This window comes from Leclercia sp. AS011, assembly GCF_037152535.1.
GTDB lineage: Bacteria > Pseudomonadota > Gammaproteobacteria > Enterobacterales > Enterobacteriaceae > Enterobacter.
The window spans coordinates 114,781-230,123 of sequence record NZ_JBBCMA010000002.1 but is presented as its reverse complement, the minus strand read 5'-3'; the positions used below and the strand labels follow the sequence as shown (position 1 = coordinate 230,123).

The 115,343-nt window shown below is 55.9% G+C and carries 108 protein-coding genes, 3 tRNA genes and 1 pseudogene (2 of these 112 only partly in view); 66 read left to right on the top strand and 46 right to left on the bottom strand.

Annotated features, from left to right (window positions below; translation table 11 throughout):
• Positions 1-1,784, bottom strand: the 5' portion of a protein-coding gene (gene sltY / locus WFO70_RS13545) for a murein transglycosylase (RefSeq protein WP_337016834.1). The gene continues 154 nt to the left of window position 1, outside the view; 1,784 of the gene's 1,938 nt are visible here — the first part of the coding sequence; its start codon is at positions 1,782-1,784; its stop codon lies off the left edge, out of view.
• A gap of 220 nt (positions 1,785-2,004) precedes the next feature.
• Between sltY and ettA the strand changes: the two genes are divergently transcribed.
• Complete coding sequence (gene ettA / locus WFO70_RS13540) at positions 2,005-3,672, top strand: energy-dependent translational throttle protein EttA (protein ID WP_337016833.1); 1,668 nt, start codon at positions 2,005-2,007, stop codon at positions 3,670-3,672.
• An 82-nt stretch (positions 3,673-3,754) separates the two neighbouring features.
• Here the strand turns inward: ettA and nadR are convergent, their stop codons facing one another.
• The 3 genes from nadR to serB are packed head-to-tail and all read right to left on the bottom strand — an operon-like array spanning position 3,755 to position 7,388.
• Complete coding sequence (nadR, locus tag WFO70_RS13535; RefSeq protein WP_337016832.1) at positions 3,755-4,987, bottom strand: multifunctional transcriptional regulator/nicotinamide-nucleotide adenylyltransferase/ribosylnicotinamide kinase NadR; 1,233 nt, start codon at positions 4,985-4,987, stop codon at positions 3,755-3,757.
• Between the two features lie 35 nt (positions 4,988-5,022).
• On the bottom strand, positions 5,023-6,408 hold the full coding sequence (gene radA, locus WFO70_RS13530; RefSeq protein WP_106994158.1) for a DNA repair protein RadA: 1,386 nt from the start codon (positions 6,406-6,408) through the stop codon (positions 5,023-5,025).
• A gap of 11 nt (positions 6,409-6,419) precedes the next feature.
• On the bottom strand, positions 6,420-7,388 hold the full coding sequence (serB, locus tag WFO70_RS13525) for a phosphoserine phosphatase (RefSeq protein WP_337016831.1): 969 nt from the start codon (positions 7,386-7,388) through the stop codon (positions 6,420-6,422).
• 121 nt (positions 7,389-7,509) lie between these two features.
• On the opposite strand from serB, the gene WFO70_RS13520 reads away from it, so the two are divergent.
• Complete coding sequence (locus WFO70_RS13520; protein ID WP_337016830.1) at positions 7,510-8,154, top strand: YtjB family periplasmic protein; 645 nt, start codon at positions 7,510-7,512, stop codon at positions 8,152-8,154.
• Positions 8,155-8,193: 39 nt separating this feature from the next.
• Positions 8,194-9,210, top strand: coding sequence for a lipoate--protein ligase LplA (lplA, locus tag WFO70_RS13515; RefSeq protein ID WP_337016829.1), 1,017 nt, complete (start codon positions 8,194-8,196; stop codon positions 9,208-9,210).
• 84 nt (positions 9,211-9,294) lie between these two features.
• On the opposite strand, the gene deoD is transcribed toward lplA, so the two are convergent.
• The 4 genes from deoD to deoC form a co-directional block, all read right to left on the bottom strand.
• A complete protein-coding gene (gene deoD, locus WFO70_RS13510; RefSeq protein ID WP_010427122.1) occupies positions 9,295-10,017 on the bottom strand; it encodes a purine-nucleoside phosphorylase in 723 nt (240 codons plus the stop codon).
• 104 nt (positions 10,018-10,121) lie between these two features.
• Complete coding sequence (deoB, locus tag WFO70_RS13505; protein ID WP_337016828.1) at positions 10,122-11,345, bottom strand: phosphopentomutase; 1,224 nt, start codon at positions 11,343-11,345, stop codon at positions 10,122-10,124.
• Between the two features lie 51 nt (positions 11,346-11,396).
• On the bottom strand, positions 11,397-12,719 hold the full coding sequence (gene deoA, locus WFO70_RS13500) for a thymidine phosphorylase (RefSeq protein WP_337016827.1): 1,323 nt from the start codon (positions 12,717-12,719) through the stop codon (positions 11,397-11,399).
• Between the two features lie 55 nt (positions 12,720-12,774).
• Positions 12,775-13,554, bottom strand: a complete 780-nt coding sequence (deoC, locus tag WFO70_RS13495) for a deoxyribose-phosphate aldolase (protein ID WP_337016826.1) — start codon at positions 13,552-13,554, stop codon at positions 12,775-12,777.
• A gap of 261 nt (positions 13,555-13,815) precedes the next feature.
• Here deoC and WFO70_RS13490 point away from each other — a divergent pair, with 261 nt between their 5' ends.
• The gene (locus WFO70_RS13490; RefSeq protein WP_337016825.1) at positions 13,816-15,366 is read left to right on the top strand and encodes a YjjI family glycine radical enzyme; all 1,551 of its coding nucleotides are present in this window, start codon (positions 13,816-13,818) and stop codon (positions 15,364-15,366) included.
• On the top strand, positions 15,338-16,198 hold the full coding sequence (locus WFO70_RS13485) for a YjjW family glycine radical enzyme activase (RefSeq protein WP_337016824.1): 861 nt from the start codon (positions 15,338-15,340) through the stop codon (positions 16,196-16,198). The genes WFO70_RS13490 and WFO70_RS13485 overlap by 29 nt, the downstream gene beginning before the upstream one ends.
• Here the strand turns inward: WFO70_RS13485 and WFO70_RS13480 are convergent.
• From WFO70_RS13480 to WFO70_RS13445, 8 genes are all read right to left on the bottom strand, one after another.
• Positions 16,193-16,975 (bottom strand): metal-dependent hydrolase, encoded by a 783-nt coding sequence (locus WFO70_RS13480; RefSeq protein WP_337016823.1) that lies wholly within the window; start codon positions 16,973-16,975, stop codon positions 16,193-16,195. The genes WFO70_RS13485 and WFO70_RS13480 overlap by 6 nt on opposite strands.
• The gene (locus WFO70_RS13475) at positions 16,972-18,033 is read right to left on the bottom strand and encodes a patatin-like phospholipase family protein (protein ID WP_337016822.1); all 1,062 of its coding nucleotides are present in this window, start codon (positions 18,031-18,033) and stop codon (positions 16,972-16,974) included. The genes WFO70_RS13480 and WFO70_RS13475 overlap by 4 nt, the downstream gene beginning before the upstream one ends.
• A 148-nt stretch (positions 18,034-18,181) precedes the next feature.
• Complete coding sequence (locus tag WFO70_RS13470) at positions 18,182-18,343, bottom strand: DUF1328 domain-containing protein (RefSeq protein ID WP_002887716.1); 162 nt, start codon at positions 18,341-18,343, stop codon at positions 18,182-18,184.
• A gap of 124 nt (positions 18,344-18,467) precedes the next feature.
• Positions 18,468-19,085, bottom strand: coding sequence for a molecular chaperone OsmY (gene osmY, locus WFO70_RS13465; RefSeq protein WP_337016821.1), 618 nt, complete (start codon positions 19,083-19,085; stop codon positions 18,468-18,470).
• A 304-nt stretch (positions 19,086-19,389) separates the two neighbouring features.
• Entirely contained in the window at positions 19,390-20,979 is a 1,590-nt protein-coding gene (prfC, locus tag WFO70_RS13460; protein ID WP_142488147.1) for a peptide chain release factor 3, read from the bottom strand.
• 90 nt (positions 20,980-21,069) lie between these two features.
• The gene (gene yjjG / locus WFO70_RS13455; protein ID WP_337016820.1) at positions 21,070-21,747 is read right to left on the bottom strand and encodes a pyrimidine 5'-nucleotidase; all 678 of its coding nucleotides are present in this window, start codon (positions 21,745-21,747) and stop codon (positions 21,070-21,072) included.
• Positions 21,748-21,765: 18 nt separating this feature from the next.
• Positions 21,766-22,209, bottom strand: coding sequence for a ribosomal protein S18-alanine N-acetyltransferase (gene rimI / locus WFO70_RS13450; protein ID WP_337016819.1), 444 nt, complete (start codon positions 22,207-22,209; stop codon positions 21,766-21,768).
• Positions 22,178-22,591 carry a DNA polymerase III subunit psi gene (locus WFO70_RS13445; RefSeq protein WP_337016818.1) on the bottom strand — a complete coding sequence of 138 codons (414 nt, stop codon included), beginning with the start codon at positions 22,589-22,591 and terminating at the stop codon, positions 22,178-22,180. The genes rimI and WFO70_RS13445 overlap by 32 nt, the downstream gene beginning before the upstream one ends.
• 102 nt (positions 22,592-22,693) lie before the next feature.
• Here WFO70_RS13445 and rsmC point away from each other — a divergent pair, with 102 nt between their 5' ends.
• From rsmC to WFO70_RS13425, 4 genes are all read left to right on the top strand, one after another.
• Positions 22,694-23,722, top strand: coding sequence for a 16S rRNA (guanine(1207)-N(2))-methyltransferase RsmC (gene rsmC, locus WFO70_RS13440; RefSeq protein ID WP_159340017.1), 1,029 nt, complete (start codon positions 22,694-22,696; stop codon positions 23,720-23,722).
• Positions 23,723-23,863: 141 nt separating this feature from the next.
• A tRNA-Leu gene (locus tag WFO70_RS13435) sits at positions 23,864-23,949 on the top strand.
• Between the two features lie 29 nt (positions 23,950-23,978).
• Positions 23,979-24,065 (top strand) — tRNA-Leu (locus WFO70_RS13430).
• A 32-nt stretch (positions 24,066-24,097) separates the two neighbouring features.
• Positions 24,098-24,183: transfer RNA gene (locus tag WFO70_RS13425), tRNA-Leu, on the top strand.
• Between the two features lie 41 nt (positions 24,184-24,224).
• Here the strand turns inward: WFO70_RS13425 and WFO70_RS13420 are convergent.
• Positions 24,225-24,455, bottom strand: a complete 231-nt coding sequence (locus tag WFO70_RS13420) for a DUF1435 domain-containing protein (RefSeq protein WP_337016817.1) — start codon at positions 24,453-24,455, stop codon at positions 24,225-24,227.
• Between the two features lie 156 nt (positions 24,456-24,611).
• Between WFO70_RS13420 and fhuF the strand changes: the two genes are divergently transcribed.
• Complete coding sequence (gene fhuF / locus WFO70_RS13415; RefSeq protein ID WP_337016816.1) at positions 24,612-25,400, top strand: siderophore-iron reductase FhuF; 789 nt, start codon at positions 24,612-24,614, stop codon at positions 25,398-25,400.
• A gap of 79 nt (positions 25,401-25,479) precedes the next feature.
• Here fhuF and WFO70_RS13410 read toward each other — a convergent pair whose 3' ends face one another.
• On the bottom strand, positions 25,480-26,823 hold the full coding sequence (locus tag WFO70_RS13410) for a PTS sugar transporter subunit IIC (protein WP_336657930.1): 1,344 nt from the start codon (positions 26,821-26,823) through the stop codon (positions 25,480-25,482).
• A 332-nt stretch (positions 26,824-27,155) separates the two neighbouring features.
• On the opposite strand from WFO70_RS13410, the gene WFO70_RS13405 reads away from it, so the two are divergent.
• Complete coding sequence (locus WFO70_RS13405) at positions 27,156-27,614, top strand: YbaK/EbsC family protein (protein ID WP_337016815.1); 459 nt, start codon at positions 27,156-27,158, stop codon at positions 27,612-27,614.
• Between the two features lie 43 nt (positions 27,615-27,657).
• Here WFO70_RS13405 and bglJ read toward each other — a convergent pair whose 3' ends face one another.
• Positions 27,658-28,293 carry a DNA-binding transcriptional activator BglJ gene (gene bglJ / locus WFO70_RS13400; protein WP_337016992.1) on the bottom strand — a complete coding sequence of 212 codons (636 nt, stop codon included), beginning with the start codon at positions 28,291-28,293 and terminating at the stop codon, positions 27,658-27,660.
• Positions 28,293-29,024 (bottom strand): helix-turn-helix transcriptional regulator, encoded by a 732-nt coding sequence (locus WFO70_RS13395; RefSeq protein ID WP_337016991.1) that lies wholly within the window; start codon positions 29,022-29,024, stop codon positions 28,293-28,295. Before WFO70_RS13395 ends, bglJ begins: the two co-directional genes overlap by 1 nt.
• Positions 29,025-29,460: 436 nt before the next feature.
• On the opposite strand from WFO70_RS13395, the gene WFO70_RS13390 reads away from it, so the two are divergent.
• The 8 genes from WFO70_RS13390 (at position 29,461) to opgB (ending at position 36,344) form a co-directional block, all read left to right on the top strand.
• The gene (locus tag WFO70_RS13390; RefSeq protein WP_337016814.1) at positions 29,461-30,237 is read left to right on the top strand and encodes a threonine/serine ThrE exporter family protein; all 777 of its coding nucleotides are present in this window, start codon (positions 29,461-29,463) and stop codon (positions 30,235-30,237) included.
• Positions 30,228-30,701, top strand: coding sequence for a threonine/serine exporter (locus WFO70_RS13385; protein WP_337016813.1), 474 nt, complete (start codon positions 30,228-30,230; stop codon positions 30,699-30,701). The genes WFO70_RS13390 and WFO70_RS13385 overlap by 10 nt, the downstream gene beginning before the upstream one ends.
• Positions 30,702-30,766: 65 nt before the next feature.
• Positions 30,767-31,408: a TetR family transcriptional regulator gene (locus WFO70_RS13380; protein WP_337016812.1), complete on the top strand. Its 642-nt coding sequence runs from the start codon at positions 30,767-30,769 to the stop codon at positions 31,406-31,408.
• A gap of 32 nt (positions 31,409-31,440) precedes the next feature.
• On the top strand, positions 31,441-31,869 hold the full coding sequence (locus tag WFO70_RS13375; RefSeq protein WP_337016811.1) for an organic hydroperoxide resistance protein: 429 nt from the start codon (positions 31,441-31,443) through the stop codon (positions 31,867-31,869).
• Positions 31,870-31,973: 104 nt separating this feature from the next.
• Positions 31,974-32,519, top strand: a complete 546-nt coding sequence (gene dnaT / locus WFO70_RS13370) for a primosomal protein DnaT (protein ID WP_337016810.1) — start codon at positions 31,974-31,976, stop codon at positions 32,517-32,519.
• The gene (gene dnaC / locus WFO70_RS13365; protein WP_039030489.1) at positions 32,516-33,253 is read left to right on the top strand and encodes a DNA replication protein DnaC; all 738 of its coding nucleotides are present in this window, start codon (positions 32,516-32,518) and stop codon (positions 33,251-33,253) included. Before dnaT ends, dnaC begins: the two co-directional genes overlap by 4 nt.
• 84 nt (positions 33,254-33,337) lie before the next feature.
• Positions 33,338-33,841, top strand: coding sequence for a DUF2501 domain-containing protein (locus WFO70_RS13360; protein ID WP_337016809.1), 504 nt, complete (start codon positions 33,338-33,340; stop codon positions 33,839-33,841).
• 211 nt (positions 33,842-34,052) lie between these two features.
• Positions 34,053-36,344, top strand: a complete 2,292-nt coding sequence (opgB, locus tag WFO70_RS13355) for a phosphatidylglycerol--membrane-oligosaccharide glycerophosphotransferase (protein ID WP_337016808.1) — start codon at positions 34,053-34,055, stop codon at positions 36,342-36,344.
• A 51-nt stretch (positions 36,345-36,395) separates the two neighbouring features.
• On the opposite strand, the gene WFO70_RS13350 is transcribed toward opgB, so the two are convergent.
• Positions 36,396-37,418, bottom strand: a complete 1,023-nt coding sequence (locus WFO70_RS13350) for a zinc-binding alcohol dehydrogenase family protein (RefSeq protein ID WP_337016807.1) — start codon at positions 37,416-37,418, stop codon at positions 36,396-36,398.
• A 147-nt stretch (positions 37,419-37,565) separates the two neighbouring features.
• On the opposite strand from WFO70_RS13350, the gene WFO70_RS13345 reads away from it, so the two are divergent.
• A complete protein-coding gene (locus WFO70_RS13345) occupies positions 37,566-38,480 on the top strand; it encodes a GntR family transcriptional regulator (protein WP_337016806.1) in 915 nt (304 codons plus the stop codon).
• Positions 38,481-38,688: 208 nt separating this feature from the next.
• The gene (locus WFO70_RS13340) at positions 38,689-40,050 is read left to right on the top strand and encodes an MFS transporter (RefSeq protein WP_337016805.1); all 1,362 of its coding nucleotides are present in this window, start codon (positions 38,689-38,691) and stop codon (positions 40,048-40,050) included.
• A gap of 78 nt (positions 40,051-40,128) precedes the next feature.
• On the opposite strand, the gene tsr is transcribed toward WFO70_RS13340, so the two are convergent.
• Together tsr and hpaR are read right to left on the bottom strand one after the other, a co-directional pair.
• The gene (gene tsr, locus WFO70_RS13335; RefSeq protein WP_337016804.1) at positions 40,129-41,793 is read right to left on the bottom strand and encodes a methyl-accepting chemotaxis protein; all 1,665 of its coding nucleotides are present in this window, start codon (positions 41,791-41,793) and stop codon (positions 40,129-40,131) included.
• An 85-nt stretch (positions 41,794-41,878) separates the two neighbouring features.
• The gene (gene hpaR / locus WFO70_RS13330; RefSeq protein ID WP_337016803.1) at positions 41,879-42,319 is read right to left on the bottom strand and encodes a homoprotocatechuate degradation operon regulator HpaR; all 441 of its coding nucleotides are present in this window, start codon (positions 42,317-42,319) and stop codon (positions 41,879-41,881) included.
• A gap of 272 nt (positions 42,320-42,591) precedes the next feature.
• Here hpaR and hpaG point away from each other — a divergent pair, with 272 nt between their 5' ends.
• The 8 genes from hpaG to hpaA all read left to right on the top strand — a co-directional run bounded on the left by hpaG (position 42,592) and on the right by hpaA (position 50,551).
• Complete coding sequence (gene hpaG, locus WFO70_RS13325) at positions 42,592-43,866, top strand: 4-hydroxyphenylacetate degradation bifunctional isomerase/decarboxylase (protein ID WP_337016802.1); 1,275 nt, start codon at positions 42,592-42,594, stop codon at positions 43,864-43,866.
• Positions 43,866-45,332, top strand: coding sequence for a 5-carboxymethyl-2-hydroxymuconate semialdehyde dehydrogenase (gene hpaE, locus WFO70_RS13320; protein WP_337016801.1), 1,467 nt, complete (start codon positions 43,866-43,868; stop codon positions 45,330-45,332). The genes hpaG and hpaE overlap by 1 nt, the downstream gene beginning before the upstream one ends.
• 1 nt (position 45,333) lies before the next feature.
• Positions 45,334-46,185 carry a 3,4-dihydroxyphenylacetate 2,3-dioxygenase gene (gene hpaD / locus WFO70_RS13315; RefSeq protein ID WP_337016800.1) on the top strand — a complete coding sequence of 284 codons (852 nt, stop codon included), beginning with the start codon at positions 45,334-45,336 and terminating at the stop codon, positions 46,183-46,185.
• Positions 46,186-46,194: 9 nt separating this feature from the next.
• Positions 46,195-46,575, top strand: a complete 381-nt coding sequence (locus tag WFO70_RS13310; protein WP_059312662.1) for a 5-carboxymethyl-2-hydroxymuconate Delta-isomerase — start codon at positions 46,195-46,197, stop codon at positions 46,573-46,575.
• A gap of 100 nt (positions 46,576-46,675) precedes the next feature.
• Positions 46,676-47,479: a 2-oxo-hept-4-ene-1,7-dioate hydratase gene (hpaH, locus tag WFO70_RS13305; RefSeq protein ID WP_337016799.1), complete on the top strand. Its 804-nt coding sequence runs from the start codon at positions 46,676-46,678 to the stop codon at positions 47,477-47,479.
• Between the two features lie 9 nt (positions 47,480-47,488).
• Positions 47,489-48,283, top strand: a complete 795-nt coding sequence (gene hpaI / locus WFO70_RS13300; protein WP_337016798.1) for a 4-hydroxy-2-oxoheptanedioate aldolase — start codon at positions 47,489-47,491, stop codon at positions 48,281-48,283.
• A gap of 21 nt (positions 48,284-48,304) precedes the next feature.
• Positions 48,305-49,651, top strand: coding sequence for a 4-hydroxyphenylacetate permease (gene hpaX / locus WFO70_RS13295; protein ID WP_337016797.1), 1,347 nt, complete (start codon positions 48,305-48,307; stop codon positions 49,649-49,651).
• A 9-nt stretch (positions 49,652-49,660) separates the two neighbouring features.
• Positions 49,661-50,551 carry a 4-hydroxyphenylacetate catabolism regulatory protein HpaA gene (hpaA, locus tag WFO70_RS13290; protein ID WP_337016796.1) on the top strand — a complete coding sequence of 297 codons (891 nt, stop codon included), beginning with the start codon at positions 49,661-49,663 and terminating at the stop codon, positions 50,549-50,551.
• Between the two features lie 457 nt (positions 50,552-51,008).
• Here the strand turns inward: hpaA and WFO70_RS13285 are convergent, their stop codons facing one another.
• Positions 51,009-51,554, bottom strand: coding sequence for a DUF2778 domain-containing protein (locus WFO70_RS13285; RefSeq protein WP_337016795.1), 546 nt, complete (start codon positions 51,552-51,554; stop codon positions 51,009-51,011).
• Complete coding sequence (locus WFO70_RS13280; protein WP_337016794.1) at positions 51,551-52,042, bottom strand: Hcp family type VI secretion system effector; 492 nt, start codon at positions 52,040-52,042, stop codon at positions 51,551-51,553. The genes WFO70_RS13285 and WFO70_RS13280 overlap by 4 nt, the downstream gene beginning before the upstream one ends.
• Before the next feature lie 342 nt (positions 52,043-52,384).
• Between WFO70_RS13280 and hpaB the strand changes: the two genes are divergently transcribed.
• The 25 genes from hpaB (at position 52,385) to WFO70_RS13155 (ending at position 83,580) form a co-directional block, all read left to right on the top strand.
• Positions 52,385-53,947: a 4-hydroxyphenylacetate 3-monooxygenase, oxygenase component gene (gene hpaB / locus WFO70_RS13275; RefSeq protein WP_312806412.1), complete on the top strand. Its 1,563-nt coding sequence runs from the start codon at positions 52,385-52,387 to the stop codon at positions 53,945-53,947.
• Between the two features lie 17 nt (positions 53,948-53,964).
• Positions 53,965-54,477: a 4-hydroxyphenylacetate 3-monooxygenase reductase subunit gene (locus WFO70_RS13270; RefSeq protein WP_337016793.1), complete on the top strand. Its 513-nt coding sequence runs from the start codon at positions 53,965-53,967 to the stop codon at positions 54,475-54,477.
• A 482-nt stretch (positions 54,478-54,959) separates the two neighbouring features.
• Positions 54,960-55,334 carry a hypothetical protein gene (locus WFO70_RS13265; protein WP_337016792.1) on the top strand — a complete coding sequence of 125 codons (375 nt, stop codon included), beginning with the start codon at positions 54,960-54,962 and terminating at the stop codon, positions 55,332-55,334.
• A 122-nt stretch (positions 55,335-55,456) separates the two neighbouring features.
• On the top strand, positions 55,457-57,115 hold the full coding sequence (locus tag WFO70_RS13260) for a polysaccharide biosynthesis/export family protein (RefSeq protein WP_337016791.1): 1,659 nt from the start codon (positions 55,457-55,459) through the stop codon (positions 57,113-57,115).
• Between the two features lie 54 nt (positions 57,116-57,169).
• Entirely contained in the window at positions 57,170-57,970 is an 801-nt protein-coding gene (locus tag WFO70_RS13255; RefSeq protein ID WP_337016790.1) for an ABC transporter permease, read from the top strand.
• A gap of 11 nt (positions 57,971-57,981) precedes the next feature.
• Complete coding sequence (locus WFO70_RS13250; RefSeq protein ID WP_337016789.1) at positions 57,982-58,632, top strand: ABC transporter ATP-binding protein; 651 nt, start codon at positions 57,982-57,984, stop codon at positions 58,630-58,632.
• Positions 58,633-58,644: 12 nt separating this feature from the next.
• Positions 58,645-59,847, top strand: a complete 1,203-nt coding sequence (locus WFO70_RS13245) for a sugar transporter (protein ID WP_337016788.1) — start codon at positions 58,645-58,647, stop codon at positions 59,845-59,847.
• A 379-nt stretch (positions 59,848-60,226) separates the two neighbouring features.
• A complete protein-coding gene (locus WFO70_RS13240; protein WP_337016787.1) occupies positions 60,227-63,790 on the top strand; it encodes a glycosyltransferase in 3,564 nt (1,187 codons plus the stop codon).
• Positions 63,777-65,006 carry a glycosyltransferase family 61 protein gene (locus WFO70_RS13235; RefSeq protein WP_337016786.1) on the top strand — a complete coding sequence of 410 codons (1,230 nt, stop codon included), beginning with the start codon at positions 63,777-63,779 and terminating at the stop codon, positions 65,004-65,006. Before WFO70_RS13240 ends, WFO70_RS13235 begins: the two co-directional genes overlap by 14 nt.
• Positions 64,999-65,745: an acyltransferase gene (locus WFO70_RS13230; RefSeq protein ID WP_337016785.1), complete on the top strand. Its 747-nt coding sequence runs from the start codon at positions 64,999-65,001 to the stop codon at positions 65,743-65,745. The genes WFO70_RS13235 and WFO70_RS13230 overlap by 8 nt, the downstream gene beginning before the upstream one ends.
• A 2-nt stretch (positions 65,746-65,747) precedes the next feature.
• The gene (locus tag WFO70_RS13225) at positions 65,748-66,917 is read left to right on the top strand and encodes a nucleotide sugar dehydrogenase (protein ID WP_337016784.1); all 1,170 of its coding nucleotides are present in this window, start codon (positions 65,748-65,750) and stop codon (positions 66,915-66,917) included.
• 86 nt (positions 66,918-67,003) lie between these two features.
• On the top strand, positions 67,004-67,912 hold the full coding sequence (locus tag WFO70_RS13220; protein ID WP_337016783.1) for a glycosyltransferase family 2 protein: 909 nt from the start codon (positions 67,004-67,006) through the stop codon (positions 67,910-67,912).
• Between the two features lie 69 nt (positions 67,913-67,981).
• Positions 67,982-69,991, top strand: a complete 2,010-nt coding sequence (locus WFO70_RS13215; RefSeq protein ID WP_337016782.1) for a glycosyltransferase family 2 protein — start codon at positions 67,982-67,984, stop codon at positions 69,989-69,991.
• A complete protein-coding gene (locus WFO70_RS13210) occupies positions 69,979-71,004 on the top strand; it encodes a glycosyltransferase family 1 protein (protein ID WP_337016781.1) in 1,026 nt (341 codons plus the stop codon). Before WFO70_RS13215 ends, WFO70_RS13210 begins: the two co-directional genes overlap by 13 nt.
• A 64-nt stretch (positions 71,005-71,068) precedes the next feature.
• Entirely contained in the window at positions 71,069-72,154 is a 1,086-nt protein-coding gene (gene rfbB, locus WFO70_RS13205) for a dTDP-glucose 4,6-dehydratase (RefSeq protein WP_337016780.1), read from the top strand.
• A complete protein-coding gene (gene rfbD / locus WFO70_RS13200; protein ID WP_337016779.1) occupies positions 72,154-73,041 on the top strand; it encodes a dTDP-4-dehydrorhamnose reductase in 888 nt (295 codons plus the stop codon). Before rfbB ends, rfbD begins: the two co-directional genes overlap by 1 nt.
• A gap of 86 nt (positions 73,042-73,127) precedes the next feature.
• Positions 73,128-74,000, top strand: a complete 873-nt coding sequence (rfbA, locus tag WFO70_RS13195) for a glucose-1-phosphate thymidylyltransferase RfbA (RefSeq protein ID WP_032170155.1) — start codon at positions 73,128-73,130, stop codon at positions 73,998-74,000.
• Positions 74,001-74,052: 52 nt separating this feature from the next.
• Positions 74,053-74,601 (top strand): dTDP-4-dehydrorhamnose 3,5-epimerase, encoded by a 549-nt coding sequence (gene rfbC, locus WFO70_RS13190; RefSeq protein WP_337016778.1) that lies wholly within the window; start codon positions 74,053-74,055, stop codon positions 74,599-74,601.
• Positions 74,602-74,651: 50 nt separating this feature from the next.
• The gene (locus tag WFO70_RS13185) at positions 74,652-76,655 is read left to right on the top strand and encodes a capsular polysaccharide biosynthesis protein (RefSeq protein ID WP_337016777.1); all 2,004 of its coding nucleotides are present in this window, start codon (positions 74,652-74,654) and stop codon (positions 76,653-76,655) included.
• 85 nt (positions 76,656-76,740) lie between these two features.
• On the top strand, positions 76,741-77,985 hold the full coding sequence (locus WFO70_RS13180; RefSeq protein WP_337016776.1) for a capsule biosynthesis protein: 1,245 nt from the start codon (positions 76,741-76,743) through the stop codon (positions 77,983-77,985).
• A 204-nt stretch (positions 77,986-78,189) separates the two neighbouring features.
• Positions 78,190-79,062, top strand: a complete 873-nt coding sequence (locus WFO70_RS13175; RefSeq protein ID WP_337016775.1) for a helix-turn-helix transcriptional regulator — start codon at positions 78,190-78,192, stop codon at positions 79,060-79,062.
• A gap of 220 nt (positions 79,063-79,282) precedes the next feature.
• The gene (locus WFO70_RS13170; RefSeq protein ID WP_333852344.1) at positions 79,283-81,436 is read left to right on the top strand and encodes a carbon starvation CstA family protein; all 2,154 of its coding nucleotides are present in this window, start codon (positions 79,283-79,285) and stop codon (positions 81,434-81,436) included.
• Between the two features lie 65 nt (positions 81,437-81,501).
• Positions 81,502-81,705 carry a YbdD/YjiX family protein gene (locus WFO70_RS13165; protein ID WP_337016774.1) on the top strand — a complete coding sequence of 68 codons (204 nt, stop codon included), beginning with the start codon at positions 81,502-81,504 and terminating at the stop codon, positions 81,703-81,705.
• Positions 81,706-81,715: 10 nt separating this feature from the next.
• Positions 81,716-82,669, top strand: coding sequence for a GTPase (yjiA, locus tag WFO70_RS13160; RefSeq protein ID WP_337016773.1), 954 nt, complete (start codon positions 81,716-81,718; stop codon positions 82,667-82,669).
• 365 nt (positions 82,670-83,034) lie between these two features.
• The gene (locus tag WFO70_RS13155) at positions 83,035-83,580 is read left to right on the top strand and encodes a YfaZ family outer membrane protein (protein WP_106995689.1); all 546 of its coding nucleotides are present in this window, start codon (positions 83,035-83,037) and stop codon (positions 83,578-83,580) included.
• 77 nt (positions 83,581-83,657) lie between these two features.
• On the opposite strand, the gene WFO70_RS13150 is transcribed toward WFO70_RS13155, so the two are convergent.
• The 4 genes and pseudogenes from WFO70_RS13150 to WFO70_RS13135 form a co-directional block, all read right to left on the bottom strand.
• Positions 83,658-86,195: a penicillin acylase family protein gene (locus WFO70_RS13150; protein ID WP_337016772.1), complete on the bottom strand. Its 2,538-nt coding sequence runs from the start codon at positions 86,193-86,195 to the stop codon at positions 83,658-83,660.
• Positions 86,196-86,399: 204 nt separating this feature from the next.
• Positions 86,400-87,770, bottom strand: coding sequence for an NAD-dependent succinate-semialdehyde dehydrogenase (locus WFO70_RS13145; protein WP_337016771.1), 1,371 nt, complete (start codon positions 87,768-87,770; stop codon positions 86,400-86,402).
• Between the two features lie 105 nt (positions 87,771-87,875).
• Entirely contained in the window at positions 87,876-88,178 is a 303-nt protein-coding gene (locus tag WFO70_RS13140) for a BrnA antitoxin family protein (protein ID WP_337016770.1), read from the bottom strand.
• Positions 88,165-88,334: pseudogene (locus WFO70_RS13135) on the bottom strand (BrnT family toxin). The gene WFO70_RS13140 and the pseudogene WFO70_RS13135 overlap by 14 nt, the downstream one beginning before the upstream one ends.
• A 200-nt stretch (positions 88,335-88,534) precedes the next feature.
• Between WFO70_RS13135 and WFO70_RS13130 the strand changes: the two are divergent.
• The 3 genes from WFO70_RS13130 (at position 88,535) to WFO70_RS13120 (ending at position 91,356) form a co-directional block, all read left to right on the top strand.
• A complete protein-coding gene (locus WFO70_RS13130) occupies positions 88,535-89,278 on the top strand; it encodes an AraC family transcriptional regulator (RefSeq protein WP_337016769.1) in 744 nt (247 codons plus the stop codon).
• A gap of 47 nt (positions 89,279-89,325) precedes the next feature.
• The gene (locus WFO70_RS13125; RefSeq protein ID WP_337016768.1) at positions 89,326-89,970 is read left to right on the top strand and encodes a LysE family translocator; all 645 of its coding nucleotides are present in this window, start codon (positions 89,326-89,328) and stop codon (positions 89,968-89,970) included.
• 105 nt (positions 89,971-90,075) lie between these two features.
• Positions 90,076-91,356 (top strand): DUF445 domain-containing protein, encoded by a 1,281-nt coding sequence (locus WFO70_RS13120; protein WP_337016767.1) that lies wholly within the window; start codon positions 90,076-90,078, stop codon positions 91,354-91,356.
• A 5-nt stretch (positions 91,357-91,361) separates the two neighbouring features.
• Here WFO70_RS13120 and WFO70_RS13115 read toward each other — a convergent pair whose 3' ends face one another.
• The 4 genes from WFO70_RS13115 to WFO70_RS13100 form a co-directional block, all read right to left on the bottom strand.
• On the bottom strand, positions 91,362-92,429 hold the full coding sequence (locus tag WFO70_RS13115) for a DUF2955 domain-containing protein (RefSeq protein ID WP_337016766.1): 1,068 nt from the start codon (positions 92,427-92,429) through the stop codon (positions 91,362-91,364).
• On the bottom strand, positions 92,419-93,486 hold the full coding sequence (locus tag WFO70_RS13110) for an HlyD family secretion protein (protein ID WP_337016990.1): 1,068 nt from the start codon (positions 93,484-93,486) through the stop codon (positions 92,419-92,421). Before WFO70_RS13110 ends, WFO70_RS13115 begins: the two co-directional genes overlap by 11 nt.
• Positions 93,486-93,953 carry a MarR family winged helix-turn-helix transcriptional regulator gene (locus tag WFO70_RS13105; protein ID WP_337016765.1) on the bottom strand — a complete coding sequence of 156 codons (468 nt, stop codon included), beginning with the start codon at positions 93,951-93,953 and terminating at the stop codon, positions 93,486-93,488. Before WFO70_RS13105 ends, WFO70_RS13110 begins: the two co-directional genes overlap by 1 nt.
• Before the next feature lie 109 nt (positions 93,954-94,062).
• Positions 94,063-94,626 carry a helix-turn-helix transcriptional regulator gene (locus WFO70_RS13100; protein ID WP_337016764.1) on the bottom strand — a complete coding sequence of 188 codons (564 nt, stop codon included), beginning with the start codon at positions 94,624-94,626 and terminating at the stop codon, positions 94,063-94,065.
• Between the two features lie 530 nt (positions 94,627-95,156).
• On the opposite strand from WFO70_RS13100, the gene WFO70_RS13095 reads away from it, so the two are divergent.
• Positions 95,157-99,131: an autotransporter outer membrane beta-barrel domain-containing protein gene (locus tag WFO70_RS13095; protein ID WP_337016763.1), complete on the top strand. Its 3,975-nt coding sequence runs from the start codon at positions 95,157-95,159 to the stop codon at positions 99,129-99,131.
• Between the two features lie 57 nt (positions 99,132-99,188).
• On the opposite strand, the gene WFO70_RS13090 is transcribed toward WFO70_RS13095, so the two are convergent.
• From WFO70_RS13090 to WFO70_RS13075, 4 genes are all read right to left on the bottom strand, one after another.
• Positions 99,189-99,566: a hypothetical protein gene (locus WFO70_RS13090; protein ID WP_337016762.1), complete on the bottom strand. Its 378-nt coding sequence runs from the start codon at positions 99,564-99,566 to the stop codon at positions 99,189-99,191.
• 287 nt (positions 99,567-99,853) lie between these two features.
• Positions 99,854-100,549: an ArsR/SmtB family transcription factor gene (locus WFO70_RS13085; RefSeq protein WP_337016761.1), complete on the bottom strand. Its 696-nt coding sequence runs from the start codon at positions 100,547-100,549 to the stop codon at positions 99,854-99,856.
• Entirely contained in the window at positions 100,524-100,919 is a 396-nt protein-coding gene (locus WFO70_RS13080) for an amino acid-binding protein (RefSeq protein WP_337016989.1), read from the bottom strand. Before WFO70_RS13080 ends, WFO70_RS13085 begins: the two co-directional genes overlap by 26 nt.
• On the bottom strand, positions 100,912-101,235 hold the full coding sequence (locus tag WFO70_RS13075) for an antibiotic biosynthesis monooxygenase family protein (protein ID WP_337016760.1): 324 nt from the start codon (positions 101,233-101,235) through the stop codon (positions 100,912-100,914). The genes WFO70_RS13080 and WFO70_RS13075 overlap by 8 nt, the downstream gene beginning before the upstream one ends.
• A 161-nt stretch (positions 101,236-101,396) precedes the next feature.
• Here WFO70_RS13075 and WFO70_RS13070 point away from each other — a divergent pair, with 161 nt between their 5' ends.
• A complete protein-coding gene (locus WFO70_RS13070; RefSeq protein WP_337016759.1) occupies positions 101,397-101,666 on the top strand; it encodes a type II toxin-antitoxin system TacA family antitoxin in 270 nt (89 codons plus the stop codon).
• A 3-nt stretch (positions 101,667-101,669) separates the two neighbouring features.
• On the top strand, positions 101,670-102,191 hold the full coding sequence (locus WFO70_RS13065; RefSeq protein ID WP_337016758.1) for a GNAT family N-acetyltransferase: 522 nt from the start codon (positions 101,670-101,672) through the stop codon (positions 102,189-102,191).
• A gap of 66 nt (positions 102,192-102,257) precedes the next feature.
• On the opposite strand, the gene WFO70_RS13060 is transcribed toward WFO70_RS13065, so the two are convergent.
• Entirely contained in the window at positions 102,258-103,673 is a 1,416-nt protein-coding gene (locus tag WFO70_RS13060) for an aldehyde dehydrogenase family protein (protein WP_337016757.1), read from the bottom strand.
• A 100-nt stretch (positions 103,674-103,773) separates the two neighbouring features.
• Here WFO70_RS13060 and WFO70_RS13055 point away from each other — a divergent pair, with 100 nt between their 5' ends.
• Positions 103,774-104,676 carry a LysR family transcriptional regulator gene (locus WFO70_RS13055; RefSeq protein ID WP_337016756.1) on the top strand — a complete coding sequence of 301 codons (903 nt, stop codon included), beginning with the start codon at positions 103,774-103,776 and terminating at the stop codon, positions 104,674-104,676.
• Here WFO70_RS13055 and WFO70_RS13050 read toward each other — a convergent pair.
• A complete protein-coding gene (locus WFO70_RS13050; protein ID WP_337016755.1) occupies positions 104,663-105,142 on the bottom strand; it encodes a carboxymuconolactone decarboxylase family protein in 480 nt (159 codons plus the stop codon). The genes WFO70_RS13055 and WFO70_RS13050 overlap by 14 nt on opposite strands.
• A gap of 101 nt (positions 105,143-105,243) precedes the next feature.
• Here WFO70_RS13050 and pdxR point away from each other — a divergent pair, with 101 nt between their 5' ends.
• Positions 105,244-106,635: a MocR-like pyridoxine biosynthesis transcription factor PdxR gene (gene pdxR / locus WFO70_RS13045; RefSeq protein ID WP_337016754.1), complete on the top strand. Its 1,392-nt coding sequence runs from the start codon at positions 105,244-105,246 to the stop codon at positions 106,633-106,635.
• 115 nt (positions 106,636-106,750) lie between these two features.
• Complete coding sequence (locus WFO70_RS13040; protein ID WP_337016753.1) at positions 106,751-107,005, top strand: DUF4282 domain-containing protein; 255 nt, start codon at positions 106,751-106,753, stop codon at positions 107,003-107,005.
• Between the two features lie 138 nt (positions 107,006-107,143).
• On the opposite strand, the gene WFO70_RS13035 is transcribed toward WFO70_RS13040, so the two are convergent.
• Positions 107,144-107,305 carry a DUF1127 domain-containing protein gene (locus tag WFO70_RS13035; protein WP_337016752.1) on the bottom strand — a complete coding sequence of 54 codons (162 nt, stop codon included), beginning with the start codon at positions 107,303-107,305 and terminating at the stop codon, positions 107,144-107,146.
• 176 nt (positions 107,306-107,481) lie between these two features.
• Between WFO70_RS13035 and WFO70_RS13030 the strand changes: the two genes are divergently transcribed.
• Positions 107,482-108,897, top strand: coding sequence for an aminotransferase-like domain-containing protein (locus WFO70_RS13030; RefSeq protein ID WP_337016751.1), 1,416 nt, complete (start codon positions 107,482-107,484; stop codon positions 108,895-108,897).
• 101 nt (positions 108,898-108,998) lie between these two features.
• Here the strand turns inward: WFO70_RS13030 and foxA are convergent, their stop codons facing one another.
• The 3 genes from foxA to WFO70_RS13015 all read right to left on the bottom strand — a co-directional run bounded on the left by foxA (position 108,999) and on the right by WFO70_RS13015 (position 112,580).
• A complete protein-coding gene (gene foxA, locus WFO70_RS13025) occupies positions 108,999-111,107 on the bottom strand; it encodes a ferrioxamine B receptor FoxA (RefSeq protein ID WP_337016750.1) in 2,109 nt (702 codons plus the stop codon).
• Positions 111,108-111,228: 121 nt separating this feature from the next.
• Positions 111,229-112,209 carry a helix-turn-helix domain-containing protein gene (locus WFO70_RS13020; protein ID WP_337016749.1) on the bottom strand — a complete coding sequence of 327 codons (981 nt, stop codon included), beginning with the start codon at positions 112,207-112,209 and terminating at the stop codon, positions 111,229-111,231.
• Between the two features lie 137 nt (positions 112,210-112,346).
• Complete coding sequence (locus WFO70_RS13015; protein WP_337016748.1) at positions 112,347-112,580, bottom strand: DUF2171 domain-containing protein; 234 nt, start codon at positions 112,578-112,580, stop codon at positions 112,347-112,349.
• Positions 112,581-112,790: 210 nt separating this feature from the next.
• On the opposite strand from WFO70_RS13015, the gene WFO70_RS13010 reads away from it, so the two are divergent.
• On the top strand, positions 112,791-112,976 hold the full coding sequence (locus tag WFO70_RS13010) for a DUF2767 domain-containing protein (protein ID WP_337016747.1): 186 nt from the start codon (positions 112,791-112,793) through the stop codon (positions 112,974-112,976).
• A gap of 42 nt (positions 112,977-113,018) precedes the next feature.
• On the opposite strand, the gene WFO70_RS13005 is transcribed toward WFO70_RS13010, so the two are convergent.
• Complete coding sequence (locus WFO70_RS13005) at positions 113,019-114,140, bottom strand: ribosomal protein uL16 3-hydroxylase (RefSeq protein WP_337016746.1); 1,122 nt, start codon at positions 114,138-114,140, stop codon at positions 113,019-113,021.
• A 206-nt stretch (positions 114,141-114,346) separates the two neighbouring features.
• Here WFO70_RS13005 and WFO70_RS13000 point away from each other — a divergent pair, with 206 nt between their 5' ends.
• Positions 114,347-114,643, top strand: a complete 297-nt coding sequence (locus tag WFO70_RS13000; protein ID WP_337016745.1) for an SH3 domain-containing protein — start codon at positions 114,347-114,349, stop codon at positions 114,641-114,643.
• 208 nt (positions 114,644-114,851) lie between these two features.
• Here WFO70_RS13000 and WFO70_RS12995 read toward each other — a convergent pair whose 3' ends face one another.
• Positions 114,852-115,295 (bottom strand): hypothetical protein, encoded by a 444-nt coding sequence (locus WFO70_RS12995; RefSeq protein WP_337016744.1) that lies wholly within the window; start codon positions 115,293-115,295, stop codon positions 114,852-114,854.
• Positions 115,282-115,343: the 3' portion of an N-acetylmuramidase family protein gene (locus tag WFO70_RS12990; protein ID WP_337016743.1), read on the bottom strand. Its footprint extends 2,053 nt past the window's final position; 62 of the gene's 2,115 nt are visible here — the last part of the coding sequence; its start codon lies off the right edge, out of view; it ends in the stop codon at positions 115,282-115,284. The genes WFO70_RS12995 and WFO70_RS12990 overlap by 14 nt, the downstream gene beginning before the upstream one ends.

Genomic DNA, 115,343 nt, shown 5'->3' with positions numbered 1-115,343 from the left:
CCGGCGCTGTTGCCAAGCCAGGTGCGTACCCGTCCCGGACCGGCGTTATAGGCCGCCGAGGCGAAGATGCGGTTATCGCCGAACTGATCGTAAACGCTCTGCAGATAGGTGGTGCCGATGTTGATGTTGGTCTCCGGATCCAGCAGCTGCGACGGACTGCTGTAGCCCGGGAGATTAAACTTCTTCACCGTATGGGCGGCGGTCGCAGGCATCACCTGCATCAGCCCGCTGGCCCCCACCGGCGAGCGCACTTTCGGGTTCCAGGCGCTCTCCTGACGGGCAATCGCCATTGCATAGCTCTGAGGAATGTCTTTCCCGCTGGTATAACGTTCGAAGAGATCGTTATAGGCCAGCGGGAAACGCTCTTCGAGATGATCCCACAGCTTGCCGGCGATCGTCGCCTGCACGCTCAGATCCCACCAGCGGTTATCGAAGGCATAGCGCGCCAGCTGGGCTTTCTCGTCGACGGTGCGGCTGGTGACCAGATTCGCCCATTCGCTGCGGGCGGTGTTATCCATATTCCAGTACATCAGCTCGCGCACCCGCGCCATCTCCGGTCCATTCACCAGCGCCGCATTAACGCCGGACGGCGCTTTATCGATCCTGAAGCTGTACTCTTCGCCGAGCCGCTGGGCCGCCGCCATCGGATAGAAACCACGCTGCTGCATCAGGGCACGCAGGATCGATTTCGCCTCGTCGTCGCGCCCCCGCTCCAGCAGGAGATCGGCCTGCCAGTAGCGCCACTCGTCTTTCTCTTTGGCCTCCATCGGCAGCCGCGCCAGCCAGGTGTTCAGGCCACGGCGATCGCCGTTACCCAGCGCCATCCGCACGCGTCGCTCCACCAGCGAGGTGGACTGGGAGCGCATAATCGCATCATCGCGCCAGCGCGCCTGTTCATCGGTGAGGTCGTTGCCCATCAGCCGCCACGCCACGATATCGCGTAGCTCCTGGATCTGATCCTCATTCAGCTGCTGCGCCTGGGCCAGGGTGGGGATCATCAGCCGGGCGTTTTCCACGTCGTCCCGCGCCACGCTGGTAAAGGCCACCGCCGCCATCTGACGGGTAAAATCGGTGGAGCCGGTGTTACGGGCAAAGTCCATTACCGTCTTCGGATCGTTTGCCAGCTGGATCAGGGCGCTGGAGATGGTCTGGTACTCCGGCGGCATCTGGCCGGCGAGGGTGGTCACCAGACGGGTGTTGCCCGCTTTCATCGCCAGACGGATCCGTTCGAGGTAAGCCAGCGGATCCTGCTTGCCGGAAGCGCGCCAGGCGCCGAACAGCGAGTCGCAGGCGTTCGGCTGGCTTTTACCGGTGAGCCACAGCTCTTTAGCGCCATTCCAGGCCTCTTCCTGCTGACCCGTCGCCCACTTCGCATAGTAGTAGTTACACTGCGCTTCGGTAGTGCCCGGCTTCTCGGGGCTGAAGGCCAGCAGGCCGCGCCAGTCTTCACGACGCGCCAGCTCGTTCACAAAGCGCGACTGCAACGTGCGCGCGGGCGGCAGCGTCGGGTTGGCCTGAATAAAGTTTTTGACGGTGATCGTCGGCTGGTTCATCAGATCGTCGGTCAGCTGCCGGTATTCCAGATAGGGGTACAGCGGATACGCTTTCAACGTCGGCATCAGGGCCTGCACCGTCTCCATCTGTCGCTGATCCCACGCCTGCTTGATCTGGGCATAGCGGTTACGTTGTTCATCCAGTGAATCGGCTCGCGCCACGCTGCTGATGGTCAGCACGCATACGCTGGCAGCAAGCATTCGCCAGGCCACCTGTTTGGCTTTTACCACACGCTCGTCCTCTGTTAATCGTCATTAAATGCAGCATCGTGCCGCGCAAAAGCGTAATTAACTTATGCTAACCAGGCATCCCTTAACGCGCCACGTTACGGACACATTTTTACCTTTCTTGCGCGCTTTAACACTCCCGCAGTCGATAGCTGGGATTAGAGAGGGAAAAAGGCTACACTTCGCCACTATTCTCATTACGATAAAAGAGGCGAAGTCCAACGTGGCTCAATTCGTTTATACCATGCATCGTGTCGGCAAAGTGGTTCCGCCGAAACGTCATATTCTCAAAAATATCTCGCTGAGCTTCTTCCCGGGCGCAAAAATCGGTGTTCTGGGTCTCAACGGTGCCGGTAAGTCCACCTTGCTGCGCATCATGGCGGGCATCGATACAGACATCGAAGGTGAAGCCCGTCCACAGCCTGGCCTCAAAATCGGTTACCTGCCGCAGGAACCGAAGCTGAACCCGGAGCACACCGTGCGTGAATCCGTCGAAGAAGCCGTGGCCGAAGTGGTTAACGCGCTGAAAGGTCTGGATGAGGTGTACGCGAAGTACGCCGAGCCGGATGCGGACTTCGATAAGCTCGCGGCTCAGCAGGGCAAGTTTGAAGAGATCATCCAGGCACATGACGGTCACAACCTGAACGTACAGCTGGAGCGCGCGGCCGATGCCCTGCGTCTGCCAGACTGGGATGCCAAAATTGAAAAACTGTCCGGTGGTGAACGCCGCCGCGTCGCGCTGTGCCGTCTGCTGCTGGAAAAACCAGACATGCTGCTGCTCGACGAACCGACTAACCACCTGGATGCGGAATCCGTCGCCTGGCTGGAACGCTTCCTGCACGACTTCGAAGGCACCGTGGTGGCGATCACCCACGACCGTTACTTCCTCGATAACGTTGCGGGCTGGATCCTCGAGCTGGACCGCGGTGAAGGCATTCCGTGGGAAGGTAACTACTCCTCCTGGCTGGAGCAGAAAGATCAGCGTCTGGCGCAGGAAGCTTCTCAGGAAGCCGCTCGTCGCAAGTCGATTGAGAAAGAGCTGGAGTGGGTTCGTCAGGGCGCGAAAGGCCGTCAGTCTAAGGGCAAGGCCCGTCTGGCACGCTTTGAAGAGCTGAACAACACCGAATACCAGAAACGTAACGAAACCAACGAACTGTTCATTCCACCTGGAGCCCGTCTGGGTGACAAAGTGGTTGAAGTGAGCAACCTGCGTAAATCCTACGGCGACCGCGTGCTGATCGACGATCTGAGCTTCTCAGTACCGAAAGGCGCGATCGTGGGCATCATCGGTCCGAACGGTGCGGGTAAATCGACCCTGTTCCGCATGATGTCCGGTCAGGAATCCCCTGACAGCGGCACCATCACCCTGGGTGATACCGTGAAGCTGGCCTCCGTTGACCAGTTCCGTGACGCGATGGATGACAGCAAAACCGTGTGGGAAGAAGTCTCCGGCGGGCAGGATATCATGCGTATCGGCAACACCGAGATGCCAAGCCGTGCCTACGTGGGCCGCTTCAACTTCAAAGGTGTTGATCAGGGTAAACGCGTGGGCGAGCTGTCCGGCGGTGAGCGTGGTCGTCTGCACCTGGCGAAACTGCTGCAGGTTGGCGGTAACGTTCTGCTGCTCGATGAACCCACCAACGACCTCGACATCGAAACCCTGCGTGCGCTGGAAAACGCCATGCTGGAGTTCCCGGGCTGCGCGATGGTTATCTCGCACGACCGTTGGTTCCTCGACCGTATCGCGACCCACATTCTGGATTATCAGGATGAAGGGAAAGTGGAGTTCTTCGAAGGTAACTTCACCGAATACGAAGAGTACAAGAAACGCACCCTGGGCGCCGACGCGCTGGAGCCGAAGCGTATCAAGTACAAGCGTATCTCGAAATAAAACGCAAAACGGCAACCAACAGGTTGCCGTTTTTTTATATTTGTACCCTCTCCCCGTGGGCTGAGGGCCAGGGTGAGGGGACCTATCCCTTCTCCCCCATCATCTCTTTCACCAGCTCCACGCAGCGCAGGAATCGGGCATCATAATCCGCCTCTTCCACATGCACAAAATCGATATTGTTCGCCTGAAGCATCTCTACCAGCATGGTCTGGAACTCTTTACGGTCCACCGAGCTGCCCAGGCTGCGCATCCCATCGGCCACCCACGGGGTGTTGTTCTCCAGCAGGATCACCAGGTCAAAGCGGTATTCGTCGATCAGCGCCTGCACAAACGGATGCTCGCGCCCTTCGTACTTTTTACAGAACGCCTGAGTGGTAACGAAATCGGTATCGACAAAGGCCACTTTGTTGGCATATTTCACGGCAAAATCAATGTACTGGGCATGCCCGAGCGCAATTTTGTCGTAGTCGGAATACTGGAGCGCCATCTCATCCCCGCCGAGGTGCGAGAAGACATAGTCCCGGCCATACTCCCAGGCGCTGGTGGTGTTGAAGATGTTCGCCAGCTTGTTCACCAGCGTGGATTTGCCGCTGGACTCCCCGCCGAGGATCGCCACGGTGCGCACAAAGAACGGCTTCACTTCCGTCGGAATGTACTCCCAGTAGCGGAATGGGTTTTCACGGATCTGCGCCCCGCTGATGTTCATAAAGGTGCGTTTAGGATCGATCAGCACCGTTTCGGTGCCCAGATGCTGGGGATACTGCGAGGCATCGGACTCTTCAGAGGTGTAGATAAAGTTAGGCTGGATGCCCTTCTCTTCCATAAAGGCTTTTATGCCGTTGCTCCACACGTCCCAGCCGTGGGGATAAGGCTCCATGCCCTCTTCGTTGAAGGCATGGATACGGATATTTTTCTGATACTTAAAGGTCTGCAGCAGCCAGCGCAGGCGATCGGAAACGGTCGGCTGCTGGGACATGGCGCTGGCTTCGAACAGCTCGCGGTCGCGCGTGTCATCGTAGCCCATGATGATATGCAGTTCGTCCACCTGGCTACAGGCGCGCTGGATCAGGTAGACATGGCCGGTGTGCAGCGGATAAAACTTGCCGAACACCACACCGATGTTCTTCTGCATCCGCGGAAATTCGAGCCCCAGAAAGCGATGCAGCGCTTCCAGCTTTTGCGCGCTGGGGCTTTTGATTTTGGCATTCAGCAGCTGACTTAAATAGCCCTTGGTCATACCGCTGGCTTCCGCCACCTGCTGCAGAGTGCAGCCCTTCTGGCGGATAGCGGTCTTGATATAGTCAAATGACGACATAAATTACGGTGCCTCCTGCAACAACGAATAAGTAATTATAAGTCGTCAAAAACACTTAGCGCATCAGAGAGTTTTTTAACGGGAAAGACCGTCATCCCTTCCGGCAGCTTTTTCGGCACGTTGGCGGCGGGCACAATCGCCCGGCGGAAGCCGTGTTTTGCCGCCTCGGAGATCCGCTCCTGGCCGCTCGGCACCGGACGGATCTCTCCCGCCAGCCCGACTTCGCCAAACACCACCAGATCCTGGGGCAACGGTCGGTCGCGCAGGCTGGAGACCATCGCCAACAACAGCGCGAGGTCGGCGCTGGTTTCGGTCACTTTTACCCCACCGACCACGTTGACGAAGACGTCCTGATCCGCCATCTGCAGGCCGCCGTGACGGTGCAGCACCGCCAGCAAAATCGCCAGACGGTTTTGTTCCAGACCCACCGCCACGCGACGCGGGTTACCCATCATCGAATGATCGACCAGCGCCTGGATCTCCACCAGCAGCGGGCGTGTCCCTTCCCAGACCACCATCACCGAACTGCCGGAGGTGACTTCATCACCGCGGCTCAGGAAGATGGCCGACGGGTTACTGACTTCACGCAGCCCCTGCTCGGTCATGGCAAACACGCCCAGCTCATTCACCGCTCCAAAGCGGTTTTTATGGCTGCGCAGGGTACGGAAACGGGTATCGGCATCGCCATCCAGCATTACGGAGCAGTCGATACAGTGCTCGAGGACCTTCGGACCGGCCAGGGCACCGTCTTTGGTGACGTGACCGACCATGATGATCGCCACGCCGCGGGTTTTGGCGAAGCGCGTCAGGTAGGCTGCGGTCTCACGCACCTGGGCCACGCTGCCCGGCGACGACTGCACGTCGGCCATGTGCATCACCTGGATGGAGTCGATCACCATCAGCTTCGGCTGCTCTTCTTCAGCAATCATGCAGATCTGCTCGATGCTGGTTTCAGAGAGCATATTCAGATCCTGGGTCGGCAATGCCAGGCGGTGCGCGCGCATCGCCACCTGCTGCAGGGACTCTTCCCCGGTGACGTACAGGGTCTTCATCTGGGACGCGAGTTTGCACAGGGTTTGCAGCAGCAGGGTGGATTTCCCGGCACCCGGGCTCCCGCCAATCAGAATGGCGCTCCCCGGGACCACGCCGCCGCCCAGCACCCGGTCGAACTCTTTAAACCCGGTGGAGAAGCGCGGCAGGGCTTCAAGGCTGATGTCGGAGAGCTTCTGGACTTTCGATACGCCCGCGTTGCCTGCGTAACCGCTCAGACGCTCGTTACGGGCTACGGTAGGTGAAGCGGCAACTCCGCGCACTTCGGTGATGGTGTTCCAGGCATGACAGGCGCTGCACTGCCCCTGCCAGCGCGGATAATCCGCACCACATTCATTACAGACAAATGCGCGTTTTGGAGCTTTCGCCACGTTTTACCTCTTTATTTCTGATTCACGCTGCCGGAGAGAATGCAGAACACCCCCATCAGGTCAGCATGACGGATAATGACTTCCGTCTTTTCATTCACGGTCGGTTTGGCATGGTAAGCAATGCCAAGCCCGGCCACTTTAATCATCGGCAGATCGTTCGCGCCGTCGCCAATCGCCACCGTCTGGGCAACCGGGATATCATACTTTTCCGCCAGTCGCGTCAGGGTGCTGGCCTTAAACTGGGCATCGACGATCTGGCCAACCACGTTGCCGGTCAGCTTCCCGTCTCGGATCTCCAGTTCGTTGGCAACCACCGCATCCAGGCGCAGCTTGTCGCGCAGATACTCGGCAAAGAAGGTAAAGCCGCCGGAGGCGATAGCCACTTTCCAGCCCAGGGTTTCCAGCTTCAGCACCAGCTGCACCAGCCCCGGCATCAACGGCAGCGTTTCACGCACCTGCATAAGGATATTGGCGTCGGCATCCTTCAGGGTCGCCACGCGCTGTTTCAGGCTGGCGGTGAAGTCCAGCTCGCCGCGCATGGCGCGCTCGGTCACTTCGGCCACCATCTCGCCGGTACCGGCCAGTTTGGCGATCTCGTCGATGCACTCGATCTGAATGGCGGTGGAGTCCATGTCCATCACCAGCAGCCCCGGGGTTTTCAGGTGCGGGATTTTACCGAGCGGAGCCACATCCAGCCCGGCGTCGTGCGCCAGACGGGTAGCGCGCTGGGTCAGGGAACCGGCCAGGCGGATGACCTGATAATCTTCCACGCACCAGGCGGCGACGATCACCATCGCGGCACCCAGCTTGCTCTGATACTGAGTTAACTGCTGTTTATCCAGGCCGCGTCCATACAGCAGCCAGCCGCTACGGCCAGCATGGTAATCCAGTGGCATTACCTCATCGCCACTTAATGAGAGCGGCAATCCTGGCCAGAGAGAGACATCATTGGGCAGGTCGCACCAGGTAATGTTTGGCATTAAAGCTCCTGTAAAATCGTTCGCGCCGGGAATCATCCAGGGGGGGAAAATAACGCATGAGGCTACCTTGTAACCATCACTTCTGGCAACATTAACCCCGAAAATTTTCAGCAGGTGGAATATGGCTCGTGCAAAACTGAAATTCCGGCTTCATCGTGCCGTGATTGTCCTCTCCTGTCTGGCCCTGTTAGTGGCGCTGATGCAGGGCGCATCCTGGTTCAGCCAGAATCATCAACGACAGCGTAACCCGCAGCTTGAAGAGCTGGCGCACACCCTGGCGCGTCAGGTCTCGCTCAATGTCGCCCCTCTGATGCGTACCGAATCGCCGGATGAAAAGCGCATTGCGCAGGTGCTGCGTCTGCTGACCGACGAGAGCCGCATTCTCGATGCCAGCGTCTATGACAACGAGGGCGCGCTCATCGCCCGGGCCGGCGAGCATGTGGAGGTGCGCGACAGGCTGGCGCTGGATGGTAAAAAAGCCGGCGGCTATTTTAATCAGCAGCTGGTGGAGCCGATTCAGGGCAAAAACGGGCCGCTCGGCTATCTGCGTCTGACCCTCGACACCCATACTCTGGCCACCGAGGCGAAGCAGGTGGATAACACCACTAACATCCTGCGCCTGATGCTGCTCCTGTCGCTGGCGATTGGCGTGGTCCTGACCCGCACGCTGCTCCAGGGCAAACGCACCCGCTGGCAGCAGTCGCCATTCCTGCTCACCGCCAGCAAGTCGGTACCGGAAGAGGAAGAGAGCGAGAAGAAGGAATAGTGGTAAAGTAGCCGGACGATTCAGAAAAGGAACTTTGCCATGACGACCTTACGCCTGCTTATCTCTGACTCTTACGATCCCTGGTTTAATCTCGCGGTAGAAGAGTGCATCTTCCGTCAGATGCCCGCCACGCAGCGGGTGCTGTTCCTGTGGCGCAACGCCGATACGGTGGTCATTGGCCGGGCGCAAAATCCGTGGAAAGAGTGCAACACCCGACGTATGGAAGAGGACAACGTGCGTCTGGCGCGTCGCAGCAGCGGCGGTGGCGCAGTGTTCCACGACCTCGGCAATACCTGCTTTACCTTTATGGCGGGGAAACCGGAGTACGATAAAACCATCTCCACGTCGATTGTCCTCAACGCGCTCAATTCGCTCGGCGTGACGGCTGAAGCCTCCGGACGTAACGATCTGGTGGTCAAAACGCCGGACGGGGATCGCAAAGTGTCCGGCTCTGCCTATCGCGAAACGATGGACCGTGGTTTCCACCACGGCACCCTGCTGCTGAACGCCGATCTCAGCCGCCTGGCGAACTACCTGAATCCCGACAAGAAAAAGCTACAGGCCAAAGGGATTACCTCCGTGCGCGGCCGGGTAGCGAATCTGGTCGAACTGCTGCCGGGGATCACTCACGAGCAGATCTGTGAGGCCGTACGCGAGGCGTTTTTTGCCCATTACGGCGAGCGCGTGGAAGCGGAAGTGATCTCCCCGGACAAGACCCCGGATCTGCCAAACTTCGCCGAGACCTTTGCCCGCCAGAGCAGCTGGGAGTGGAACTTCGGTCAGGCCCCTGCCTTCTCGCACCTGCTGGATGAGCGTTTTACCTGGGGCGGCGTGGAGCTGCACTTCGACGTGGAGAAAGGCCATATCACCCGCACGCAGGTCTTTACCGATAGTCTGAATCCGGCACCGCTGGAAGCACTCGCGGCACGCTTACAGGGCTGTTTGTACCGGGCGGACAGGCTGCAGCAGGAATGCGACGCACTGACTGGCGATTTTCCGGAGCAGGAAAAGGAGTTGCGGGAGCTGTCGGCGTGGATTGCGCGGGCGGTGCGGTAGTAAAAAGCCCGCTGGCGCTACGCTTAGCGGGCCTGGAAAACCGTAGGCCGGGTCAGGCGAAGCCGCCACCCGGCACAACAGCTCTTACTCTTTATCGCCCAGCAGAACGGATTCCAGCGCGATTTTGATCATGTCGTTGAAGGTGGTCTGACGCTCAGCGGCAGTGGTCTGCTCGTGAGTACGGATATGGTCAGACACGGTGCAGATGGTCAGCGCTTTTGCACCAAACTCAGCCGCTACGCCGTAGATGCCTGCCGCTTCCATTTCCACGCCCAGGATGCCGTATTTCTCCATCACGTCGAACATCTCGCCGCCGTCCGGCGCATAGAACAGATCCGCAGAGAAGATGTTGCCCACGCGTGCTTCAACGCCCAGCGCTTTGGCCGCGTCAACCGCGTCACGCACCATGCCGAAGTCAGCAATGGCCGCGAAGTCGTGATCTTTAAAACGCATGCGGTTCACTTTGGAATCGGTGCAGGCACCCATACCAATCACGATGTCACGCAGTTTCACGTCCATACGCACGGCACCACAGGAGCCCACGCGGATGATTTTCTTCACGCCGAAGTCGGTGATCAGCTCTTTGGTGTAGATGGAGCAGGATGGGATACCCATGCCGTGACCCATGACGGAGATTTTGCGGCCTTTGTAGGTACCGGTGAAGCCCAGCATGCCGCGCACGTTGTTCACTTCACGCACGTCTTCGAGGAAGGTTTCTGCAATGTGCTTCGCGCGCAGCGGGTCGCCCGGCATCAATACGACGTCAGCGAAATCACCCATCTCTGCATTAATATGAGGAGTTGCCATCTTCAGTTCCTTTTCATTTGAATTTTTTTGCCCGGTGGCGCTTCGCTTACCGGGCCTACGGTTTTGTAGGCCGGGTAAGGCGCAGCCGCCACCCGGCAATGACCTCAGAACATGGCCTTGCCATATTCCATGTCAGACGTACCAAAGTATTTCGCGATGGTCTGGCCGATATCCGCGAAGGTTTCACGGTGGCCCAGCGAACCTGGTTTGACTTTCGGGCCGTACACCAGCACCGGAATGTGCTCACGGGTGTGGTCGGTACCGGTCCAGGTTGGGTCGCAGCCGTGGTCCGCGGTCAGGATCAGAATGTCATCTTCCCCCACCAGCTCCATCAGCTCCGGCAGACGGCGGTCAAACAGTTCCAGACCGGCCGCATAGCCCGCGACGTCGCGACGGTGGCCCCAGGAGGAGTCGAAGTCTACGAAGTTGGTGAAGACGATGGTGTTGTCGCCCGCGTCTTTCATCTCTTTGACGGTAGCGTCGAACAGCGCGTCCAGACCGGTGGCTTTCACTTTTTTGGTGATGCCGCAGTTGGCGTAGATATCCGCGATTTTACCCACGGAAACCACCTGGCCCTTTTTCTCATCAACCAGTTTTTGCAGCACGGTCGGTGCTGGTGGCTCAACGGCCAGGTCGTGACGGTTGCCGGTACGCTGGAAGTTACCCGCCTTGTCGCCAACAAACGGACGCGCAATCACGCGGCCAATGTTGTAGCCGCCTTCGGTCAGCTCTTCACGGGCGATTTCACACAGCTCGTACAGGCGATCCAGACCAAAGGTCTCTTCGTGACAGGCGATCTGGAACACGGAGTCCGCCGAGGTGTAGAAGATCGGCTTGCCGGTTTTCATGTGCTCTTCGCCGAGCTGATCCAGAATCACGGTACCGGAAGAGTGGCAGTTACCGAGGTAGCCCGGCAGGTTGCCGCGTTCTACCAGCTTATCCAGCAGCTCCTGCGGGAAGCTATTTTCGTGGTCAGAGAAGTAGCCCCAGTCGAACAGAACCGGCACACCGGCGATCTCCCAGTGCCCTGACGGGGTGTCTTTCCCGGAAGAGAGCTCGTGCGCCCAGGCGTAGGCACCCACCACTTCCGCATTGCCATCCATACCTGCGGCGACGTTGCCGGTAGAGCCTTCGTGGGCTTTTACCAGACCCAGACGCGTCAGGTTTGGCAGATTCAGCGGGCCCTGACGGCCAGTGTTCGCTTCGCCTTTTGCACAGGCTTCTGCGATGTGACCCATGGTGTCTGCACCGGTGTCACCAAAACGATCTGCGTCTTCTGTAGCGCCGATGCCGAATGAGTCCAGCACCATAATAAATGCACGTTTCATATGTTCTCCGTACTCAGTGCTTCGTAAAAAAGCGATCAGATCAGTATACCGCTATTCGGTAATGCGACGATAGACGGTCGGTGTGCTTTCTGGCGCTTTATCTGCCAGGGTGATGGCGGCCTTCACGGCTTTCGCCGCATCCTGCCAGCTGTTTTCATCTTTGGCGTGGATCACCGCCAGCGGACGTTGACCGTCAACGCTGTCGCCCAGACGGGCCATTTCGGTGAAGCCGACGCTGTAATCGATGGTGTCGGATGCCTGACGACGACCGCCGCCCATCGACACTACCGCCATACCCAGCGCGCGGGTGTCCATTGCGGAAACGAAACCTTCGGTATCTGCATAAACGGCTTTGCTGAGCATCGCGGTAGGCAGGTATTTCGCGTAGTTTTCCACGAAATCGGTCGGGCCTTTCTGGGCAGCAACCATGCGGCCAAAGATCTCGGCCGCTTTGCCGTTATCCAGCACTGCCTGCAGTTTAGTACGGGCTTCAGCGTCATCTTTCGCCAGATTACCGGAGATCAGCATCTCAACGCACAGCGCCATGGTCACGTCGAACAGGCGCGGGTTACGGTATTCGCCGGTCAGGAACTGCACCGCTTCGCGCACTTCAACCGCGTTACCGGCGCTGGAGGCCAGCACCTGGTTCATATCGGTGAGCAGCGCGGTGGTGCGCACGCCTGCGCCGTTGGAGACGCCAACGATCGCTTCGGCCAGCGCAGCAGAGAGTTCATAGGTCGGCATAAAGGCGCCGCTGCCCACTTTGACATCCATCACCAGCGCATCCAGACCTTCGGCCAGTTTTTTGGCGAGGATCGAGGCGGTAATCAGCGGGATGGAGTCGACGGTCGCGGTAATGTCACGCGTGGCGTAAAAACGCTTATCCGCCGGGGCAAGGGAGCTGGTCTGGCCGATAATCGCCACACCAACGTCCTTAATAATGTCGCGGAAGCGGTTGTCATCCGGGAAGATATCGAAGCCCGGAATGGCTTCCAGTTTGTCGAGCGTGCCGCCGGTATGGCCCAGGCCGCGCCCGGAGATCATCGGGATGTAACCGCCGCAGGCTGCCACCATCGGGCCCAGCATCAGGGAGGTCACGTCACCCACGCCGCCGGTGGAGTGTTTATCCACAATCGGGCCGTTGAGGTTAAGGCTCTTCCAGTCCAGAACGGTTCCTGAATCCCGCATCGCCATGGTCAGCGACACGCGCTCCGGCATCGCCATATCGTGGAAGAAAATGGTCATCGCCAGGGCCGCAATCTGCCCTTCAGAGATGGTATTGTCGCGAATGCCGTTGATAAAGAAACGGATCTCTTCGTCGCTTAAAGCATGACCATCACGTTTTTTACGAATAATTTCTTGTGCGAGAAACACGGTAACCTCCCGAAAGTAGGCCGGGTAAGCGTAGCGCCACCCGGCAATTCAAATCTTAGTAGCTGCTTGCGCTCTTACCATCGCCGTGACCCAGCGCTTTCAGCAGGCTGGCCAGCAGGCTGGATGCGCCAAAGCGGTAGTGACGGGAGTCGGCCCAGTCGGCCCCGAACAGCTCGTCGGCAATCGCCAGGAACTGCTGCGCGTCTTCAGCGGTACGCACGCCGCCTGCCGGTTTGAAGCCCACGGTTTTTTCCACGCCCATATCGCGGATCACTTCCATCATGATGCGTGCGCTTTCCGGGGTCGCGTTGACCGGCACTTTACCGGTAGAGGTTTTAATGAAATCAGCACCCGCTTTGATAGAGATTTCAGAGGCTTTACGAATCAGCGCCTCTTCTTTCAGCTCGCCGGTTTCGATGATCACTTTCAGCAGCACGTTTGCCGCGGCGCAGGCCTCTTTACAGGCTCTCACCAGATCGAAACCGACCTGCTCGTTACCAGCGATCAGCGCGCGGTACGGGAAGACCACGTCCACTTCGTCAGCACCGTAAGCGATAGCGGCGCGGGTCTCTGCCAGCGCGATTTCGATGTCGTCGTTACCGTGCGGGAAGTTGGTGACGGTGGCGATGCGCACGTCCGGCGTACCCTGCTCTTTCAGGGTTTTACGCGCAATCGGAATGAAACGCGGATAGATACAGACAGCCGCGGTGTTGCCCACTGCGGTTTTCGCCTGATGACACAGGGCGATCACTTTCTCGTTGGTGTCGTCGTCATTCAGGGTGGTCAGATCCATCAGTTTCAGGGCGCGCAGGCTGCTTGCGGTTAAATCGGTCATAACATTCTCCCGGCGTATAGCCGTAAAATTTTACCTTGCGGGTCTGTGAGTATTCTAACATCCACCCGCATTCTCACTTCGACATTCATCACAGTTAATGAAATACGCGTACAAATTTGCATAACCGTAATGAGATCCACTTCAAATAATTTAGCTGCAACTGCGGATTAAAGCGTCAGGCACACGCGCGGGATCAAAGGCGGCGGACGGGACTCTTTCTACAATCCTTCCCCATCACTGCAGAACAATAAGGAAGCGACCATGTCCCCCTCCAGCCCCGATGCCCTGCAACAACGTTGCCAGCAAATTGTGACAAGCCCGGTGTTAAGCCCCGAACAAAAACGCCACTTTCTGGCGCTGGAGGCGGAAAACAACCTGCCCTACCCGACCCTGGCCCCCGAAGCACGCCAGGCGCTGGAGGCGGGTTTTATCTGCGATATGTTTGAGGGCCATGCACCCTACAAACCGCGCTATGTGTTACCCGACTATGCGTTGTTCCTGAAACAGGGCTCGGCATGGCTGGAACTGGAAGGGGCGCAGGATCTGGACGATGCCCTGTCGCTGTTAACCATCCTTTACCACCATGTTCCGTCCGTGACCGGCATGCCGGTGTTCCTCGGCCATCTCGATACGCTGCTGCAGCCGTATGTTAGAATTCTAACACAAGAAGAAATCGATATTCGAATAAAACGTTTCTGGCGCTATCTCGATCGCACCCTGCCGGATGCCTTCGTTCATGCAAATATTGGCCCAGCCGATGGTCCGGTGACGCGCGCTATTTTACGCGCGGATGCCGAGCTGAAGCAGGTTTCACCCAATCTGACCTTTATTTATGACCCGGCGATCACCCCGGACGATTTGCTGCTGGAGGTGGCCAGCAACATCTGTGAATGCAGCAAGCCGCATATCGCCAACGGGCCGGAAAATGATAAAATTTTCACAAAAAATGGTTTTGGCGTCGTCAGCTGTTACAACTCCCTGCCGCTGGCGGGCGGGGGCAGCACCCTGGTGCGCCTCAACCTGAAAGCCATCGCCGAACAGAGCGATACGCTGGACGCGTTCTTCACCCGCACGCTGCCGCACTACTGTCAGCAGCAGATCGCCATCATCGATGCCCGCTGCGACGTCCTCTACCAGCAATCCGGTTTCTTTGAGAATAGCTTCCTGGTGAAAGAAGGGCTGATCGATCCCGACCGTTTTGTGCCGATGTTCGGTATGTATGGCCTGGCCGAAGCGGTGAACGTGCTGTGCGAGAAAGCCGGGATTAAGGGGCGTTACGGTAAGAATCCGCAGGCTAATGCGCTGGGGTACCGCATCAGCGAACAGTTAGCGGCCTTTGTGGAAAACACCCCGGTCAGACATGGCTGGAAGCAGCGCGCCCTGCTGCATGCCCAGTCGGGGATCAGCTCTGACGTCGGCACCACGCCGGGGGCGCGCCTGCCCTATGGCGATGAGCCCGACCCCATCAGTCATCTGCTGGCGGTGGCACCGCATCACCGGCACTATCACGCCGGGATCAGCGACATCCTGACCCTGGATGAAACCATCAAGCGCAATCCGCAGGCGGTGGTGGAGCTTTGCCTGGGCGCCTTCCGCGCCGGAATGCGCGAGTTCAGCGCCAATGTCGCGGGTAACGATCTGGTCCGCGTCACCGGCTATATGGTGCGGCTTTCCGATCTGGAGAAATACCGCGCCGAAGGCTCACGCACCAATACCACCTGGCTGGGTGAAGAGGCCGCCCGCAACACCCGCATCCTGGAGCGCCAGCCGCGCGTGATAAGCCATGAACAACAGATGCGCTTTAGTCAGTAAGGTTATCCCCTTCTCCTGCGTCGACGGGCCGGGCAGTCGCCTGGCCCTGTTTCTGCAGGGCTGTAACCTGCGCTGTAAAACCTGCCATAACCCGTGGACGATAGGCCGGTGCAACGACTGCGCCGCCTGCGTGCCGCACTGCCCGCATGAGGCGCTGAACATTCAGGCCGGACGGGTATGGTGGGATGACGCGCATTGCCAGCAGTGCGATACCTGTCTGCAGCTGTGCCCCCAGCAGGCGACACCGATGGCGCTGCGTTTCAGCGTGGAGGAGGTGATGGCCGAGGTCCGCAAGGTGTCGCCCTTTATCTCCGGCATCACCGTCAGCGGCGGGGAAGCCACCACCCAATTGCCGTTCCTGGTGGCGCTGTTTTCAGCCCTGAAAGCCGATCCGCAGCTGCAGCAGTTGTCATGTCTGGTGGACAGCAACGGCCTGTTAAGCGAGACCGGCTGGCAAAAACTGCTGCCGGTGTTTGACGGAGCGATGCTGGATCTCAAGGCCTGGGACCCTGCCCACCACCGCTACCTGACCGGACGCGACAACGCCCTCATCAAGCACAGCATCCGCTGGCTGGCCGCCCACAACCGGCTGAGCGAGCTGCGTCTGCTGGTGATCCCGGATCGCTGTGACTATCTGACGCACCGCCGGGAGCTGGTGGCTTTTATTCGCCGCTTAGGGGATGTGCCGGTCAGGATCAACGCCTTTCACGCGCACGGCGTCTATGGCGAAGCCCGGCACTGGCAGAGCGCTACGCAGGAGGATGTCGAACCGCTGGCGGAGGTGCTGGAGCGGGAGCGGATCAGGGTGATCCGCCCGGCACTCTACTTATAGCGGCAGGTCGAACAGCGTGCGGGTGTTGTGCAGCAGCGCGTCGGCGATCTCATCCGCTGGCTCGTCACGCAGTTCACACAACGTAGCAAATACCCGCGCCGCCTGCTCCGGGCGGTTCGGCTGGCCCTGATAACCGTTGAGCGGCATATCGGGGGCGTCCGTTTCCAGCAGCAGGGCGGAGAGCGGTAGCTGCGCCATCACATCCCGGGTTTTGCTGGCCCGGGGATAGGTAATAGTGCCCCCGACGCCGATTTTATAGCCCATCTCCACAAAGCGCTGCGCCTGTTGCAGGCTGCCGGCAAAACCGTGTACCACCCCGGTCCGGGGCAGATCCTGACGCTTGAGGTGCATCGCCAGTTTGTCGTGGGTGCGCCGGGAGTGGAGGATCACCGGCAGATCGTAGCGTTTCGCCAGCCTGAGCTGCGCGTCGAGGATCGCCTCCTGACGATCGAAGTGCGGATCCTCGCGATAGAGATCGAGGCCGATCTCCCCCACCGCCACCAGCCTCTCTGGCCGCGTCGCGAGCGCCGCTTCGAGCTGGTCCAGGTGCGCATCCTGATGGGATTCGATCACAATCGGATGCAGCCCCAGGGCCATATAGAGCGCAGGATAGCGCGCCCCGAGGCGCAGGACGCGATCGATGCTTGCCACATCAATGGCTGGCACAATAATCCCTATCACCCCGGCCTCGGCGGCACGCTGGATGCTGGCGGGTTCATCGTCGGTAAAAGGGGGGAAATCAAAGTGGCAATGGGTATCGATAAAGCGGTAAGTCACGCCAGATCCTCGTTATCAAACAGGGTGTCATTGGCCTCAGGGGCCATCACCAGCGGCGTAGGGACCACATCGTTGGCCACGCTTGCCGGAGGCACCACCGTCGTGGTCGGAACGATGATCCGACGCAGCGGCGGCTGCGCGGCCAGCAGTTTGCCCACCGTAGCCAGGAAATAACGCCCGCACAGGCGTCCGGTTTTGTAGTCGTCCCGCAGGGCGGGCACGCGGCTGCCCAGCGCCATGCTGTTGAGCGGGCGCGGGGGATAGATTTCAAAGATCCTGAGCTTGCCCGGCGGCTTCTCGATAAAACGCTGGATAGTGTGGTAGCTGGCCTCGTGATGGGAAACCAGATTCAGCATTGGCTGCAGGCTGCTGTCGCCCAGCCAGCGCTCCATCCGCTTAAACCATTGCGGCGTATAGTACATCTGTGACGGCACGGTGCGGATCACCACGATGGTCTGGGCCCCGCGTCGGGCCGCCTCCTGCACCGGGATCGCGTCGCTGACCCCGCCGTCGAGATAGGCGATGCCGTCCAGTGCCGCACCGGTGCGGTAGAAGCCGGGGATGGCACTGGTGGCGCGCAGGATATCCAGCCAGTTCTCCTTTTGCGGGGAGAAATAGCTGGCCGAGTAGTCGTCGCCGCGACAGGCGCACATCCAGAAAGCTTTTCCGGTATCGAACAGCCGCGAAGCGTTGTCCATTGCCAGCGGCATTTTGCTGGCAGTGGCATCCAGTAGCCAGTCAAGATCGATCAGATTACCGCCGCGCACAAAGCGCAGCGGATCGAAGAAGTCGCGGGAGGTGGTGTAACGCATAATCACTTTGCGGGCGTAACCCGGCTGATTACAGACGTAGGCCGAGAGATTCTGCGCCCCGGCGGAGGTGCCGAAATAGAGATCGAACGGATTAAACTGCGCGCGCATAAATTCGTCCAGCACGCCAGCCGTGAAGATCCCTCGCTGTCCGCCGCCCTCACACACCAGGGCAATCTGACCTGGTCGAAAAGGTTTCAGCGCCAGCGGCGCAATGTTGCCGAGCGTTACCGGAATTCGCTGCCCCACCTCTGCTTTCCTGTTTTTTTATTTATTCTGTTACTACACAGTAGCGTACACCGGGTGTTTTACTCAAATCGGATGCGGGCAAACGTCAGGCATAAAAAAAGGCTCATGCAGAGCATGAGCCTTTTTCGTCACGTACTCATAACCTGAGCTATGGACGACGGCGTCCGGTGAACAGGCTAACCAGGAACAGGATAATACCGACGACGAAGACAATTTTCGCCGCGCCCGCCGCGGTACCCGCCAGACCACCAAAACCCAGAGCGGCGGCAATTAACGCGATAACCAGAAAAATGATGCCCCAACGAAACATAAGACTCTCCTTAACCATAGTTAATGTCGACCGCATGGTGAGCGCTCAGGTTGCTCACGGCGATATCTAAGGTGTAATTCTTATCTCGCCTTCTGGCCTCAGCCAGAAGGACGATTGTCGTGTTTTATTTAACTTTCAGATCGTTTTTAACGCTTTTCACGCCATCAATGGCTTTTGCGATGCTTTCAGCACGGTCACTTTGTGCCTTAGACTCCACCGTACCGCTCAGCTGAACGACACCATCAGTGGTTTCAACTTTCACTTTACGTGATGGCACGATGTCATCAGCTAACAGTTTAGCTTTGATTTCGCTGGTAGTTGCAGTATCGCCGGCATAGCCTTTGGCAGACTGCTCTTTGCCGTCACGCACGTGCAGTTTGTCGCTGACAGAGGTCACACCCTCTACCTTTTTCGCCACGGCAACGGCTTTCTCAGCCTGCGCCTGGCTTTCGACAAAGCCACTCAGGGTGACCACATTTTTCTCGGTTTCTACGGAAATATCGGTGCTCTTGATATCATCAGCGTCTACCAGGGCAGCTTTTACTTTCGCTGTGATAGAGCTGTCATCCATGAAGTTACCGACTTTATTCATAGAGTTATCGATTTTTTCTCCAGCGGTATTTGCTGTGGAGTGCGCTTTTTCCGTGGCTGTGGTTTCTGCCATTGCAGAACCGCATACCAGAGCGCTACCCATCATTACCGCCAGCAGAGTTTTCGAAATCTTCAGTTTTTTAGTATTCATCGATGTATTCCTGTGGTTTGCTCCGAATTCGAGCGTCAAACATCACGTGTAAGTAGTCTTTCATACTTTCAATCAACACTCGGGCGAGATGAGAACCTTATCAACACGCATTGAGTGGAGCTTTCATCTGCGCCCGGTGTTAAACACTGAGTTAAATATAGATCACTCTCGCGACGCTGCTTTCAGAATTGGCTAAAAAACGAGCAACAAGTAACAAAAGATGATGAATTAAGAACATTCCGTAAGGGTTTAAAAAGGCAGGGATTTAAGCAGAGCACGGCGGCTGCCGTGCTCTGAGAAGGGATTAATGCTCGCGGGTTTTGCGGAACTGAACATCCGGGTAACGATCGTGCGCCAGGTTCAGGTTAACCATGGTTGGGGCGATATAGGTGAGGTTATCGCCGCCGTCCAGCGCCAGCTGGATCTCGTTCTTACGCTTAAATTCTTCGAATTTCTTCACGTCAGAACACTCAACCCAGCGTGCCGTCGCCACGTTGACCGATTCGTAGATCGCTTCAACATTATATTCGCTCTTCAGGCGAGCAACGACCACGTCGAACTGCAGCACACCGACAGCACCCACAATCAGATCGTTATTGGAGATGGGGCGGAACACCTGCACTGCACCCTCTTCCGACAGCTGAACCAGCCCTTTCAGCAGCTGTTTCTGCTTCAGCGGATCCCGCAGGCGGATACGACGGAACAGCTCCGGCGCGAAGTTCGGAATACCGGTGAACTTCATCATCTCGCCCTGGGTGAAGGTGTCACCGATCTGGATGGTGCCGTGGTTATGCAGACCAATGATATCGCCCGGGTAGGCCTCTTCCACGTGGGAACGGTCACCGGCCATAAAGGTCAGCGCATCGGAGATCACCACGTCTTTACCGGTACGCACCTGGCGCAGCTTCATGCCCTTTTCATACTTACCGGACACCACGCGCATAAAGGCTACGCGGTCGCGGTGTTTCGGGTCCATGTTGGCCTGGATCTTAAACACGAAGCCGGTGAACTTCTCTTCGCTGGCGACCACTTCACGGGTGTCGGTGTTGCGCGGCATCGGCTGCGGTGCCCACTCCACCAGGCCATCCAGCATATGGTCTACGCCGAAGTTACCCAGCGCCGTACCGAAGAAGACCGGAGTGATTTCACCCGCGAGGAACAGATCCTGGTCGAACTCATGGGAAGCGCCTTTCACCAGCTCCAGCTCGTCGCGCAGCTGCTCTGCCAGCTCATCGCCGACCGCCGCGTTCAGCTCCGGGTTATCCAGCCCTTTAACGACGCGAACCTCCTGGATGGTGTGACCTTTACCGGTCTGATACAGGTAGGTTTCGTCTTTATAAAGGTGGTAGACGCCTTTAAACAGTTTGCCGCAGCCAATAGGCCAGGTAATTGGCGCACAGGCGATCTTCAGCTCGCGCTCCACTTCGTCCATCACTTCCATCGGATCGCGGATGTCACGGTCGAGTTTGTTCATAAAGGTGAGGATCGGCGTGTCGCGCAGACGGGTAACTTCCATCAGCTTGCGGGTACGATCTTCAACCCCTTTCGCGGCATCGATCACCATCAGGCAGCAGTCCACCGCCGTCAGGGTACGGTAGGTATCTTCGGAGAAGTCTTCGTGACCCGGGGTATCGAGCAGGTTCACCAGGCAGTCGTGATACGGGAACTGCATCACGGAGGTGGTGATGGAGATACCACGCTGCTTTTCCATCTCCATCCAGTCAGATTTTGCATGCTGGCTGGAGCCACGGCCTTTTACCGTACCGGCGGTCTGGATCGCCTGTCCGAACAGCAGCACCTTTTCGGTGATGGTAGTTTTACCGGCATCCGGGTGAGAGATAATGGCAAAAGTACGGCGCTTGGCCACCTCTTGCAGATAAGGAGACAACGTCATAATTAATCTTCTTAGTAAGCGCGGCGACACGCCACGCATGATGAATACGAAAAATTGCGGCTATTTTACCCATCAATGGGGGGGAGGCAATCAGTGTTTACACAGGAGTTGCTCCAGTTCGCTCAGGGAGGTCACGGTCCAGGTCGGGTGGATCCCCTCCGGCAGGGGGCGGTTGTGCGCATTCAGCCAGCAGGTGGAGAGCCCGGCGTTCATTCCGCCGAGAATATCGGACTCGGCCGTATCCCCTACCATCAGCACTTTTGCCCGGTCAGGGTTGCCGGCCTGGGCCAGCGCATAATCGAAGATTTTCGCTGCCGGTTTGGCCACGCCAACCTGTTCGGAGATCACTAAGAGATCAAAGTAGTCACGAAAACCGGTGCGCTCCAGACGGATCTGTTGCAGGGCGGTAAAGCCGTTGGTGATGATCCCGAGCTTCGCCTTGCCTTTCAGGGAGGCGAGCAGCGACGCGGCACCCGGCAGGGGGGCGCAGATTTCGGCCATCGCGTTAAGGAAGGCGTGGTTCAGATCCCCTGGCGGAACGTTGAGGCGCTCGGACCACCCCTGAAAACGTTGGTGCTGCAGCTGTAACGCGGTGATCGCCCCGTTCTGGTAATCCACCCACAGCGGTTTGTTCACCGTCTGGTAATCCTGGAAGTCTTCAGCGGTAAAGGTCACGCTGTAGTCGAGAAACATCCGCTGTAAGCCGCCGAACGCATCGAAGGTAAACAGCGTTTCGTCAGCATCAAAGAAAATCCAGTCCCAGTTCATCGTTACAACCTTTTTTAGTTATCCAAGCGGCAGAGCCATAATGATGGCGTCTTCACGTCCTTCTGCGGTGGGGTAGTAGTTACGGCGGATCGTCGCCTCGTTGAAGCCCAGGCTTTCATAGAGTGCGATGGCGGCGGCGTTCGAGGCCCGTACTTCCAGCCACAGGGTGAAAACGTCCCGTGCTTCCAGCTCGCGAATTAAATGTTCCAGCAGTTCTCTGCCCAGCCCACGGCGCTGATAAGCAGGATCCACGGCGATGTTAAACAGCGTCGCCTCATCCAGAACGACCTGCGTAATGGCGAAAGCCGCCAGGGTATTATCGACATCCAGCCGATAGTTGAGGTAACGCTCGCCCTGGTTGCTGGCAAAAGTTTTTTCACTCCACGGAAAGGCGTGGGCGCGTTTTTCGATCTCAAAAGCCTGCGCTAAATCAGTCGTCGTGAGGGAAGAAATTGTGTTCATGTTCGCAGATTTGTTGCCACAGCGCGCGACGTGCCGCCGGGTTCGCGTTAAGTTCGTCCAGTACCGGAGTGGCCAGGTTGCCGCCCTCCAGCGTTATCTCTTCCGTCACGCCAAGTTGCCAGCTGTTACAGCGGCCCTCGGGGGGCAGCATCGCTACGCGCTCGGGCGTCAGCTGCAGCACCTGATCGGCACTCAGCTTAAGGGCGCGCAGCACGTCGGCAACCAGCGGCTCGCTCAGGGCGGGCAGGCTCTGCGCCACCATCACCAGACGAACGTGCGCCGGAAGCGAGATGGCGATTTCGCCCTGCAAGGCCGCCGGGCGGCGCAACGCCCACTGGGTGATGCCCAGTTGCTGTAATTGCCTGTCTCGTCGGGATGCCATTGCGAAAACTCCTGTCTGTCAGGCGCGCAAATATAGCAAATGTGTCGAATCTGCGCCATCTACCTACTATAATCCCCGCCTGAGTTTATTGAGGAACAATTCATGTCTGCATTTACCCCGGCAAGTGAAGTCTTGCTGCGCCACAGTGATGATTTCGAACAAAGCCGTATTCTGTTTGCCGGAGATATGCAGGATGACCTGCCTGCCCGTTTCGAGTGCGCCGAAAGCCGCGCCCACACCCAGCAGTATCACCACTGGCAGGTGCTGAGCCGCCAGATGGGTGAGCGCGTCCGTTACAGCCTGGTGGCTGAGCAGAGCGACGTGGCAGACTGCGATACGCTGATCTACTACTGGCCGAAGAACAAACCCGAAGCCCAGTTCCAGCTGATGAACCTGCTCTCCCTGCTGCCGGTGGGTTGCGATATCTTCGTGATCGGTGAAAACCGCAGCGGCGTGCGCAGCGCCGAGCAGATGCTGGCGGATTACGCCACCCTGAACAAAGTCGACAGCGCCCGCCGCTGCGGCCTGTATCATGGCCGCCTGGACAAAAAACCGACCTTCGACGCGGAAAAATACTGGGGCGAGTACCAGCTGGATGGCCTGACCATCAAAACGCTGCCGGGCGTCTTCAGCCGTGACGGCCTGGATGTCGGCAGTCAGCTGCTGCTCTCCACCTTCACGCCGCATACCAAAGGCAAAGTGCTGGATGTCGGCTGCGGCGCGGGCGTGCTCTCTGCCGTACTCGCCAGCCACTCACCGAAAGTGCGTTTGACCCTCACCGACGTTGGCGCTTCTGCCATTGAAGCCAGCCGCGCGACCCTTGCCGCTAACGGCATTGAGGGGGAAGTGTTTGCCTCCAACGTGCTCTCCGACGTGACCGGCCGTTTCGATATGATTATCTCCAACCCACCGTTCCATGACGGGATGGAGACCAGCCTCGAAGCCGCGCAAACGCTGATCCGCACCGCGGTACGCCATCTGAACAGCGGCGGCGAGCTGCGCATCGTGGCCAACGCCTTCCTGCCGTATCCGAAAGTGCTGGATGAAGTCTTCGGCTTCCACGAAGTGCTGGCCCAGACCGGTCGCTTCAAGATCTACCGCGCGATCATGACCCGTCAGGCGAAGAAATAACGTCCCCTTCCGGCCCGATCTCCCCGATCGGGCCATTTTTGCAACAATCAAAACATCCGGCACAATTATCTGTTGACGAATAGCTGAAAACATCTAGAATGCGCCTCCGTGGTTACGATACTTTTTTTGTATCGTTGGTATGCGAAGGTGGCGGAATTGGTAGACGCGCTAGCTTCAGGTGTTAGTGTCCTTTGGATGTGGGGGTTCGAGTCCCCCCCCTCGCACCAACAACCATGATTGATATTGCTCGCACTGGGCGAAGGTGGCGGAATTGGTAGACGCGCTAGCTTCAGGTGTTAGTGTCCTTACGGATGTGGGGGTTCGAGTCCCCCCCCTCGCACCAACGAGGCGATATCAATAAAATAAGATAACTGTGCGAAGGTGGCGGAATTGGTAGACGCGCTAGCTTCAGGTGTTAGTGTCCTTAGGATGTGGGGGTTCGAGTCCCCCCCCTCGCACCAATTATCTTATCTCTCCCTGACCTTCTCTCTTGTCACCCCTTTCAGTTCAGATTCATCGCCAGAACCCACATTCCCGCAATGAGCGCGACACATGATGGCAGCAGCACAAAGTGCCGCAGTTGTTTATGCCAGATCATGGCCGATGACATCAGTAATCCCGACATGATAATCAATTTCCAGACCGCCAGCGACAGATCGGTAAAAGCCAGCCCGGCAATGATCGCCCCCGGCAGTATTACGCCCCATCCACTCCCTAACGCTCTGCTCAACATACTCTGTCTCTCAACTCGATAATGATAACCAATATCATATGACATAATTTCTCATTTGTCAGCGCAGGGCTTAAATGTGTAAAAAATCTTGCGCACGGTTTTATCTATAGTTAGGATTGGCAATCATTATCATTTAGATTTTTATCCAGCTCACTTATGGCCATACGCTCCGCACACGTCATTGAGAATGTTATCTGGCAAACCCGCCTTCCGGCCGGGCCTTCCGGGCTTGCGGATGCGGTGCGTGACGCCATTGCTGAGACGCGTGCGCATATGCTGGATGTCATCAAACTGGATGAAACGCCTCCGCATCACGCCCTGACCCTGGCGCAGTGGCAACGCCCTGCCGAACTGCAGTCGTTGCTGGCGACCTACTCCGATCATATCTACCGCAACCAACCCACTCTGGCGCGCGAGAACAAGCCGCTGCTGTCGCTGTGGGCGCAATGGTATATCGGGCTGATGGTGCCGCCGATGATGCTGGCCCTGCTCACCCAGGACGTGGCGCTGGATCTCTCCCCTGAGCACTTCCACGTTGAGTTTCACGAAACCGGGCGCGCCGCCTGCTTCTGGATCGACGTGCAGGAAGACAGCCAGACGACCTCGCTTTCTGCGCAGCAAAGAATTGAAGTGCTGATTACCCGGGCGCTGATCCCGGTCGTTGAGGCGCTGGAAGAGACGGGTGAGATTAACGGCAAACTTATCTGGAGCAATACCGGGTATTTGATTCACTGGTATCTGAACGAAATGAAAACCCTGCTGGGCGACGAGAAGGTCGACGCGCTGCGCCAGTCCCTCTTCTTTGCCCGCCAGCTGTCGGATGGGCGTGATAATCCGCTTTTCCGCACGGTGGTTCCGCGGGACGGGCTGCTGGTGCGCCGCACCTGCTGCCAGCGCTATCGCCTGCCGGACGTGCAGCAGTGCGGCGACTGTACGCTTAAATAAACGGGTGCGGTCTGGTGCCCTCACCCTGGCCCTCTTCAAACACTCAAAACGGCAACCTTTGGTTGCCGTTTTGCTTTTATTACGCCACCTGCTGGCTTTCCTCGTCGGCACGCTGGGCCTCTTCGGCCTCCTGGGCCAGAAGTTGCTTCTCGTACACTTTAAAGAACGGGTAGTAGATGATGGCGGAGACAAGAGCTAACAGCACCACCAGTACCGCCGCGCGGAAATCCCAGCCCAGCGCCCAGGCGGCCCCCACCGGCGCAGGCGCGGTCCATGGCACCACGGAGATCACGCGACCAATCAGATCCAGCTTCATCGCGGCCCACGCCAGTACGGCGTTTACCATCGGTGCCAGCAGGAACGGAATAAAGAACACCGGGTTCATCACGATCGGCGTACCAAAGATCACCGGCTCATTGATGTTGAAAATACTCGGCACCACGCTCAGTCGGCCAATCGAACGCAGGTGCGCCGAGCGGCTGCGCAGGTAGCAGAACACCAGCCCCATGGTCGCCCCGGAGCCGCCAATCACAATAAAGAAGGTCCAGAACGCTTCCATAAAGATGTGCGGCAGCGGTGCGCTCTGCGCCAGTGCGGTCTGGTTCATGCCGAGGTTGGTCAGCCAGAACATCTGCAGCATCCCGGAGACAATCGCTGCCCCGTGGATCCCTGCAAACCACAGCAGATGCCCAATCAGCACCGCCAGCAGGATCGCCGGCAGGGAGTCCGCCGCGGAAACCAGCGGCTTAAAGATAGCCATGATCGCCTGCGGGATCAGCATGCCAAACTCAGACTGGATGAACAGGCTCAACGGATAGAGGGTCAACACCACCACCAGCACCGGGATCAGCAGATCGAAGGAGTTTTTGATCATCGGCGGCACCTGATCGGGCAGGCGGATACCGATATTGTGCGCCTTCAGGAAACGCATCATCTCCACACAGTAGATCGCCACCAGAATGGCGGTGAATATCCCCGTCCCTCCGAGGCTATCCACCGGCAGCGCGCCTTTGGTTTTTGGAGCCGCAATCAGCAGGAAGGCCATCAGCGACAGCATGGCGCACATGAAGGGATCAAGCTGGTGCGATTTAACGTAGTGCTTGCCGAGGTTGTAGGCGATGGCGGCACAAATATAGAGGGACATCACCCCCATGGTCATATCGAACGGGGTGAGGATCTGGCCTTCAAACTGTTTTGCCATATCCAGCCAGGCGCGGGCAAAGCCCCAGGTGGTGTCCGGCGAAAACGGCGGGTAAGCAAACACCAGTAAGAACGAGCCGACAATCATAAACGGCATGGCGGAGATAAAGCCGTCGCGGATGGCCATCACGTGACGCTGGGAAGAGATGCGTCCGGCAATGGGACTGACATAGTTTTCAACAAAGCGGAATATCAGGTTAAACGCAGCATGGTTGGCAGACATAACGGCTCTCCTGTCAGACGATCGTTTCGGGCGCAGTCACGCCGCACGGTGTTCCATATACCACTTTCACCACCTTGCTGGTTCGCTTACCAGCGGTACTGCTCAAACGGATAGGTTTCATAATCGACTCTTATTATTTATGGGATACAGGGGAAATGACGTAATCAGTATTAATCTCTGCTCCACGGTCTGCAACCGGTTACTGTAACCGGTTTCCGTGATTGTGAAGAGGATCCAGAAATCGCTGATGTTGGCGTTTTGTTACTTAGGGAATATTTACAGAGCATAATTTCTTATGACAGATTACGCAGAGTATTTTTGGGGAGGAAACAATGAGTTTGCAGTCTGTGCGCCAGTTTTTTGCTGAGCATGCTCCTGACGTTGAAGTCATCGAGCTGGGTCAAAGTACCGCTACCGTTGCGCTGGCTGCCGAGGCGCATAATGTCGCGCCGGGTCAAATAGCGAAAACGCTGTCGCTGAAAATTAAAGATGAGGTGATTCTGGTTGTCGCCAAAGGCGACGCCCGCCTGGATAACAAAAAGCTGAAGCAGACCTTTGGCTCGAAAGCCCGAATGCTGAGCAGCGATGAGGTGGTGACCGTTACCGGGCATCCCGTCGGCGGCGTATGCCCTTTCGGACTGGAAAACCCGCTGGCGGTCTACTGCGATGTTTCGCTCAGGCAGTATGCTGAAGTCCTGCCTGCCGCGGGCGCTATTCACAGCGCAGTACGCATTTCTCCGGAACGCATGGCCGAGCTGACCAAAGCCACCTGGGTAGATGTTTGTCTGTAAGCCCTGCGCCAGATCTCTTCTGGCGCAGATGCTGCGACGTGGTTCAGGAGTGGAGCGTAGAGAGGAAGCGCGGCGTGCGGGGATCGGGCACCGGGAAATGCGTCAGAATATCTGCCGCATCCAGTAACCCCACGTCGGAATGCACACCGAGCTTCATCATGGCATTAAATTTATGCGCACGAATGGTTTTGATGTTGCGTTCCAGTCGGGTGGCAATCTGCTGGATGGAATAGCCGCGGGACATAAACTGCAAAATGGCTCGCTCGGTGGGGCTGAGCAGCCGCCCACGATGAATATTCCAGTGATTATTCACACTGTCATTTACCCGTCGGTTCTCATTCAGCAGCTTGCTCAGCTGATCCTGTAAAACCTCCAGCGGATCGGACTTAAGGATCAGCCCGTGTAAACGAGAAGGCGAAAGCTGATTCATCAGACTCGCTTCTTTCGCGTCTGACGCTAATACGATGCGCTGGATCATGCCATGGGTGGCGGTCACCTCTTTGATACATACCAGACAATTACGTCGCTCTTCACGCTCATCAGAGAGGGAATAGATCAACGATACATAGGGGACAAAATTAAGTGTGGACTGAAAATCGGCGATATTGTTAAAAAGGTGGACGTCATAACCATTAAGTGATGGGCTGGCAAAAAGGTGCTTCAGCCCCATAGTACTCATCATGCATTTTTCGACGATAGCGATATGTCTTTTTGTAGCGCTCTTTTCCATTCGTCTTGCTCTCCATAGGCTGAGAATAAACTCAGCTCTTTCATTCCCTTGGTGCTATTTATCCACGCATACATTTCGGCGTTACTGGTTAAGGAGAGTCTTCTCATCGCGCTATTCTTTTGCGCGCTTACCGTTTTATTACTTTTCTTAAGTAATGTCGCGATCTGATTAATTCCCCATCCTTTTCCTAGCAGGCGTAGTACTTTTCGTTCCGAAAAGGTCAACATGACATCATCCTGATGGTCATAAAACTCTTCCGGATCCGGTTTTAACAAGGTCTGACTGATACGTTCCGCATGTTCACTGCCGGATCGAATGGCGTTCACTATGCCTTCAACGGGCTCGATATCGGAAAGCAACGTACTTTCTGGCCGCATTAAGAGTTCGACGGCGAGGGGATAAATGGCGCGCGGAACCAGATAGATCCAGTGAATATCCCGATACTGACTTTGCAGTCTGTAATATTGTTCACAGAGGCCACGCACATTGTGCTGCTCGCCAGAGGTATCCACGATAACCACGATGGCGCGACGAAGCTGAAGAAGCGTTAACTCTTCATGAGACCGACTAAATGCGCGCTCATAGTCCGGGAAATAACGAGACATAATGCTACCGAGACCGGTCTGTATTATGGGTGATTTACTGATTATTATTGCGCTTTTACAACTTAACGACGGCATTGGCGCTCCGAATCCATTCATAAAATCATTCCACGTCTTTCATCCGCTTGAAATACCCGTATCTTTTACAGGGCGACGTAAAAATGTAATGTTTTTCCTTTTTCATTAGCTGAGCGAAATGAGAGTGCGATAAGAACCAGCATCACAAATTTATACACCGCCAAACCGACAGTAATATCGCAAAAATAGCATTAATTGTTAATCCCTTCGCCGTGATATTATTCAAATAAACACGTTAGATATTCTAAATACAAAAAATATAACTATATAAATATAAAACCCATAAGAATTAATAATTAGTCGTTCCGGTAATTATGCTTTCAGGTGCCGCTAATCTGCCTAAACCTTGATCTAACCCAGAGCAAGCGCCACCGGGTTGTGTGCTAAAAGTAACCATTCCGGCCATTCAATCGTCACTCTCTCCTCAGGGCAACAGATGCAGGCAGATCAGTCATCACAACGCGCCGTCACGCGACTGTGTATTCAGTGCGGCCTTTTTTTATTGCAACACGGCGCCGAGAGCGCCCTGGTTGAAGAGCTTTCTACCCGACTGGGGCTGGCGCTGGGCATGGACAGTGTGGAGAGTTCGATCTCCTCGAATGCCATTGTGCTGACCACCATTAAAGCGGGCCAGTGTCTGACTTCCACGCGCAAAAACCAGGATCGCGGGATCAACATGCACGTCGTCACCGAGGTGCAGCATATTGTGATCATGGCGGAACATAAGCTGCTGGATGCGCAGGGGGTCGAAAAACGTTTCAACCAGATCACGCCGCTGCGCTATCCGCGCTGGCTGGTGGTGCTGATGGTCGGCTTTTCCTGCGCCTGTTTCTGCAAGCTCAATAACGGCGGGTGGGACGGTGCCTTTGTCACCTTAATTGCCAGCACCCTCGCCATGTATGTCCGCCAGGTGCTGACCCACCGGCATCTGCACCCGCAAATTAACTTCTGCATCACCGCCTTTGTCGCCACCACGGTCTCCGGCCTGCTGCTGCGGATCCCAACTTTTGCCACCACGCCCACCATTGCCATGGCCGCCAGCGTGCTGCTGCTGGTACCGGGCTTTCCGCTGATTAATGCGGTGGCCGATATGTTTAAAGGGCACATCAATACCGGCCTGGCACGCTGGGCGATTGCCAGCCTGCTGACGCTCGCCACCTGTATTGGGGTGGTGATGGCCATGACCTTGTGGGGACTTCGCGGATGGGCGTAATCGATTTTCTCTGGGCGCTGGCCCAGGACATGCTGCTGTCGGCCATTCCGGCGGTGGGTTTTGCCATGGTGTTTAACGTTCCCCGTCGCGCCCTGCCCTGGTGCGCGCTACTGGGGGCGATAGGGCATGGCTCGCGCATGACGATGATGACCGCCGGACTGAATATCGAATGGTCAACGTTTATGGCCTCGATGCTGGTCGGCAGCATTGGCATCCAGTGGTCGCGCTGGTATCTGGCCCACCCGAAGGTCTTCACCGTCGCAGCAGTAATCCCGATGTTCCCGGGGATTTCGGCCTATACCGCGATGATTTCGGCGGTGAAAATCAGCCATTTTGGCTACAGCGAAGCGCAGATGATCATGCTGCTGACCAATTTCCTGAAAGCCTCGTCCATTGTCGGCGCACTCTCCATCGGCCTGTCGATCCCCGGGCTGTGGCTCTACCGCAAGCGCCCCCGGGTCTGAGAGTTGTGTTATCCCGCTGGCGTGGCGATAATCCTCGGTTCTATGTGGCTAAGTAAGGAACGGATGTGTCTACCCCTGACAGCGAACACGCAGAAAACAGCGACGGATCCCGCCTGAAAGACAAAATTTTTCTCAGCGCCCTCTCGCTGTTTGCCGAGTACGGACTGAACGGCGCGCGCATGGAGCAGATTGCCGAGAAAGCAGGCACCACCAAACGCATGGTGGTGTATCACTTCAAGACCAAAGAAAACCTCTACCTGCTGGTGCTGGAGTATGTCTACACCCAGATCCGCGCCAGCGAAAAGCAGCTCAGCCTGGATGCGCTGCCGCCGGTCGAGGCCCTGGTACAGCTGGTGGAAACCACCTTTGATTATCATGCCGATCACCCGGACTACATCCGCATTATCTGCATGGAGAACATGCAGCGCGGACGGTTTATGCAGCAGTCGGCGCTGCTGCGCCAGGTAAACCGCAGCGCGCTGGAGTTGCTGGAAACCATCCTTGAGCGCGGCAAAGCGAAGCAGCTGTTTAACCAGACGGTCAACGCCCGCGATCTGCACCGCCTGATCAGCAGCTTCAGCTTCCACTATGTGGCCAACAGCTATACCTTCACCCTGCTGTTTGAAGACGGGGCCGATGAGCAGGCCCAGCGCCAGCACTACCGAAAGATGGCGGTTCAGGTTGCCTTGCGTTATACCTGTCCATAGCTTGCACACAACCCTGAGATAAGGATCCCAACATGTCTTTAGAGAAAGTTGTCTATACCGCCAAAGCCAAAGCCACCGGGGGCCGTGATGGCCGCGCCACATCGTCCGACGGCGTACTGGATGTCAAACTGGGTGTCCCCAAAGAGATGGGCGGCGCGGGCGGTGAAGTGACCAACCCGGAACAGCTGTTTGCCGCCGGCTATTCGGCCTGCTTCCTCGGCGCGATGAAGTTCGTGGCTAACCGCGACAAAATCACGATGCCGAAGGACGCCTTTATTGAAGGGGAAGTGGGTATCGGCCCGCTGCCGACCGGGTTTGGCATCGAAGCGAAGCTGAATATTCACCTGCCGGGGATGGACGCCGCCGAGGCGAAAAAGCTGGTCGATGCGGCGCATATTGTCTGCCCGTACTCCAACGCCACCCGCAACAATATTGATGTGACGCTGAACATTATCTCCTGATTTTCAGGGGAGCAGGGAGCGGGTATCAGACCCCTGCCTGCCCCCTCCTCTCTGTGCTACCATAAGCCCATATCACGTCCGCAGTAATCCAGTAGAGAAGTATTATGTCCTCCAGAATCCTGACCACCAGCGTCACTGGCATTGATGCCTTTATGCACGATCCCCGCGGCGTGCTGGCCCATGCTGAAGGCGGTACTGTCGCCGTTTTTGCCGATAACGCACCGGCGTTTTATGCGATCACGCCCCAGCGTCTGGCCCAGCTGCTGGAGCTGGAAGCGCGCCTGTCGCGCCCGACCAGCGATGTCACTCTGGATACGCAATTCTTCGACGAACCCACCAGCGCGCCGGTTGCCGTGCCGATGGGCAAATTCGCCATGTATAACGGCTGGCAGCCCGATCCCGATTTTCAGCGCCAGGCCGCGCTGTGGGGCATCGCCCTCACCCAGCCCGTCGCCCCGGAAGAGCTGGCCGCCTTCACCGCTTACTGGCAGGCGGAAGGGAAAGTCTTCCACCATATCCAGTGGCAGCAGAAGCTGGCCCGCAGCGTGCAGATTAACCGCGCCAGCAGCGGCGCGCAGCCAAAACGCGACGTGAATGCCTTTTCAGAACCGGATAAACAGATCCCCCACGGATTCCGAGGTGCCAAATGAAAGAGTTCGGCGAACTGATGAAACGTCTGCAAAAGATGATGCCTGCCAACGTCAAACCGGCCTTCACCACCGGCGAAGAGCTACTGGCGTGGCAGAAGGAGCAGGGCGAGATCCGCGCCGCGGCGCTGGCCCGGGAGAATCGCGCCATGAAGATGCAGCGCACCTTTAACCGCTCCGGCATTCGTCCCCTGCATCAGAACTGCTCCTTCGATAACTATAAGGTCGAGAGCCAGGGGCAGCTCAAAGCGCTGCAACAGGCGCGCCAGTATGTGGAAGAGTTCGACGGCAACATCGCCAGCTTTATCTTCAGCGGCAAGCCGGGCACCGGCAAAAACCACCTCGCGGCAGCCATCTGCAACGAGCTGCTGCTGCGCGGCAAATCGGTGCTGATTATCACCGTGGCCGACATCATGTCGGCGATGAAAGATACCTTCAGCAACCGGGAAACCAGCGAAGAGCAGCTGCTGAACGATCTGAGCAACGTGGATCTGCTGGTGATCGATGAGATCGGCGTCCAGACCGAATCGCGCTATGAAAAAGTGATCATCAATCAGATCGTCGACCGCCGCTCCTCCTCCAAGCGCCCGACCGGAATGCTCACCAACCACAACGTGGATGAGATGACCCGCCTGCTGGGCGAGCGCGTAATGGATCGCATGAAGCTCGGCAACAGCCTGTATGTGATTTTTGACTGGGAAAGCTATCGCAGCCGCGTTACCGGTAAAGAGTATTAGGATATTTTCCCGGGAAGTCAGGGGCCGCGGGGGTTTATACTGCCAGCCATTCCGCCCCGGCGGGCCATCGACAGAGTAGCTCCTATGAAAACACATATTCTTCTCAGCGCCGCAGTTAGCGCCCTGCTGGTCACTGGTGCGGCGCAGGCGGCATCCTCCTGGCAGGATTCCCTCAACAGCGCCGCCAGCCAGCTTAGCGCGGGCAGCAGCAACAGCACCACCCCGTCCCAGAACGGCGGTCTCTCCCTCTCCTCGCTGACCGGCCTGCTCAACAGCGGCAGCCAGTCGCTCAGCGCCAGCAACATGAATAACGCGGCCGGGATCCTCGAATACTGCGCCAAAGAGAAACTGGCCTCGATGACCGATGCTACCAACATTAAAAATCAGGTATTGGGGAAACTGGGGCTGGATACCCCGCAAGAACAGCAGCAGGACACCAACTATCTGGAAGGGATTCAGGGCCTGCTGAATGCCAATAACGGCCAGCAGCTGAATCTGGAAACCATCGGCAACACGCCGCTGGCGAAGAAGGTCAAAGCCCAGGCCTGTGACTTTGTCCTGAAACAGGGACTCAGCTTTATCTCCTGATCCCTCTGCGCCGCGACGACAGCCGCGGCGTTTATCCCTTTCGCGTAAAGCGACGCCCGTCAAACATTGTGTTTTCTAAACCAAATCCTAACAACAGCACAATTCCGTGACACTACAATTGCAGCTAAATGGCATCGCCATTACATTGTATAACCCAAAAATTATACAGTTAGTCCGCTAACCAGCGACTGCCCTTACTGAGGATAAGTTGTTGTCAGAGTTTATTTCTGTTGCCCTGTTTCTCGCCTCGGTGGTGATCTATTCCCGCAAGGCGGGTCGTAATACCTGGTGGTTTGCCGTCACCCTTCTGGTGCTGGGGCTGTTTGTCGTTTTAAATATTACCCTCTACGCCAGCGACTATTTTACCGGGGACGGGATTAACGATGCCGTCCTTTATACCCTGACCAACAGCCTGACCGGCGCAGGGGTTAGTAAGTACATACTTCCGGGCGTGGGTGTGGTGGTTGCGCTGGTGGCCGTGTTTGGCCTGCTGGGCTGGATCCTGCGCCGCCGTCGGCACCATCCGCACCACCTCGGCTACAGCCTGCTGGCGCTGGTACTGGCGCTCGCCTCGGTGGATGCCAGCCCGGCGTTTCATCAGATTACCGAGCTGGTAAAATCCCAGTCGCGCGACGGCGACCCTGACTTCGCGGCATATTACAAAGAGCCGGGCAAAACTATTCCCAATCCGAAGCTGAACCTCGTCTATATCTACGGCGAGAGCCTTGAGCGCACCTATTTCGATAACGATGCCTTCCCGGATCTCGCCCCGGAACTGGGTGCTATCAAGAACGAAGGGATCGACTTCAGCCACACCGCGCAGCTGCCGGGCACCGACTACACCATCGCCGGGATGGTCGCCTCCCAGTGCGGCATTCCGCTGTTCGCGCCGTTCGAGGGCAACGCCTCGGCCTCGGTCTCCAGCTTCTTCCCGCAGAACATCTGCCTGGGCGACATCCTGAAAAACTCCGGCTACGAGAACTATTTCATGCAGGGCGCCAACCTGCGCTTCGCCGGGAAGGACGTGTTCCTGCAGTCCCACGGCTTTGACCATCTGTACGGTGCAGAAGAGTTAAAAACCACCGTTGCCGACCCCGCTTACCGCAACGACTGGGGCTTCTACGACGACACGGTGCTGGATGAAACCTGGAAAAAATTCGAAGAGCTGTCGAAGTCCGGCAAGCGTTTCTCGCTGTTTGCCCTGACGGTAGACACTCACCACCCGGATGGCTTTATCTCCCGCACCTGCCAGCGCAAAAGCTATGCGATCGACGGCAAGCCGAACCAGTCGTTCAGCGCAGTAGGCTGTAGCCAGGAGCATATCGCGGCGCTGATCGAAAAAATCAAAGCCTCACCGTACTTCAAAAATACGGTGATTGTGGTCTCGTCCGACCATCTGGCGATGAAGAACACCGCCTGGGATGCGCTGAACAAGCAGGATCGCAGCAACCTGTTCTTTGTCCTGCGTGGCGACAAACCTCAGCAGGAGGTGATGGCCGTGAAGCGCAACACCATGGATAACGGCGCGACGGTGCTGGATATTCTCGGCGGGGATAACTTTATCGGCCTCGGCCGCAGTAGCCTCTCCGGGCAGTCGCTGTCCGAAGTGTTCCTCAACATGAAGGAAAAAGTGCTGGCGTGGAAACCGGACGTGATCCGCCTGTGGAATTTCCCGAAAGAGTTGAAAGACTTCACTATCGACAGCCAGAAAAACATGATGGCTTTCTCCGGGAGCCATTTCCGTCTGCCGCTGCTGCTGCGCGTCTCCGATAAGCGGGTCGAACCGCTGCCGGAAAGCGAATACTCCGCCCCGCTGCGCTACCAGCTGGCCGACTTTGCCCCACGGGATAACTTCGTCTGGGTCGATCGCTGCTACAAGATGGGCCAGCTGTGGTCGCAGCCGCTGACGCTCTCTACCGACTGGTGCGTATCTCAGGGCCAGCTGGGCGGCGAGCAGAGCGTCCAGCACGTCGATAAGGCGCAGTGGAAGGGCAAAACCGCCTTTAAAGATACCGTGATCAGCACCGACCGCTACCAGCGTAACGTCGATATGCTGAGAGTGTCCGATAACGATATCCGCTACAAGGCCGACAGCTTCGTCTTTAACGTGGCCGGTGCGCCGGAAGAGGTGAAGCAGTTCAGCGGTATTTCCCGTCCGGAAACCTGGGGACGCTGGTCTAACGCCCAGTTGGGGGATGAGGTGAAGATCGAGTATAACCAGCCGCTGCCGGCGAAATTCGATCTGGTGATCACCGCCAAAGCCTGGGGGCCGAACGCCAACAAACCCATTCCGGTGCGCATTGGCGATAAAGAGCAGACCCTGACCCTCGGCAACGATGTTACCACCACCACGCTGCACTTCGACAACCCGTCGCGCAGCAGCACCCTGGTGATTGTGCCGCCTGCGCCGGAGTCCACCAACGAGGGGAACATTCTCGGCCACTCTCCGCGCCAGATAGGGATCGGCATGGTGGAGATCAAAGTGGTGAACGCCGAAGGCTAACAGTATAAAAAAAGCAGCGCCCAAACGGACCCCGGGCGCTGCATGGCAAGTTTAAAACGCAATCACGCCCTTAATCAGACCGCGATTATTAATCACCTCCGCCTCGTACACCTCCGCCAGCTCGCGAAACGCATAGCGGTGGGTCAGCATCATCGCTGCCGTTAATTTTCCTTCCGCCATCAGGCGTCCCACTTTGGCGAAATCCTCCCCGGTGGCGTTGCGGCTGCCCATCATGGTGGTCTCTTTCTTGTGGAACTCCGGGTCGGAAAACTGCAGCTCGCCCTTGTGCAGCCCGACAAAGACGATGGTGCCGCCGTGGCGGATCAGATTGACGCTATTGTTCATCGCCTGTGCATTGCCGGTGGCATCAATCACCTTCTGAGCCAGCGCGCCGCCGCACTGCGCCCGCAACAGGTCGGTAAAATCATCCGCTGAGGGATCCAGCGTCGGCACCCCGAGACAGGCCTGCACATGCGCCCGCCGGGCGGGGCTGGTATCGGCCACCACCACCTGCGCGCCATCCGCGTGGGCAATCGCCGCTGCGCCCAGGCCAATCGGCCCTGCACCCACCACCAGCAGCCGATCCCCCGGCTGAACCGCCGCCCGACGCACCGCATGGGCGCTGATGGCAAAGGGCTCAATCAGGGCCGCGGCCTCCGGGTCAATGCCGTCAGCGGGCAGGAGATTGCTCACCGGCACCGACAGATATTCGCTAAACCCCCCATCCTGATGCACGCCGATCACCGAGATGGCTTCGCAGCAGTTGGTTTTACCGCTCTGACAGGCCGGACACTGCTGGCAGGCCACGTAAGGAATAACCGCCACCTGCTGGCCTTTTTGCAGCGTCTGGATATTTTTGCCTAAGCCAACCACCTCGCCACATATTTCATGCCCGAGCACGCGGGGATAATTAAAAAAGGGCTGATTGCCGCCCCAGGCATGTATATCGGTCCCGCAAATACCCACGGTTTTTATTTTTATCAGCGCTTCGTTATCCCGGGGAACGGGCACGTCTCTTTGCGCCCACAGTAATTTTTTTGGCTCCTGACACACCAGCGTATTCATTGTCGTCATTTTTTCTTTCTCCCGTTCTCTTGATGTTTCAGATATTGATGAAAACGCGAAATAACGGGCAGGCAAAAACAGGAAGTGTGAATTCCCGCGCATAAAGCCGTTTTAAATAGGGTTTTAATTGCCCACTCGCTGTCACAAGGACTATCCATGAGCCGTTCACAAAATTTGCGCCACAACGTGATTAACCAGGTGATCGACGATATGGCCCGGGGCCACATTCCGTCGCCGCTGCCGTCCCAGAGTGCGCTGGCGGAGATGTACAACATCAGCCGCACCACCGTGCGCCATATCCAGACGCACCTTTGTGACTGCGGCGTCCTGACGCGGGTTAACAGTGATTATGTGATTGTCCGTAAGCCCGATGCGGGAGATGGTTTCACCTGTGAAATCGCCCCGCTGGCGGAGCAGACCCGGCTGTTTGAGCAGAGTTTTTTAACCATGATTAACCAGCGCATCCTGCGGGCCGGGGAGGCTTTTTCTGAGCTGGAGCTGGCACGGACCGCTGGCGTCAGCCCGGTGGTGGTAAGGGAGTACTTACTTAAATTCAGCCGCTACAACCTGATTGAGAGCGAAAAACGCGGCCAGTGGCGGATGAAGCAGTTCGACCAGTCGTGGGCCGAGCAGCTGTTTGAGCTACGCGAGATGCTGGAGACCCACGCCCTGCAGCATTTTCTCAACCTGCCCGACAGCGACCCGCGCTGGCTGCAGGCCCGCACCCTGCTGGAGGAGCACCGCGCCCTGCGGGACAGCATCGGCGACAGCTTTCGCCAGTTCTCCCGGCTGGATCGCGACTTCCACTCCCTGCTGCTCTCCGCCGCCAACAACATCTTTTTCAACCAGTCGCTGGAGATCATCTCGTTTATCTTCCACTTCCACTATCAGTGGGACGAGAGCGACCTCAAGCAGCGCAACATCATCGCCATCGACGAGCACATGACCATCCTCAGCGCGCTGATCTGCCGCAGCGATCTCGATGCCAATCTGGCGATGCGTAACCACCTGAATACCGCCAAACAGTCGATGATCCGCTCCATCAAACAGAGCGCGACGGTTTTTTATTAAGTACCGATTAAAAACAGCAAATTTATACGGACTGCACGCTTCCGCGATCGAGGGCACGCGGAAATAAGGCGGCTTCCTATGCTCAGCGGGAGTCGACTTATTTTTTCGTGAGTGGTGAGGGCGGCAGTTATTCCCTTACTGGTCGTCATTGATATTTCTCTAATAAATAAAAACGAGAAATAACCCTACAATAACTCAGGAGTCCGGCGTGGAAAAAAGCAATATAACCCTCGACCCGCAGACCACCTTTGACAGAGAAAACAGACCCGATATTTCTCTGCCGCCAACAGGGGCCATTCAGCGTAGCGCGAGAATTAAACGCATCCAGACCACCGCAATGTTGTTATTATTTTTCGCGGCGGTAATTAATTATCTCGACCGCAGTTCGTTGTCGGTGGCGAATTTAACCATCCGCGAAGAGCTGGGGCTCAGCGCCACCGAGATCGGCGCCCTGCTGTCGGTGTTCTCGCTGGCCTATGGCATCGCCCAGCTGCCCTGCGGCCCGCTGCTGGATCGCAAAGGCCCGCGCCTGATGCTGGGGCTGGGAATGTTCTTCTGGTCGCTGTTCCAGGCGATGTCCGGGATGGTCCACAGCTTCACCCAGTTCGTGCTGGTGCGCATCGGAATGGGGATTGGCGAAGCGCCAATGAACCCGTGCGGCGTGAAGGTGATCAACGACTGGTTCAACATCAAAGAGCGCGGTCGTCCGATGGGCTTTTTCAACGCCGCCTCGACCATCGGCGTGGCCATCAGCCCGCCGCTGCTGGCGGCGATGATGCTGGTGATGGGCTGGCGCGGGATGTTTGTCACCATCGGCGTGCTGGGCATTTTCCTCGCCATTGGCTGGTACATGCTCTATCGCAACCGCGAGGAGCTGGAGCTGAGCGGCGTTGAGCAGGCGTACCTGAACGCCGGCAGCGTTAACGCTCGTCGTGACCCTCTCAGCTTTGCCGAATGGCGCAGCCTGTTCCGCAACCGCACCATGTGGGGGATGATGCTGGGCTTCAGCGGCATCAACTACACCGCCTGGCTCTATCTGGCCTGGCTGCCAGGGTATCTGCAAACCGCCTATAACCTGGATCTGAAAAGCACCGGCCTGATGGCGGCCATCCCGTTCCTGTTTGGTGCTGCGGGGATGCTGGTAAACGGCTTCACCACCGATGCGCTGGTGAAACGCGGCATGGCCCCGGTCCGCAGCCGTAAGCTGTGTATTATCAGCGGGATGTTATGTTCGGCGGCCTTTACCTTCGTGGTACCGGAGGCAACCACGGCGATGAGCGCGGTACTGCTGATTGGGATGGCGCTGTTCTGCATCCACTTTGCGGGAACGTCGTGCTGGGGGTTGATCCACGTGGCCGTGGCATCACGCATGACTGCCTCGGTGGGCAGCATTCAAAACTTCGCCAGTTTCATCTGCGCGTCGTTTGCGCCGATTGTCACCGGGTTTATCGTCGACACCACCCACTCGTTCCGCCTGGCGCTGATTATCTGCGGCTGCGTCACGGCGCTGGGGGCATTGGCCTATATCTTCCTGGTGCGTCAGCCGATCAGCGATCCGCGCCAGCAGTAAGTTCTGTGGAATTGCCGGGTGGCGCTGCGCTTACCCGGCACAAAAACAGCGCCCCGCCTGAACAGGGCGCTTTTTACATCAGAAGGTTTCCCAGTTATCACCGCTGTCGGCAACGGCCGCTTTACGCGTCGCTACCGGCGTGGCAACGGTTTTCACCGCCGCGTGCGCGCGGGCTTTCTGCTGCTCCTGCTGAATACGGAACACCGCCACGGCCTGGGTCAGGCGGCTCGCCTGCTCTTCCAGTGCCGCTGCCGCTGCCGCAGACTCCTGCACCAGGGAGGCGTTCTGCTGCGTGACGCGATCCATCTCGGCAACCGCCAGACCCACCTGGTCGATACCGCGGCTCTGCTCGTCGGACGCAGAGGCGATCTCACCCATGATGTCGGTCACGCGGGTAACCGCGCTGACGATCTCGCCCATGGTTTCACCGGCGCTCTCAACCAGGGTCGACCCCAGCTCAACGCGACCCACGGAGTCTTCAATCAGACTCTTGATCTCGCGGGCGGCCTGGGCACTACGCTGGGCCAGGTTACGTACTTCACCGGCTACCACCGCAAAGCCACGACCCTGCTCACCGGCACGGGCCGCTTCTACCGCGGCGTTCAGCGCCAGGATGTTGGTCTGGAAGGCAATACCGTCGATCACGCTGATGATGTCGGCAATCTTCTGCGAGCTGCCAGCGATGTCACGCATGGTCTGCACCACGTTATCCACCACTTTGCCGCCTTTCTGCGCGGTCTCGGACGCGCTCAGCGCCAGATGGCTTGCCTGACGGGCGTTCTCGGCGTTCTGCTTCACGGTGGCGGTCAGCTCTTCCATGCTGGCTGCGGTCTCTTCCAGCGAGGCCGCCTGCTGCTCGGTACGGGAGGAGAGATCGTTGTTGCCCATGGAGATTTCGCTCGCGCCGCTGTAAATGGCATTGGCACCATTACGCACGTCGCCCACGGTACGCATCAGCTCAGCCTGCATATGGCGCAGCGTGTCGGCGAGTTGACCCATCTCGTTAGAGCCCTCTACCTCGATGCGCTTCACCAGGTCGCCGCTGGCGATATGGCGAATGCTGTCGGTCAGGCGGTTCAGCGGCACGATCAGGGCGTGACGGATGCCACCCCAGACGGCAACGATCACCACCAGCACCAGGATCAGCACGCTCAACAGGATCCAGATCGCCTGGCTGTAGGAGCTGTTGCTGTCATCGACAGCGGTCTGGTACAGATGATCGTTCTGCTGCAGATAGTTGACGTACTGCTTCTCAAAGCCGTCCTGATACCCCTGGGTCGGCTGATCGAAGAACTCGTTGATCTTGCCTGCGCCCAGAAGCTGGATCAGCTCGGCCAGCGCACCGTGATAGATATCGTAGTTACGTTTGATTTCCAGCGCGGCGCCTTCACTCTGACGCGGGTCGCGCGGCAGGGCTTCGTACTCCGCCCAGTTTTTTTCCGCCTGCTTCAGGGAAGCCGCAGCAATCTGCATCAGATCGTTCACGGTCGCGCCGCTACCGATATTGTTCTGATCCATCATGTAGCGGATGCCCGCGCGGTTCAGGGTATTACGGGTTTGCAGCAACGCCACCCAGCTGCCGTTAAGCGTGGATTGTTGCTGACGAATGGTTTGCAGAACGGTGAAGTTTTCTTTGTCATGCTTCAGGGCATTAAAGAAAAGACCACCGGATGTGAGTTGTAAAAGACCAAAAATAACCAAAACCAGCAATAAGCTGGTAACAATCTTGATACGATTTAACATGATTTCTCATTCCACCAGACAGGTACAGAATTTTCGGCCTGGAATGGGAAAACTTTACGGAAATTGTGTTGATGACTGAACTGCTCTACTCATCTTCCTGCCTGAAATTCTTCCCCTCTCCCAGTGCAATAAACTCCTCCAGCAGTCCGGTCAGCTGCTGCATTTTCTCTGGCGAATACTCCGCCTCAATGCGCTGATAGGCCTCTTCGACCTGCGCCTGAGCACGCTCATATAGCGCGTTGCCCTCTTTGGTGAGCGACACGTAGAGTTTGCGCTGGTCGTTAAGCGGCTTTAAGCGCAGCACCAGCCCGTCGCGCTCCATGCGCGTGAGGATCCCGGTCAGGCTCGGACGCAGAATGCAGGTGCGAAACGCCAGATCGTGAAAATCCATCGACGGATGTTCCGCCAGCACGCGCACGATCCGCCACTGCTGCTCCGTCAGATTGTGCTGCTTGATAATCGGGCGAAAAAAGGTCATCGCGGTTTCCCGCGCCTGGAGTAGTGCGATAGTTAACGAATCGTGCATGGCGCTCCCACCTCAACATCATTAATAACGAAACAATCAATGCCTCACGCGGCTTTTTGACGCCAGCGGCGCGGGCGAAAAGTCTAACAGATCTCACATAAAAATATTAACTCACTGATATATAACATTAAACAATTCGACATGTAAATTTATTGTTATTGATATCACAAATTATTTACTTCTGTTTGCCAAACATAGCGCGAGGGGCTAAAACCTAATCATTAACATATTAATGAACTCAAAACCCGATACCCGGGCCTGAGGAGAAAGGAATGAAAGGTACAGTTTTCGCGGTGGCACTCAATCACCGCAGCCAGCTCGATGCCTGGCGCGACGCATTTCACCAGCCCCCTTACAACACGCCACCGAAAACCGCCGTCTGGTTTATCAAACCGCGCAACACCCTGATCCGCTCCGGGGATGCCATCCCGCATCCCGAGGGTGAACAGGTGCTGAGCGGCGCGACGGTGGCGCTGATCGTCGGCAAGACCGCGAGCAAAATCAGCCCGGATGAGGCCGCCGACTATATTGCCGGGTACGCGCTGGCGAACGAGGTGAGCCTGCCGGAAGAGAGCTTCTACCGCCCGGCCATCAAAGCCAAATGCCGGGACGGGTTTTGCCCGGTGGGCGAACTTGTCGCCGTTGATAACGTGGCTAACCTGACCATCATCACCGAGATCAACGGTCGCGAGGCGGACCACTGGAACACCGCCGAGCTTCAGCGCAGCGCCGCCGAACTGCTGAGCGCCCTGAGCGAGTTCGCCACCCTCAATCCTGGCGATGCGATATTGCTCGGTACCCCGCAAAACCGCGTTGAGATCCGCCCGGGCGATCGGGTACGCATTCTGGCAGAAGGCTTCCCGCCGCTGGAAAACCCGGTGGTCAATGAGCGCGACGCGGCCATCGCTCAGGGTGCACATCCGCACCCCACGCTGTTTGCCCTCGGCCTGAACTACGCCGATCACGCCAGCGAGCTGGACTTCAAGCCGCCGACCGAGCCGCTGGTGTTTATCAAAGCGCCGAATACCTTTAACGGCGACAACCAGACCTCGGTGCGCCCGGACAACGTTGAGTACATGCACTACGAGGCCGAGCTGGTGGTGGTCATCGGTAAAACCGCGCGCAAGGTCAGTGAAGCCGAGGCGATGGACTATGTTGCGGGCTACAGGGTCTGCAACGACTACGCCATTCGCGACTACCTGGAAAACTACTACCGCCCGAATCTGCGGGTGAAAAGCCGCGACGGGCTGACGCCCATCTCCCCGAACATCGTGCCGAAAGCGGCCATTCCCGACCCGCACAACTTAGCCCTGCGCACCTTCGTCAACGGCGAGCTGCGCCAGGAAGGGACCACGGCGGACCTCATCTTCAGCATCCCGTTCCTGATTGCGTACCTGAGCGATTTTATGACCCTGCAGCCGGGCGACATGATTGCCACCGGCACGCCGAAAGGGCTGTCCGACGTGGTACCGGGGGATGAAGTGGTGGTGGAAGTGGAAGGCGTTGGCCGTCTGGTCAACCGGATTGTCAGCGAGGAGACAAAGTAATGAAAAAGATTAACCACTGGATCAACGGCAAAAACGTGGCGGGAAGCGAGTACTTCCACACCACCAACCCGGCCTCCGGCGAGGTACTGGCAGAAGTCGCCTCCGGCGGTGAAGCCGAGATTAATCAGGCGGTAGAGGCGGCGAAAGCGGCCTTCCCTAAATGGGCTAACCTGCCGATGAAGGAACGCGCGCGCCTGATGCGTCGCCTGGGGGATCTGATTGACCAGAACGTCCCGGAGATCGCCGCCATGGAAACCGCCGACACCGGCCTGCCGATCCACCAGACCAAAAACGTCCTGATCCCGCGCGCCTCGCACAACTTCGAGTTCTTCGCCGAGGTGTGCCAGCAGATGAACGGCAAAACCTACCCGGTTGACGACAAGATGTTGAACTACACCCTGGTGCAGCCAGTGGGGGTTTGCGCGCTGGTGTCGCCGTGGAACGTGCCCTTTATGACCGCCACCTGGAAGGTCGCGCCCTGCCTGGCCTTAGGCAATACCGCGGTGCTGAAGATGTCTGAACTCTCTCCGCTGACCGCCGACCGTCTGGGCGAGCTGGCGCTGGAGGCGGGCATTCCGGCGGGCGTGCTGAACGTGGTGCAGGGCTACGGCGCGACGGCGGGCGACGCGCTGGTGCGCCATCACGACGTGCGCGCGGTCTCCTTCACCGGCGGCACCGCCACCGGGCGCAACATCATGAAAAACGCCGGGCTGAAGAAATACTCCATGGAGCTGGGCGGCAAATCCCCGGTGCTGATTTTTGAAGATGCCGACATCGAGCGCGCGCTGGACGCCGCCCTGTTCACCATCTTCTCCATCAACGGCGAGCGCTGCACCGCGGGCTCGCGCATCTTTATCCAGCAGAGCATCTACCCGGAATTCGTGAAGCGCTTTGCCGAGCGCGCCAACCGCCTGCGCGTTGGGGATCCAAACGATCCGAATACCCAGATTGGCGCGCTGATCAGCCAGCAGCACTGGGAGAAAGTCTCCGGCTACATCCGCCTCGGCATTGAAGAGGGTGCCACCCTGCTGGCGGGCGGCCCGGACAAACCAACCGACCTGCCCGCGCACCTGCGCGGCGGCAACTTCCTGCGCCCGACCGTGCTGGCGGACGTCGACAACCGCATGCGCGTGGCACAGGAGGAGATCTTCGGGCCGGTGGCCTGCCTGCTGCCGTTTAAGGACGAAGCGGAAGGTCTGCGCCTGGCCAACGACGTGGAGTACGGCCTGGCGTCGTACATCTGGACCCAGGACGTCAGCAAGGTGCTGCGCCTGGCGCGCAGTATCGAAGCCGGCATGGTGTTCGTGAATACCCAGAACGTGCGCGACCTGCGCCAGCCGTTTGGCGGCGTGAAGGCCTCCGGCACCGGGCGCGAGGGCGGCGAGTACAGCTTCGAGGTGTTCGCGGAGATGAAGAACGTCTGCATCTCCATGGGCGACCACCCGATCCCGAAATGGGGGGTATGAGATGGGTAAGTTAGCGTTAGCCGCAAAAATCACCCACGTGCCGTCGATGTATCTCTCTGAGATACCGGGCAAAAACTTTGGCTGCCGCCAGGGGGCCATCGACGGACATAAGGAGATCAGCAGACGCTGCCGCGAGCTGGGCGTGGACACCATTATCGTGTTCGATACCCACTGGCTGGTGAACAGCGCCTACCACATCAACTGTGCGGACCATTTTAAAGGCATCTACACCAGCAACGAGCTGCCGCACTTTATCCGCGACATGACCTACGACTACGACGGCAACCCGGAACTTGGCCAGCTGATTGCCGACGAAGCGGTGGCGATAGGCGTACGCGCCAAAGCGCACAACATCCCGAGCCTGAAACTGGAGTACGGCACCCTGGTGCCGATGCGCTACATGAACGCGGATAAGCACTTCAAGGTGGTCTCCATCTCGGCGTTCTGCACGGTTCACGACTTCGCCGACAGCCGCCGGCTGGGCGAGGCCATCGTCAGCGCCATTGAGAAATACGACGGCACCGTGGCGGTGCTCGCCAGCGGCTCGTTGTCGCACCGCTTTATCGACGACCAGCGCGCCGAGGAAGGGATGAACAGCTACACCCGTGAGTTTGACCGTCAGATGGACGAGCGTGTGGTGAAGCTGTGGCGCGAAGGCCAGTTTAAGGAGTTTTGCAGCATGCTGCCGGAGTACGCCGACTACTGCTACGGCGAGGGCAACATGCACGACACGGTGATGCTGCTGGGGATGCTCGGCTGGGACAACTACGACGGCAAGGTGGAGTTCCTCACCGAGCTGTTCGCCAGCTCCGGCACCGGCCAGGTTAACGCCGTTTTCCCCCTGCCCGCGTAAGGAGCCACCATGCCGCACTTTATTGCTGAATGCACCGACAACATCCGCGAGCAGGCCGACCTGCCGGGGCTGTTCGCCAAAGTGAACGAGGCGCTGGCCGCCACGAGCATCTTCCCCCTCGGCGGCATCCGCAGCCGCGCCCACTGGCTGGACACCTGGCAGATGGCCGACGGCAGGCACGATTACGCCTTTGTGCATATGACGCTCAAAATTGGTGCCGGGCGCAGCCTGGAGAGCCGGGAAGAGGTCGGTGAAATGCTGTTTGCGCTGATCAAAACGCACTTCGCAGAGCTGATGGCGAGCCGCTATCTGGCGCTGTCCTTTGAGCTGGACGAGCTGCACCCGACGCTCAATTACAAGCAAAACAACGTGCACGCGTTGTTTACGTAGCCGTCTGCTCGCCCGGTGGCGCTTCGCTTACCGGGCCTACAACGGCCCCGAACGTAGGCCGGGTAAGCGCAGCGCCCCCCGGCAAAAACAGGATATCGCCATGCTCGATAAACACACCCACACCCTGATCGCCCATCGCCTGCATCAGGCGGAACAGACGCGGGAGCAGATCCGCGCGATCTCGCTGGATTACCCGGCGATCACCATCGACGACGCCTACGCCGTTCAGCGTGAATGGGTAAACCTAAAGATCGCCGAAGGCCGCGTGCTGAAGGGCCACAAGATCGGCCTGACATCAAAAGCGATGCAGGCCAGCTCGCAGATCAGCGAACCGGACTACGGCGCGCTGCTGGACGACATGTTCTTCCATGACGGCAGCGACATCCCCGTGGATCGCTTTATCGTCCCGCGCATCGAGGTGGAGCTGGCATTCGTGCTGGCAAAACCGCTGCGCGGCCCGAACTGCACGATCTTCGACGTCTACAACGCCACGGATTACGTGATCCCCGCGCTGGAGCTGATCGACGCCCGCTGCCACAACATCGATCCTGAAACCCAGCGTCCGCGCAAGGTCTTCGACACCATCTCCGATAACGCCGCCAACGCGGGCGTGATCCTCGGCGGTCGTCCGATTAAGCCCGACGAGCTGGATCTGCGCTGGATCTCCGCCCTGCTCTACCGCAACGGCGTGATCGAAGAGACCGGCGTCGCCGCGGGCGTGCTCAACCACCCGGCCAACGGCGTGGCGTGGCTGGCGAACAAGCTGGCCCCTTACGACGTGCAGCTTGAGCCCGGCCAGATCATCCTCGGCGGCTCCTTTACCCGCCCGGTGCCCGCCAGCAGAGGCGACACCTTCCACGTGGACTACGGCAATATGGGCTCCATCAGCTGCCGCTTTGTTTAGGAGAGGACCATGCAAAACGCATTCAAAGCGGTGCTGCAGGCAGGCCGCCCGCAAATTGGCTTATGGCTGGGGCTGACCAGCAGCTACAGCGCGGAGCTACTGGCCGGGGCAGGCTTCGACTGGCTGCTGATCGACGGCGAGCACGCGCCGAACAGCGTGCAGACCGTCTTAACCCAGCTGCAGGCCATCGCCCCTTATCCGAGCCAGCCGGTGGTCCGCCCGTCGTGGAACGATCCGGTGCAGATCAAACAGCTGCTGGACGTCGGGGCCCAGACCCTGCTGGTGCCGATGGTGCAAAACGCCGACGAAGCCCGTCTGGCGGTCCGTTCTACCCGCTACCCGCCCGCGGGCATTCGCGGCGTCGGCAGCGCCCTGGCGCGCGCCTCGCGCTGGAACCGCATTCCGGATTACCTCCAGCAGGCTAACGACGCCATGTGCGTGCTGGTGCAGATCGAAACCCGCGAGGCGCTGAAAAATCTGCCGCAGATCCTCGATGTGGAGGGCGTCGACGGCGTGTTTATCGGCCCGGCGGATCTCAGCGCCGACATGGGCTTTGCCGGCAATCCGCAGCACCCGGAGGTGCAGGCCGCCATTGAGCAGGCGATCGCGCAGATCCGCGGCGCCGGTAAAGCCCCCGGCATCCTGATGGCGAACGAGCAGCTGGCAAAACGCTATCTCGACCTCGGGGCGCTGTTTGTCGCCGTCGGCGTCGACACCACCCTGCTCGCCCGCGGTGCCGAGGCGCTGGCGGCACGCTTTATCGATGAACCGGTTAGCGCTGATAACAATAAATCCGTCTATTAAAGGCAAGATCTGGAGCGCAACATGACGACCTCTACCCTGCAAGATAATAAAGCCGTTGAACATCGCGTCATTAATAAGCTGTTCCGTCGTTTGATCGTGTTTCTCTTTATCCTGTTTGTCTTCTCGTTCCTCGACCGCATCAACATCGGCTTTGCCGGGCTGACGATGGGCAAAGATCTGGGCCTCACCTCGACGATGTTTGGCCTGGCCGCGACGCTGTTTTACGTCACCTACGTGCTGTGCGGGATCCCGAGCAACATCATGCTGGCGAAGATCGGCGCGCGCCGCTGGATCGCCGGGATCATGGTGGTATGGGGCATCGCCTCAACCTGCACCATGTTCGCCATCAGCCCGCAGACGCTCTACGTCCTGCGCATGCTGGTGGGCATTGCCGAAGCCGGTTTCCTGCCGGGGATCCTCGTCTATCTGACATGGTGGTTCCCTGCCTGGCACCGCGCCCGCGCTAACGCGCTGTTTATGATTGCCATGCCGGTGACCATGATGCTCGGCTCGATCCTCTCGGGCTATATTCTGGCCCTGGACGGGCTGTGGAACCTGAAGGGCTGGCAGTGGCTGTTCCTGCTGGAGGGGCTACCGTCGGTGGTGCTCGGCGTGGTGACCTGGTTCTTCCTCAACGACACGCCGGATCAGGCGACCTGGCTGGACGAGGAAGAGAAGCGGACCCTGAAAACGATGATCGCCCGTGAGCAGGAGAACGCCGTGGCGCACGCCGTCACCCCGCGCTCGACCCTGCGCAAAGTGCTGACCCCGGCGGTGCTGCTTTATACCCTGGCCTACTTCTGCCTGACCAACACCCTGAGTGCGATCAACATCTGGACCCCGCAGATCCTGCAGAGCTTTAATACCGGCAGCAGCAATATCGTGATCGGCCTGCTGGCGGCGATCCCGCAGTTCTGTACCATCCTCGGGATGATCTGGTGGAGCCGCCGCTCCGACAGGCTGAACGAGCGAAAAAAGCACACCATCCTGCCGTACCTGTTTGCGGCGGCGGGATGGCTGCTGGCCTCCGCGACGGATCACAGCCTGATCCAGCTGCTTGGCATCATCATGGCCTCAACCGGATCCTTTACCGCCATGGCGATCTTCTGGACCACCCCGGATCAGGTTATTAGCCTGCAGTCCCGGGCGGTGGCGCTGGCGGTGATCAACGCTATCGGCAACGTCGGATCCGCCGTCAGCCCGCTGCTGATCGGCATTCTGCGTGACGCGACCGGCAGCTTCAGCTCCGGACTGTGGTTCGTTGCAGGATTGCTGGTGGTGGGGGCGCTGGTGCTGACGCGGATCCCGATGACCCGCCAGCAGAGCCGTGACAGCGCGCCGGGGCTGGCGGCGCAGAAGAGTCATTAAGGAGCGGTTATGTGCCAGAGCCCGATTGCCAATATCGATATCAGCAAAGAGTACGACGAGAGTCTGGGAACGGACGATGTGCATTATCAGTCGTTTAGTCGTATGGCGGCCTTTTTTGGCCGCGATATGCAGGCCCATCGCCATGACCAGTACTTTCAGATGCACTTTCTCGATACCGGGCAGATAGAGCTGCAGCTGGACGATCATCGCTACTCGGTGCAGGCCCCGCTGTTTGTGCTCACCCCGCCGTCGGTGCCGCATGCGTTTTTCACCGAATCGGACAGCGACGGCCACGTGTTGACGGTGCATGAGGATCTGATCTGGCCGCTGCTGGAGGTGCTCTACCCCGGCACCCGGGAGACCTTCGGTCTGCCGGGGATGTGCCTCTCTTTAGCGGATAAGCCGGATGAGCTGGCGGCGCTCAGCCACTACTGGCGGCTGATTGAACGGGAGTCCACCGCCCAGCTTCCCGGGCGGGAACATACTCTGGTGCTGCTGGCGCAGGCGGTATTCACTTTGCTGCTGCGCAACGCCACCCTCGACGATCACGCCGCCAACGGCATGCGCGGCGAGCTGAAACTGTTCCAGCGCTTCAACCAGATGGTGGACGGCCACTTCCACCAGCACTGGACGGTGCCGGATTATGCCAGCGAACTGCACCTCACCGAATCGCGGCTGACCGATATCTGTCGCCGCTTCGCCAACCGCCCGCCTAAACGGCTCATCTTCGACCGCCAGCTGCGCGAGGCCAAGCGGCTGCTGGTCTTCTCCGACAGCGCGGTGAACGAGATTGCCTGGCAGCTGGGGTTTAAAGACCCGGCCTATTTCGCGCGGTTTTTCAATCGGCTGGTGGGGTGCTCGCCGAGCAGGTATCGGGCGCAGAAAGTGCCGGTGTCGTGAGTTTTCCCTCCCCTGCGGCTTTCCTCCCCGGTGGCGCTACGCTTACCGGGGCTACGAAACCGTAGGCCGGGTAAGCGTTAGCGCCACCCGGCACAATAACCGCAATGTCCTGGCAGCCTGACCGCCACGTTCGACGCCGTATCATGTCGAAAAAAAGCCCGCGTTACGCGGGCCATTATCAAGGAGCTAGTTATGCTTTGTGGCTAATTTAGCCAGATACTCTAATACTGCGACAGAAATTATGCCGACGATAACATTCAAGAACGCGTAAATGTACAGCCAGGCATTTTCCAGGTTGTCAGAGTAGTAATCCGCATACAGAGTGACATCATCATGATTACACCTGGTCAGGAACCTGGCGATAGGGACTCTCAGGCTTTCAGCAAAGGGATCAAAAATGCCGCTTATCAGGAACAGAAACGTAATTGCCAGACATATAATAATGCGCAGCGACCATTTAAGGGGCTTTAACATTACAAACTCCATTCGTGTTGCCAATCACAGTAATGTCGCCATAAGCCCATAACTCATTTCCACCTAAGACTTTATGCTTATGCGACCGCAGAAGCGCGGCCCTTACTGTGTAAAAATCCACGTTACGAAAGAACGTAACGCAACCCTCACTAATACCTGAGCCGTCCGGCCGGGGTGGATGTAACCTGAAATGTTTTCGGTTGTAATGGAATGTACCGACATCAAATCGCATCACATCATCAATCACCCCATCTTTGCGAAAAAGCGCAAACCAGTCGTAATAATTATTGCCGGTAAAAGCATGTTTTAACCAGGTTTCTGCGCGCGAACGCTTCCCACCTGTTGGCCGGTCAACAATCCAGTAACTACCCGGCGGAACGGCTGCGTTCGACAGATATGAGCACTCCGGTTTATTAGCTAACTCGCCAAGACCGCTGAAAACGGGGAATGAACCCACACCGCCTACATCGAGACGTGCAACCCGTCCGTCGTCATAAAGATTATTAAAGTCCAGCCGACAGTGGATCATGCCGTCATCCTCTGGTTCCACGAATCAGTAAATTTGATATTACCGTCGAGATAGAGCCAGGTAATTCTCTCGTATGCCAACGAGATTGATTCAGTAGGGTTACTGCTTAATCCAGATGCACTCTTGAAATTATGCATAACTGGCGTTACCGCCACGATTTTCACATTTTCGAGGATAAAGTGCATAAATTCTTCCTCTATGCCTGCGTCATTGATGCGATACCATTTAATTATCGCCTTCTGAAGAGGTTCGCCTGTTGATACAGCACGGTAAAGATAGGGCGTGGCTTTATCGAACTCTTTCGTGATACTCAGCTGATCATGAACGCGAGTACCCGTAAGTCGGCCTATATTGTAATCGTAGGGAATATGTATGCCGTGGTTAAAGCTTTGCATTTCTATTGCACCTTCACGGCTCAGAACATTGCTTCCACCAGGGATAAGCGTACCGGATTGATTATAAAGCCAGAGATAAGCAGGAACTGCCATGATGATTTCCTTATGTATTTTATGGTTAATCCTTATTAATCTTCCTGTAAAAAAATATCATGCTAAATCGTATGGTTAATTTCTGAATTTTTGAAATTCACTATCTATTTACTGGCTTGGCGCACACTTCCCCGGTGGCGCTACGCTTACCGGGGCTACGGTCCGTAGGGCGGGTAAGCGTAGCGCCACCCGCCGAAAAGCCGCACAGATCACAAATCCCAATCCCGCCTGAAAAGTACCCGTCGTTGACCTATTCGTCCCTTCACGTCCCGGCTCTCTCACGCTTCAATTAAACAACAAAAACAAAACATAAATTTAACAACATTCCGATACGAGGCCCCTATGAAACCTGAAGATTTCCGCGCAAGCACCACCCGCCCGTTAACCGGCGAAGAGTACCTGAAGAGCCTGCAGGATGGCCGGGAGATCTACATCTACGGCGAGCGCGTAAAAGATGTGACCACCCATCCGGCGTTTCGCAATGCGGCGGCTTCGGTCGCCCAACTGTACGATGCGCTGCACAAACCCGACATGCAGGACGCCCTGTGCTGGAACACCGATACCGGCAACGGCGGCTACACCCATAAGTTCTTCCGCGTGGCGAAAAGTGCCAACGACCTGCGTCAACAGCGCGATGCCATCGCCGAGTGGTCACGCCTGAGCTACGGCTGGATGGGCCGCACCCCGGATTACAAAGCGGCCTTTGGCTGTGCGCTGGGTGCTAACCCGGCCTTTTATGGTCAGTTCGAGCAGAACGCCCGCAACTGGTACACCCGCATCCAGGAGAGCGGTCTGTACTTTAACCACGCCATCGTTAACCCGCCGATCGATCGCCACAAACCGGCCGACGAAGTGAAAGACGTCTACATCAAGCTGGAAAAAGAGACCGACGCCGGGATTATCGTCAGCGGCGCGAAAGTGGTTGCCACCAACTCGGCGCTGACCCACTACAACATGATCGGCTTTGGCTCGGCGCAGGTGATGGGCGATAACCCGGACTTCGCCCTGATGTTCGTCGCCCCGATGGATGCCGAGGGCGTGAAGCTCATCTCCCGCGCCTCCTACGAGCTGGTGGCTGGTGCGACCGGCTCTCCTTACGACTACCCGCTCACCAGCCGCTTCGACGAGAACGATGCTATCCTGGTGATGGATAACGTGCTCATCCCGTGGGAGAACGTGCTGATCTACCGCGATTTCGACCGCTGCCGTCGCTGGACCATGGAGGGCGGTTTTGCCCGCATGTATCCGCTGCAGGCCTGCGTGCGCCTGGCGGTGAAGCTCGACTTCATCACCGCCCTGCTGAAAAAATCGCTGGAGTGTACCGGTACTTCTGAGTTCCGCGGCGTGCAGGCGGATCTCGGGGAAGTAGTGGCCTGGCGCAATATGTTCTGGGCGCTGAGCGACTCCATGTGTTCAGAAGCGACCCCGTGGGTCAACGGTGCGTATCTGCCGGACCACGCCGCGCTGCAGACCTACCGCGTGATGGCCCCGATGGCCTACGCCAAAATCAAAAACATCATCGAGCGCAACGTGACCAGCGGCCTGATCTACCTGCCGTCCAGCGCCCGGGATCTGAACAACCCGCAGATCGACAAATATCTGGCGAAATACGTGCGCGGCTCCAACGGCATGGACCACGTAGAGCGCATCAAGATTTTGAAACTGATGTGGGATGCCATCGGCAGCGAGTTCGGCGGTCGCCACGAGCTGTATGAGATCAACTACTCCGGTAGCCAGGACGAAATCCGCCTGCAGTGTCTGCGCCAGGCGCAGACCTCCGGCAACATGGACAAGATGATGGCAATGGTCGACCGCTGCCTGTCGGAGTACGACCAGAACGGCTGGACGGTTCCGCACCTGCACAACAACACCGATATCAACCTGCTGGACAAGCTGCTGAAATAACGCAGCGGGAGGTCAAGATGCAACATGATGAACAACGCCTGCGTTTTCGCGACGCGATGGCCAGCCTTTCTGCGGCGGTCAATGTGATTACCACCGATGGCGAAGCCGGACGTTGCGGCATTACCGCCACCGCGGTCTGCTCGGTGACAGATACCCCGCCGTCGGTGATGGTGTGCCTGAACGCCAACAGCGCCATGAACCCGGTATTTCAGGGCAACGGCAAGCTCTGTATAAATGTGCTCAATCACGAGCAGGAGTTAATGGCGCGCCATTTTGCCGGGATGACCGGCATGACTATGGAGGAGCGCTTTACCCTCTCCTGCTGGCAAAAGGGCCAACTGGCTCAGCCGGTATTAAAAGAAGCGCTGGCCAGCCTCGAAGGAGAGATAAGCCAGGTGCAGACCATCGGTACCCACCTGGTCTACCTGGTGGCGATCAAAAATATCGTTCTGAGCCAGGAGGGACACGGCCTGATTTACTTTAAGCGCAGATTTCATCCGGTGTTAATTGAACAAGAAATGACCATCTAATCCCCTTCGCCAGCCGAATCTCCGGCTGGCGCTTATTCGTTTTTACTCACTTAAATACGAAACAATCACATTGAGAAACTAATGTGGATATAAGTTTTGGTTACCCACCAGAGTTAATAGTCTTTCGGACTTTTCCCCTTTTTCAGGGCACATTTCTTAAATTTGAAATGACACATTCTGCAAAATTATGTAATCTTCGGCCCATAAAAACACTTTCGTGAATAATAAAAAAACGAATTAGTAGTTTACTGAATAGTTTTTTTATGGCAGCGCCCTGAAGCAAAATGAACACATTTTAGCCGGAATCGTCATTTCCGTGCGGTAGCCTACCCTTTTTTTTGGAATTCCTTACTTTACTTCTGCGTTTTTTTGCTTTTCCTGCACCTGCATGACATCTCAACTGCTGCGCTATTCATCGCGGTTGATCACCATCGACATTTTATTTCGCATTCCAGTTACTGATTGTTGGAAAATATTGAGCTATGAAGAACGCAACTCGCCTTCTGGTGATTTCGCTCGCCCTCATCCTGAGCGGCTGTGCATATTCCCCGAAGCAGGTTGAAGCCTCCCGACCGCTTGTCAATCCGGCCGCTTCTACCGACCTCCAGACCATGTCTGCCAATCTGCAACAACCTCTGAACACCCTGCCACAGGGCGCGACACTCAGCGCCAATGGCAACACGTACACCCTGGGTCAACGTTATATCTCGGCCCTGGGTCTGGAATGCATTGAACTGCTGCGTAACCGGAACTACAACCAGTCGCAGCGCGGCGTGACCTGTAAGAACGGTGATACCTGGTATCTGGTGCCGCAACTGGAACAAGCCTCCGCCAGCAACCTGCTTGCCGTGCAATAATTTTGAAGAGAAATGTTGTGAACATAACGAAATTTCGGCAATTGAGTGCCATTCTGTTGCTGGCATGCGCCTCTTGCGCTGCCTTTGCTGCCCCCACGAAGGAAGATGCTCAGGCCTTTGGTATGAACACCCCGGCAGATACCGGCGATGGCCGACTGCAGCTCGGCGGTGAACAGGCGATGAGCGGCCAGGCGAATACCTCCTCCACTACCGGAACCTTTGCGCAGCAAAACCGCCAGGGCATGTTACTCCCGGGCGAGTCCGACGTGCGTAAACTCCTCCCGCAATCTGAATCCGGACTGCCCCCTCCTTACGGTGCCAACCTGTTTGCCGGTGGCTATGAAACCGAGCGCAGCGACGGGTTAAACGATAATTACCTGATCGCTCCCGGCGACAAGATAAATATCTGGATCTGGGGCGCCGTCAATTTCTCCAACGTCGTCACAGTTGACAACTCGGGCAATATTTTCATTCCCGACGTCGGGCCGATAAATGTCAAAAACGTAGCGGCAAGTAAAGTCAATAACTTAGTCACCAGCCACATCAGTGAAGTATTTACCAATAACGTTAACGTTTACGTAAATTTACTTACCGCAACGCCGGTGAGCGTATTTGTCACCGGCCCGGTGATCCGTCCGGGGCAATATGCCGGACAATCATCCGACAGCGTTTTATATTTCCTGAAACGCGCAGGCGGCATCGACTCCGACCGCGGCAGCTACCGTCATATTAAGGTGTTACGTCAGAACAGGGTGATTCAGCAGATCGACCTGTACGAGTTTATGCAGCAGGGCAAAATGCCGAAGCTGTCGCTGAAGGATCAGGATGTGATCCTGGTTGAACCGCAGGGCCCGATGATCAACGTGGCCGGTAAAGTGCGTAACCCGTTCCGCTTCGAGTTAAAAAACAGCACCGCGCTCGGCTCAGAGCTGATCAACTACGCCCTGCCGCTCGCCAAGGTGAGCCACGTGGGCGTGATTGGCGATCGCTCCAACGGTCCGTTCTCGGTCTATATGCCGTATAAAGACTTTGATCGCATTCAGCTGAGCGACGGCGACAAAGTGCTGTTTAACGACGATATGCATGCCCAGGTTTACGACGTGCAGGTGATGGGCAGCTATCGCGGGCCGTCTTACTTCACCGTGCGTAAAGAGACCCGTCTGCACGATCTGCTGAACCACATTCCGATTGACCCGAACATGGCGGATTACGGCTCGATCTACATCATGCGTAAGAGCGTGGCCGCGCGGCAGAAAGAGATGCTGGAAGACTCCCTCAATCGCCTGGAGCGCAGCGTGTTTACCGCGCCAGCCAGTTCCGACGGAGAGGCCTCCATCCGCACCAAAGAAGCCGAGCTGGTAATGCGCTTCGTAGAAAAAGCCCGCAAGATCCAGCCGCTGGGGAAAGTGGTGGTGTCGGATAAAGGCGTGATTGCCAACATCCTGCTGGAACAGGGCGACCAGATTGTCATCCCGAACAAGACCGACCTGATTCAGGTGGGTGGCGAAGTGATGATGCCGCAGGCGGTGGTCTTCAACAAAAGCGCGACCCTGGAAGACTATGTGGCCTGGGCGGGCGGCTTTACCGATCGTGCGAACGACAAGCGTATTGCCGTGGTCCATGCCAACGGCCTGATGGAGTTTAAAGACGGCGGTGATGTGATGCCGGGCGACCAGATTCTGGTCATGCCGAAAGTGGACAGCAAAATGATGCAGTCCATCAAAGACATTACCCAGGTCATCTATCAGGTTGCCGTGGCGGCCAACGTGGTCCTGAACTAACCCTCAATGCGGGCTCGCCTCTGCGCGAGCCCGTTCTGTGATATCGGCCTTCTCATGCTTAAACCTGTTCTCAATCAAACGCCCCGCAGCTCGTTCCAGGTGCTGCGTGATGTGACGTTTGGCCTGCTTATCCGTGAACTGAAAACCCGATTTGGGAGTTATAGGTTGGGGTATGCCTGGGCGCTGTTGGATCCGTTGTTGATGATTGGTCTGTTTAGCGCGATTTTTGGGATGCGTATTCAAAATGGGTTTGGTGGTGTACCTGTACAAGTATTTATAACTGCTGGGTATCTGCCCTACATGTTTTTCAATAAAGTAGTCAGCCAGTTAAAATCGGCAGTTAATGCAAATATGGGGTTGTTTTGCTATCGGCAGGTAACGCCCTTTGCTACTTTCGTCGCCCGTTTTATTCTAGAGGCTATTATTGGCTTAGTCGTTGGTGGCATTCTGGTCCTAGGCTTATTATGGTTTGGTTTTGATGCAGTCCCAAGCGATCCTTTAGAAGTCATTCTTATTTATTTTTTGCTAATGATCTTTTCATTTTCATTGGGCATTGTTTTTTGTGTTGTGATTAGCTTATTTAAAGAAGCAGATAAATTTCTGAGTCTAATTATGATGCCGCTAATGTTTATATCGTGTGTTATGTATCCTCTTGCAACCGTGCCGACACAGTATCAGCACTGGTTTCTATGGAATCCGTTAGTACACGCTATTGAGTTGATTCGTTCTGGCTGGATTGCGGGATATGTCAGCCCGAATGTCAGTTGGGTGTATTTGACTGGCGTCACATTGGTACTGCTGACCTTTGCGATGAGCTGCTACCGATTGAGCCATCGTCGTCTGATTGCCAGCTAAAGCTAATAACGATGATTATTTTAGATAACGTCTCAAAATATTACCCCACCAAATTTGGTCGCAACTATGTTTTACGTGACGTGAGCATCACGTTACCTCGCGACCGTAATATTGGAATTTTAGGTGTCAACGGAGCCGGTAAATCAACACTGCTGCGCCTGTTGGGAGGAATGGATACACCGAGCAAAGGCAAAGTGACACGCCACTGTCGCGTCTCATGGCCCCTCGCCCTCGGCGGTGGGTTCCAGGGCAGTATGACTGGACGGGAAAATACTCGCTTTGTCTGCCGTATCCATGGCGTCCGGGATACTCAAGCCATAGAAGAGTGGGTGAAAGAATTCTCGGAAATAGGCCAGCATTTTGAACTGCCTATTAAAGCCTACTCCAGCGGTATGAAATCAAAATTCTCCTTTGCCGTCAGTATGGCCTTCGATTTCGAAATCTACCTGACCGATGAAATCACATCTGTAGGTGATGCCCGCTTTAAACAAAAATGTATCGATGTCTTCAATCAAAAACGTGAGACCGCCAGCCTGATCATGGTCTCGCACGATATGAAGAACTTACGTCAACAATGCGATATGGGTATTTTGCTGCGTAACAGCAAGCTTGAGGTATTCGACAATATCGAAGATGCCATACGTATTTATCAGAACTTATAAAAAGTTAAAACCATGACTCAGCCAATTCGATCCAACAAGTCCTCCGGCTTGATGCGCAAACTAAATAAATTAAAAACTAAACCAAAACATTTTATTGTCGATTCTAAAGGTTACCGCCTTGCCCAGCGCTCATGGAAACAGACTCTGAAACTCGGGAGTTTCCAGTGGGTCGTGGCCTGCTTTGCTGTCGCTGTTATCTATTTCGGATTTATTGCCTCCGATCGCTATGTGAGCCGGGCAGAGTTAGTGGTTAAGCAAGCAGACCAGATAAAAATGCTGCCTGATGCTCTTTCGATGTTGGGATTAGGTGGCAACAATCATCAGGATGTGCTGCTCATTCAAGACTATCTCAAGTCTGCCGACCTGCTCAACAAAATGGATAAAGAACTGGGTCTGAAAGCCCATTATCAAAGCCATAAAGTCGATTACTTCTCTCGCCTGTCTGACAATGTCAGCCGTGAGGAATTCTTAAAGTATTACCGGGAACATCTCACATTGCGTATGGATGATATCTCCGGTGTGCTGACAATTGAGTTGCAGGCGTTTGATCCTGCCTATGGTCAGAAAGTGGTCGGTATGATGCTGAAAGAGTCTGAAGGCTTTATCAATAAATTAGGTCACCAGGTTGCATTGGAACAGCTGGCCTTTGTCGAAAAAGAAGTCGATCATGCCTATCAACGATTACAGGCCGAAAAAGCCAAAGTGCTTGAGTTTCAAAATACCCATCACCTTATTAGCCCGGAATCGACCAGTACGGCTCGTATGGGTGTGGTAAGCCAGATAGAAGCTCAACTGGCACAGCAACAGGCCCAGTTAAAACAGCTGCAAAGCTATATGAAAGCTACCGCACCTGCTGTTGTTTCTGTACAAGCCAGAGTGGATGCTTTAACGGAGCAACTTGCTCAAGAACAATCCCGACTCACGGGTGCGGATAAAAATTCGATGAACGAAGTGACCGCCAGCTATATGGATGTACAAACTCAAGCGACACTAGCAACAGATCTCTACAAAACGGGTCTAATTAGTCTTGAACAAGCCAGAATCGAAGCATATCGTAAACTCAAGCACCTACTGATAATTAGTCAGCCTACGTTGGCAGAAGACGCGGAATACCCTCGCCGTTTGTATAACCTTGCCACCATTGGCGTTTTGCTGTGTTTGCTGTATGGTTTGATGGTGATGGGCTTGGCTACTTTAAGAGAACATCAAGATTAAAAAGGCATAAATTATTTTATTGGTTGCGACATACTTTATTTCTAAATTATTACTTCTTAAATGAAACAAGTCATCTTCCAAACGACGTTATAAATACTTGTATTCTTAGTTTATCGAAAACCACTACTATTGTACTTGTGCATTCCCTACTTATATATCACAAAGTTGACATCTTGTATTTTTACTTTATCACTAACGGCTAAGTTTAAGGAAACAAATGGAATGACATCCTAAAACTCATAAAATTAAATAAAATTAAATAAAATCACATCGAAGGCCTGATTTTATATTTATTGTCAATAACTTAATTAAAAACAATACACACAATGATGTCTGATGATTTATAGAAGACATTAAAATATTCGTAGTGAGGCACAAAATGATATCAGTAGATTTTTTTAAAAAATTAAAAAATAAAAAAACAAAAAAGAGCAAACTGGAAATAAACTCTGGCAATGCACTAAACTTTACATTACAAAAAGATAATTATTTAAAAGATTTTACCTATGAGCAACAGTATACCATTATCAAACAATCAGGTTTATTTGATTCAGAATTTTATGAAAGAAAATATAGAGATGTATCACAAAGAAAATTAGATCCTATTCGACATTATATACGTCATGGCTACAAAGAAAATCGATGGCCAAATGAGCTTTTCGATCCAATTTATTACAAAAAAGTTTATAGTATCGAAGATGGAGTAATTCCTCTTACTCATTACATTCAAACACCTCAAGCTATACTTAACCGTACATCTGAAAAATTTGATGGGTCGTTTTATTATTTTTTACATGATGATGTGAGAAAGTCAGGGATAAATCCTTTATATCATTATTTAAAGCATGGTAAAAATGAAAAAAGAGCCATAGAGAAAAAAGTCAAAGAACAGACAAAAACAGTTTTAATTAACATTCCATCAAAACTTTCCAAAGTCAACATAACTATTATTGTACCAGTATATAATGCAATTAATGAAGTTATGGATTGTTTAGATAGTGTTATCCAGCATACTAGGTTAGGTAATAATGTTAAACTCTTAGTAATTAATGATGCGAGTCCGGATAAATCCGTACGAACAACATTGGACAAATATAAAAAAATTCCCGGCGTAAAAATAATCCATAATAAGAAAAATATCGGATATACAAATAATGTCAACTTTGGTATTTCTTTAAGTGGTAAGGATGATATTGTATTGCTTAATAGCGATACGGTCGTATCCAAAAACTGGTTAAGGCAAATGTCTGTTGCTGCGTACCAGAATGATGATATCGGAACGGTGACAGCTGTTTCAAATGGAGCAGGTGCATTTTCTGTCCCTAAATCAGGCTGGAATGATTTACCAGACCACTTGTCTATTAACCATATTGCCCGATTGGTGTCGTCAGCTATTGATTCAGCATTCGTTACAACTCCAACGGGCAATGGATTCTGTCTTTTTATAAAGCGCGAGTTGCTTGATCATATTGGGGTCTTTGACAAAGAAAAATTCCCACGCGGATATGGTGAAGAAAATGATTTCTGCATGAGAGCAGTATCACATGGATGGATTAATATTGTTGATCTCAAAACATATATTTATCACAAGCGTTCAGCTTCTTTTAAGGGTGAAAAAGAGCTTCTAATTGAAAACGGCATCACTCAGGTTAAGAATGATCATCCATATTATTCTGGAGCCATTAAAGCCATCGGAAATTCGACGATATTTACAAAAGCAAGAAGTACGATTGAAAGCAAAATAACTAAAACATCTCCGAATGAAGGGATTGTTAAACCTAAAATTCTATTTGTCATATCGACTCGTACTGGCGGCACTCCTAAAACTAACTATGACCTTATGCGATCATTGAAAGATATTTATGATTGCTATGTACTTGCATCTAACTCTAAATTAATTGAGATAATGAGAGCAGATGAAAAGGATTATAAGGTAATCGAAAAATTCCATCTCAGTGATCCAGTGAATTTTGCAACCCATCGTTCATTTGAATATGAACAGATTGTTAGAAGTGTTATCTATAAATACAGCATTGAACTTCTACATATACGACACATAGCGTGGCATAGCTTAAAGCTGCCTGAAATAGCTAAAGATATGGGTATACCAGTAATTAACTCATTCCATGATTTTTATACAATATGCCCTTCTGTAAATTTAGTAAATGAAAATGGAGAGTTATTTATTGATGGTTTAGATCATGGAACAAATAATCCATTATGGCGCGATGAGACAGTTACCCCTATGACGCCGTCTATGCTGAAAGCATGGAAAACCAGAATGGAAGAGGCGCTATTAAATTGTGATCAATTTATAACCACGTGTGAAAGCGCGAAAGAAATCATTTTAAAAAACTTACCAAAGATTAAGGGTATACCTTTTACTGTAATCCCTCATGGCCGAGATTTCACCTCTTTCCTCGAACCTAAAACTACGGCATCTGATAATATTATAAATGTACTTATTCCTGGAAATATTACTCTCACCAAAGGTAAAAGTTTAATTAAAAAAATAAAAGAACTTGATGAAAGCAATAAAATTCATTTCCATGTACTTGGCACTTGCGATAAAGATATTATGGACATAGTCACCTATCATGGAAAATATAACAGGGAAGACTTCATTAATAAAGTACAATTGATTAACCCAGATATTTCAGCGGTATTTTCAATTTGGCCTGAAACTTATTGCCACACATTAACTGAAAGTTGGGCATCAGGTCTGCCTGTCATCGGTTTAGCTTATGGTGCAGTTGAAAAAAGAATAAGTAGACATAATGCAGGTTGGTTAGTATCAAATAACCCGCAAGAATGTTATGAACACCTGATATTTCTCTGCAACAATCCTCAAGAAATTAAAGAAAAGCAAAAAAATGTCGCAAAATGGCAAAAAGGATATGGCGCTTACAATACTGTAAGTAGAATGACAGAAAAATATTTACATATTTATCAAGATGTCTGCAAAATAGAACTTCCTACAAAAAGAATTATGGGTATTGTTCTGAAAGGCTATTATCCTAATGTTCCACCAACAGCCTATGTGAGACTAATAGATTGGAAAAATGACTTTGAAAATAAATACAATCTTAAAGTGGAATTTATTCCATGGCATGATCTCTTAACTTATAAATGTAATGAATTGAGTAAAGTCATTATTCAAAGAGACGCCATACCAAGTTATGCTGTAGATTGGTGTATCAATTCATTAGACAAAAACATGATCCCATACGATTATGAAATTGATGACAATTTGTTAAACGTACCTGCAATTATTGATATTGATAGCATTTATAAAAATTACAGAAGTAATTTTCTAAAACTTATAACTAAAGCAAGCACAGTCCATGTAACCAATGATTCCTTGGCCGCGATTGTTCAAGAACATAATAGCAACGTTACAGTTCGCCCTAACAAAATATTTGCACACCGATGGAACACAAACATTGATACTCAGGAAAAAATCGATCTAATCACTGACTCAACGATAATTAATATTTTATATTTCGGTTCTAGAACACATCAGGAAGATTTGAACTTTTTATCAACTGTCATTAATCAGCTTAATAATATAAAACCACGTTTCCATCTATATGTTATTGGTTGTGGTGATTTTACTGAAAGTAAATTCATAACAAGATTGACTCCACCTAGTTCTCGCTATGATCTTTTTGTAAACTGGCTAATTCGTATAAGCCATAATTTTGATGTTGGGGTAGCTCCTTTAATTGATGAACAATTCGCCAATACTAAAAGTCCTTTAAAAGCAATTGAACTGCTGGCATTGAACTTGCCTGTTATCTGCAGTAATATTTCTCCTTACTCAGATCTTAAAAATATTATGAATATGGAGGAGTATCAAAAAATTACATTTGTAAATAATACCCCTGAGTCTTGGCAAGATGCTTTGGTAAAATTTAAAGGTTTTTATGATGATAGATCTTAATTTCAGCAAATTATCAACTTGTCCTATTTCAATATCCGAAGTAGACTTAATAAAACTAAACACTGATCTAGAATTCAAAATTTCAGAATCTACTAAAATCAATATTGAGAATAAGCTTAATAGCAAATCCTTAACTTTCCATCGCAATTTAAACTCTACATATGAATTAGCACCTTTAGTTTTATTAAATCCGTTAGAGTGGACAAAAAAAGCTGAATGGCAGAAAATCAATGGTTCGTTTGAAGAGTGTATAAATCTATCAGTTCTACATAACGCTCATGTTTTTGGTGGAAGGATAAGAAGACGAAACTCAAAATTTCATGAATTTTCACAGCTTTTACTCAACAGTAAATATGAACTATCTAAAAACTCATATGGTATACTCGATGGTACAAAGACTTTACCAAGTGATTTAGTCAAAGAAATAGATGGCTCGTTATATTTAGATTATGATAGTTCAAGTGAACCGACTATTTTAAAAGGTAATTACTTTTTTGTTGGGAGCATACATCGTCATTTTGGACACTTTTTAGTCGAAGGGCTATCTCGTTTATGGGCTTTAGAATTTATTCCAAGCAATATCAAAGATGACATTAAATACCTTGTCTATGAAGACTCTATTCCAGAATTTGCTTTACAGGTTTTAGATATCTTAGGTATTCCCTTAGATAAAATAATATATGCTCCTAAGCATGCCATTGTTGAAAGGCTTTTTGTACCAGATATTTCATACAAAACTCATCATTGGGCATCAAATTTAGCCCAATTAACATATGATAAAATATCAAATAATGTCCTTCCTAATTCAAAGCCTTATAAAAGAATTTATTTAAGTAGAAAGAACACAGCAGATAGGCCGCTTGAGAACGAAGCTAATATTGAAGATATTTTTTCATCTTATGGTTTTGAAATTATTACACCCGAAAATTTATCAATAAAAGAACAAATAAAATTAGTCAGCGAATCATCTATTATTGCAGGGCCTGTCGGAAGTCAAATGTATCTTTCGGCTTTTTCGAAATCAAAATTATTAATAATTTTAGCTCCATCAAACTTTTATCTTCCAGATGATCTTTTGCTTTCAAGTATTCGAGAAAGCAATATCACTATCGGTCTTGGGTCTGGTTTAGATTACTCCACCCCCAAGAATGAAAGGAAATGGCATATAGATGAAAACATTATAATAAATATCTTGGAAAGTTTGAATTATGAATAATGATATTGATGAATTCAACAATATAATAAAAACCGCATCTATAAGTAATATAGACCAAGTTTATATATACAATCAAGAGAACATCGATTTTAGAACGGTGAAAATAATTGGAACACAAAAAAGAAACTATATTATTATTGATAAAGGGGCCATTCTTAAAAATTCAATAATTGATTTCAGATCAGAAAACGCCATTGTTTACATCAAATCGGATGGCGTAAGAGCTAACTTCCTACTAGGTTATGGAAGTTGTATTTATATTGATGAGTCTACTAGCTTTACAAATACAGCAAATATTCTCGCTGCCGAAGGTCATGATATTTACATCGGTAAGGACTGTATGTTTGCTGAAAATATCAATATTACTAACTCTGATGGTCACCCTATATTTGATAATAGTGGAATGAGAATAAATGGAGGCGGTGATATAATCATCGGAAACCATGTATGGGTTGGTAGAAACACTGACATCCTAAAAAATACAGTCTTAGATTCAGGATGTATCATAGGTTCCCGCTCTGTTGTAACAAAAAGCATCCCTTATGCATCTATCGCAGTAGGCGCACCTGCGCAAATAAAGAAAAGAGATGTTCTTTTTTCCAAAGAAACCACAGTACGCCATGAAAGACTTTTTTTTAATGAAGATAAAGCATATCACCCAAAAAAACTCATTAATAATGAAAAGTCATTCTTAACTTATATCAAAGATTTTATATATAAAAATAACGGCATCTTTTAACTATGAAATTCATTACAATAACTGGGACAGGTTATGTTGGTCTTTCCAATGCCGTACTTTTGGCGCAACACCATCAAGTAATTGCGCTTGAAATAATTCCTGAAAAAGTCGAAAAGATTAACCAACGTCAATCGCCCATCGCCGATAAAGAACTTGAAGACTACTTAGCTAACAAGTCTCTTAATCTTCGTGCAACGCTGGACAAAGTCGAAGCCTATCAGGACGCCGAGTTTGTCATTATCGCTACGCCGACTGATTACGATCCAAAGACTAACTACTTCAATACCAGCACCGTTGAAGCAGTCATTCGCGATGTGATGAGTATTAATCCGCAGGCAGTTATGGTCATCAAGTCCACCATTCCGGTGGGCTTTACCGAGCGGATGCGTCAGGAGTTAGGTACTGATAATCTGATTTTCTCCCCTGAGTTCCTGCGTGAAGGTCGTGCTCTGTATGACAACCTTCATCCATCACGCATTGTGGTTGGGGAATGCAGCGAGCGCGCGCAGCGCTTTGCCGACCTGCTGAAAGAAGGTGCCATTAAGAAAGATGTGCAGGTGCTGTTAACCGGCAGTACCGAAGCCGAAGCCATCAAGCTGTTTGCTAATACCTACCTCGCCATGCGAGTTGCGTATTTCAACGAGCTGGACACCTACGCTCAGTCTCATGGACTTGATAGCCGTCAGATCATCGAAGGTATTGGTCTTGATCCGCGTATTGGTACGCACTATAACAACCCTTCGTTTGGCTATGGTGGCTATTGTCTGCCGAAAGACACTAAGCAACTGTTGGCGAACTATCAGGAAGTGCCGAATAACCTGATCCGGGCGATTGTCGATGCTAATACTACCCGCAAGGATTTTATTGCCGACAGCGTGATCGCCCGTAAGCCTAAGGTTGTTGGGATCCACCGTCTGGTCATGAAAGCGGGCTCCGATAACTTCCGCTCTTCAGCCATTCAGGGGATTATGAAGCGGATTAAAGCCAAGGGGATCGAGGTTGTAGTCTTTGAGCCAACCATCAAAGAAGACACCTTCTTCAACTCCCGCGTCATTCGCAACCTCGAAGAATTTAAAGCCATCAGCGATGTGATTCTCTGTAATCGCATGGCACGCGAGTTAGCCGATGTCGCCGACAAGGTCTACACCCGCGATTTATTTGGCTCGGATTGAGATGCACCAATAAAGAGGGGTTTACCCTCTTTATTCACAATGGACACGGGTGATACTTTCTCCCGTTATTTGACTGAGAATGCATTTTGAAATTATTTGTTGCCGCAATCATTAAAAACGAAATGGATGCCCTGCTGGAATGGATTGCTTATCACAGGGTCGTAGGCGTAAGCGGATTTATTATTGCGGATAACGGCAGTAATGATGGTTCACGTGCGTTTCTTAACGGGCTGGAGAAACTCGGCATAGTAACCGTACTGGACTTTCCTGATGTCGAAGGCCAAAAGCCGCAACTCCCCGCTTACGAACGTATTTTACGCAGTTGCAGCGAAGACATCGACTTGCTGGCTTTTATCGATGCAGACGAGTTCTTAGTGCCACTCGATTCTGAGCAGAACCTCGCAACTAATCTAAACGAATGGTTTAGCGATCCTTCTGTCAGTGCAGTCGCCCTTAACTGGGCAAACTTCGGTTCAAACGGCGAGCTGTTTGCCGAAGAAGGCCTTGTAACCGAGCGCTTTACCCAGCGCGCCCCTCAGCAATTTAATGCCAATAAGAATTTCAAAAGCATTGTCAGACCAAAATGCGCAAATCACTTTAACAATCCCCATCACGCCGATCTGCGCTATGGCCGCTATATCGATACGCTGGGCAACGATCTGGTTTCCCACCCAAAACACGGGAACGGCGTCAGCGAAGAAGTGATCTGGAACGGCGTGCGCGTTAACCATTACGTTGTCAAATCGCTTGAAGAGTTTTTACTCGGTAAACACCTGCGCGGCAGCGCCGCTACAGCCAAGCGCGTAAAACACAAAGCCTATTTCAAAGCCCACGATCGCAATGACGAAACCTGCCTGCTGGCGGCCGCCCTGGCCCCGAAAGTTAAAGCAGAAATGGCAGCCTTGCAGGCGCAGCTGGATGCCTTGCCAGAAGAAGTGAGTCCGCAAAAGAGCGACTCCTGGCTGGCGACCCGCGTTAAAAAGTTAATCGGTTAATCGACGTCTTTCCCATATTCGACAGGAGTCAGAAGTGGTCTTCCCCACTTCCGGGTAGTGAATCCTCTAATGCAAAGCGATTACCACTGGCACCCTCTGGCGCTGCCAGACACCTCTTTATCCCGCGCGGGCTGGTTCCTGATCCAGGGCACCCTGCGTGCCCGCCAGCCACGGGGGGAGACTCGCCTGCGCTGGCAGTGTCAGGACAGCTGGCATGAACAGATCCTGCCAATCACCCGCCGTGGCACCCTGCAGGAGCTGGTCTGGCTGCCGATAGGTGCCTGCCAGGTGGGGCTGCTCGCCAGCAGCGAAGGGGCGGAATGCGAACTGAATATTACCCGCTTTGCGCAGGTGTCTGCGGGCAAAAGTCTCTGGCGTAGGCTGCGCCGGGTGTGGCCTTTTTATCAGCGCCTGAATGCGCAAAAGCGCAAGCGTCTGGGGCTGTCCTGGCACCTGTGGTTTACCGATTTACAGCAGGCTTACGATCTGGTGGGCAAGATCCGCGACGACAGGCCGCTGCATGCCTATGAGCACTGGCTGGCGAATTTCGATACCGTGCAGCCCGGTGAGCGCCGGTTGATCGACCGTCTGCTGACCCGCTGGGGCAACCTGCCCCGCGTCTGCCTGCATCTGGTGAACGGCGGCGATGAGGCGGCACGTCAGCGCACCCTGGCCAGTATCGCGGCGCTCTGTTATCCGGCAACGCATATCACCGTGCTGGAACAGCCGCCTGCTACTGCCAGGCCTGCGGGCGAATGGCAGTGGGCCATCCCCGAGGGGGCTGAACTGGCCCCGTCCGCGTTCGTGTGGCTGGCGCACCAGCTGCGCCAGACCCCGGATGCAAAATGGATCTACGGCGATCACGATCTGCTGGATGAGAAAGGCAAGCGCCACTCACCGGACTTCAAGCCGGACTGGAACGAAACCCTGCTGCACAGCCAGAACTATATCGGCTGGTGTGGCCTCTGGCGGGAACAGGGCATGTCTGCCATCCCGCAGGATGGGGCCGAGAGCTATCGCGGATGGTTGCGGCTGGCCCACCAGCTTGCACCGAAAGATATCGCGCACATCCCTGCCCTGCTGATGCATATCCCGGACAGTCTCCCGCAGCAGGACGGGTATGAAACCCTGGCAAGCCTGTTGCAGGACCTGCCCGTCGGGGTGACGCTGGAGTCGGCTCCGCACGGCATCTGCCGCTGGCGCTGGCCGCTCCCGGCAGAACTGCCGCGGGTATCGGTGATTATTCCCACCCGCAATGGTCTGGCGCATCTCAGGCCGTGCATTGAAAGCCTGGTGCAGCACACCCGTTATCCGAATATCGAAATCATGGTGATGGATAACCAGAGCGACGACCCGGAAACTCTGGCTTATTTCGAACAGATCACCCAGGCGTACGGGGTCCGGGTTATCGCCTGGGATCGTCCGTTTAATTACTCCGCCATCAACAATGCCGGAGTGCGCGAGGCTACAGGCGAACTTATCTGCCTGCTCAATAATGATACCGAAGTGATTAACCCGTTGTGGCTGGATGAGATGGTCTCGCACCTGCTGCGTCCGGGCGTCGGGATCGTCGGGGCGAGGCTCTTTTACGGCGATGGCCGGGTGCAGCATGCGGGTGACGCGGTGGGGCCAGGTGGCTGTGCCGATCACTTTCACAGTGGGCTGGCCGCCGATGAACCGGGCTACCAGCGCAGAGCGGTGAGCGCGCAGGAGCTGTCAGCGGTAACGGCGGCCTGTCTGCTCACCCCTCGCCAGCTCTTTTTGTCCCTGAACGGCTTAGATGAGGTCAATCTGCCGGTGGCCTTCAACGACGTGGATTACTGTCTGCGGGTCGGGGAGGCAGGCTGGCGGATCGTCTGGACCCCCTTTGCCGAGTTGTACCATCATGAGTCGGTCTCCCGCGGCAAGGACGTCACGCCGGAACAGCTGGCGCGCTCCCAGGGTGAACTGCGCTACATGAAAAAACGCTGGGCGCAGCGGCTTAAGCACGATCCCGCATACAATCCCAACCTGAGCTACGACCGACCCGATTTCTCGTTAAGTCATACTCCTAATGTGGTGTTGCCATGGACGAACTGATCAGAAAGGCACTCTTTAAACCGTATCTGAAGTTGAATAAGCAGAGCAACGAGACGCAGCCGGACAAGTGGGCTGAGTGCCGCTCGCTGCTGATCCTGCATGAAGGAGACTCCCCGACGCTGGCCTATTTTGAAGCGGCGATCAGAAGTCGTTTTCCCGGCGCGGTGTGCCAGCTGGTGGATACCTTAACCACGCCGTCCATCGAAGTGGATAAAGGGACCGCCATCGTGGTCATTCGTTTTGTCTCCTCAGAGTGGCAGCGCGAGATTGTGCGCAATATCGATGACCTCTCCCAGGTGGTCTATTTTATGGATGACGACCTGTTCGATCCGTCAGCCTTAACGGCATTGCCCAAGGCCTACCGGACGAAAATCATTCGACGCTCGGCGGCGCAGCACCGCTGGATCACAACCCATTGCGACACCATCTGGGTCTCGACGCCGTATCTGGCTAACAAATATGCGCACCTGAATCCCGATGTGGTGCCCGCCCAGCCTACGCCACGACTGCTGGCCGTGACCCGGCCGGTAAAAATTGCCTATCACGGCTCCAGCTCGCACCAGGCAGAAAAATACTGGCTGCGGGAAGTGGTTGAGGGCGTGCTGAAGCAGTGCCCGCAGGCCAGCTTCGAAATTTTTGGCGAGCACGAAATCTATAAGCTTTACCGCGACTTACCGCGGGTGACGGTATTACACCCGATGAGCTGGCAGAACTATCTGGATTATACTCAGCATCACCGGGTTGATATTGGTCTGGCCCCGTTACTGGAGTCGGAATTTAATATGGCGCGCGGGCCGGTAAAATTTTATGATTTCGTGCGCATGGGGGCGGTGGGGGTTTACAGCAATTGCGCCCCGTACAGTGATTTTATCGAACAAAATATCAATGGCGTGCTGCTGAACAACGATCCGCAAAAGTGGATCGAGGCGTTGTCGCTGCTGGTCAATTCCGGGCAAAAGCGTCAGACACTGGCGAATAATGCGAAGGAATATACGTACTCGCTAATGCACTAACAACAGGACAGCAGAGCCTGCGTTCTGGTGAACATTTCATCCAATAGAAAAGTAAAAAACGCTTATGAAAATTCTTGTAACCGGTGGAGCCGGTTTTATCGGTTCTGCCGTTGTTCGCCATATCATCCGTGACACTCAGGATGCGGTGATCAACCTTGATAAGCTCACCTATGCGGGCAACCTTGAATCGCTGGCCGACGTGGCCGCAAGTGACCGCTATGCCTTTGAGCAGGTGGACATCTGCAACCGTGCTGAGCTGGATCGGGTCTTCGCCGCCCACCAACCGGATGCAGTGATGCATCTGGCCGCCGAGAGCCACGTGGATCGCTCCATTACCGGCCCGGCCGATTTTATCGAAACCAATATCGTCGGTACCTACACGCTGCTCGAAGCGGCCCGCGCATACTGGAGCGAGCTGGATGAGGCCCGCAAGCAGGCGTTTCGTTTCCACCACATCTCTACCGACGAAGTGTATGGCGATCTGCCGCACCCGGATGAAGTGAGCGCCGGTACCGAGTTACCGCTGTTTACCGAAACGACCCCCTACGCGCCAAGCAGCCCGTATTCCGCGTCGAAAGCCTCCAGCGATCATCTGGTGCGCGCATGGCGTCGTACCTATGGCCTGCCGACTATTGTCACCAACTGCTCCAACAACTATGGCCCGTATCACTTCCCTGAGAAGTTGATCCCGCTGGTGATCCTCAACGCGCTGGACGGCAAAGCGCTGCCAATCTACGGCAAAGGCGATCAGATCCGCGACTGGCTGTACGTTGAAGATCACGCCCGTGCGCTCTATACCGTAGTGACCACCGGCGTAGTAGGCGAGACCTACAACATCGGCGGCCACAACGAGAAGCAGAACCTGGACGTGGTGCACACCATCTGCGACCTGCTCGATGAGATGGTGCCGAAAACCGGTTCCTACCGCGACCAGATCACCTACGTGACTGACCGCCCGGGCCACGACCGCCGCTACGCCATCGATGCCAGCAAAATGAGCCACGAGCTGAACTGGCAGCCGCAGGAGACCTTCGAGTCCGGCATCCGTAAAACGGTGCAGTGGTATCTGGATAACCAGCAGTGGGTTAACAACGTGAAAAGCGGCAGTTATCAGGACTGGATCGCGAAGAACTATCAGGAGCGTAACTGATGCATATTCTGCTGTTCGGCAAAAATGGCCAGGTGGGCTGGGAGTTGCAGCGTGCGCTGCTGCCGCTGGGGCGTATCACGGCGGTGGATTTTGACTCTACCGATTACTGCGGTGACTTCAGCAACCCGGAAGGCGTGGCCGAGACCGTGCGTCTGCTGAAGCCGGACGTGATCGTTAACGCCGCCGCCCATACTGCGGTAGACAAAGCTGAGAGCGAGCGCGATTTTGCCGAGCTGCTCAACGCCACCAGCGTGGCCGCTATCGCCAAAGAAGCCGAGGCGCTGGGCGCGTGGCTGGTGCACTACTCCACCGACTACGTCTTCAACGGCAGCGGCGAAAAACCGTGGGTGGAGACCGACCAGACCGCCCCGCTGAACGTCTACGGCGAAACCAAGCTGGCGGGCGAACAGGCCGCCGCGCTCTGCTCCCGTCATCTGATTTTCCGCACCAGCTGGGTCTATGCCGCCCGTGGCGCTAACTTCGCCAAAACCATGCTGCGCTTTGGTAAAGAGCGCAGCGAGATGTCGGTTATCAACGATCAGTTTGGTGCGCCGACCGGGGCAGAGCTGCTGGCCGACTGCACGGCTCATGCGATCCGCATCGCGCAGGATAAACCGGACGTAGCCGGGCTGTATCACCTGATCGCCTCCGGCACCACCACCTGGTTCGACTATGCCCAGCGGGTGTTCGCTACCGCTCGTGCGGCGGGCGTTGAGCTGGCGGTAACTCAGGTAAATGCCGTCCCAACCAGCGCTTTCCCGACCCCGGCCAGGCGTCCGCATAACTCACGCCTCGATACCAGCAAGTTCCAGCGCACCTTCGGGATGACGCTGCCGGACTGGACCATCGGCGTGGATCGCATGCTGGCTGAAATTCTCGGGAAGTAACTGCAAAGCAAGGTATGCTATGCATGCCTTGTTTTATGGCTTTTGCCCTCCCCGGACATATAACCAAACAGAAGAAATGAAGGATTATGAACAAGCGTAAAGGTATTATTCTGGCCGGTGGGTCAGGGACTCGTCTCTATCCGGTCACCATGGCGGTGAGCAAACAGCTGCTGCCTATCTACGACAAACCGATGATCTACTACCCGCTGAGCACCCTGATGCTGGCCGGTATCCGCGATATCCTGATCATCAGCACCCCACAGGATACGCCGCGCTTTGAGCAGCTGCTGGGCGACGGCAGCCAGTGGGGCCTGAACCTGCAGTACAAAGTGCAGCCAAGCCCGGACGGTCTGGCTCAGGCCTTTATCCTCGGTGAAGAGTTCATCGGCGACGACGACTGCGCGCTGGTGCTGGGCGACAACATCTTCTACGGTCACGATCTGCAGAAACAGCTGGAAGCCGCCGCGGCGAAACCGGCGGGTGCCACCGTCTTTGCCTATCATGTACACGATCCTGAGCGTTATGGCGTGGTGGAGTTTGACCATGCAGGCACCGCCATCTCCCTGGAAGAGAAGCCGCTGGAACCGAAGAGCAACTATGCGGTAACCGGCCTCTACTTCTACGATAACCGCGTGGTTGAGATTGCCAAAAGCCTGAAACCGTCGCCGCGCGGCGAGCTGGAAATCACCGACGTGAACCGCATCTACCTTGAGCAGGGCGATCTGTCGGTGGCCATGATGGGCCGTGGTTATGCCTGGCTTGATACCGGCACCCATGAGAGCCTGATTGAGGCCAGCAACTTCATTCAGACCATCGAAACCCGTCAGGGGCTGAAAGTGGCCTGTCCTGAAGAGATTGCCTACCGTCTGAAGTTTATCGATGCCGATCAGGTGCGCAAGTTAGCCGCGCCGCTGGCGAAGAATGCTTACGGGCAATACCTGCTGAAAATGCTTAAGTAGTCATCATTAAATCCAGGGGCGTAACGCCCCATTTATGAATCAGGCCGTCATCATGAACGTAATTCAGACCGCAATTCCCGACGTATTTATTTTTGAGCCAAAAGTCTTTGGCGATGACCGTGGTTTCTTCTTTGAAAGCTTTAACCACCAGCAGTTCGAAGCCGCCATTGGCCGCAGCGTAAACTTCGTGCAGGACAACCACTCCAAATCGTCTAAGGGCGTATTGCGTGGCCTGCACTACCAGCTGGCACCTCATGCGCAGGGCAAACTGGTGCGTTGCGTGGCCGGTGAAGTATTCGACGTGGCGGTGGATATCCGTAAAAACTCCCCGACCTTCGGTCAGTGGGTCGGCGTGCATCTGTCCGGCGATAACAAGCGTCAGCTGTGGATCCCGGAAGGCTTCGCCCACGGCTTTATGACCCTGAGCGACACCGCAGAATTCCTGTACAAAACCACCAACTACTATGCCCCGGAGAGCGACCGCGGCATCCGCTGGAACGATGAGACCATCGGAATTACCTGGCCGGAAATCAACACCGAAATCCTTACCTCCGCCAAAGACAGCGTTGCCAAATCCTTCCCTGACGCAGAGTACTTCTGAGTCACACGCCCCGCAGTGACGCGGGGCGTTTTCTGATGCACAGAGCGCCCATGAAATTTTACACAGGTTCAGCCGGGATCCTGGCCCGAAAAGCACAGCTCGAGCCGATGCTTGGCCGCCCGTTACACGCCTTTAAAATGCGTATGCAACTGGCGCAGGACGACGTGCTGGTCGGCTGGGGACAGAAAGCCAATACCCGTCAAATCAAACAGCAGGCCCAGGAACTCGGCCTGCCGTACTGGCAGCTGGAAGATGGCTTTATCGGTTACATTGGCCACCCTGCCAGGGGCGGCAAGGCCGTCTCACTGATTGCCGATCCTGTGGGCATTTACTACGACGCTCGCCAGCCGAGCCGCCTTGAGCAACTCATCGCCACGCCGTGCGATGCCAGTATGCTGGCCCGCGCCGGGGCACTGGTACATGAACTGCTGCGCCTGGGCATCACCAAGTACAACTGTTATGCCGCCGACAGCGGCCTGCCCGACGCGCTGGCTGCCCGCCTGCATCGCGACGCCCGCCCTAAGGTACTGCTGATCGACCAGGTTGCCGGCGATCTCTCCATTCCCGGCGCGCTGGCAAGTGAAGCCGATTTTGTCGAGATGGTCGCCGCGGCGCGGCGTAACCACCCTGATGCACGCCTGCTGCTGCGCACCCATCCGGATACCCGGCTGGGCAAAAAACGCGGCGTGCTGGCGCAGATGCAGCTTGACGACGTGGAGCTGGTCACCGATCACTGCCACCCCCATGCCCTGCTGAATGAGGTGGAGGCGGTCTATACCGTCTCCTCCCAGATGGGGTTTGAAGCGCTGCTGCTGGGCAAAGCGGTGTACTGCTTTGGCATGCCGTTTTACGCGGGCTGGGGACTAACTCACGACAGCAAACAGTGTGAACGTCGCGAGGCAAAAATAAGCCTGCCGCAGCTGGTCGCAGCGGCGCTGATCCTCTATCCCCGCTATCTGGATCCGGTCCTGGGCCAGCGCTGCGAGGTGGAGCAGGTGATCGAGATCGTGGCGGGTCAGCTGACCCCTGCCCCGCGCTATCGCCGTCTCTATATGGTGGGCTTCTCCCTGTGGAAGCGCGCCTTTATGCGCGCCTTCTGCCAGCCGCTGGCCAAGGAACTGCGCTTTGTGCGCACCCCGCCTGCACGGCTGGCCGCCGACGATCAGGTGCTGGTGTGGGGCAGTCGTCATCCTGAGCTGAAAAATCCGATCCGGGTGGAAGATGGTTTTATCCGCTCCCGGGGGCTGGGTTCGAACCTGTGCCGCCCTTCATCGCTCTCCATCGATCCGGTGGGGATCTACTTTGACAGCCGCCGTCCGAGCGGGCTGGAGCAGTTGCTTAATGAGCAGCCGCTCAGCGAGCAGGAACTGGCGCGCGGCGCGGCGCTGGTGGATCTGCTCCGCCAGCATGGGGTCAGTAAATATAACGTTGGCACCGTGCAGCCCTTCACGCCGCCCGGCGACGGGCGAACGCTGGTGCTGGTGGTGGGCCAGGTCGATGGCGATGCCTCGATCCTCACCGGTAGCCCGGCGATCCGCAGCAACGAACAGCTGCTGTGGGCGGTACGTGCCGCCCGGCCCGAGGCGCATATTCTGTTTAAACCGCATCCGGACGTGGTGGCGGGCAACCGGGCCGGGGCAATCTCCGCCGAATGCCTGGCGAGCTGCGTGGACAGCCAGGTGCTGGATCTCGGCCTGACCAGCCTCTATCCCCATGTCGATGAGCTGCACACCATGACCTCCCTCAGCGGCTTCGAGGCGCTGGTGCAGGGGGTGAAGGTCACCACCTGGGGCCAGCCGTTCTACAGCGGCTGGGGATTGACCGAGGATATCCACCCTGCCGGGCGCCGTCATCGCACCCTGCCGCTGGCCGCGCTGGTCTACCTGACGCTGGTGGCCTATCCGCGCTATATCGACTGGCAGAGCGGCCTGTGGATGAGTCCGGAGCAGCTGATCCGCCAGCTGGCGGTCCAGGGGAACTCCTCATCGCAAAAGGCCAACCGCTGGCAGCGCTGGCAACTCAAGCTGAGCTATCTGGCCCAGACACTTCGCTAGCGAACTATTTATCCTGATTTATTAAAGAAAAGCGGTCATCAAGCCGTTACTCACTCTTCATCAACGGACCGATCTGGGAAAAATAATGGAAGAGCAAGCTATCCGCCATCTGCTGAATGGCCGTCGATATCTTTTACTACAAGGACCGATGGGCCCCTGCTTTTCACGTCTGGCAAGCTGGTTGCAGAGCAGCCACCGTGAAGTGAAGCAGGTCTGCTTCAATGCCGGGGACTCATGGTATGCCGCGAAAGAGACCGCGCTGCACTACACCGGCTCCGTGAAAAATTTTGCCTTCTGGCTGCGCGAGTTACACAAGACCTACCCCTTCGATACCATCGTCTGTTTTGGTGATTGTCGCCCGATGCACATCGAAGCGAAGAAGTGGGCCCGCAGCAAAACCATCGATTTTCTCGCGTTTGAAGAGGGCTATTTCCGCCCGTTCTATATCACCCTCGAAAAAGGGGGCGTGAACGCCTTCTCCTCGATGCCCATCGATGCGAAGTATTACCGCGAGCAGCCGCTGCCGGAGGTGAAAACCCCGACGCCGTGGAAACCGAGCTCCTTTAACCGTGCCGCCCATGCCATGCTCTACTATGCCGCGGGCTGGTTTGGCCGCCATCGCTATCGCGGCTATCGCCATCACAAGTCGTTCTCGCCGTGGTACGAGATGCAGTGCTGGTTCCGCGCCGGTCGCCGTAAGCTGTGGTACCGCTGGCAGCAGCGCCATATGCTGAGCCATATCACCGAAAAGCTCGACAACCAGTACTACCTGGCGATTTTGCAGGTCTACAACGACAGCCAGATTATTCACCACAGCCCCTATAAAGACGTGCGTGACTATATCGAAACCGTGATCCGCTCCTTTGCCCGCCATGCGTCTAACGAGCGCCATCTGGTATTCAAGCATCACCCGATGGATCGTGGTCACCGCTATTACGGCACCCTGATCAACAAGCTGACCGAAAAGTACGGCATTACGGGCCGGGTGATCTACGTTCACGATCTCTCCCTGCCCGCCCTGCTGACCCACACCCGGGGGGTGATCACCGTCAACAGCACTGCCGGCCTGTCGGCACTGATCCATAACAAGCCGCTCAAGGTGATGGGCAAAGCGCTGTACGACATCGAAGGTTTAACCTGGCAGGGGCCGCTGAACCAGTTCTGGCAGGCGGATTTCGCTCCCGATAAAGCGTTATTCCAGCGCTTTCGTACCCACCTGCTCTATCAGACGCAGATCAACGCCGTCTTTTACGGCAAGTCCGACTGGCTCAACATCCCGACGGAAATCCCTCTCCCGGCACCGCTTGCCGATTCTGAACTCGAACGATAATTCCTCCTCACGCCGGGGAAATTGCCCCGGCGGATCCGATCGACTCCGCGCTTTTATCTCTCCGTTGTAAAAATCCCTAATGTTTATCCCAAATTTTGCCGTTATAACCTAAGACAAATTTTCATGCCGAATTTTGCACTGACATATTTTGTCAGCCGCACCGGCATAATTCACAGCAATGGCTTAAATAACAGGAAAGCTAATATGACAATTCCGACCAGGAGTCGCTCGGCTGAAAGGTTGGTTGATATTCTGCTGGAGCTTCATTTACACGGCGTGGTGAGTCGCCAGGCATTGATGCATAAATTTAATATCACTGAGCGCACGGTCTACCGCGATCTGAATGCCCTTTCGCCCATCGTGGAGCGCTGCGGAGACGGCCAGTACAAGCTTATTCATGCGGGCCAGGGCCTGCATCACGCCATTGCTAACTTTCTGAATGTGGATGATTTTTTCCCGACAACGGGCCGTGAATTCTGGGACAAACTGGAGACCCGGGTCGAGGAAAACCATATTATGATCCTCGGTAACGATGCCGAGCGAACCGGGCCCAAAGATATTCACAGCCTGTTAGCGGACTTTGAAAAGGCGATTAAGGGGCAGCAGGTTTGCCAGATCCTGTATAAAGGAAAGTCGCGACAGATTAATCCTTATAAAGTAATTAACAAAAAGAACATATGGTATTTACAAGCCACCGAAGAGAAGCGTTTGAAATCGTTTTCTTTAAGCCTGATCCAGTGGCTGGATATTCGCAGCGAGACCTTCACGCCGGATAATGACACCCTCGAACTGCTGGCAAAAAACCCCGATCCCTGGGTCAGCGAAGAGACTTTTGAAGTGGACGTGTTTATTCCCGCCAACATTGCACACTATTTTAAGCGTCGCGATCTGCTGCCTGACCAGCACATTCTGGCGGAGGACAAAAAGGGGATCACCCTGCGCTGCCAGGCTGCGCATGAGAACCAGATCCTGCCGCTGCTCTTCTACTGGCTGCCTAACATTCAGGTGCTGGAACCGGCCTGGCTTAAGCAGAAGTTTGTCGGCACCTTAGAAAATTATCTGGCCAGCGCGGAGTGATCCGCGCCTGACGGCGTGATCCCCTTCACACTATTCTGCCCACTGACGGCGAGTCTGAACCACTCGCCCTCGCCTTTGACCGCTCATCCCGCCATATAACCACTCACAGATTTACCTTCCTTTACACGCGCAAGGCTCTGGCAAGATCGTCTCAGCATTACTCAACAACTCTCACAGCGAACCCTGACCCTTTTTTTCATCTAAAAAACCAGGTTTTATTATGGACATTAAAAAACTACTTAAGCACGTACCCTGGCTGCTGCTCGGGATCCTCGGTGCCTGTTGCCTTGCCGTGGTTGCCCTGCGCCGCGGCGAGCACATCAGCGCCCTGTGGATCGTCGTGGCCTCGGTGTCGGTCTATCTGGTGGCGTACCGCTACTACAGTCTCTATATCGCGCAGAAGGTGATGAAGCTCGACCCGACGCGTGCCACCCCGGCGGTCATCAACAATGACGGCCTGAACTACGTGCCAACCAACCGCTACGTGCTGTTTGGTCACCACTTTGCCGCCATCGCCGGTGCAGGCCCGCTGGTCGGCCCGGTGCTGGCCGCGCAGATGGGCTACCTGCCGGGTACCCTGTGGCTGCTGGCCGGCGTGGTGCTGGCGGGTGCGGTGCAGGACTTTATGGTGCTGTTTATCTCTTCCCGTCGTAACGGCGCGTCTCTGGGTGAGATGATCAAAGAAGAGATGGGCCGCGTGCCGGGCACTATCGCTCTGTTCGGCTGCTTCCTGATCATGATTATCATCCTGGCGGTGCTGGCGCTGATCGTGGTGAAAGCGCTGGCCGAAAGCCCGTGGGGTGTCTTCACCGTCTGCTCCACCGTGCCGATCGCGCTGTTCATGGGGATCTACATGCGATTCCTGCGTCCGGGCCGCGTGGGTGAGGTGTCGGTGATCGGTATCGTGCTGCTTGTGGCCTCCATTTACTTCGGCGGCGTGATTGCGCACGACCCGTACTGGGGCCCGGCGCTGACCTTCAAAGACACCACCATCACCTTCGTGCTGGTTGGCTATGCCTTTGTCTCGGCCCTGCTGCCGGTGTGGCTGATCCTGGCCCCGCGTGACTACCTTGCGACCTTCCTGAAAATCGGCGTCATCGTCGGGCTGGCGATCGGCATCGTGATCATCAACCCAGAGCTGAAAATGCCTGCGGTGACCCAGTACATCGACGGTACCGGTCCACTGTGGAAAGGCGCTCTATTCCCGTTCCTGTTTATCACTATTGCCTGTGGCGCGGTCTCCGGCTTCCACGCCCTGATTGCGTCCGGCACTACGCCGAAGCTGCTGGCGAACGAAAACGACGCCCGTCTCATCGGCTACGGCGCGATGCTGATGGAGTCCTTCGTGGCGATCATGGCCCTGGTGGCAGCGTCCATCATCGAGCCGGGTCTCTACTTCGCGATGAACACCCCGCCAGCGGGCCTTGGCATCACCATGCCAAACCTGCATGAAATGGGCGGCGACAACGCGGCGCTGATTATGGCGCAGCTGAAGGACGCGAGCGCCCACGCGGCGGCAACCGTCAGCTCCTGGGGCTTTGTGATTTCGCCTGAGCAGATCATGCAGACCGCGAAAGACATCGGTGAACCGTCGGTGCTGAACCGTGCCGGTGGCGCACCGACGCTGGCGGTGGGTATCGCCCACGTGTTCCACAAAGTGCTGCCGTGGGCGGACATGGGCTTCTGGTACCACTTCGGTATTCTGTTCGAAGCGCTGTTTATCCTCACCGCACTGGATGCTGGTACCCGTGCGGGCCGCTTCATGCTGCAGGACCTGCTGGGTAACTTCGTGCCGTTCCTTAAGAAAACCGACTCTCTGGTCGCCGGTATTCTTGGTACCGCGGGCTGCGTCGGGCTGTGGGGCTACCTGCTGTATCAGGGCGTGGTCGACCCGCTGGGCGGCGTGAAGAGCCTGTGGCCGCTGTTCGGGATCTCTAACCAGATGCTCGCAGCCGTTGCTCTGGTGCTCGGTACCGTGGTGCTGGTGAAGATGAAGCGCACCAAATACATCTGGGTGACCGTGGTCCCTGCCCTGTGGCTGCTGCTCTGCACCACCTGGGCGCTGGGTCTGAAACTGTTCAGCACCAACCCGCAGCTGGAAGGCTTCTTCTTTATGGCTAACCAGTACAAAGAGAAGATTGCCGCAGGCGGCGGTGAGCTGACCGCGCAGCAGGTTGCCAACATGAACCATATCGTGGTGAACAACTACACCAACGCAGGTCTGAGCATTCTGTTCCTGGTGGTGGTGTACAGCATCATCTTCTACGGCATCAAAACCTGGATGAAGGTGCGTGACGCCGACGGTCGTACGGATAAAGAGACCCCGTATGTGCCGGTACCGGAAGGCGGCGTGAAGACCTCTTCGCACCATTAATCCCGCCTGTAACTATAGGCCCGGTAAGCGTAGCGCCACCGGGCTTTTTCTTATCAGGACCCGTTATGTTTGGTAACTTAGGCGAAGCAAAAAAATACCTCGGTCAGGCGGCAAAAATGCTGATTGGCATCCCGGACTATGACAACTATGTTGAACATATGCAGACCAACCATCCGGATAAGCCGTACATGACCTACAACGAATTCTTCCGCGAGCGTCAGGAAGCGCGCTACGGCGGAGGAGGAGAAGGCGGCGTACGCTGCTGCTAAAGGAGAGACCATGACACCGATTGCCGTTACCCTGCTCACCGGCTTTCTCGGCGCGGGCAAAACCACCCTGCTGCGCCACATCCTCAACGAACAACACGGCTTTAAAATCGCGGTTATCGAAAACGAGTTCGGCGAGGTCTCCGTTGACGACCAGCTGATTGGCGATCGCGCTACCCAGATCAAAACCCTGACCAACGGCTGCATCTGCTGCACCCGCTCTAACGAGCTGGAAGACGCCCTGCTGGACCTGCTCGACAGCCGCGATCGCGGTGAAATCGACTTCGACCGCCTGGTGATTGAGTGCACCGGCATGGCCGACCCCGGCCCGATTATTCAGACCTTCTTCTCCCACGAGATCCTCTGCCAGCGTTATCTGCTGGACGGCGTGATTGCCCTGGTCGATGCGGTACACGCCGATGAGCAGATGAACCAGTTCACCATCGCCCAGTCGCAGGTCGGTTACGCTGACCGCATCCTGCTGACCAAAACCGACGTGGCGGGCGAGAGCGAAAAACTGCGCGAGCGCCTGGCGCGCATCAACTCACGCGCACCAATCTTCACCGTGACGCACGGCGACATCGACCTGTCTCAGCTGTTCAACACCAACGGCTTTATGCTGGAAGAGAACGTCACCACCAAACCACGTTTCCACTTTATGGCCGACACGCAGAACGACGTCTCCTCTATCGTGGTCGAGCTGGACTACCCGGTGGATATCAGCGAGGTGTCCCGGGTGATGGAGAACCTGCTGCTGTCGTTTGCCGACAAACTGCTGCGCTACAAAGGGATGTTGTGGATCGACGGCGAACCAAACCGCCTGCTGTTCCAGGGCGTGCAGCGCCTCTACAGCGCCGACTGGGATCGCCCCTGGGGCGAGGAAGCACCGCACAGCGTGATGGTGTTTATCGGGATTGATCTTCCGGAAGAAGCGATCCGCGCGGGATTTGCGGAATTGAAGAAGTAATCTCTGGGCTCCCTTCTCATCAGGGAAGGGAGTGCGTATCCGCAGCCCGAATGACGATGAATCAATGTAAATAAAGGTTATAAACTGTAAAACTGAAAATGCATTGCGTAATGATAAGAGTCGCCATTAATTCGTCGCTGGCTATTATTTCTGCGTTATTCACGCTCTGTTTAGGAAATAAACTTAATCTTTCCTAAACACGATAAAATCAATGATTGACCCGGCAGTAAAGCAACCATTTCGCAACAATAACCCTGTAATAAATTTACACAATCAGCATAAAACCTCGACCCTCATCACATTTGCAGTCATAAACTTCGCTTGTTAAGGTGCCCTCAGATTAATTTAATAACGAGGCATAAAACATGAAAAAGCTTAATATCCTTCTCCTTTCCGCTCTGACTGCTGTATCGGGCTCCGCACTGGCGATGGGCGGCAGCATTGAACAGGGTAAAAACTTCACTAACCTGAATGTGGAAATGGGTAAATCCTCATCCGGTTTATATACCGAAGGGAACTGGCTGAAAAATACCGATGACGGCACTCAGACCGGTGGCGTTGGCGCAGGCTACAACTTTGAAGTGGGCCCGGTGATGCTGAATGCAGGTGCAAAAGCGATCTACATCGGCCCGAAAAAAGGCGATAACGGCGTGGCATTCCCGGTCGGCGGCGGCGTGAACGTGGCGCTGACGGACAGCATTAATGTCTTCGGAGAGGGTTACGTTGCTCCGGACGGCCTGAACAACAGCGTGAAAAACTACGTTGAAGCAAACGGCGGCGTGAGCTGGACCCCAGTCAAGCCTGTTACCCTGAAAGTGGGTTACCGCCACGTGAGCGTTGACGGCAAAGACGGCCGTCCAAACCACACCCTGATTGACGGCGCGTACGTTGGCGGCGGTGTGAGCTTCTAACCCAAAAAACTGCCGGGTGGCGCTGCGCTTACCCGGCCTGGAGTTTGTTCCCTCTCCCCTTTGGGGAGAGGGGAAATTTACCGCTGCACCTGCAAAATCTCCTGCGACTCCTGATGAGCCGCCACCTCCTGCGCGGTTAGCCACAGCGGCTTACGCCCGAAGGTTTCATACAGTTTCTGCTGATCGCGATAGTGCTTATCCGGCGTACCGTCCGGGGCGATAAAACCGCTCTGTCCGGGTGCCATCACATCCCATGCCAGTACCGGCGCTTCCTGCGACGTCGGCGAGAAGACAATCATGTCGTTTTCCGTACCGCGGTTTTGATACTCCTTCTGATGCACCGCCTCTTCCGGCGCCGCCTGCGGCACGCCAAAGAAGTTGTTTGCCCGGAAGGTCAGCGCCATCGCCGGGGTTTTCCACTGGGCGATGTCGTTGCCATACTGCCGGGACAGCGTCTGCCAGGTCTCCTGCAGGGCGGCAAGGATCACCTCCTGCTGCGGCTTGCCGCCAAACAGATCCACTGCCTGCGGGATCGCAGATTTCTCCCCCTGTAAGGCTTCATACAGCAATTTCGCCCCCACGCTGATATTCAGCGATCCGGTCGGTCCGTCCTGGGTGGTTTCATACCCGCTGGCGCTATACCATTTGTTGAACGGCTCCGGCACTGCTGCCGCAACGGTGTTTTTCAGCATGCTGGTCAGCCAGACGTTCAAAATCGCCGAGCCCGGCTGTTGCAGAGTTTTACCGTCGTCATTGAGCTGATTCACCCCATCCCAGTCGCTTAACGATTTTACCAGCTGCTGACGCGGATCCGTGGCGGGCAGTTGTGCGGTGGCGTTTTGCAGAGCCGGTAAAAACAGCCGACGGGTCAGATCCTGGCGGCTGGTCTGGCGGATCAGATCCCAGGCCTGCTCATAAGTGAAGGTCGGTTGTTTATCAATAAGCTGGCCGATCTCGGTCACGCGATCTGCACTCCCCCACAGGAAGGCAAACAGATCCGAGGCCGGATACCCCTGCTGCGGTGAGTTATTCCAGTTGGCGATGTAGCCTGACTTCGGGTTATAGACCTTAGGATTGAGATCGAACGACAGCAGTCCCTGCCAGTCCCATTTTCCGGTGCCGGGCACCGGCAGACGCGGATCATGTCCCGGCTGGCGCTGCGGGTAGGCCCCGCCATGCACATAGCCGATGTTGCCGTCGATATCGGCGTAATACCAGTTAATGGTCAGGGCCTGTTTCGCCGCCTGCTGCGTCCACTCCTGCCAGTTTTTGGCCTTCATCTGATGGGTCCAGGCCAGCAGGGATGCCACCTCTTTACCGTCCCAGGCGCGGGCTTTGGCATAGGCCGTTTGCGTGGCCGGGTCGGTTTTTATCACGTTGCCATGCAGGGTTCGATAGACGGTAAAGCTCTCGGCTGGCGCGTCTTTGACCGCGATTTTTTCTTCGCGGCTGAGCATCTTGATCCACTCCCCGTTATGCAGGTACTGGCCTGGCTTTTGATCGGAAAGCTGTTCCGCAAAAATGTCGACATCATCGCCAAACCCGGCAGTCGATCCCCAGGAAATGGTGCCATTGTGCCCAAACACCAGTCCCGGATAGGCGAATGGCGTATTGCCCGTCACATCATAGCCCGCACCGTGCAATCCAATCCCGTAGGTGTAAGCCGGAGCGTACCAGCCGAACTGCGGGCCATTGACCATGATCGCTTTGGCGTCCTGGGTTTTGCCCTTGCCCAGCACCCACATGTTGCTGGTGGTGGGATAGCCCGCCAGGCCATTGGCGCCGCCGTGGACAAACTGCGCCATGATCGTCTCGCGGTTCTGCGCTGAGGTCAGCGCCAGCAGGCCGCCATCGTCACCCTTTGCGGGTCGGTCCAGCATCGGCGGCGACATGTCGTAACGCGGCAGCAGCGCGGCGGTTTGGCTGTTTTTCAGATCGAATTTGACCGGATACTGACTCTCCTGCGGGGCGATGGTGGTGGGTGCCGCCGGGTTCACCAGCCATTTCAGCTGATTAAAGACCGCCATCCCTTTCTCGCCATATTTATCTTTTAACGCCGTCAGCAGGGCCAGGTTGTCGATCTCACTGGTGGCATCGGAAAAACGGTTGGCCATGGTGCCGACAAACACCATCGCCACATCAAAGGGTTCCCAGTGTTTTGGGGTAAAGCCGAAGGTGGAGAACTGTTTTGGCAGCAGCTTGCCGGGATCGCTGTTCACCCGGTCGATCCAGGCGTTCATCCCGTCAGCATAGCCCTGCAGAATGGCTTTATCGTCCGCGCTGAGCGCCTCGATTTGCGTGCGGATGGAGTCCGGCCAGTAGTTCTGGCGGATATCCTTGTCGAAGTTAACAAACTGGCTGCCGAGCACTTCGGCAACCTGCCCCTGGGTGCTGCGGCGCGCCATCTCCATCTGGAACAGACGGTCCTGCGCCACCACATAGCCATAGCCGTAGAACAGACGGTAGGGATCATCGGCGTAAATATGCGGCATGCCGTATTCATCACGCACAATTTTGACTTCGGTAGAGGGGTTTTCAGCTCGCGCTGTCAGGGTCCAGGTACAGGCCAGGGAAGCCGCAATACAGTTCACGATCATACGATTTCTGTTTATCATTGTATCCTCTTGCAGGTGTATGATTAGCGGTTTCATACTAGCAACAGGTCAATGCTTAGCCAGAACAGGGGGATAGTTTCTCTGCGAACTGTGAGGGAGCTAGCTAATTTGTGACACAAAGAATACTTCATGTCACATTTATGCGAATCACTTATAAACGACTGCGGGTGTGTTCCCTCTCCCCTGTGGGGAGAGGGGCGTTGCCTAGCGGCGGATCACCACCAGCTTCTGGTTCACAAACTCTTTAATCCCCAGATCCGACAGCTCGCGCCCGTAGCCGGAGCGCTTCACGCCGCCAAACGGCAGTTCCGCAGCGGTGTCAGTAAGCCAGTTGATCCACACCATCCCGGTTTCGATTTTCGACGCCATCTTTTTGGCACGATCGATATCTTTACTGAAGACCGCCCCGCCCAGGCCGTAGTGGGAGTCATTGGCGAGTTTCACCGCCTCGTCATCGTTCTTCACCACGTAGATCTGCGCTACCGGGCCGAAAAACTCTTCGAAATACGCCGGGTTATCCCGGGTGATGTTGGTCAGAATAGTCGGCTCAAAGAAGCTGCCCTCCCGCTGAACAGGTTTGCCGCCATAATGCAGCGTCGCGCCGTTCTTCACCGCCTCGTCCACCTGTTTAGTCAGGGTCTCCAGCGCATCTTTTGACGACAGCGGCCCCAGGCGGGTGCTCTCGTCCAGCGGATCGCCGATTTTAATGTTGCGGAATGCCTCGGTGTATTTCTCCAGGAACTGCTCGGCCACCTTCTCATGCAGGATAAAGCGTTTGGCAGCGGTACAGACCTGCCCGGCATTGGCAAGACGCGCGTTGACGCCAATCTTCACCGCCTTCTCCAGATCCGCATCATCCAGCACCACGAACACGTCGTTGCCGCCCAGTTCCAGGGTCGATTTCTTGATGTGCTTCGCCGCCTGGGCAGCTACTACGCTACCGGCCTTCTCGGACCCGGTCAGGGCCGCACCCTGAACGCGATCGTCGGCGATGATATTTGCCACCTGATCGGAAGAGATGAACAGGTTGGTCCATGCTCCGTCCGGGGCACCGGCTTCGCGCACCAGATGGGCGAAAGTCTCGGCACAGTGCGGAACGATACTCGCATGTTTGGCGATCACCGGGTTACCCGCCGCCAGGTTCGGGGCCAGCACGCGCATCAGCTGGTAGTAAGGGAAGTTCCACGGCTCTACGGCCATCACTACGCCGATAGGATGGTGCTCCACCCACGCCTCACCCATCTCAGAGGGGTATTTCACCGGGGCGAGGAACTGTTTGGCGTTATCCGCGTAATAACGGGCGATCTGCGCGCAGAGCTTCACTTCGCCGCGGCTCTGGGCGATGAGTTTCCCCATCTCCACGCTGGCAATTTTCGCCAGCTCTTCGGTACGGGAATCAATCAGATCCGCCAGCTTATGCAGCACCGCCAGGCGCTTGTCCATGCTGCCCTTCGACCAGTCGGAGTGGTAGAGCGCATCGGCGGTGCTCAGCGCCGCCTCGACGTCAGCATCGGTATGAGAAGGATATTCTTTGATGAGTTTGTTGTTGGCAGGATTCACTGTCTTATAGGCCATTGTCGTCTCCTTTTTTACCGTGTTGGGTATTAAGGGTAGTCAAAATGGCTGAGTTCGCAGGTAAAGTTAGGTATATAGAGCGCGCCACCCGCAGGGTGGCACCGATTATTTTTTACTGAGTTCACGCAGCATCGCTTCCCGCAAAATAGCATTCAGGCGGGTCTGATAACCTTTACCTGGACGTTTGAGCCACTCCATGACATCGGCATCAATACGCACCGAAGCCTGTGTTTTTAACGGACGATAAAATTTGCCCCGTACCGCATCAGACCACTGTTCATCAGTTGTTTCAGGAATGTCGCTGTAGTCGATTTCATCATCCGGTTTTTTAGCCAGCGCATTCAGTTCAGCTTCTCGCTGTGAACCAGGTAGTGCAGCCTCGCCACGTTTATGCTTAATGATGCTCATATAGATTCCTCTCTTTCAGATTTGCCTTACGGGCGCTAATCACACGAATAATTTCAGCCCCACTTTCAAAACAAACACCGCATCTTCAAAGCGGATCCCGTGTTTATGCAGATTGCTTTTCGCCTTGTTTGCATCCCATTCAAACTCCGTTGGCATAGTCTACTCCTTCGCTTTTGTATATACAAAAAAGACTATACAAAAAGCGTAAAAAACACACTCTCCGTCGCTGAGGAATCATTAATTCTGGAAGAATGCTCGAGGAATAAACGCAACCTGTACAGGCATTTGCTAAAACGAAGAGAGGAACCCTTCCCCCTCATGCTATAACTCTCTTACCCCTCATACCGGTATTCGTCATGACCCAGACACGCCACGTCAAACAGACCTTCCGCCGCCAGCCCGGCGTCGAACTGCGCAGCACCTGGCAAAGTACGCAGGCCTATAAACGTCACAGCCATGCGCAGCTTTCCATTGGTGCCATTCTGGAGGGGCAAACCTGCTGCACCTGCAACGGCGAACCGTTCACCCTTTATCCCGGCGATCTGATCGTCATCCCCGCCCAGATGCCGCACAGCTGTAATCCGGTCGCAGGCCAGCCGCGCAGCTACCATATGCTGTATCTGGAGACCGACATTCAGCCCGCCATGCAGGTGATCCGCAATGAGGCGCTGTTCCGCCACTATCTGACGGTCGTTGAGACCCTCTCACCGACGGCCATCGACACGCTTCTCACCCTGCTTGCCGCCAGGCCAACGCAGCCCGCTCCCCTGCGCCCAACCAGCCTTGCGCTTCAGCAGACGCTGCGTCACAGCCTGCAAACCCCACCCTCTCTGGACGTGTTATCCCGCCGCTTCGCGCTGCGCAAAGAGACGCTTATCAGAACCTTCAAGCAGGACACGGGCCTGACGCCCGGCACTTTCCTGAACGTCTCCCGGATCGAGTTCGCCAAAGCACGCCTGCGCGCCGGGGACGACATCGCCGACGTCAGCTATCAGAGCGGCTTTGCCGATCAGAGCCACTTCCATAAAACCTTTGTCAGCTATACGGCCGCGACGCCGCGTCAGTACGCCACCGGGGGATCAATATCTGACAATAATTAGCGCGCGCCTCACTGTAGCCTGACCTCAGTTTTGCTGATGAGGTCACTATGGAACTGTTTACCGCGCTCTTTCCGCCCGCTTTTCTGGCCCTTACGCTGGCGCATTTTGTCGCCCTGCTCAGCCCCGGCCCGGATTTCTTTTTACTGATGGGCTTCGCTGCCCGCCACCGGCTGCGCGGCAGTGCCGGGCTGTGCGTGGGGATCGCCGCGGGCAACGGGCTCTATATCCTGCTGGTGATACTGGGCTGGAGCGCGCTGCGTCAGTTCAGGCTGCTGTTCACGGTTATCGAGCTGTTGGGCGCGCTGTATCTGCTGTGGATCGGCTGGCGGCTGGTGCACAGCCGCGCCCGCACGCTGGCGCTGGATGACGCCGGGCCGGAGCGCCCTTCATGGCCCAGGCAGCTCCTGCTCGGGCTGGGATCGGCGGTGTTAAATCCGAAAAACGCGCTCTTTTATCTGGCGCTGATGACCGCGCTGCTGGGCCCGAACGTCACCCTGTTGCAGCAGTCGGTCAGTGGGATCTGGATGGTGATGGTGGTGCTGGTGTGGGATCTGGCGGTGGTGTCGTTTATCGCCCTGCCCACTGTACAACGGCGGCTCAGCAACAATATCTGGAAAATCGAGCGCGTGGCGGGAGGGGTGCTGATGGTGTTTGGCGCAGGGATCCTGTGGCGGTTTTTCACGTCGCTCTGATCGCAGGGAAATGCCGGGTGGCGGCTGCGCCTTACCCGGCCTACAAAGCGGAGAAAATACCTGCTCTCTTGCCCCTTCGCCTTTTCTGCCTCTATCCTTAACCCTATGGAAAAACTCGCTGAACTCAAACGCGCCAAGCTGCTGGCGCTGTCGCTGCTGCTGATTGCCGCCGCGACCTTTATCGTCACTCTCTTCCTGCCGCAGACGTTCTGGGTGCGGGGGGTAAAGGCCATTGCCGAAGCGGCGATGGTCGGTGCTCTGGCTGACTGGTTTGCCGTGGTCGCCCTCTTCCGCCGGGTGCCGATCCCCTTTATCTCGCGGCATACGGCAATTATCCCCCGCAATAAAGACCGGATTGGCGACAATCTCGGCCAGTTCGTGCAGGAGAAGTTTCTGGATACCCAGTCGCTCGTAGCATTGATTCGCAAGCACGAACCGGCACTGCTGATCGGCAACTGGTTCAGCCAGCCGGATAATGCCCAGCGCGTCGGGCAACATATCATGCAGGTGATGAGCGGTTTCCTCGAGCTGACCGACGACGGGCGCATTCAGCGCATGCTCAAGCGGGCGGTGCATAAGGCGCTGGATAAGGTCGATTTCAGCGAAACCAGCGCCGCCATGCTGGAGAGCATGACCAAAAACAACCGCCACCAGGTGCTGCTGGATGCGGTGATTAACCGCCTGATTACGCTCCTGCAGCGTGATACCACCCGCGACTTTATCGCCGCGCAGATCGTCCACTGGCTGAAGACCGAGCACCCGCGCAAGGCGATGATGTTACCCACCGAGTGGCTGGGGGATCAGAGCGCCGAACTGGTGTCTGATGCGGTGAATGCCATCCTGGATGACGTCAGCCACGATCGTACCCATCAGATCCGCCAGGCCTTTGACCGCGCGGTGCTTAAGCTGGTGGAGAACCTGAAAAACGATCCTGAAACCGCGGCCAAAGCGGAGAACATCAAAACCTATCTCAAGAACGATGAGGCCTTTAACCGCTATCTGGGTGAGATGTGGGCCGACCTGCGCCAGTGGCTGAAAGCCGACATGCAGAGCGACGACTCCCGCGTGAAGCAGCGCCTCGCCAACGCCGGGCTGTGGTTCGGTGAAACCCTGGTGGCGGACACCAACCTACGCGCTTCCCTGAACGAGCACCTGGAGCAGGCCGCACATCGCGTCGCGCCGGATTTTGCCCGCTTCCTGACCCGCCACATCAGCGACACGGTCAAAGGCTGGGATGCCAAAGATATGTCCCGGCAGATTGAGCTTAATATCGGCAAGGATCTGCAGTTTATCCGCGTCAACGGCACCCTGGTAGGCGGCACCATCGGGCTGATTTTGTTCCTGCTGTCGCAGCTGCCCGAGGTGCTACCTCTGCTTACCCGGTAACAGGATTACGGATTGCGGATCACGTAGCGCGTCGGCGCGAAGCAGTTAAGGATCAGGTGCATAATGAACACCATGGTCAGGGTCGCCACCAGCGCCACCGTCACCGAGACGATGCGGTAGAGATCGCTGAACACCAGGTCGCCATCCGGGTGCATGTTCTGGCCGAACATAATCCCGATGGTGGTGATGCTGGCAAAACCGACCCCGGCCCCCACCTTCTCCATCACGTGCAGGCGGGCACCAAACGCCAGCCCGAGGCCAATCAGCGGCATCATCAGCAACATGTGGCTACTGTGATCGTACAGCACCAGCTGCACCACCAGAATATACAGGCAGCCGAGCACCACCCCGACCACGCGCCACAGGGAGCTCATTACCGCCCCGCGGTAGTGCATCGGGAAGAGGATCAGGACGCCCGCCATCAGCGCCGACAGGGAATCGCTGAGATCGCTTATCTGGAACACCACAAAAATCAGCGTCGCCACGGTGCCGGAGAGCAGCGACTCATGGCGCACCCGGGCAGCGTCTTTCTCCAGCCGCGGCGGCGGCGTGCGTGGTTCCACATCCGGCAGCAGATAGTGCATCAGCGCGCTCAGGCAAACTGCCATCACGCTGGCTTCGAGGTTGGAGAACAGCAGCGTGTGCCAGTTGGTGGTGGGATAGCTCATAAAGTTGAGCATGGTGCTCTGGCACACCACCCCCATTGAGCCAAACAGAAACAACGGCCCCTGGCTCATAAAGCGAAAACGCATCACGTAGAGGCCAAACACCACCAGGGTCATGATCAGCGGCCACTGCGCCAGATAGCCGATAATAAACACCATTTCGAGGCAGTTCAGCGCCGAACTGAACACAAACTGTTTTGCCACGTGACGGTTAAACACCGGCACCAGCGACAGGAGCATGATCGGGTAGATCACGAAGAAGACCCCGTAGCTGGTGTTGTAAAAGCTCGACACGCTCAGCGCAATCATCCCGGCAAACACGATGCGCAACGTCTGGCGAAAGTCGTTGGCGGTGTAGACGATGTTGCCGTGCGGGGTAAAGACCCGCGCGAGAGTATTAATAGACATAGTGCAACAGGCTGACGAGGTGGATCTGCATCCCGGAGAAGAAGCGGGCAAACGGACCTTCGCTGTTATAGAGCTGCACGGTGGCGCGCGCCCCGGTCGGCAGATGCTTTGGCAGGGCTTCATCCAGCGCCACGTGGATACGCATACGCTGCGCATCACGCACCCAGCGATTGGAGGTCTCCGGCTCCGACAGCTGGCCATTGACCGCCTCCTGTCCCGCTAAAATCCCGGCGTCGCTGCTGGTGACGTGGGCGCGGAACACGCGGCCCGGGAAAGCGTCAAACACCACCGCGGCGTCGGTGTCCTGATGGGTATGGCGCAGGCTCTTCTCGCGGAAATCGGCGACGATATCGCTCTGGTTGTTCACCAGCGCCAGCGCCGCCGAGCCGGAGGCAGCATAAAAGCCGGGGCTCAGCTGGACATTACTGACCGTGCCGTCGGCTTCGGCGTAGATTTTCGTCCAGCCGAGGTTGAGTTCGGCCTCCTCCAGCGCGTTGCGGTATTTTTGCAGGGTCACGTTACGGTTTTCATCGCGCTCGCCGCGCTCGATGCGCAGCTGATGAATGCTGGCCTGTAAATTCGCCACCGACTGCTCGCTGCTCTGCCAGGTGGTACGGACCTTATCCAGATCCGCCTGGGAGACGTTTTGCAGGGTGCTGAGTTTCTGGTAGCGATCGAAGGTGACTTTGTCGTTGCGGGCGGTGAGCTGGGCGGTTTTCAGGCTGGCCTGGGCCGCCACGATCTGCGCGTCGAGCTGCTGGTTGGCGAGACGCGCCTGCTGCAGAGCAATCTCTGCGGCCTCGACCTTATTGCGGAACGGCGTCGGGTCGAGCTCAAACAGCAGATCGCCCTTCTTCACCTGGCTGTTATTGTGGACATGCACCGCCGCCACATAGCCGGAGACGCGCGCCGATACCGGCGTGACCACGCGCATCACGGTGGCATCCGGCGTCAGCGGGATCCAGATATCCGCGACAATAAAATAGACAAACATCAGCAGGAAAGAGGCAATACTCACCCTTACCCAGCGGGCAAACTTTTGTTCAGGGGTCATGATTATTCGGTCTTGTTATCTTCTTCGCGGATTGTCCGCAAATTGCAGGCGATTTGATTAAGTGTGGCGCTGAAAATCTCGAGATGTTCCGGGGCGATATTCTGCGACACCCGTTCCTGGAACGTTTCGATTACCCGGGTCAGCGTTTTCAGCACCGCGTTCCCCTCGGGTGTGAGCGTCAGCAGCCGGATGCGCTTGTCATAAGGCGATGTGGTGCGCAGCAGGTAGCCCTGCTTTTCCAGCTGTGAAAGGGTGCGCATCAGCGGCGGCAGTTCAATGCCCTGCACCTCCGCCAGTTCGCTCACCGAAACGTTATCCCCTAAGGATTTGAGCTGCATCATCACCGTCCAGCTCGACTGGGTTAACCCGGTCTCGAGAATGGCGTCGTCAATCACCGCGCGCCACTGACGCACAATCATTGCCATTCGCATGCCCATCGGCCTGCGGCAGAACAGATCTTCTTCACGCATGGGGGATCCTCGCTTCACACGCTGAGAAGATAATAGTTATCAGGGTAAGTATCAAGAAACGAGGATGTTAAGAGCAGGAATTGCGAAAGCGTGCTGGCCTGTTGCAGGCTCACACACACTGATCAAATTTTTTATACAACCCGGTCAGATTGGTCACGGCAAACTTGCGGTAAATATTGCGCCGGTGATGGCTGACGGTTTTTCCGGTCACGTCAAGGTAGCGCGTAATCTCTTTATTCTTTTTCCCCGACACGATATAGGGCAGCAGCATGGTCTCCATGCGGGTTAAACGTTGTTGCTTTTCAAGATGATGCCAGTGCGCGTTTTTAAATATCGTGACCGGCTGATCTTCCTGCGCAAGATGGGCAAGGCAGGCCCGTAATTTTCGTACGGCGCTTTTACAGTCGATGGCGTAATCCGCGACAGAATTGATGAGAATATTTTCAATGGTGCTTTCGTAACACGCATCGCGGGTAATAAAAATAAAATAGCTCTGCTCGTAACGGTTTTTCAGATCCAGCAGGGCATTTAAAACCTTGATATCAGACTCGCCATAATCCACCACAATGGCTTTGGTGTGGGCCAGATCCTCTTTTGTCGCTTTCTGGAGATCGTCGAGATAAAGCACCCGTTGAAAGGATGGCGCGTCGGTCATTAATTGTTCGACCAGCATGGAAAAGCCCTGCTGAAAATATCTACAGGATGTTAATACAATAATCATCGTCTATATCCCTGGCATCACTGTGGATTTAATCATAATCATCGAGAATGTAATAAATTTCAATTAACAGTTTTCCAGGGATTATAGGAATATTCTTAAGCAATTAGCGGCAGTTTGTGCCTTTGTTCACAGAAAATAATATTTAAGCGAAACATTCACCTGTAATTACAGCGAGATATCCGACCACTTAAGATTTTTCCAATTAGGGGCAGATCAATCTGACCTTTGACTTTATTTTCTTTTGATATGCTGCGAAATGTAACGAAGGATTAAACGGTGTATGCATTTTTATATTCGCCATCGCGAAATAAAAACATTACGTAATTTGAGAGGGACACCTTATGAATAAATCATTTCGCCTGAATCAGCTGGCTATCAGTATGAGCGTGATTCTGGGCAGCAGTTTTCTTTTAACACCGGCACTGGCAAATACATGCGCAGGGACGTCATTTACGGGCACCTGCGGATTAACGCAATATGACATGACGTCCCCGATAAATCCAAAGCCTACCGCGTGGTATTTCACTCTGAAAACCCAGGATGCGGCAATTAATAGTGTGGCTGAAGCGAAAAATATCTATTTTGCCAGCGGTTCATCTTCTCGTACTGCTTCTGATATACAACAGCTTCTCGTCGATGGTGCAAATCTGAGCGGCCATTATATCAACGTCAGTAAGGATGGTTCAGCCACCGTTGTTCTGAACAATCGCGCCGCGGTGGACTTTATCGAGGGGGGCAGCTCAAAATTCCAGACCAACACCCATATCGTTGTTGATAATTCAACCCTGAACGGTGCCGCTAAAGGGGGAGATTACGATATTAAAAACGCCCCAACCTCGAAGAGCTATCTTGACGGGTACGCTATTTACCTGGATGCCGCTGACAGCGGCAATGCCGATATTGATATCCAGAATAACAGCCTGGTGACAGGCAGGATCTATGCGGGCGGCGCGGGTACCCACGACCTTAGCGTGCAGGACAGTCGCATCCAGGCTGGCGGTATTTTGCTGTACAACACCAAAGATAATAACGCGATTACGATTCAGCGCAGCACCATCGATACCACCAACGCCGTTGCCAAAACGGCCAATGCGATAGAAATCACTAACCTCACCGCCGCAGATAAAACGCATGCGATTGTCGTCGACCACAGCCAGCTGACGGGCTCGGTGACCCTCGCGACCTCAGGCAGCAACAGCACACTGTCTGTTACGGACTCCAGTATCACTAAAACCACACAGAAAGACGGTAACGCCATTGTCATGTCAAGTGGCACTGCCCACCTGTCTCTGGATAAGAGCGAGATCCTCGGCCATGCGACACTTACCGGCGCGGTTGCGGGTACGACTACCGCCTCGCTGACGGATTCCACCCTCAACGGCAACCTGATTGCCAACAGAGCCGCACAGATTGCGATGGATATCACCCGCTCCGTGCTGACAGGCAATATCAATGCCAGCACCGGCACGGGAACCGTCGATCTGCATTTGACCGACAGCGCCCTCTCAGGGGATATCAATCTTAACGGCACAACGGTCCTCCGCTCCGACATCTGGCTGGATAATACGGACGTGGCGGGCAATTTGTACGGCAGCGGCGAGGCAAGCACCCTGCACCTGGCGAATATGCCAGTATTTGGCGGAACGCAGTTCAGCCACTTCAGCAAGCTGGCTGTCGCGGGCGATCTGCTTCTGACTGACGGGTTCAGCGACGCCAACGTGGGTAATGCCCTCACCGTTACCGGCACCACGGTGACCGCCCCGGTGCAGCTGACCAGCGGTAATTTAACCTTTGATAACACCAAACTTATCGCCGATACCCTGGCGTTGAGCAGCGGTGCATCGCTGAATATGGTCAACCATAGCCAGCTGCAAACCCGCTCCGACCAGCTGTTCAATCTTGCGGCTTCATCCCTGCGGCCAGAAGGCTATAACGAGTCCGGCGCGAGCATGGGCTTTACCGACAGTACGCTGATCCTGACCGATGAGACTTACCATCTGGACTATGTGAAGGCGGTCAATGACCTGCTGGGCTCGACGGAAGGCAACAGCCTGGTGATGCTCGGTACGCTGCAGAATGCGGATAACGTGGCGGGCACCGCCAGCGTAACAGAGGCAGCCATGACTCAGGCCGTGCTGGCCACTACGCAGGTTACCTCCGGTAAAAACCAACTCCATATTGGCGAGAAAGATGCCATCACCGATGAGGCCATTTTCGTGCGTAACGGCTTCGGCGCGGCGCAGCTGCGCTTTGAAGGTGAAGGCCAGCCATCGGTAGAGATTATTGGTGACCAGACGCTAACCCTGACCGGGGCTGCAGGCGCATTGATCGACGTGGCTGGCGCACCTGACATGCCTGTGTCGGTAGCGGTCAACAACGGGACCCTGAACCTGGGCACCGCGGCCATGCAGAACGTCACCGGCCATCTCACCGGCACCGTCACCGTGGCGCCGGAAGGCACCCTGAATATTGTAGCGGGCGATCACACTCTGGCCTCAGGCGGATCCGCTGCGGGAGTTGTCAGCAGCGGCCAGGTCACCGTCCAACAGCAAGCCACCCTCCACACCGACATGGCGCTGCAGGACAGCGGCCAGCTGGCGGTTAACGGCTCCCTGCTGGCAGGCCAGCTCACCGCCAGCCAGGATGCGCAGATTACCGTAGGCGATGTCACCGCTGCGGGCACGCTGATGGCGGAACGTTTAGATCTGCAGGGCGCGCGGCTGTTTATCGACCCGGCCTGGACGGAGGGCGGTACCCTGGCTAACGCATCCCGCGTCGCAAGTGGCGGTAGCGAGATCAACGGCCGTGTGACCGTGGGTCAGAACGCCCTGCTGGTGCTGGGGGATACTACCACTGCTGCGGCAGAAGCCCGTTTCGCCGACAGCGGCTTAACATGGGGTGAAAACGCGATTACGGCAGCGGTCTCTGTCCATACGCCGCAATTCCTGAACGCCACTCAGGGCGGGCTGCGGGTGGATGGTTCTCTGACCGGCAGTTCAGCCGACCGTGACGCCGCGTTTAACCGCGTCGACTTTGCTGACCACTCTCTGCTGATGGTCAGCACCAAAGAGATGACTAATGGCCAGGCCGCGCTGAATGCCACCGGGGGCAGTCTGAACGTGGCGGATAGCGCTGCACTTTACGTCGCCGATGCGAAGGCCAACCAGTCCTACGCGGTTGCCCGAGGCTTTAGCGATGTCAATATCGCCGGAAACGGCTGGCAGAATGAGAACCTGCTGCTGAATAAACTGCTGACGGCCACCACCCAGGAACGTAATGGCGAGGTGCTGGTCACCACCCAGGCCCGCGCGGCACAGGATGTCCTGCCGGGCGTAGTGACCACCCATGCACTGGATCGGCTTATCGCCAGCGGAGAAAACTCACGCTCTGCCAGCCAGGCGGGCGCGCGTTATCTCTCCGTTGCCATCGACACTCCACAGGCAAGCGTGGATGAGGTGGTGAGAACCGTTAACAGCGCGGCGCAAATCGCGACCGCGGGTGGTGTGCAGCATAATACCTGGGCGGCGGGCAGTGCGGCGATAGATGCCGTGATGGAGCGTAACTCGGTAGCCAACGCGGCGCTGCAACCTGCTGACACCGACGCCAGCGTCTGGGTTCACACCCTGTACGGCAACCCGCGCAGCAGCGACCTGCGTGCCGGCAACCTGAGTTACGGTCAGGACAGCAACTTCTACGGCCTGATGATGGGGGGAGATAAAACCTGGCAGACCGATCGCGGTACCCTGCGCAGCGGTGCGGCCTTCCATGCCGGTAACGGCGACAGCGATTCCCGCGGTGACGTCAATGCCACCCACAATGATTTCAGCTTCTGGGGCATTACCCTTTATCAGAACTGGAACCAGGATCGCTGGAACCTGACGGGCGACGTCAGCCTGACCCAGACCAGCAGCGATGTTTACCAGAAACAGCCGGGCTGGATGGAAGCAGGCAACAAGCTGAAGGCGAACGTGGACGGAATGCTGTTCAGCGCGGGCGTACGGGGCGAGTACCTGATCGAAACCGACGTTGTGGATATCATTCCTCATGCAGGCGTGCGTTATAACCAGCTCACGACCGAGGGCTTTGATACCAAAAACAGCCAGGGTGAACGCGTCTTCCATACCGATAAGGGCACGCAGACAATCTGGCAGTTCCCGGTTGGGGTGAAAGTGGCGAAAAACGTCGCCCTGGATTCCGGCTGGACGATGAGCACCCAGGCCGATGCCGCAGTGGTCGCCGTAACCGGTGATCGGGAGAGTCAGAACACCCTGCGTACCGTTGGCATCCGCGGCAGCGATACTATCCGCGCGGAGATCATGGACGATACCGCCTTTAACGGCCAGTTAGGGGTCAAAATGCAGAAAGGCGATATGACCTTCGGCGTGGGCTACAATGTTAACACCTCGCAACACGACACCGATCAGACGGTGAGCGCCACCTGGTCGCTCGCTTTCTAAAACAAAAAAGCCGCATACATCCGTATGCGGCTTTTTTTTCAGGCCTGACGCAGGATATTAATTCATCACTTTATGAGCCTGATTCTGGACTCCGTTTTGCTCATCAGAAAATAAGAGAAACTGTGACGCTGAAATATATTGCTCCACCGCATTCCACGCCACCACGTCAGTGTATAACTCCGTAATCAGGGTCAGCAGGTACTGATTTTTGTTCATCCTCATGGTATTGCTGGTGTTTTTTTCGATAAGCGCGGCCAGAAGTGCTTTAACGTCTTTCAGCGCCTTTCGCAATGGGACTGGTACATCGCTGTTTCCGAGACGTGAAATATAATTCTCTGACAGGCTGGCCAGACTGTCCGGTGAGCAGGGCATTCCCGATAATGAAATAATACTCTGGAACAGCACGCTCTCTGCGTAACTTTTCATTTTAGACACAATATATTGCCTCCCTGTTAATACATTGCATTTTTAAACAGACTGCTATTTAGCTGGCATACATGCAGGCTAATTATTTATGCTACATGACATTTCGCAATCGCGATAATAATAAAATCTGACATGCGAAAATTCTCAAACCAAATATATTTGCCTGAGAAATATTTTTCATCTTTATATAAGCGAGATAAATAATTATAAGCCAGCGGTGCGCGCTGATGCCGGGTGGCGCTGCGCTTACCCGGCCTACGGCTCGTGCGATTGGTGTGTAGCCGCCGGGCGCTTCCTTAGCGGCTAAAATGGTGATGCATGGCGCGCAGCCCTGACGCGGTCACCGTCACCTCGCGAAACCCCGCGACCCGCTGGATCCAGCCTTTGGTTTCCATATGAGTCAGCAGCGCCGCGCCCGCCTCGCCGCCCAGATGGAAGCGGCGCTCGCTCCAGTCCAGACAGGCGCAGCAGGCTTTACGCCGGGTACTGGCATTCAACAGGATCCCCATGGAGAGAAACGCCTCGCGCCCGCTCAGGGTGAGGGCCGATCCATCCGCCACCAGCCACCCCTCCGCCTGCATAAAGTCATATATCTGTACCGCAACCGTACCCGCCAGATGGTCATAGCAGGTGCGGGCGTGACGCATCGATTCCGGGGCCGTGGTCTCCGGTGGCGTGACGCGCCCCCACGACAGCCCCATCATCTGCTCCACCAGCTCCGCGACCTCGTGCCCGGCCAGGCGATAGTAGCGATGCCGCCCCTGCGAAAGACAGCCGATCAGCCTCCCCTCCAGCAGCCGGGCGAGATGCCCGCTGGCGGTAGAAGGTGCCACATCCGCCACGGCGTTGAGTTCGGTGGCGGTCCACGCCCGCCCGTCCATCAGGGCACAAAGCATTTTCACCCGTGACGGGTCGGCCATCGCCGCGGCAACCGCAGCAACGGCCAGCTCCAGCGCGGCGCTGTTATCAGGAGGTAAACTGGTCTTTAGCATTGGCAACCCACGGCCTGGTGATCTCTGCGGCCAGCTTATCATTATCCGTCAGCAGAATAAGGTGGTTCGCATGATCGCTGTACTGGGTCAGGATGGAGATGCCCTGCGTAGCCAGCGCGGCGGCGATCGCTCCCAGCTCGCCGGGACGTTCCTGTTTCAGCTTACGGATCAGCGGCTTTCGCACCGCCTGCACCTTAAAACCACCGTCGAGCAGCACGCGCCGGGCTTTTTCACCCTCCTCAACCAGAAAATGCGCCTCCACGCCAAACACGCCGCCGCCCTCCAGCCCCACGCCGTGTTGCCCCAGCAGTTGACCAAAGCGCGCCAGCTCGCCGGGCACGTTGTCGAAAATCACATGAACGTCATACATCGGCATGCCCTCCGGTCTCTGAGGCATATTCCCGCACCACCTGGGCCACGCGAATGCGGTAGCAGGCAAAGATCGACGCCCGCCCTTCGGCCTGCGCGGCCTGGTGAAAGACGTTTTGTTTCCACTTCAGGATCGCGTCCTCATCCCGCCACCAGGAGAGGGAGAGGATTTTGCCGTCATGGGTCAGGCTCTGAAAACGTTCAATATCGATAAAGCCGTCGATATCCGCCAGTAGCGGCTTCAGCTCGGCGGCCAGCTGCAGATAACGCGCCTGATGCGCGGGCTGCGCGTTGGCTTCAAACAGGACTGCAATCATAAGGATCTCTCCGTTGTGAGGTTAAGGAGAGGATGATGGAAAGGAAAAAGGGATGCTTCGGTGAGGAGCGAAATATGGCGTTATGGTTGAAAAATATCCTGTCCCGCTTTATAGTCGACGTACGGAAATCATCCGTACATGAAGATATCTCCGGAGTAAAAATGCCAGCCCTGAAAAAACAGCGCATCGACCTCAGGTTAACTGACGAAGACAAAAATCTGATCGAAGAAGCTGCGGCGATGACTAACCAGACAATCACCCAGTTTATGGTTAACAGTGCCTCTGAACGTGCTGCCGAGGTCATTGAGCAGCATCGCCGCCTGATCCTGAATGAGGAGTCGTGGGATCGCGTTATGGATGCACTCGACAACCCGCCAGAGCCTGATGACAGGCTGAAACGCGCAGCAAGACGTCTGCAAAATATGGAGTGAGGCGTGGCTAATCTGACGATAAGGATGTTTTCGCAAGAGACACACTATGATTTAACAGGCTTCAACTGCGGGGAAGACACCCTCAACCGTTTTCTGTGTGAGCACCTTGCGCGGCAGCACGCAGGGCGTATTTTACGCGCTTATCTTCTCGTTACCGACGAACCCAGGCCAAAAGTGTTGGGCTACTACACGTTGTCCGGCAGCTGCTTTGAGAAAGCGACTCTGCCCTCAAAAACGCAGCAGCGCAAAGTGCCTTATGTGAACGTACCCAGCGTCACGTTAGGGCGTATCGCAGTACACCAGGATCTGCAGGGTCAGGGTTGGGGAACGACGCTGGTCACACATGCCATGAAGGTGGTCTGGCTGGCATCGCAGGCAGTGGGCATTCACGGCATGTTTGTAGATGCGATCAACGAGAAAGCGAAAGCGTTTTATCTGACGCTCGGCTTTATTCCTTTAGCGGGCAGCAACGCCGATGCCCTTTTTTATCCCACTAAATCAATCGAAAAGCTGTTTGTTGAGTAAACCGCGAATTGCCGGGTAGCGCTGCGCTTACCCGGCCTGGGAAGGCCCGAGCCGCCGGGCGCTGTGTTAGCCGAGGATCGACTTCGGCTCCATAAACGCGCTTATCCCCCACGCGCCCATCTCGCGCCCTACGCCGGAGTGTTTAAACCCGCCAAAGGGGGCTTTAGGCTCATGGGTGAGGGTGTTCACCAGCACGCGACCGGACTGGATCTGCTCCGCCACGCGGCGGGTGCGTTCCGCATCGCTCCCCAGCACCATCGCGCTCAGGCCATAGTCGGTGTCGTTGGCAATGGCGATGGCTTCGGCCTCGTCGCGGTAGGCGATCACGCACAGCACCGGTCCAAAGATTTCGTCCCGGGCGATGGCCATCTGATTGTGCACGTCGGTAAACAGCGTCGGACGGACAAACCAGCCGTCCCGGGCTCCTTCCGGTCGCCCTTCCCCGCCCGCCAGCAGACGTGCCCCCTCCTCCAGCCCTTTACGGATATACCCCTGCACCCGCTGCCACTGTTTTTCGCTTACCATCGGGCCGACCTCGGTGGCGTTATCCCGCGGATCGCCGGACTTCACCGCCGCGATGGCCTGGGCCAGCGCCTGTTCGAATTCCGCTTTCCGCGACTGCGGCACCAGGATGCGCGTCCCGGCCACGCACGCCTGGCCGCTGTTCATCAGCCCGGCCTGCACCGCCAGCGGAACCGCCTGTTTGATATCGGCGTCATCAAGAATGATCGTCGGGGATTTACCACCCAACTCCAGCGTAACGCGGGTAAAGTTCTCCGCCGCGTTGCGCAGGATCGCTTTGCCGGTCTGCGTTGAACCGGTAAACGAAATTTTCGCAACAAGAGGGTGACGGCTGATGGTCTCGCCCACCGTGTCGCCGCGCCCGGTGACGATGTTGAATACCCCCGGCGGCAGGTCGGCGGCGTGCAACGCCTCGGTCACGATCTGCGTCTGCAGGGCGCTCATCTCGCTGGGTTTGATCACCGCGGTGCAGCCTGCTGCCAGGGCCGCCGCCAGCTTGCCGCAGATAAAGCCCGCGTCGCTGTTCCACGGAGTGATCAGCCCGGCGACGCCGAGCGGGGTCATCTCGACCCGCGCCGCCCCGGCAGGAACGGTGAACTCAAACGCCTCCAGCGCCGCGATGGCCTGGCCTATCACCTCTGCCGGATAGCTTGCCATCCATGCCGAGCGTGAGGCGGGCGCGCCGTACTCCTCGATCACCGCCTCCAGCAGATCGTCGTGCCGGGCCGCCACCGCAGCCTGCATCCGCTGCAGCGCGGCGATGCGCGCCTGTTTGCCGGTGCTGGACCATGCCGGAAAAGCAGCGTGGGCGGCAGCAATGGCGCGTTCAGCATCCACCGAATCCGCCAGCCGCACCTGGCCTGTCACCCGGGCCGTCGCCGGGTTATAGAGATCAAAACGCTCTGTGCCGTGCGGGGTGACAAATTCGCCGTTGATATAGATCTGTTCGATGTGCTGCATAACAACCTCCTCAGACTGGATGAAGACAGTCTGGCACGCCTTCTCCGTTGCGATAATCCACGCTATGCTGCAAAGGTTGTTTCGATTTTCAGGATAATCTATGCACCGTTCAGGACTGACCGAGCTGGAAGTGGTGATGGCCGTCGTGCGCCGCGGCAGCTTTCGCGCCGCCGCCCAGGAGCTGGGGATGTCGGCCACCACCGTGAGCAACGCCGTTGCCGGGCTGGAGAGCCGCCTGCAAACCCGCCTGTTTAACCGCACCACCCGCAGCGTGGGGCTCACCGACGCCGGGCAGCGCTATGTGGCACGGATCGGCCCGGCGTTGCAGGAAATCCGTCAGGCGGATGAAGAGATCCACAGCCACACCGACGAGCCTGCCGGCACCCTGCGCCTGAACGTTCCCAACAACGTCGGCACGCTGTTCCTCGATGCGCTGCTGATCGACTTCATGATCCGCTACCCAAAAATGCGCGTTGAGGCGGTGAGCGAAGCGCGGATGATCGACATCGTGGCGGAGGGTTACGATGCCGGGGTACGCCTCGCGGAGTCGGTGCCGCAGGACATGATCGCCGTCCCGCTCACCCCTGATATCCGTCAGCTGGTCACCGCCACGCCGGACTATTTTGCCCGCTACGGCACCCCACAAACCCCGGACGATCTGCTGCAACACCAGGGGATCGGCATGCGGATGGCCCACGGGGGGATTTACCGCTGGGAGCTGGCGCGACGCGGGGAGCAGATCGCCCTGGCGGTGCCGCCGCGTTTTGCCACCTCGGATCTGTTTGCCTCGATCCGGGCGGTGAAAGCGGGTCTGGGGGTGGGATTTTTACCGGAACTCTATATTCAGCAGGAGCTGAAAAGCGGGGAGCTGGTGAGCGTGCTGGATGAGTGGTCGCAGCCCTTTGCCGGGCTGCGCCTGTATTATCCGGGTCATCGCCACGTCCCGCCCGGGCTGCGGGCGTTGGTGGCGATGATCCGCGAGCGTGGTCTTACTCGAGGTTAGCTTTGTTCAGACCGTAGGCCGCATCAAGCGAGCCGGGCTCCATCCGGGAGGTGATCCCTAAGCGGTTCCAGGCGTTGATCGCCACGATGGCAAAGTTCAGCTCGGAGATCTCAATCTCTGAATAGTGTTCCGCCACGCTGCGGTACAGCACGTCGCTGACGCCGTGCGGCCCGATCTGGGTCAGCGCTTCGGTGAAGGCCAGCGCCGCTTTTTCACGGGCGCTGAACAGCGGTGACTCGCGCCATGCGGCCAGATGGTACAGGCGCAGCTCGCGCTCCCCGGCGATTTTTGCCTCTTTCGAATGCATATCCAGACAGAAGGTACAGCCGTTGAGCTGAGAGACGCGGATGTCGATCAGGTGCTTCAGCGCCGGGTCGATGGAGGTCTGGCTCACCGCCATGCTCAGGTCGGACAGCGCTTTAGCGAGGGCAGGTGTGGCTTTATGGTGGTTAACGCGAGTGCTCATTGTCTTTCCTCTTGATGTACGGCATATGAAATGCGATGGGGCAAATTTACGCTGTTCATGACATAGTAAAAAGATACAAAAAGCGAGGAACGAGGTAGGACATGAAGCCGGGCTATCACGCCATCTACACCCGCTATCGGGATAACATTACCCGCGGGATCCTCAAGCCCGGTGACAAGGTGCCTGCCATCCGGGTACTGGCGGAAGAGCTGAAGGTGGCGCGCAAAACCGTCGAGACCGCCTACGCCATCCTGATCGGCGAGGGCTATCTGGTGAGCCAGGGGGCGCGCGGCACGCGGGTGAATCCGGATTTAACCCTCCCCGTTACGCCGCCCCCGCCCGATGACCTGTTGACGGGCCAGCTGCCGCCGTCGCTGGTCAGCCAGCGGGAACGGGCGGGCTTTTTGCGCCCCGGCATTCCGGCGCTGGACAGCTTCCCCTATAAAAAATGGCTGCTGCTGGCGGGTCAGGCGGTGCGCGCCATGCGTCAGGAGGAGATGCTTAATCCGCCGGTGATGGGCTGGTTTCCCCTGCGTCAGGCCATCGCCAGCTACCTGAATATCTCGCGCGGCTTGTCCTGCACGCCGGATCAGGTGCTGATCACCAGCGGCTACAGCGGCAGCCTGCGGCTGATCCTCGACACCCTCGCCAGCCGCAACGACAAGGTGGTGTTTGAAGATCCGGGTTATTTTATGGGCCAGCAGCTGCTCCGGCGGATCGTCCCGCGCCTGCATACCGTGCCGGTGGATCGTTCCGGGATGGATACCGGGTTCCTGCTGCGCCACCACGCCGACGCCCGGTTTGCTATCGTCACCCCGTCACACCAGAGCCCGCTGGCGGTCACGCTCTCGCTGCCGCGCAGGCAGCAGCTGCTCGACTGGGCCGGGCAGAACGAGGCCTGGATCATCGAAGATGACTACGACGGTGAGTTTCACTACACCCGCAAGGTGCTGCCGTCGCTGAAAAGCCTCGATCGTCAGGATCGGGTGATCTACATGGGCACCTTCAGTAAAACCGTGATGCCGTCCCTGCGCCTCGGCTACGTGGTCATGCCCGCCAGCACGGTATCGGCCTTTAACGACTGCGCCGATCTGCTCGCCAGCGGCCAGCCGGTACTGACGCAGAAGATCCTCGCTGCTTTCCTTAACGACGGCCACTTCTTCCGCCATCTGAAAAAGATGCGCGCCCTCTATCAGCAGCGGCGGGACTGGATGATTGCCGCCCTGCACGAGGTCTACGGGGATCGGTTCTTCACCGAGCAGAACGATGGCGGGATGCATATCGTGGCGTTTTTAACCCGAGGAACCTGCGACCTGGAGATCGCCCACTGCTGGCAACAGCAGCAGCTGCAGGTCAATGCCCTGTCGGCGTGGTACAGCGGGTCGGGCAAACGCTATGGGCTGGTGATGGGGTATAACAACGTGCGCAGCTACGACGAGGCCGTGGCGCTGCTGACGCGGCCAAAGATCCAGACCTGCGATCTTCTTAAATAGCAACCCCCTGATTTTGCATTATAAAAGGCCGTTTTCAGATAATCATAAGGGTAGGAATTGACGTGACTACCTTTATAATCGACGCGCAAATTTAACACTTCTAAGGACAAGAAAAATGAAATCACTTCTGGGATTCGACTATCTGTTAACGCCGCGCGTGCTGGTCTTTTTCTACTGGATCGCCATGCTGTTTATCCTGCTCGGCGGGATCTACTCCATGTTTACCGAGCATCTTATTGCCGGTTTTTTCGGCATGCTGTTCAGCCTGATTGGTACCCGCGTAATGTTTGAGTTGATTATGGTGGCGTTCAAAAATAACGAATATCTGCGCCGTATTGCGGAGAACACCGGGAAATCTGGCGTCGAGTGATGCCTTAAACGCCGGGTGGCGGCTGCGCCTTACCCGGCCTACGATTCGTGCCCCGTAGGCCCGGTAAGCGCAGCGCCACCGGGCATCAGACCGCACAACCCCGTAGGCCCGGTAAGCGCAGCGCCACCGGGCAATACCCTACACATCACATCGCGACAACCCGACATCCTTCAATTGCTCGTCGCTCATCTGGCTCAGAATGCGGCGCGTGCGGTTGATGCGATACCACTTTTTTACTGCCCGGCCCATCCAGATAAACACCGCAAAAGGCCGTTTTGCTCGATTCTCGTAAAATTCCATGATGCGCTCCTCATCGTGTCAGTGGGGTTATCATCACGGAAATCGGGGTGGACAATACAGATTCAAAATCTACTTTTATTTAACATACAGATCCGCTAATAACGCCTCTGAATGGCATTTTTCGCCGCAATCTGTACTGGTCTTTACATCTGTATGGTGACAACCAAGGATACAGCATGACGCGCTACCAACATCTGGCCAATCTGCTGGCCCAACGCATTGAACAAGGGCTGTATCGCAGCGGGGAGCGTTTGCCCTCGGTACGCACCCTGAGCCAGGAGCACGGGGTCAGCATCAGCACCATCCAGCAGGCCTATCAGATCCTCGAAAACCTGCAGCTGATCACCCCTCAGCCGCGCTCCGGCTACTTCGTCTCCTCGCGCAAAGCGCAGCCGCCCGTTCCGGCAATGACTCGCCCGGTGCAACGTCCGGTAGAGGTGACCCAGTGGGATGAGGTGATGATGCTCCTCGATGCCCGCGCCGATAAGGAGATGATCTCCTTTGGCGGCGGCTCGCCGGACCTGAACCAGCCGAGCCTGAAGCCGCTGTGGCGCGAAATGAGCCGCATCGCTCAGCATCAGCCCGGGGAGATGCTGAGCTACGACGCGCTGGAAGGCAGACTGGAGCTGCGCGAGCAGATCGCCCGTCTGCTGCTGGACGGCGGCTCGACGGTTGCGGCGAACGAGATTGTGATCACCAACGGCTGTCACGGGGCGCTGTCGCTGGCGCTGCTGTCCGTATGCCAGCCGGGGGATATCGTGGCGGTGGAGTCGCCCTCGTTCCACGGCACCATGCAGATGCTGCGCGGGTTTAACATCAAGGCGATTGAGATCCCCACCGATCCGGAAACCGGGATCAGCATTGAAGCCCTGGAGCTGGCCCTCGAGCAGTGGCCGATCAAAGCGGTGATCCTGGTGCCCAACTGCAATAACCCGCTCGGGTTTATCATGCCGGAGGCGCGCAAACGTCAGGTGCTGGCCCTGGCCCAGCGCCACGATATCGTCATCGTCGAGGACGATATTTACGGCGAGCTGGCGGCGGAGTACCCGCGCCCGCGCACCATTCACTCGTTTGATATCGACGGCCGCGTGCTGCTGTGCAGCTCCTTTACCAAAACCGTGGCCCCCGGGCTGCGCGTGGGCTGGATTGTGCCGGGGCGGTATTACGACCGGGTGATGCACATGAAATATGCCGCGGGCGGGTTTAACGTGCCGGGCACCCAGATGGCGGTGGCGGCCTTTATCCGCGACGGGCACTATCATCGCCATGTGCGCCGTATGCGCCAGATTTATCAGCAGAATATGGAGCGTTACACCTGCTGGGTGCGGCAGTATTTCCCGGCGGAAATTTGCGTCACGCGCCCGCAGGGTAGTTTCCTGCTGTGGGTGGAGCTGCCTGAGCAGGTGGATATGGTGTGCGTCAGCAAGCAGCTGACGCGCCTGAAGATCCAGGCCGCGGCGGGGTCGCTGTTTTCAGCATCGGGGAAGTATCGCAACTGCCTGCGGATCAACGTGGCCTTGCCGCCGAACGAGAAGAACCGCGAGGCGTTGAAGAAGATGGGCGAGGCGATTCATATTGCGATGGAAGCGTAGTGCGGCCTGTTTGCCGGGTGGCGGCTGCGCCTTACCCGGCCTACGGTCCGCATCTTTTGTAGGCCGGGCAAGCGCAGGCGCCGCCCGGCAATGTTAACGACTCAGAACTTCCACGACACGCTGCCGACGATGCTGCGCTCGGCACCAAAGTAGCAGTATGAGAGCGAGTTACAGGCCGCGACGTAGCTTTCGTCCGTCAGGTTGTTGACGTTCAGCTGGGCACTCACGCCGGTCAGCCCCACCTTCGACAGGTCATAGCCCACCGCCAGATCCACCAGCGTGTACGACGGCAGCGTGTGGGTGTTCATGCGGTCGCTGGTCACGCCGTTGACGTAACGCACGCCGGATCCCACCGTCAGGCCATCGAGTGGCCCGGTTTTGACGTCATAGCTCAGCCAGCCGCTGGCCATATTGCGCGGCGCGTAGACCGCACGCTTGCCCTCTTCCTCCGGGCTGCTCTTCTTGTAGCGGATGTCGGTATAGGTATAGGCCGCCTGCAGGCGCAGGCTGTCGGTCAACTGCCCCACCGCTTCCAGTTCCACCCCTTCGGATTCGATCTCCCCGATAGAGCGGTACGGATCGGTCGGCTCCTCTTTGGTGGCGATATTTTTCTGGTTGATGCGGAACACCGAGGCGCTGAACTGGCTGTTCATCCCCTCCGGCTCAACCTTCACCCCCGCTTCCCACTGCTTGCCTTTCATCGGATCCAGCAGATCGCCGTTGGCATCGGCAAAGCTGGTCGGCGTGAAGGCGGTGGAGTAGCTGATGTACGGCGCGATACCGTTATCAAACAGATATAACAGCGCCGCGCGGCTGCTGAAGTTGTTCTTGTCCAGATCGCTGCGGGTATTGTTGAGCTTGTCGATATTCGAGACGCTCACCTGGTCATAGCGCCCGCCCAGGGTCAGACGCCAGCGGTCCAGCGAGAGCTGATCCTGCAGGTAGTAACCGGTCTGGCGCAGCTTGTGCTTCTCCTGGCTGTACATGGTGATGTAGTCCGGCTTCGCGCCGTACACCGGGTGGAAAGCGTCGATCGGCGGGAAGCCGCCGTAGTAGCCGGTAGTGTTGTTGCTGCGGTCCTGGTAATCAAGGCCTACCAGCACCCGGTGGTTTACCACTCCGGTATCAAAACTGCCGTCGATCTGGTTATCAACGGTAATGGCATTCATCTTCTCGTCGGAGCCGGAGTAGCCGCGGTTCAGCTCGGTGTCGTTCAGCCAGCCGGCGGCATAGACCTGATTCAGCTCCACTTTGGTATGCAGATAGCGCAGCTTCTGGCGCACCGACCAGCCGCTGTCAAACATATGCTCGATGTTGTAGCCGACCATGTTCTCGCGGCGATCGTATTTGTCGTAATCGTCCTCGCCTTCAAAGAAGGTGTTGGAGATCATTTTGCCATCGTGCGGAACCACGGTGCCGTCGTACGGCAGGCCGGAGTGGCTGCCGCCCTCGGGGTCACGGTGCAGATAGGCCATCAGATCGAGGCGGGTGTTATCGGTGATACGCCAGGTCAGGCTCGGCATCAGGGCATAACGCTCCTCTTTCAGCGGATCGAACTGGGAGTCGGCGTAGCGGGTCATGCCGCTCAGACGGGCCGCCACGCGGTCGTTGTCGTCCAGCGCGCCGGTAACGTCAAACATCGCCCCGCGCTGATCGTTGTTCCCGGCGAACAGCTTGATCTCGCCGCCCGGATCGAACGAAGGTTTGCGCGAGGTGAGCGCCACGATCCCCCCCGGTGAGGAGCGACCGTACAGCACCGAGGCCGGGCCACGCACCACTTCGATATTTTCCAGGAACCAGGGATCGACCACCAGCGAGCTGTGGGAGTTGGTGTCGCCCATCATCTTCAGGCCGTCGAGGTAGACGTTGTCCAGGCTGCCGTCGGAGAAGCCGCGCAGCACGATGTAGTCGAAGCGGTTCGAGGCACCGATCTGGTTGCTGTAGACGCCCGGGGTGTAGCTCACCGCCTGGCGCACGCTGGTAGCGCCCTGCTCTTCAAACTGCTCGCGGGTGACGATCGACACCGCCTGTGGGGTCTCGATATCCGGCGTCGCCAGCTTGGTGGCCCCGCTCTGCATCTGTGACGTCACCACCACGGTTTCGGTTTTCGGCGTCTCCTGCGCCATCAGGGGAAGCGCGACGCTCCCGGTTACCCATCCCACCAGCAGTGCCAGCCGCGTTTTAGCGAACATGAAAATCTCCAAAGGCATTTCTAATTGTTAATAAGAATTATTACCTTTTTCATTTGGAAGATAGCTATGCGCGCCGCCAGAGAACGTATGCGCAATGCCAAACCGCACAAATGGCGTTGGCGATCGGGGGAAAAGCGGATTAACGGCTGCTGCGTATCGCGCCGGGACAGACGCCGTAGCGACGACGAAAGGCGGTGGCAAAGTTGGTGGCGTGCTGATAACCCGACATCCACGCTGCCTGCTGGACGCTGTGGCCTTCCAGCAGGTAGCGGCGTGCCAGGGCGAGGCGGCAGTCGCGCAGGTAGTCAAATACCGTGCAGCCGTAGGCCTGGCGGAACTTGCTCCGCAGGCTGCTGGGGCTCATCGCCGCCCGGGCCGCCAGCTGGGCGAGGGTGTAATCCTGCTCCGGGGCCTGTTCCAGCAGGTGACGGATCTGCTCCAGTCGGGCGTGCTCCCCTCCGGACGGGCCGGGCAGCGTCGTGCCCTGCTGTTCCCGCAGGTGCAGGCCGTGGCCCAGCAGCTGGTACATCACCCCCTCCAGCAACAGCTGGCGCGACAGGCTGCTGCGCTCGCGCTGCCGGGCATGCTGAATGCCAGCCAGCACAAAATCCGGCACCTGCCAGACAAAGGTGGGGGCGTTGAGCTTCTCCCACTGCGCCAGCAGAGAGGCGAGCAGGCTTTCCCGACGGGCATCGTCAGGGTAGACGCCAAAAGAGAGGGTTTTCAGGGCGATATCGGCATCATGACGGGCAGACATCGCCTGCTGTTCGCTCAGCCTGGCGCTGAACGCCATGCCGGGCCGCACCACGTAAACTTCACCGCTGAGGGTCAGGGTCACGCAGCCTTCGAGCACCACCAGCACATACAGCGGGCTGCTGTGGCGGGAGGTGGTTTCATAGGGTTGCAGAACGCGCACGTCGGAGTGGGTTAAGGCGATACCGGACGGCAGGATCATCTCTTCGACATCGCCGTGCAACACGGGGCTGGTGCTGGCACAGCCATCCGTCAGCAGAGGGAAACGGTAGTCGATACCGTAGCGCTCGCCAAATACCTTAAAGTCTGCCACGGAAAAGGTTTTTTTCGTTGCAGCGGTCGGATGAGTGAGCGTTGAGTTGGACATGCCTGCGCCTGGAGGAAGCTATTAAAAATAAAACAGTATCACTCCTTTAACGCAGCGGCAATGCGGGTGAATTTAATAAATATAAAGCTCCGGCCCAGGGCCGGAGCTTTAATATATTCCCAGCGCCATGGCGATTATCAGGCTTCTTGCCAGCTGGCGAAAACGTCTTCGTGATTTTTATTCAGCACCACATTATTCCCGTCGATTTTATCGACCCATCCCAGCGGAATATAATGGTGTTTACCGCCGGATTCAGAATCGTTTTTTGCCAGCTTAATACGTTCGCCGTCAAGATGGTCAATGGTACCAACGTGGTGACCGCAGCTTGCAACAACCGGAGCATGTTCCTTGATTTCACTCTTGTTTACCATAATTAATTCTCCTCATCAGGTTTCTACGGTTTGTGACACGACACTAACTGTAGACCATAAATAATCTATTTACCGTCTCATTAGCATTTCGAAACATTATTTCCGCAGCGTCTGCCAGGATGTATTAAATATATAAGAATGAACTGATAAATATTCCAGGGACGTTATTATGCCGCATAATTACTTTTCGCACTCAACATGGAGGCATATATGGTAGAAGCCAATCGTACCGAAATATCCCTGGCTCTTGGTGAAGCGGTTTTAGAAGTGGTACAAAAAGGCCAGGAGGTGTCGAGAGAAAATCTTGCCCGGGCCATGAAAACGAAAGCGGAGCGAGAGAAAGATGACGATCGTCTTCTGGATTACTGGAAAGCCTGTCACATCCTCGCGGCATAAAGAGGGCGGCGTGGGGCCTTTAGCCCCGCGCCGCCTGTGCGATCACTCGTCGAAGAACCAGTAGCCCTGGTTAATCAGCCCGGTCAGCTCGTCCACAAACGCCGGGTTATTCAGCGCCGCGCCCAGCTCGGCCTGGCCCAGCTCGGTGTAGCGGCACAGCGCATCCGCCGCCGTCGCGTCGACCGTTTCCAGCTGCTCGCTGTTGATAAAGAAGCTACCGCCGATGTTCAGCACCCGCAGCCCGCTCAGGCGAGTGAGGGTTTCGCCACCCAGCAGCGCGTCGCGCACCTCTTCCGGCGTGTACTCCGGCTCGGCAGGGGCGATATCCAGCTCGTGACGCGGCGTGGAGATAAAGCTGCCAAACCACTGCTTAAAGTCCTCCGGCTGGCTGATCATCTCGATCATCATCTTGCGCAGGCGCTCGAGTTCATACTCCTCTACCCGACCCGGGTGCTCGCGGCAGGTCAGATCCGGATCGCTGTAGTGCTCCCCACCCAGATCGTTTTCCAGCGCGTAATCGGCGAAGCTGCTGATCAGATCCCGACCGTTCGGGCCGCGGAAGCCCACCGAGTAGTTAAGCGCCGTCTCGTGGGTGAAGCCGTCGTGCGGGAATCCAGGCGGAATATAGAGGATATCCCCCGGGGCCAGATCTTCGTCGATGATCGGCTCAAAAGGATCGACATGCAGCAGCGCCGGATGCGGACAGAACTGACGCATTGGCAGCTTGTCCCCCACACGCCAGCGACGGCTGCCCATCCCCTGAATGATAAATACATCGTACTGGTCGATATGCGGACCCACGCCGCCGCCCGGGACGGAGAAGGAGATCATCAGATCGTCCAGACGCCAGTCCGGCAGCACGCGGAACGGGCGAACCAGCTCGGCAGCCGGTGCGTGCCAGTGGTTGACCGCCTGCGCCAGCAGCGACCAGCCGGTTTCGCCTAAGCCATCGAAGTGCTCGAACGGACCGTTGCTGGCCTGCCATTTACCCTCTTTATGGCTGACCAGGCGGCTGTCCACTTCTGGCTCCATCGCCAGCCCCGCCAGCTCATCCGGGCTGATAGGATCGATAAAATTGGGCAGGGCGTTCTTTAAAACGACAGGTTTCTTTTGCCAGTATTTTTCTAAAAATTCCGGCCAGTTCAGGTTGAGTTGATACGCCATGGTTAGCACCAGTGAGAAGATAAACGGGCCTGATTATAGAAAGAGGCCGGGCCGGGCTGCCTTGTCGTGGGTCAAGCGGCGGTGAAATCTGCCGCATTCAGCCTTTCGCATGACACAGCCTGACAGTTTCACGCTTTATCGTGATCGCAAGATAAAGAGCGACTTATATCGTTAATCACAAAGCGTGCACTGTTATGAGGCCTGCCATGAGCCCGTTCATCGAACTTCCTGTTTCCGCCGAGGTGAAGACCCTGATGGGCGTCTTTACGCGCAAAGAGAGTCCGTCCGTGTTTGCGCCTGTGGCCCGCGAACTGCCGGCAGGAAGCCGTATCCGCGTGCAGGCGACGGTGGTGGGCGATGCGGTGCAGGGCAATCCGCACTGGTACCGGATTGATGACGAGACCTTTATCTGGTCGGGAGCCTGTAGCCATATCGTCCCCTGCCCTGAATTTCCGCCCTGCACCCGCGTTAACTGGACGGCGGTGGTGTTTGAGGTGCGTTAGGCGGTTTTCATGGGCTCCCGTCTGGAAAATAGCGATGTATTGATCATGACCAAACTTGACCGCTCAGAACGCAATGCGATTGATGCCAGAAAACGGTTGAGCATGGGCAGCAGCGTGAACGAAATGTAGAGGGCCGCAGCAGGGTTCAACACTTGCAGCAGCCTGTCTAATATGTCACTAATTATATTATGCGTGTCTAAAAAGGAATTTACTCACAACCGAGTGATGAGTCCTTATCACAGGTCAGTTTTGCTGACAAATCACTCAGGCGATCAATCTCAACGGACTTACAATCATAAACCGATTCCTTTTTGCTAGTCAGACTCGTAACAATGACCCCGCGGCTTTCATTCCCCTGTTCATAGTTACTAAATATCGTGTACTTATATTCTAAGTTTATGAATGACACATTGAAGTAATCAGTTTGAAATCGTGAATAATGATTGTATTTAAATCCCGAAAAACTATCACCCTTTGACTCATAGTGAAATTTTATTTTGCTAGCTTTAATTAACGAATAACGCAACACACCTTTACTTTCATCTAATTTTATACTCCCTTTCACTGTATCACATAAAAAATACACCTCATTCGCAAATGATGAGCCGCACAGAAAAATTGTAATTAATGCCATAAGATTATAATGACGCATTGTAGTTTTCCTCCATCTTTAAATCATATCCCTTCTGCCTCGGACCAT

Bases quoted from the DNA above. Each gene is read 5' to 3' on its own strand.
- nadR (WP_337016832.1), bottom strand. From the start codon at position 4,987: ATGTCGTCATTTGACTATATCAAGACCGCTATCCGCCAGAAGGGCTGC.
- serB (WP_337016831.1), bottom strand. From the start codon at position 7,388: ATGCCAAACATTACCTGGTGCGACCTGCCCAATGATGTCTCTCTCTGG.
- WFO70_RS13520 (WP_337016830.1), top strand. From the start codon at position 7,510: ATGGCTCGTGCAAAACTGAAATTCCGGCTTCATCGTGCCGTGATTGTC.
- lplA (WP_337016829.1), top strand. From the start codon at position 8,194: ATGACGACCTTACGCCTGCTTATCTCTGACTCTTACGATCCCTGGTTT.
- deoD (WP_010427122.1), bottom strand. From the start codon at position 10,017: ATGGCAACTCCTCATATTAATGCAGAGATGGGTGATTTCGCTGACGTC.
- deoB (WP_337016828.1), bottom strand. From the start codon at position 11,345: ATGAAACGTGCATTTATTATGGTGCTGGACTCATTCGGCATCGGCGCT.
- deoC (WP_337016826.1), bottom strand. From the start codon at position 13,554: ATGACCGATTTAACCGCAAGCAGCCTGCGCGCCCTGAAACTGATGGAT.
- WFO70_RS13490 (WP_337016825.1), top strand. From the start codon at position 13,816: ATGTCCCCCTCCAGCCCCGATGCCCTGCAACAACGTTGCCAGCAAATT.
- WFO70_RS13485 (WP_337016824.1), top strand. From the start codon at position 15,338: ATGAACAACAGATGCGCTTTAGTCAGTAAGGTTATCCCCTTCTCCTGC.
- WFO70_RS13470 (WP_002887716.1), bottom strand. From the start codon at position 18,343: ATGTTTCGTTGGGGCATCATTTTTCTGGTTATCGCGTTAATTGCCGCC.
- osmY (WP_337016821.1), bottom strand. From the start codon at position 19,085: ATGAATACTAAAAAACTGAAGATTTCGAAAACTCTGCTGGCGGTAATG.
- prfC (WP_142488147.1), bottom strand. From the start codon at position 20,979: ATGACGTTGTCTCCTTATCTGCAAGAGGTGGCCAAGCGCCGTACTTTT.
- yjjG (WP_337016820.1), bottom strand. From the start codon at position 21,747: ATGAACTGGGACTGGATTTTCTTTGATGCTGACGAAACGCTGTTTACC.
- rimI (WP_337016819.1), bottom strand. From the start codon at position 22,209: ATGAACACAATTTCTTCCCTCACGACGACTGATTTAGCGCAGGCTTTT.
- WFO70_RS13445 (WP_337016818.1), bottom strand. From the start codon at position 22,591: ATGGCATCCCGACGAGACAGGCAATTACAGCAACTGGGCATCACCCAG.
- rsmC (WP_159340017.1), top strand. From the start codon at position 22,694: ATGTCTGCATTTACCCCGGCAAGTGAAGTCTTGCTGCGCCACAGTGAT.
- WFO70_RS13420 (WP_337016817.1), bottom strand. From the start codon at position 24,455: ATGTTGAGCAGAGCGTTAGGGAGTGGATGGGGCGTAATACTGCCGGGG.
- fhuF (WP_337016816.1), top strand. From the start codon at position 24,612: ATGGCCATACGCTCCGCACACGTCATTGAGAATGTTATCTGGCAAACC.
- WFO70_RS13410 (WP_336657930.1), bottom strand. From the start codon at position 26,823: ATGTCTGCCAACCATGCTGCGTTTAACCTGATATTCCGCTTTGTTGAA.
- WFO70_RS13405 (WP_337016815.1), top strand. From the start codon at position 27,156: ATGAGTTTGCAGTCTGTGCGCCAGTTTTTTGCTGAGCATGCTCCTGAC.
- bglJ (WP_337016992.1), bottom strand. From the start codon at position 28,293: ATGAGTACTATGGGGCTGAAGCACCTTTTTGCCAGCCCATCACTTAAT.
- WFO70_RS13395 (WP_337016991.1), bottom strand. From the start codon at position 29,024: ATGCCGTCGTTAAGTTGTAAAAGCGCAATAATAATCAGTAAATCACCC.
- WFO70_RS13390 (WP_337016814.1), top strand. From the start codon at position 29,461: ATGCAGGCAGATCAGTCATCACAACGCGCCGTCACGCGACTGTGTATT.
- WFO70_RS13385 (WP_337016813.1), top strand. From the start codon at position 30,228: ATGGGCGTAATCGATTTTCTCTGGGCGCTGGCCCAGGACATGCTGCTG.
- WFO70_RS13375 (WP_337016811.1), top strand. From the start codon at position 31,441: ATGTCTTTAGAGAAAGTTGTCTATACCGCCAAAGCCAAAGCCACCGGG.
- dnaT (WP_337016810.1), top strand. From the start codon at position 31,974: ATGTCCTCCAGAATCCTGACCACCAGCGTCACTGGCATTGATGCCTTT.
- dnaC (WP_039030489.1), top strand. From the start codon at position 32,516: ATGAAAGAGTTCGGCGAACTGATGAAACGTCTGCAAAAGATGATGCCT.
- WFO70_RS13360 (WP_337016809.1), top strand. From the start codon at position 33,338: ATGAAAACACATATTCTTCTCAGCGCCGCAGTTAGCGCCCTGCTGGTC.
- WFO70_RS13350 (WP_337016807.1), bottom strand. From the start codon at position 37,418: ATGACGACAATGAATACGCTGGTGTGTCAGGAGCCAAAAAAATTACTG.
- WFO70_RS13345 (WP_337016806.1), top strand. From the start codon at position 37,566: ATGAGCCGTTCACAAAATTTGCGCCACAACGTGATTAACCAGGTGATC.
- tsr (WP_337016804.1), bottom strand. From the start codon at position 41,793: ATGTTAAATCGTATCAAGATTGTTACCAGCTTATTGCTGGTTTTGGTT.
- hpaR (WP_337016803.1), bottom strand. From the start codon at position 42,319: ATGCACGATTCGTTAACTATCGCACTACTCCAGGCGCGGGAAACCGCG.
- hpaG (WP_337016802.1), top strand. From the start codon at position 42,592: ATGAAAGGTACAGTTTTCGCGGTGGCACTCAATCACCGCAGCCAGCTC.
- hpaE (WP_337016801.1), top strand. From the start codon at position 43,866: ATGAAAAAGATTAACCACTGGATCAACGGCAAAAACGTGGCGGGAAGC.
- hpaD (WP_337016800.1), top strand. From the start codon at position 45,334: ATGGGTAAGTTAGCGTTAGCCGCAAAAATCACCCACGTGCCGTCGATG.
- WFO70_RS13310 (WP_059312662.1), top strand. From the start codon at position 46,195: ATGCCGCACTTTATTGCTGAATGCACCGACAACATCCGCGAGCAGGCC.
- hpaH (WP_337016799.1), top strand. From the start codon at position 46,676: ATGCTCGATAAACACACCCACACCCTGATCGCCCATCGCCTGCATCAG.
- hpaI (WP_337016798.1), top strand. From the start codon at position 47,489: ATGCAAAACGCATTCAAAGCGGTGCTGCAGGCAGGCCGCCCGCAAATT.
- hpaX (WP_337016797.1), top strand. From the start codon at position 48,305: ATGACGACCTCTACCCTGCAAGATAATAAAGCCGTTGAACATCGCGTC.
- hpaA (WP_337016796.1), top strand. From the start codon at position 49,661: ATGTGCCAGAGCCCGATTGCCAATATCGATATCAGCAAAGAGTACGAC.
- WFO70_RS13285 (WP_337016795.1), bottom strand. From the start codon at position 51,554: ATGATCCACTGTCGGCTGGACTTTAATAATCTTTATGACGACGGACGG.
- WFO70_RS13280 (WP_337016794.1), bottom strand. From the start codon at position 52,042: ATGGCAGTTCCTGCTTATCTCTGGCTTTATAATCAATCCGGTACGCTT.
- hpaB (WP_312806412.1), top strand. From the start codon at position 52,385: ATGAAACCTGAAGATTTCCGCGCAAGCACCACCCGCCCGTTAACCGGC.
- WFO70_RS13270 (WP_337016793.1), top strand. From the start codon at position 53,965: ATGCAACATGATGAACAACGCCTGCGTTTTCGCGACGCGATGGCCAGC.
- WFO70_RS13265 (WP_337016792.1), top strand. From the start codon at position 54,960: ATGAAGAACGCAACTCGCCTTCTGGTGATTTCGCTCGCCCTCATCCTG.
- WFO70_RS13260 (WP_337016791.1), top strand. From the start codon at position 55,457: ATGAACACCCCGGCAGATACCGGCGATGGCCGACTGCAGCTCGGCGGT.
- WFO70_RS13255 (WP_337016790.1), top strand. From the start codon at position 57,170: ATGCTTAAACCTGTTCTCAATCAAACGCCCCGCAGCTCGTTCCAGGTG.
- WFO70_RS13250 (WP_337016789.1), top strand. From the start codon at position 57,982: ATGATTATTTTAGATAACGTCTCAAAATATTACCCCACCAAATTTGGT.
- WFO70_RS13245 (WP_337016788.1), top strand. From the start codon at position 58,645: ATGACTCAGCCAATTCGATCCAACAAGTCCTCCGGCTTGATGCGCAAA.
- WFO70_RS13240 (WP_337016787.1), top strand. From the start codon at position 60,227: ATGATATCAGTAGATTTTTTTAAAAAATTAAAAAATAAAAAAACAAAA.
- WFO70_RS13235 (WP_337016786.1), top strand. From the start codon at position 63,777: ATGATAGATCTTAATTTCAGCAAATTATCAACTTGTCCTATTTCAATA.
- WFO70_RS13230 (WP_337016785.1), top strand. From the start codon at position 64,999: ATGAATAATGATATTGATGAATTCAACAATATAATAAAAACCGCATCT.
- WFO70_RS13225 (WP_337016784.1), top strand. From the start codon at position 65,748: ATGAAATTCATTACAATAACTGGGACAGGTTATGTTGGTCTTTCCAAT.
- WFO70_RS13215 (WP_337016782.1), top strand. From the start codon at position 67,982: ATGCAAAGCGATTACCACTGGCACCCTCTGGCGCTGCCAGACACCTCT.
- WFO70_RS13210 (WP_337016781.1), top strand. From the start codon at position 69,979: ATGGACGAACTGATCAGAAAGGCACTCTTTAAACCGTATCTGAAGTTG.
- rfbB (WP_337016780.1), top strand. From the start codon at position 71,069: ATGAAAATTCTTGTAACCGGTGGAGCCGGTTTTATCGGTTCTGCCGTT.
- rfbD (WP_337016779.1), top strand. From the start codon at position 72,154: ATGCATATTCTGCTGTTCGGCAAAAATGGCCAGGTGGGCTGGGAGTTG.
- rfbA (WP_032170155.1), top strand. From the start codon at position 73,128: ATGAACAAGCGTAAAGGTATTATTCTGGCCGGTGGGTCAGGGACTCGT.
- rfbC (WP_337016778.1), top strand. From the start codon at position 74,053: ATGAACGTAATTCAGACCGCAATTCCCGACGTATTTATTTTTGAGCCA.
- WFO70_RS13185 (WP_337016777.1), top strand. From the start codon at position 74,652: ATGAAATTTTACACAGGTTCAGCCGGGATCCTGGCCCGAAAAGCACAG.
- WFO70_RS13180 (WP_337016776.1), top strand. From the start codon at position 76,741: ATGGAAGAGCAAGCTATCCGCCATCTGCTGAATGGCCGTCGATATCTT.
- WFO70_RS13175 (WP_337016775.1), top strand. From the start codon at position 78,190: ATGACAATTCCGACCAGGAGTCGCTCGGCTGAAAGGTTGGTTGATATT.
- WFO70_RS13170 (WP_333852344.1), top strand. From the start codon at position 79,283: ATGGACATTAAAAAACTACTTAAGCACGTACCCTGGCTGCTGCTCGGG.
- WFO70_RS13165 (WP_337016774.1), top strand. From the start codon at position 81,502: ATGTTTGGTAACTTAGGCGAAGCAAAAAAATACCTCGGTCAGGCGGCA.
- yjiA (WP_337016773.1), top strand. From the start codon at position 81,716: ATGACACCGATTGCCGTTACCCTGCTCACCGGCTTTCTCGGCGCGGGC.
- WFO70_RS13155 (WP_106995689.1), top strand. From the start codon at position 83,035: ATGAAAAAGCTTAATATCCTTCTCCTTTCCGCTCTGACTGCTGTATCG.
- WFO70_RS13150 (WP_337016772.1), bottom strand. From the start codon at position 86,195: ATGATAAACAGAAATCGTATGATCGTGAACTGTATTGCGGCTTCCCTG.
- WFO70_RS13145 (WP_337016771.1), bottom strand. From the start codon at position 87,770: ATGGCCTATAAGACAGTGAATCCTGCCAACAACAAACTCATCAAAGAA.
- WFO70_RS13140 (WP_337016770.1), bottom strand. From the start codon at position 88,178: ATGAGCATCATTAAGCATAAACGTGGCGAGGCTGCACTACCTGGTTCA.
- WFO70_RS13130 (WP_337016769.1), top strand. From the start codon at position 88,535: ATGACCCAGACACGCCACGTCAAACAGACCTTCCGCCGCCAGCCCGGC.
- WFO70_RS13125 (WP_337016768.1), top strand. From the start codon at position 89,326: ATGGAACTGTTTACCGCGCTCTTTCCGCCCGCTTTTCTGGCCCTTACG.
- WFO70_RS13120 (WP_337016767.1), top strand. From the start codon at position 90,076: ATGGAAAAACTCGCTGAACTCAAACGCGCCAAGCTGCTGGCGCTGTCG.
- WFO70_RS13115 (WP_337016766.1), bottom strand. From the start codon at position 92,429: ATGTCTATTAATACTCTCGCGCGGGTCTTTACCCCGCACGGCAACATC.
- WFO70_RS13105 (WP_337016765.1), bottom strand. From the start codon at position 93,953: ATGCGTGAAGAAGATCTGTTCTGCCGCAGGCCGATGGGCATGCGAATG.
- WFO70_RS13100 (WP_337016764.1), bottom strand. From the start codon at position 94,626: ATGCTGGTCGAACAATTAATGACCGACGCGCCATCCTTTCAACGGGTG.
- WFO70_RS13095 (WP_337016763.1), top strand. From the start codon at position 95,157: ATGACGTCCCCGATAAATCCAAAGCCTACCGCGTGGTATTTCACTCTG.
- WFO70_RS13085 (WP_337016761.1), bottom strand. From the start codon at position 100,549: ATGCTAAAGACCAGTTTACCTCCTGATAACAGCGCCGCGCTGGAGCTG.
- WFO70_RS13080 (WP_337016989.1), bottom strand. From the start codon at position 100,919: ATGTATGACGTTCATGTGATTTTCGACAACGTGCCCGGCGAGCTGGCG.
- WFO70_RS13075 (WP_337016760.1), bottom strand. From the start codon at position 101,235: ATGATTGCAGTCCTGTTTGAAGCCAACGCGCAGCCCGCGCATCAGGCG.
- WFO70_RS13070 (WP_337016759.1), top strand. From the start codon at position 101,397: ATGCCAGCCCTGAAAAAACAGCGCATCGACCTCAGGTTAACTGACGAA.
- WFO70_RS13060 (WP_337016757.1), bottom strand. From the start codon at position 103,673: ATGCAGCACATCGAACAGATCTATATCAACGGCGAATTTGTCACCCCG.
- WFO70_RS13055 (WP_337016756.1), top strand. From the start codon at position 103,774: ATGCACCGTTCAGGACTGACCGAGCTGGAAGTGGTGATGGCCGTCGTG.
- WFO70_RS13050 (WP_337016755.1), bottom strand. From the start codon at position 105,142: ATGAGCACTCGCGTTAACCACCATAAAGCCACACCTGCCCTCGCTAAA.
- pdxR (WP_337016754.1), top strand. From the start codon at position 105,244: ATGAAGCCGGGCTATCACGCCATCTACACCCGCTATCGGGATAACATT.
- WFO70_RS13040 (WP_337016753.1), top strand. From the start codon at position 106,751: ATGAAATCACTTCTGGGATTCGACTATCTGTTAACGCCGCGCGTGCTG.
- WFO70_RS13035 (WP_337016752.1), bottom strand. From the start codon at position 107,305: ATGGAATTTTACGAGAATCGAGCAAAACGGCCTTTTGCGGTGTTTATC.
- WFO70_RS13030 (WP_337016751.1), top strand. From the start codon at position 107,482: ATGACGCGCTACCAACATCTGGCCAATCTGCTGGCCCAACGCATTGAA.
- foxA (WP_337016750.1), bottom strand. From the start codon at position 111,107: ATGCCTTTGGAGATTTTCATGTTCGCTAAAACGCGGCTGGCACTGCTG.
- WFO70_RS13020 (WP_337016749.1), bottom strand. From the start codon at position 112,209: ATGTCCAACTCAACGCTCACTCATCCGACCGCTGCAACGAAAAAAACC.
- WFO70_RS13015 (WP_337016748.1), bottom strand. From the start codon at position 112,580: ATGGTAAACAAGAGTGAAATCAAGGAACATGCTCCGGTTGTTGCAAGC.
- WFO70_RS13010 (WP_337016747.1), top strand. From the start codon at position 112,791: ATGGTAGAAGCCAATCGTACCGAAATATCCCTGGCTCTTGGTGAAGCG.
- WFO70_RS13005 (WP_337016746.1), bottom strand. From the start codon at position 114,140: ATGGCGTATCAACTCAACCTGAACTGGCCGGAATTTTTAGAAAAATAC.
- WFO70_RS13000 (WP_337016745.1), top strand. From the start codon at position 114,347: ATGAGCCCGTTCATCGAACTTCCTGTTTCCGCCGAGGTGAAGACCCTG.
- WFO70_RS12995 (WP_337016744.1), bottom strand. From the start codon at position 115,295: ATGCGTCATTATAATCTTATGGCATTAATTACAATTTTTCTGTGCGGC.